Annotated in this window: 66 protein-coding genes (1 of these 66 running past the window's edge); 30 read left to right on the top strand and 36 right to left on the bottom strand. The window is 73.5% G+C overall.

What is annotated here, in order from left to right:
- Positions 1 to 404 precede the first annotated feature (404 nt).
- Positions 405 to 1,715 (top strand): hypothetical protein, encoded by a 1,311-nt coding sequence (locus tag ABGB17_RS02100; RefSeq protein WP_347625956.1) that lies wholly within the window; start codon positions 405 to 407, stop codon positions 1,713 to 1,715.
- 299 nt (positions 1,716 to 2,014) lie between these two features.
- Positions 2,015 to 4,174: a hypothetical protein gene (locus tag ABGB17_RS02095; protein WP_347625955.1), complete on the top strand. Its 2,160-nt coding sequence runs from the start codon at positions 2,015 to 2,017 to the stop codon at positions 4,172 to 4,174.
- Between the two features lie 22 nt (positions 4,175 to 4,196).
- Here ABGB17_RS02095 and ABGB17_RS02090 read toward each other — a convergent pair whose 3' ends face one another.
- The 4 genes from ABGB17_RS02090 to ABGB17_RS02075 are packed head-to-tail and all read right to left on the bottom strand — an operon-like array spanning position 4,197 to position 9,801.
- Positions 4,197 to 6,149 (bottom strand): FUSC family protein, encoded by a 1,953-nt coding sequence (locus tag ABGB17_RS02090; RefSeq protein ID WP_347625954.1) that lies wholly within the window; start codon positions 6,147 to 6,149, stop codon positions 4,197 to 4,199.
- A 7-nt stretch (positions 6,150 to 6,156) separates the two neighbouring features.
- Positions 6,157 to 8,247, bottom strand: coding sequence for a xanthine dehydrogenase family protein molybdopterin-binding subunit (locus ABGB17_RS02085; RefSeq protein ID WP_347625953.1), 2,091 nt, complete (start codon positions 8,245 to 8,247; stop codon positions 6,157 to 6,159).
- Entirely contained in the window at positions 8,244 to 9,245 is a 1,002-nt protein-coding gene (locus tag ABGB17_RS02080) for a xanthine dehydrogenase family protein subunit M (protein ID WP_347625952.1), read from the bottom strand. The genes ABGB17_RS02085 and ABGB17_RS02080 overlap by 4 nt, the downstream gene beginning before the upstream one ends.
- Before the next feature lie 52 nt (positions 9,246 to 9,297).
- Entirely contained in the window at positions 9,298 to 9,801 is a 504-nt protein-coding gene (locus ABGB17_RS02075; RefSeq protein WP_347625968.1) for a 2Fe-2S iron-sulfur cluster-binding protein, read from the bottom strand.
- A gap of 201 nt (positions 9,802 to 10,002) precedes the next feature.
- Here ABGB17_RS02075 and ABGB17_RS02070 point away from each other — a divergent pair, with 201 nt between their 5' ends.
- Entirely contained in the window at positions 10,003 to 10,635 is a 633-nt protein-coding gene (locus ABGB17_RS02070) for a cupin domain-containing protein (RefSeq protein ID WP_347625951.1), read from the top strand.
- Between the two features lie 123 nt (positions 10,636 to 10,758).
- On the top strand, positions 10,759 to 11,190 hold the full coding sequence (locus ABGB17_RS02065; protein ID WP_347625967.1) for an Lrp/AsnC family transcriptional regulator: 432 nt from the start codon (positions 10,759 to 10,761) through the stop codon (positions 11,188 to 11,190).
- A 90-nt stretch (positions 11,191 to 11,280) separates the two neighbouring features.
- Here ABGB17_RS02065 and ABGB17_RS02060 read toward each other — a convergent pair whose 3' ends face one another.
- From ABGB17_RS02060 to ABGB17_RS02020, 9 genes are all read right to left on the bottom strand, one after another.
- Positions 11,281 to 12,096, bottom strand: a complete 816-nt coding sequence (locus ABGB17_RS02060) for a glutamate ABC transporter substrate-binding protein (protein WP_347625950.1) — start codon at positions 12,094 to 12,096, stop codon at positions 11,281 to 11,283.
- A gap of 13 nt (positions 12,097 to 12,109) precedes the next feature.
- Positions 12,110 to 13,513, bottom strand: a complete 1,404-nt coding sequence (locus tag ABGB17_RS02055; RefSeq protein ID WP_347625949.1) for a hypothetical protein — start codon at positions 13,511 to 13,513, stop codon at positions 12,110 to 12,112.
- A gap of 1 nt (position 13,514) precedes the next feature.
- Complete coding sequence (locus ABGB17_RS02050) at positions 13,515 to 14,282, bottom strand: FHA domain-containing protein (protein WP_347625948.1); 768 nt, start codon at positions 14,280 to 14,282, stop codon at positions 13,515 to 13,517.
- A gap of 2 nt (positions 14,283 to 14,284) precedes the next feature.
- Positions 14,285 to 15,574, bottom strand: a complete 1,290-nt coding sequence (locus ABGB17_RS02045; RefSeq protein WP_347625947.1) for a VWA domain-containing protein — start codon at positions 15,572 to 15,574, stop codon at positions 14,285 to 14,287.
- Entirely contained in the window at positions 15,567 to 16,487 is a 921-nt protein-coding gene (locus ABGB17_RS02040; RefSeq protein ID WP_347625946.1) for a protein phosphatase 2C domain-containing protein, read from the bottom strand. The genes ABGB17_RS02045 and ABGB17_RS02040 overlap by 8 nt, the downstream gene beginning before the upstream one ends.
- Positions 16,484 to 18,598, bottom strand: coding sequence for a tetratricopeptide repeat protein (locus ABGB17_RS02035; RefSeq protein WP_347625945.1), 2,115 nt, complete (start codon positions 18,596 to 18,598; stop codon positions 16,484 to 16,486). The genes ABGB17_RS02040 and ABGB17_RS02035 overlap by 4 nt, the downstream gene beginning before the upstream one ends.
- 1,081 nt (positions 18,599 to 19,679) lie before the next feature.
- Positions 19,680 to 20,876: a hypothetical protein gene (locus ABGB17_RS02030; RefSeq protein ID WP_347625944.1), complete on the bottom strand. Its 1,197-nt coding sequence runs from the start codon at positions 20,874 to 20,876 to the stop codon at positions 19,680 to 19,682.
- A 157-nt stretch (positions 20,877 to 21,033) separates the two neighbouring features.
- Positions 21,034 to 21,243 (bottom strand): hypothetical protein, encoded by a 210-nt coding sequence (locus ABGB17_RS02025; protein WP_347625943.1) that lies wholly within the window; start codon positions 21,241 to 21,243, stop codon positions 21,034 to 21,036.
- Between the two features lie 50 nt (positions 21,244 to 21,293).
- On the bottom strand, positions 21,294 to 22,190 hold the full coding sequence (locus ABGB17_RS02020; RefSeq protein ID WP_347625966.1) for a GTPase: 897 nt from the start codon (positions 22,188 to 22,190) through the stop codon (positions 21,294 to 21,296).
- Here ABGB17_RS02020 and ABGB17_RS02015 point away from each other — a divergent pair.
- The 4 genes from ABGB17_RS02015 (at position 22,077) to ABGB17_RS02000 (ending at position 27,284) form a co-directional block, all read left to right on the top strand.
- On the top strand, positions 22,077 to 22,391 hold the full coding sequence (locus ABGB17_RS02015) for a hypothetical protein (protein ID WP_347625969.1): 315 nt from the start codon (positions 22,077 to 22,079) through the stop codon (positions 22,389 to 22,391). The two genes, ABGB17_RS02020 and ABGB17_RS02015, sit on opposite strands and share 114 nt — an antisense overlap.
- A gap of 69 nt (positions 22,392 to 22,460) precedes the next feature.
- Complete coding sequence (locus tag ABGB17_RS02010; protein ID WP_347625942.1) at positions 22,461 to 26,060, top strand: AAA family ATPase; 3,600 nt, start codon at positions 22,461 to 22,463, stop codon at positions 26,058 to 26,060.
- Positions 26,057 to 26,506, top strand: a complete 450-nt coding sequence (locus ABGB17_RS02005; protein ID WP_347625941.1) for a hypothetical protein — start codon at positions 26,057 to 26,059, stop codon at positions 26,504 to 26,506. Before ABGB17_RS02010 ends, ABGB17_RS02005 begins: the two co-directional genes overlap by 4 nt.
- A gap of 61 nt (positions 26,507 to 26,567) precedes the next feature.
- Entirely contained in the window at positions 26,568 to 27,284 is a 717-nt protein-coding gene (locus ABGB17_RS02000; RefSeq protein WP_347625940.1) for a YoaK family protein, read from the top strand.
- Positions 27,285 to 28,064: 780 nt separating this feature from the next.
- Here the strand turns inward: ABGB17_RS02000 and ABGB17_RS01995 are convergent.
- From ABGB17_RS01995 to ABGB17_RS01980, 4 genes are all read right to left on the bottom strand, one after another.
- Positions 28,065 to 29,039, bottom strand: coding sequence for a phospholipase A2 (locus ABGB17_RS01995; protein WP_347625939.1), 975 nt, complete (start codon positions 29,037 to 29,039; stop codon positions 28,065 to 28,067).
- Positions 29,040 to 29,264: 225 nt separating this feature from the next.
- Complete coding sequence (locus ABGB17_RS01990) at positions 29,265 to 32,060, bottom strand: AAA family ATPase (protein ID WP_347625938.1); 2,796 nt, start codon at positions 32,058 to 32,060, stop codon at positions 29,265 to 29,267.
- A 221-nt stretch (positions 32,061 to 32,281) separates the two neighbouring features.
- On the bottom strand, positions 32,282 to 34,066 hold the full coding sequence (locus tag ABGB17_RS01985; protein WP_347625937.1) for a 2-isopropylmalate synthase: 1,785 nt from the start codon (positions 34,064 to 34,066) through the stop codon (positions 32,282 to 32,284).
- A gap of 91 nt (positions 34,067 to 34,157) precedes the next feature.
- Positions 34,158 to 34,493, bottom strand: a complete 336-nt coding sequence (locus tag ABGB17_RS01980) for a hydroxyisourate hydrolase (RefSeq protein ID WP_347625936.1) — start codon at positions 34,491 to 34,493, stop codon at positions 34,158 to 34,160.
- Between the two features lie 502 nt (positions 34,494 to 34,995).
- Between ABGB17_RS01980 and ABGB17_RS01975 the strand changes: the two genes are divergently transcribed.
- From ABGB17_RS01975 to ABGB17_RS01965, 3 genes are all read left to right on the top strand, one after another.
- The gene (locus tag ABGB17_RS01975; protein ID WP_347625935.1) at positions 34,996 to 35,121 is read left to right on the top strand and encodes a hypothetical protein; all 126 of its coding nucleotides are present in this window, start codon (positions 34,996 to 34,998) and stop codon (positions 35,119 to 35,121) included.
- A 422-nt stretch (positions 35,122 to 35,543) separates the two neighbouring features.
- Positions 35,544 to 36,716, top strand: a complete 1,173-nt coding sequence (locus ABGB17_RS01970; protein WP_347625934.1) for a BTAD domain-containing putative transcriptional regulator — start codon at positions 35,544 to 35,546, stop codon at positions 36,714 to 36,716.
- Entirely contained in the window at positions 36,626 to 38,614 is a 1,989-nt protein-coding gene (locus tag ABGB17_RS01965; protein WP_347625933.1) for a tetratricopeptide repeat protein, read from the top strand. Before ABGB17_RS01970 ends, ABGB17_RS01965 begins: the two co-directional genes overlap by 91 nt.
- Positions 38,615 to 38,627: 13 nt before the next feature.
- Here the strand turns inward: ABGB17_RS01965 and ABGB17_RS01960 are convergent, their stop codons facing one another.
- From ABGB17_RS01960 to ABGB17_RS01915, 10 genes are all read right to left on the bottom strand, one after another.
- On the bottom strand, positions 38,628 to 39,668 hold the full coding sequence (locus tag ABGB17_RS01960) for a LacI family DNA-binding transcriptional regulator (RefSeq protein WP_347625932.1): 1,041 nt from the start codon (positions 39,666 to 39,668) through the stop codon (positions 38,628 to 38,630).
- A gap of 288 nt (positions 39,669 to 39,956) precedes the next feature.
- A complete protein-coding gene (locus ABGB17_RS01955) occupies positions 39,957 to 40,784 on the bottom strand; it encodes a hypothetical protein (protein WP_347625931.1) in 828 nt (275 codons plus the stop codon).
- Between the two features lie 88 nt (positions 40,785 to 40,872).
- Positions 40,873 to 42,159 carry a PQQ-binding-like beta-propeller repeat protein gene (locus tag ABGB17_RS01950; protein WP_347625930.1) on the bottom strand — a complete coding sequence of 429 codons (1,287 nt, stop codon included), beginning with the start codon at positions 42,157 to 42,159 and terminating at the stop codon, positions 40,873 to 40,875.
- Between the two features lie 195 nt (positions 42,160 to 42,354).
- A complete protein-coding gene (locus tag ABGB17_RS01945) occupies positions 42,355 to 44,256 on the bottom strand; it encodes a helix-turn-helix domain-containing protein (protein WP_347625929.1) in 1,902 nt (633 codons plus the stop codon).
- A gap of 63 nt (positions 44,257 to 44,319) precedes the next feature.
- Positions 44,320 to 45,084 carry a 3-hydroxybutyrate dehydrogenase gene (locus ABGB17_RS01940; protein ID WP_347625928.1) on the bottom strand — a complete coding sequence of 255 codons (765 nt, stop codon included), beginning with the start codon at positions 45,082 to 45,084 and terminating at the stop codon, positions 44,320 to 44,322.
- A 77-nt stretch (positions 45,085 to 45,161) separates the two neighbouring features.
- Positions 45,162 to 46,181 (bottom strand): branched-chain amino acid ABC transporter permease, encoded by a 1,020-nt coding sequence (locus tag ABGB17_RS01935; RefSeq protein ID WP_347625927.1) that lies wholly within the window; start codon positions 46,179 to 46,181, stop codon positions 45,162 to 45,164.
- On the bottom strand, positions 46,178 to 47,041 hold the full coding sequence (locus ABGB17_RS01930; protein ID WP_347625926.1) for a branched-chain amino acid ABC transporter permease: 864 nt from the start codon (positions 47,039 to 47,041) through the stop codon (positions 46,178 to 46,180). The genes ABGB17_RS01935 and ABGB17_RS01930 overlap by 4 nt, the downstream gene beginning before the upstream one ends.
- Positions 47,042 to 47,121: 80 nt before the next feature.
- Complete coding sequence (locus ABGB17_RS01925) at positions 47,122 to 48,369, bottom strand: ABC transporter substrate-binding protein (protein ID WP_347625925.1); 1,248 nt, start codon at positions 48,367 to 48,369, stop codon at positions 47,122 to 47,124.
- Between the two features lie 38 nt (positions 48,370 to 48,407).
- The gene (locus ABGB17_RS01920; protein ID WP_347625924.1) at positions 48,408 to 49,121 is read right to left on the bottom strand and encodes an ABC transporter ATP-binding protein; all 714 of its coding nucleotides are present in this window, start codon (positions 49,119 to 49,121) and stop codon (positions 48,408 to 48,410) included.
- On the bottom strand, positions 49,108 to 49,866 hold the full coding sequence (locus ABGB17_RS01915; RefSeq protein WP_347625923.1) for an ABC transporter ATP-binding protein: 759 nt from the start codon (positions 49,864 to 49,866) through the stop codon (positions 49,108 to 49,110). The genes ABGB17_RS01920 and ABGB17_RS01915 overlap by 14 nt, the downstream gene beginning before the upstream one ends.
- Positions 49,867 to 50,256: 390 nt before the next feature.
- Between ABGB17_RS01915 and ABGB17_RS01910 the strand changes: the two genes are divergently transcribed.
- The 11 genes from ABGB17_RS01910 to ABGB17_RS01860 all read left to right on the top strand — a co-directional run bounded on the left by ABGB17_RS01910 (position 50,257) and on the right by ABGB17_RS01860 (position 64,404).
- Entirely contained in the window at positions 50,257 to 51,636 is a 1,380-nt protein-coding gene (locus ABGB17_RS01910; RefSeq protein WP_347625922.1) for a tannase/feruloyl esterase family alpha/beta hydrolase, read from the top strand.
- A 179-nt stretch (positions 51,637 to 51,815) separates the two neighbouring features.
- Entirely contained in the window at positions 51,816 to 53,681 is a 1,866-nt protein-coding gene (locus ABGB17_RS01905) for an FAD-dependent oxidoreductase (protein WP_347625965.1), read from the top strand.
- Positions 53,682 to 54,186: 505 nt separating this feature from the next.
- A complete protein-coding gene (locus ABGB17_RS01900) occupies positions 54,187 to 55,620 on the top strand; it encodes a HAMP domain-containing sensor histidine kinase (RefSeq protein WP_347625921.1) in 1,434 nt (477 codons plus the stop codon).
- Between the two features lie 101 nt (positions 55,621 to 55,721).
- Complete coding sequence (locus tag ABGB17_RS01895) at positions 55,722 to 55,889, top strand: DUF3073 family protein (RefSeq protein ID WP_347625920.1); 168 nt, start codon at positions 55,722 to 55,724, stop codon at positions 55,887 to 55,889.
- Positions 55,890 to 56,393: 504 nt separating this feature from the next.
- Complete coding sequence (locus tag ABGB17_RS01890) at positions 56,394 to 57,830, top strand: HAMP domain-containing sensor histidine kinase (RefSeq protein ID WP_347625919.1); 1,437 nt, start codon at positions 56,394 to 56,396, stop codon at positions 57,828 to 57,830.
- 105 nt (positions 57,831 to 57,935) lie between these two features.
- Positions 57,936 to 59,207 (top strand): lipase family protein, encoded by a 1,272-nt coding sequence (locus ABGB17_RS01885; RefSeq protein WP_347625918.1) that lies wholly within the window; start codon positions 57,936 to 57,938, stop codon positions 59,205 to 59,207.
- A 268-nt stretch (positions 59,208 to 59,475) separates the two neighbouring features.
- The gene (locus ABGB17_RS01880; protein ID WP_347625917.1) at positions 59,476 to 59,844 is read left to right on the top strand and encodes a hypothetical protein; all 369 of its coding nucleotides are present in this window, start codon (positions 59,476 to 59,478) and stop codon (positions 59,842 to 59,844) included.
- A 161-nt stretch (positions 59,845 to 60,005) separates the two neighbouring features.
- A complete protein-coding gene (locus ABGB17_RS01875; protein ID WP_347625916.1) occupies positions 60,006 to 60,770 on the top strand; it encodes a VOC family protein in 765 nt (254 codons plus the stop codon).
- 309 nt (positions 60,771 to 61,079) lie between these two features.
- A complete protein-coding gene (locus ABGB17_RS01870; protein WP_347625915.1) occupies positions 61,080 to 61,916 on the top strand; it encodes a TauD/TfdA family dioxygenase in 837 nt (278 codons plus the stop codon).
- Positions 61,917 to 62,314: 398 nt separating this feature from the next.
- Positions 62,315 to 63,373 carry a transporter substrate-binding domain-containing protein gene (locus ABGB17_RS01865; protein ID WP_347625914.1) on the top strand — a complete coding sequence of 353 codons (1,059 nt, stop codon included), beginning with the start codon at positions 62,315 to 62,317 and terminating at the stop codon, positions 63,371 to 63,373.
- A gap of 29 nt (positions 63,374 to 63,402) precedes the next feature.
- Positions 63,403 to 64,404, top strand: a complete 1,002-nt coding sequence (locus ABGB17_RS01860; protein WP_347625913.1) for a hypothetical protein — start codon at positions 63,403 to 63,405, stop codon at positions 64,402 to 64,404.
- Between the two features lie 16 nt (positions 64,405 to 64,420).
- On the opposite strand, the gene ABGB17_RS01855 is transcribed toward ABGB17_RS01860, so the two are convergent.
- Positions 64,421 to 65,161, bottom strand: coding sequence for a VOC family protein (locus ABGB17_RS01855; RefSeq protein WP_347625912.1), 741 nt, complete (start codon positions 65,159 to 65,161; stop codon positions 64,421 to 64,423).
- Between the two features lie 278 nt (positions 65,162 to 65,439).
- On the opposite strand from ABGB17_RS01855, the gene ABGB17_RS01850 reads away from it, so the two are divergent.
- Entirely contained in the window at positions 65,440 to 66,957 is a 1,518-nt protein-coding gene (locus ABGB17_RS01850) for a helix-turn-helix transcriptional regulator (RefSeq protein ID WP_347625911.1), read from the top strand.
- Positions 66,958 to 66,964: 7 nt separating this feature from the next.
- Here the strand turns inward: ABGB17_RS01850 and ABGB17_RS01845 are convergent, their stop codons facing one another.
- Genes ABGB17_RS01845 through ABGB17_RS01835 form a run of 3 tightly spaced genes read right to left on the bottom strand, consistent with a single transcriptional unit; the run spans position 66,965 to position 71,701 of the window.
- Complete coding sequence (locus tag ABGB17_RS01845; protein WP_347625910.1) at positions 66,965 to 69,271, bottom strand: protein kinase; 2,307 nt, start codon at positions 69,269 to 69,271, stop codon at positions 66,965 to 66,967.
- The gene (locus ABGB17_RS01840) at positions 69,222 to 70,427 is read right to left on the bottom strand and encodes a glycosyltransferase family 1 protein (RefSeq protein ID WP_347625909.1); all 1,206 of its coding nucleotides are present in this window, start codon (positions 70,425 to 70,427) and stop codon (positions 69,222 to 69,224) included. The genes ABGB17_RS01845 and ABGB17_RS01840 overlap by 50 nt, the downstream gene beginning before the upstream one ends.
- Positions 70,424 to 71,701 carry a glycosyltransferase gene (locus ABGB17_RS01835; protein WP_347625908.1) on the bottom strand — a complete coding sequence of 426 codons (1,278 nt, stop codon included), beginning with the start codon at positions 71,699 to 71,701 and terminating at the stop codon, positions 70,424 to 70,426. Before ABGB17_RS01835 ends, ABGB17_RS01840 begins: the two co-directional genes overlap by 4 nt.
- Positions 71,702 to 72,036: 335 nt before the next feature.
- On the opposite strand from ABGB17_RS01835, the gene ABGB17_RS01830 reads away from it, so the two are divergent.
- A complete protein-coding gene (locus ABGB17_RS01830) occupies positions 72,037 to 73,383 on the top strand; it encodes a cytochrome P450 (RefSeq protein ID WP_347625907.1) in 1,347 nt (448 codons plus the stop codon).
- Between the two features lie 22 nt (positions 73,384 to 73,405).
- Here ABGB17_RS01830 and ABGB17_RS01825 read toward each other — a convergent pair whose 3' ends face one another.
- Positions 73,406 to 74,155: a hypothetical protein gene (locus tag ABGB17_RS01825; protein ID WP_347625906.1), complete on the bottom strand. Its 750-nt coding sequence runs from the start codon at positions 74,153 to 74,155 to the stop codon at positions 73,406 to 73,408.
- Between the two features lie 99 nt (positions 74,156 to 74,254).
- On the opposite strand from ABGB17_RS01825, the gene ABGB17_RS01820 reads away from it, so the two are divergent.
- Together ABGB17_RS01820 and ABGB17_RS01815 are read left to right on the top strand one after the other, a co-directional pair.
- Positions 74,255 to 74,821, top strand: a complete 567-nt coding sequence (locus ABGB17_RS01820) for a GNAT family N-acetyltransferase (protein WP_347625905.1) — start codon at positions 74,255 to 74,257, stop codon at positions 74,819 to 74,821.
- 131 nt (positions 74,822 to 74,952) lie between these two features.
- Complete coding sequence (locus ABGB17_RS01815) at positions 74,953 to 76,797, top strand: WD40 repeat domain-containing protein (protein ID WP_347625904.1); 1,845 nt, start codon at positions 74,953 to 74,955, stop codon at positions 76,795 to 76,797.
- 1 nt (position 76,798) lies between these two features.
- Here the strand turns inward: ABGB17_RS01815 and ABGB17_RS01810 are convergent, their stop codons facing one another.
- From ABGB17_RS01810 to ABGB17_RS01800, 3 genes are read right to left on the bottom strand one after another with little or no spacing between them, the layout of a single operon-like run.
- Entirely contained in the window at positions 76,799 to 77,266 is a 468-nt protein-coding gene (locus ABGB17_RS01810) for an SRPBCC domain-containing protein (RefSeq protein ID WP_347625903.1), read from the bottom strand.
- On the bottom strand, positions 77,263 to 77,580 hold the full coding sequence (locus ABGB17_RS01805) for a metalloregulator ArsR/SmtB family transcription factor (RefSeq protein WP_347625902.1): 318 nt from the start codon (positions 77,578 to 77,580) through the stop codon (positions 77,263 to 77,265). The genes ABGB17_RS01810 and ABGB17_RS01805 overlap by 4 nt, the downstream gene beginning before the upstream one ends.
- A gap of 45 nt (positions 77,581 to 77,625) precedes the next feature.
- Entirely contained in the window at positions 77,626 to 77,781 is a 156-nt protein-coding gene (locus tag ABGB17_RS01800) for a hypothetical protein (RefSeq protein ID WP_347625901.1), read from the bottom strand.
- Between the two features lie 666 nt (positions 77,782 to 78,447).
- Here ABGB17_RS01800 and ABGB17_RS01795 point away from each other — a divergent pair.
- Positions 78,448 to 78,810 (top strand): hypothetical protein, encoded by a 363-nt coding sequence (locus ABGB17_RS01795; protein ID WP_347625900.1) that lies wholly within the window; start codon positions 78,448 to 78,450, stop codon positions 78,808 to 78,810.
- A gap of 133 nt (positions 78,811 to 78,943) precedes the next feature.
- Here the strand turns inward: ABGB17_RS01795 and ABGB17_RS01790 are convergent, their stop codons facing one another.
- Complete coding sequence (locus ABGB17_RS01790; RefSeq protein WP_347625964.1) at positions 78,944 to 79,885, bottom strand: MBL fold metallo-hydrolase; 942 nt, start codon at positions 79,883 to 79,885, stop codon at positions 78,944 to 78,946.
- Positions 79,886 to 80,093: 208 nt separating this feature from the next.
- Between ABGB17_RS01790 and ABGB17_RS01785 the strand changes: the two genes are divergently transcribed.
- From ABGB17_RS01785 to ABGB17_RS01775, 3 genes are all read left to right on the top strand, one after another.
- Positions 80,094 to 81,077 carry a cellulose binding domain-containing protein gene (locus ABGB17_RS01785; protein WP_347625899.1) on the top strand — a complete coding sequence of 328 codons (984 nt, stop codon included), beginning with the start codon at positions 80,094 to 80,096 and terminating at the stop codon, positions 81,075 to 81,077.
- A gap of 141 nt (positions 81,078 to 81,218) precedes the next feature.
- Positions 81,219 to 83,753 carry a tetratricopeptide repeat protein gene (locus tag ABGB17_RS01780; protein WP_347625898.1) on the top strand — a complete coding sequence of 845 codons (2,535 nt, stop codon included), beginning with the start codon at positions 81,219 to 81,221 and terminating at the stop codon, positions 83,751 to 83,753.
- A gap of 9 nt (positions 83,754 to 83,762) precedes the next feature.
- Positions 83,763 to 83,847 carry the beginning of a DUF72 domain-containing protein gene (locus ABGB17_RS01775; RefSeq protein ID WP_347625897.1) on the top strand. The gene runs 818 nt beyond the window's last position, so 85 of the gene's 903 nt are visible here — the first part of the coding sequence; it begins with the start codon at positions 83,763 to 83,765; its stop codon lies beyond the right edge, outside the window.

The following is an 83,847-nucleotide window of genomic DNA, read 5'->3' as shown; positions in this document are numbered from 1 at the left end:
TACACCCTGGGGCTGGTGCCGGGGACGCGGGACTGGCCGGCGCAGACGCGGCGGCAGCGGGCGGCGGAGGTGTACGGGCTCAGCGTGGAGCGGTTCCGCAAGGACCGGGAGCGGCTGATCCTCGGGCTCACGAACTAGTACGGCTTCCCGCGAAAGATTCACCACGCCACCCCCTCCCCAAACCACTCCGCCCCCGCCTCACCACCCCCCTGCCTCCCGCCGGACACCGGCCCACCTCCACCACCCCCAGCCCTCATCCCCGCGAAAGCCGCCAACCCGGTTGTCAAGCGGACAGACCTTGGTCACCGGTACCTCTGGACGGTGTGCGCGGCTGCCGGGCGGCGAGGAACTGGTGGGAACATGGCGGCATGCCGGGTCCGGCGGTACCGAATCATGGGGAACTGGTGGCGGAGATCCGGATGGTGCGGGAGAGGGGGCTGCTGCGGCTCAATCAGGTGCGGCTCCCTGCTTTGGAGGCCGCGGTCACGGTGCTCGGGTTGCCGGCGGCGGAAGGGTTGCTCGGGTCGTCGATCATCAGGCTGCTGGAGCGGGTGCTGGGGCGGCTGGGTGGCGGCACGTTGGGTGAGGCGACCGCGTACACCCTGGGGCTGGTGCCGGGGACGCGGGACTGGCCGGCGCAGACGCGGCGGCAGCGGGCGGCGGAGGTGTACGGGCTCAGCGTGGAGCGGTTCCGCAAGGACCGGGAGCGGCTGATCCTCGGGCATGTGGCCGAGACGATCCTGGCGCTGTGCGCGGAGGCGGTGTCCGCCCCCGAGGAGGTGGACGTGCCGGCCGTGGGCGGGGCGCGGCGGCTGGTGGCGCGGGCCGGGGACGCGGACGTGGTGATCACGCTGCATCGGGGACCGGTGGAGACGCTGCGGGGGATCGACGTGCTGGTGTCGTCGGAGAACATCTATCTGGAGATGGCGAAGACCTACCGGTCGTCCTTGTCGGCCACGCTGCGCAACGTGGCGGCGCGGCGGGGAGAGACCGGTGACGTGGTGGACGACGTCCTGCAGCGGGAACTGCGCGAGTGGCTGCGCGCCCACGGCCGCGAGGGCACCCCGGTGGCCCCGGGAACGGTGGTGGCCACCTCTCCCGGCGAACTGGCCCGCCAGGGAGTCCGCCGGGTGTACCACGCCGCGACCGCCGTCCCCCGCCCCGGCACCGAGGGCTACACCGTGGAACCCGCGGCGGTCCTGCGCGCCGTCCGATCCGTCTTCGCCCTGGCCCGCTCCGAACGCGACCGCTTCGACCCCCCGCTCCGTTCCCTGGGCCTCCCGTTGTTCGGCGCCGGCCGCGCCGGCCTCCCCCCGGAGACGAGCTTCGCCTACCTCTGGGCCGCCCTGGAACCGGAACTCTCCACCTCCGGCCCCTGGGACATCCACCTGATCACCAGAAGAGAACGCACCGCCACCGCCGTGATCAGCGCCCTCCTCCCGCCCCCCGACGACCTGGCGAAGCCAGGCGGCCCCACCCCGACACCCCCCACCACTCCCTCCTCCCCTTCGTCCCCCGCTCCACCGCCGCCACCACCCGGCGCCCCTCGGCGGCCGTCTGGGAACCCTTCACCGCCCGCAGGGGGCGCGTCGGCGGTCGTCCGGAGCGTGGAACCGCAGGCCAGGGGTGGGGTTTCGCCGTCTGGCGCGAGAGCGGGGCCGTTTGGCGCGTTTTGGGTGCCGTCTGGCGCAGACGGAGGGCCGTCCGGCGCATGAGGGTGGAGGAGAGGCGAGGGGGTGGGGCGAGGGGGCTGGGCGAGGAGGTGTGGGAATTTCATGCAGTTATTGCGACGGATTTGAGTATTTGGTTGGTTGATTGCGGGTCGCGGGGCGGGCGGTTTGCGGGCACGGTGGTAATTAGACGGGGCTGTGGGGCAGGCCGGAGGGGGCGCCGCGGGGGTGCGGACAGGAAGCCGATTCGCGGTCCGAGATATATGCTTTGTAGATCAATGGACCTTTTGCCGTTGATATCCCCTACCCAGGTGAACCGCAGAACCGACCGAGGAGGTTCCAGGGTGTCGGCGCAGGAAAGACGGCTTTCGGCGATCGGCGAGGCCGCGGCAGGGGTCCTCCGCCACACCGACTACCATCTGGTGCGCGCCGAGGACGTCGCGGCGGCGGTGCGGCTGTCCAGGGAGGGACAGAGCGGGCGGCGCAGTGCCGTGTGGCTGTACAACGAGGTGAAGAGCCGGCGGGTACTGGTCGCCCTCGCCATACGGCACGCCTTCGCCGAGTTCGCCGAGCGGAACGGGCCCCTGGAGCCGCCGGGCACGCCGGGAAGCCTCGTGGAGGCGCGCGACCTCGTCACCCAGGCGTTGCTGGTGATCGCGAGGTTCCATCGCGCGGAGTCGTTCCTGACCCGGCAGGTGCAGCTCGGCATCGGCGACATCGCGACGTCGGAGAAGCGGCAGACGGCGCCGCAGGGGCCCCCGGCGTGGCCGGGAGACATCGGCAAGGTCGCGGCGGCGGGGTGGTCGGGACGGGTCATCGCCTACGCCGAGCATCTGGCGCCGGTGCTGGAGGCCGCGGCGACCGCGGTGTGCCTGCCCACGGCCAAGTGGGTGCGCGAGAGCGCCGAGAAGTTGTCCCATCTGGCCTTCGACGCGCTGACCGACGACCCCGAGGGGCCGGTGGACCGGCAGGCGGCGGCCCTCAGCGCCCACTGGTACGAGCGCCACCTGGTGCCCCTGGCCGGCACGTGGATCCACGACCTGGACGTGGCCGAGCGCGCCAGGGACGTCGCCCGGCGCACGGGCGCGGGCACCCGGGCCGAGTCCGACGCGCAGGCGGGCGTGGTGCGGGCGCTGCTGGACACCGGCATCCTGCTCGAACGGGCCGCGCGGGAGGCCGCGGAGCTGACCCGTCTGTTGTCGCTGCCCGAGGCGCGCACCGAGAACGACCTGCGCGCGCGGTGCGACGTGCTGAGCCGCCGGGGCCTCGCGCTGCTGCGGTTCGGCGACCTGGAGGCGGCCAGGGAGAGCTTCGAGTCGTCCCTGAAGATCGCGGAGAACGAGAAGGAGCCGTTCTGCCCGGCCGGCGAGGCGTCCTCGTACGCGGCGCGGGCGCGCAACAACCTCGGCGAGGTGCTGGTCGAGGAGGGCCGCCCGGTGGAGGGCGGCGCGCACATCGAGCAGGCGCGTACGGCCCGCGCCGACGCCGCCTCGCGTACGGCGGGGGTATCGGCCGCGTGGCGCCGCTACACCCTGACCGCCCAGGCCGCGGCGCGCGCGACGGTCCGTTCCGGCCAGGTGGTGAAGGGCGTGCGGCTGGCCGAGGCCGTGGTGGCCGACCGGCGCGAGCGCCTCGGCGAGCTCGGCGACATCAACGTGGTGGCGGCCCGGGTGTCGCTCGGCGAGGCCCTGCTCGAAGCGGGCCAGCCGGTGGAGGCGCGCCACCTGCTCCAGGAGGCGGGGCGGCACCGCGCCGACCTGATCCAGCCGATCGCCTACTGGCCGGGCCACGACGCGGTGCGGCTGGCGCAGGCCGAGCTGGCGCTGGAGGACGGCGGCTCGGCGCTGCGGGTGCTGGAGCGCTCTCCGGTGCTGGACGAGTGGTTCGCCCGCAACGTGTCGTTCCGGCTGTGGGCCGAGGCCCGGGTGACGCAGGCGATGGCCTTCTCGCTCGGCGACGAGCACGCCGAGGCCTGCCGGTCGCTGGACGAGCTGACCCGCCTGATGGCGGGCGCGCGGCCGGACGCGCTGGTGCTGTCGGCGTGGCGGGCGCTGGCCGAGGTACGGCTGCGCGCGGGCGACCCCGTGGGGGCCCTGGTGCCGCTGGAGCGGGCACGCGCGGCCGAGTCCCGGCCCGGCGACCCGCCCGGGCGGGCCCGCACCCTGCTGCTCGCGGCGCGCTGCGCGGACCTGTGCGGCGACCCGGTGACCGCCGCGCGGCACCGCACGGCGCTCTCGGCCCTGAGGGACGACGGGCTCGACCCCGCCCACCCCGTGCTGCTGGAGGCGCGCTTCGACGAGGCGCACCGCCGTTTCGAGGAGGGCAGGTTCGACGGCCTGGACGAGCTGCTCGCCCCGCTGCTGGACCGCACCCCCCTGGCCCACAACCGCCCGCCCCTCGGCGACGGCCACCCCCTGCTGTTCCGCGCCGTGCTCCTGGCCGACCACAGCGGCGCCGTGCGCATGCCCCAGGCCCCCCGGCAGGTCCTGTGGGAGGACGTCTGACCCACGGCCGGGACCGTCAGGGCTACGGGTGGTAGACCCGGCCCGGGTCGGAGGAGTGGGTGGACAGGCTGGTGCGCAGGCAGCGCATGGCGCGGCCGACCTCGGCCAGGCCCGGCACCACCCCGTCGGCGGGCTCCTCCTCGGGGGCGGGCGGGCGGACCGTGCCGCCCGCGCGGAGGTTCTCGGCGATGTCGTCCAGGGAGCGCACCACGATCTGGACGGCGTCGCGGGCGGGTGGGCGGCCGCCGTGCTCGGCGCGGGTGACGGCGGCGGCGACGGCGTCGGCCACCTGTTCCAGGGCGGCCATCGCGGGAAGCCACGTGGTGACCCTCCGGCTGATCACCGGCGGTTCCGCCACCGCCCGCTGGAAGACCGTCCGCAGGTCGGCCAGGGCGTCGTAGGCCTCGCGGTGCCGGACCGGGCGCACGGGGTCGCCGGGGCGGAACGCGTGCCGCAGGTAGCGGGCCGTGGCGCACACCGCGTCGGCGAAGGCCGGCCCGACGGGGGCGTACCAGCTCGCGGGCCAGAACAGGTAGCCGAGCACCAGCACGATGCCGCAGCCGATCAGGGTGTCCTCCAGGCGGATCAGGGCGAGCCGGGGGCCGGCGTGGGTGAGCAGGTCCACCAGCAGCACCACCAGGGGTGCCTGGAAGGTCGACATCATGCCCCAGTTGCGTTGCTGGCCGTACGGCAGCAGCGCCGCGAACACCGCGATCGCGACCACCAGCCCCGGGCCGACCGGCACCACCGTCAGCACCGCCGTCCCGATGAGCGCGCCCACCACGGTGCCGATGCCCCGCTGCACCGCCCGGGTGAACACCGACCCGAAGTCGGGCTTCAGCACCAGCGCCACGGTGAGCATCACCCAGTAGGAGCGCTCCAGCCGGTGCAGCTCGGCGAACACGGCGGCCGCCCCCATGCACAGCGAGAGCCTGATGACGTACACCCGGGTGAGGTGGCCGTACAGCATGCCCTCCCACACCGCCCGCACCCGGGCGGCGCCCCCGGCGACCTCGCGCGGCTCCTCGGCCGGGCCCGTCTCCCCGCCGGACACCAGCGTGACGGCCTGCCCCACCCCGTCGCACAACGCCCGCATGGCCGGGGTGTCGTACGGCCCGTACGGCGGCCGGGGCGGCGGGGCCCGCCCGTCCAGGGCCGCCGTGACCTCCTCGACGGTGCGCGCGAGCCGCGCCGGGGGCACCGCGCCTTCCTCGGTGAGGGTGACCACCGCGTTGCGGATCAGCGTGGCCTGGTTGAGCAGGGCGAGCAGGCGGAGGCGCTCTGGGTCGGTGCCCGCGGCGGCCGAACGGGCGCCGAGCACCGTGTCGTACCCCTGCTTCACCGCGGTGTCGAGCGCGGCCAGCCCCCCGGCGGGGTCGCGGAACAGCCGCCCGAGGGCCCGGTAGGCGTCGAGCACCGCGAGCTGCTCCCCCGCCCTCGGATGCAGGGGCCAGCCGGACAGCACCATCAGCAACGCCCACAACCCCCCGCCGAGGTACGTGAGCGACCCGAGCAGCGGATGGTCGCTGAGCCGCACCCCGGAACCGATCACCGTCATCACCACGAGCTGGAGCCCGGCGAGCGACCCCGCGCCCCCGGTCGTGCTGATCAGCGCGGACACCGCCGCCACCACCACGACCGCCGGCACCAGCCACCAGCCGGACCCGCGCAGCGCGTCCCCGATCACGTACCCGGCGGCGCCGCCGAGCGCCGCGCCCGCCATCCGCGCGGCACGCCCCCGGTACGACCCGCCCCGGTCGGCCAGGGACGCGGACATGGCTCCCATCGAGGGCAGCAGGCCGAGCGTCACGTCACCGGCGAGCATCCCCGCCACCAGGGGCCCGGTCACCGCGACGGCGGTGCGCGGGATGGCCCCCCAGCGCAGGCGCCCCGGCATGGGCCGCACCGTCTCCACCAGCCAGCCGGGTGCCGCGTCGGCCAGCCGTCCGACGTGGTGGCGGAACGGGAGACGCATGGGACGGTCAGCGGATCAGCTTGTCCAGGCGGATCGGCAGGTCGCGCACCCGCACGCCGGTGGCGTGGTGCACGGCGTTGGCGATCGCCGCGGCGGCGCCGACGATGCCGATCTCGCCGATGCCCTTGCTGCCCATCGGGTTGAGGTGCGGGTCCTCCTCGTCCACCCAGACCGCGTCGATGTCCCGCACGTCGGCGCAGGCCGCGATGTGGTACTGGGCGAGGTCGTTGTTGAGGTAGTCGCCGAACTCGGTGTCCAGCACGCTCTCCTCCAGCAGGGCCATCGACAACCCCATGGTCATGCCGCCGATGAACTGCGAGCGCGCCGTGCGGGGGTTGAGCACACGCCCGGCGGCGAACACGCCGAGCATGCGCGGCACCCGGGTCTCCCCGGTGTCCACGTCCACCGCGACCTCGGCGAACTGCGCGCCGAAGGCGTGCCTGGCGTACTTCTCCTGCGCCTTGACCTCGTCGGCGGTGTCGGCCGAGGCCTCGACGCCGGACGGCGGCACGGCCCCGTCCCGCGCCGCGAGCTCGCGGTTCAGCGCCTCGCAGGCCCGCACCACGGCGGTCCCCCAGGAGGCGGTGCCCATCGAGCCGCCCGCGATGGCCCCGAGCGGCAGGGCGCTGTCGCCGACCTCCACCCGCACGGCTTCGAGCGGCGCGCCGAGCGTGTCCGCGGCGATCTGGGTGAGCACGGTGCGGGCCCCGGTGCCGATCTCGGCGGCGGCGACGCGCACGGTGTACACGCCGCCCGGTTCGGCCAGCGCCGTGGCACGCGACCGCCTGCGGATCACGGGGTAGGTGGACGAGGCGACGCCGGTGCCGACGAGGAACCGGCCCGACCGCCGCACCCCGGGCCGCGGGTCGCGTCCCTGCCAGCCGAACCTGCGGGCACCCTCACGCAGGCAGGCCACCAGGTTGCGCGAGCTGAACGGCAGCCCGCTCTCGGGGTCGGCGGCCGGCTCGTTGCGCACCCGCAGCTCGACCGGGTCGACGCCGCAGGCGATCGCCAGCTCGTCCATGGCGGACTCCAGCGCGAACATGCCGGGCGCCTCGCCGGGGGCCCGCATCCACGTCGGGGTCGGCACGTCCAGCCGCACCAGCCGGTGCGAGGTGCTCCGGTGCGGCGCGGCGTACATGACGCGGGTCGCCGCCGCGGCCTGCTCGGCGAACTCGCCCAGGGTGGAGGTCTGCTCGATCACGTCATGCGTGATCGCGATCAGCCGGCCGTCCGGTTCCGCGCCGAGCCGCACCCGCTGGATGGTCGGGGTGCGGTAGCCGGTGACGGAGAACATCTCGTGCCGGGTGACCGCGACCTTGACGGGGCGGCCCACCTGCTTGGCCGCGAGCACGGCCAGCACCACGTGCGGGTGCGGCGCCAGCTTGGAGCCGAAGCCGCCGCCGACGTACGGCGAGACGACCCGCACCTGGGCGGGCGGGATGCCGAACAGCGACGCCAGCCGGTCGCGCGACGCGCCGGCCCCCTGCGTGGAGTCGTAGACCGTGAGCCCGTCGCCGTCCCACAACGCGACGGAGGCGTGCGGCTCCATGGGGTTGTGGTGCTCGGCGGGCGTGCGGTAGGTCTCGTCCACCACGACGGGCGCCGAGTCGAGCGCCGCCTCCGGGTCGCCTGCCACGGTGTCGCTGGGCAGGCCGGGGTTGACGCGCCCCGGCCGGTACAGCCCCGGGTGGCCGGGGCGCAGTTCGACGTCGTGCGGCTCGGCGTTGTACTCCACGTGCAGCGTCCTCGCCGCCTCGCGCGCCTGCTCGTACGTCGTGGCGATCACGGCGGCGACGTACTGCCCCCGGTAGGCGACCCGCCGGGACTGCAGCACGGCCAGCTCGGAGTCCTCCCCGGTGGCGAGCCGCGGCGCGTTGGCGTACCACATCGCGGCGATCACCCCGGGCCAGGTGAGCACGGTGTCCACGTCGACCCGGGTGACCTCCCCGCGCGCCACGGTGGCCTGCACCGGCACCGCGTACACCGGCGACGCGGGGGCGTTCTCGTAGGCGTACCGCGCCTCGCCGGTGACCTTGGCGAGGCCGTCGACGCGCTCGACGGGCACGCCGAGGTGGCGGGGTCGTGTGACGGTCATCGTGCCTCCGGTGCGGCGAGGTCGGTGAGGTCGGTGAGCACGCGGACCAGCAGGTTCCTGGCCAGGGGCACCTTGTAGGCGTTGCGTGGCAGGGGAACGGCCTGGTCCAGCTCGGCCAGCGCCGCCGCGGTGAACGTGTCCCCGGTGGCGGGCGCGCCGCGCAGGACGCGCTCGGCCTCCCATGCCCGCCAGGGGGCGTGGGCGACGGCACCGAGGGCGACCCGGCAGTCACGCACCGTGCCGTCGGCGACGTCCAGCGCGACGGCGGCCGACACCACGGCGAACGAGAACGACGCGCGGTCGCGGACCTTGCGGTACACCGAGCGGGCCGCGAACGGCAGGGCGGGCACCTCCACCGCGGTGATCAGCTCACCGGGTTCGAGGCGGGTGTCGCGGGAGGGGTCGTGGCCGGGGAGGCGGTGCAGGCCGGGCATCGGCACCTCGCGGGGGCCGCCCGGCCCTTCGACGCGCACCACCGCGGCGAGGGCGGTGAGCGCCACCGCCAGGTCGGAGGGGTGGGTGGCGACGCACTCCTCGGAGTGGCCGAGGATCGCGAGGTTGCGGTGGTCGCCGTCGCGGGCGGGACAGCCGGTGCCGGGTTCGCGCTTGTTGCACGGCTTGGTGACGTCCTGGAAGTAGGAGCAGCGGGTGCGCTGCAGCAGGTTCCCCGCCACGGTGGCCATGTTGCGGATCTGCCCGGAGCCCCCGGACAGCAGGGCCTCGGCGAGCACGGGGTAGCGCCGCCGCACCAGAGGGTGCGCCGCGAGGTCGCCGTTGCGGACGGCCCCGCCGATCAGCAGGCCGCCTTCTGGGGTCTCTTGCACGCCGGCACCCGCCAGGCGGGACACGTCGATCAGCGCCTCCGGGGTGGCGACCCCGAGCCGCATCAGATCGACGAGGTTGGTGCCCCCGCCGAGGTACACGGCCCCCGGCCGCTCCCGCACCGCCGCGACGGCCGCCCCGGCGGTGGCGGGCCGCTGGTAGGTGAAGGGCCTCACGACGCCGCTCCCCTGACCGCGCGGCCCGCGGTGCGGGAAGGGCCGCGGGGCGTCATGGCGCCACCTGGCGGATCGCGGCGACGATGCCGGGGTAGGCGCCGCAGCGGCACAGGTTGCCGCTCATGCGCTCGCGGATCTCGGCGTCGTCGAGGGCGGGGGTGGCGGTGAGGTCCTCGGTGACGGCGCTCGGCCACCCGTCGGCGGCCTCGGCGAGCATGCCGATCGCGGAGCAGAGCTGGCCGGGGGTGCAGTAGCCGCACTGGAGGGCGTCGTGCTCGATGAACGCCCGCTGCAGCGGGTGCGGCACACCGTCCCTGGCCAGCCCCTCCACGGTGGTGATCGCGCGGTCGTCCACGGTTACGGTCAGGGTGAGGCAGGACTTGACGCGGCGCCCGCCGGCGAGCACGGTGCAGGCGCCGCACTGCCCGTGGTCGCAGCCCTTCTTGGTGCCGGTGAGGCCGAGACGCTCGCGCAGGGTGTCGAGCAGCGTCTCGCGGGTGTCGACGGTGACCGGGTAGGTGGCGTCGTTGATCGAAAGCCGGAGTTCCGCGGTGATCGGGGCCGGGGCGGCGTCGTCTCGGGTCGTGTTCGCTTCGCCGTTCACCCGCGCTGCCCTACCCGTCGGCGGGTCTGCACTACCCCACGAATTTCACAAAGCCGTTCACCAATGACCCGGTTGGCACGCCGCGCCGGGCTGTTGTGAAATATGTCTGGCCGGCGCGCGGCCGCGACGCCTCGACCGACAGGAGACTTCCCCGTGGGCACATCGGAGCGACCGGACCGCGACGAGGAGGCCGGCACCCAGGAGCGGCAGGACGTCGTGGGCGCCCGCATGCGCCGGTTCCGCAAGGAGCGCGGCATGACCCTGCGCGGCCTGTCCACCCGCTCGGGGTTGTCGATCGGCTTCCTGTCCCAGGTGGAGCGAGGCATCTCCTCCATCGGCCTGACGGCCCTCGCCGGGGTCGCGGCGGCGCTGGACCGCGGGGTGGCCGACTTCTTCGAGCCCGGGCAGGCGGACGGCGAGCAGGGTGCCACGGTGGCCCGCCTGCCGTCCCACTTCACGCTCACCCGCGCCGAGACCCCGGCCACCGAGTACGTCTCGGGCCAGCAGACCTACCGCATGCTGTCCGCGCGCGGCCCCCACCTGGTGCTGGAGCCGCTGCTGGTGAGCATCGCGCCCGGCGGCCGCCGCGAGGACGCCTACGGCCACGCCGGCGAGGAGTTCGCCTACGTGCTCTCCGGCGAGCTGCTGTACGAGGTGGACGGCGTCGAGCACCGGCTGCGGGCGGGCGACAGCGTGCACCTGCGCTCCACGGTGCCGCACAGCATGTACAACGACACCGATCAGGTCACCACGGTGGTCTCGGTCGTCACCCCCCGCCTGTTCTGAGCGTCCGGGGATCACGTTCACAGCGGTGTTCACTCGCATAGAATTCCGGTGAAATGCCCTGCGGGCGGGACACGAGGGCCGGGCGGCTTTCCGGGGTACGGACGGAGCGGGACCGTGGACGCGATGGACTGGGCGTTGCTGACCGAGCTGCAGGCGGACGCCCGGCTGTCCTACAGCGAGCTGTCCCGCCGGGTCCACCTGTCGGCGCCCGCGGTGGCCGAGCGGGTGCGGCGCCTGGAGGAGACCGGCGTGATCGCCGGGTACCACGCCCGGGTGGACCTCGCGCGGGCCGGGCGCAAGGTCAGCGCGCTGGTCCGCATGTCGTGCTACGGGGTGCGCTGCGTGCTGCGCGACGAGACGGCGCTCGCCTGGCCGGAGATCGTCGAGGTGCACCGGGTGACCGGCGACACCTGCTGCCTGCTGCGCGTCGCCACCACCTCGATGAGCGCCTTCGAGGAGCTGATCGACCGCCTGGCCCCCTACGGCCAGCCGTCCAGCATGATGATGCTGTCCAGCCCGCTCCCCTGGCGCGCCCTCACCCCGCCGGAGGGATGACCGCGCGCCGGGAAGCGCCGGGGAGCCGCGGGAGGGCCGTCCGCCCGGCTCGCGGACACCGGCCCGGCGGGGTGGCCCCGGCAGGAGGGCTCAGCCGCAGCCCTCGAACTGTGGCACGGTGTGGTTCAGCTTCAGGCCGGACTTGGCGAACCACTTCTCCAGCAGCTTGGACGCGGTGCCGTCCTGGTACATCTCGGTGAGCGCCGTGTTGACCGCCTCGCAGCCGTCGATGTCGCCGGTGCGGATGCCGACGCCGTACCGCTCGTCGCTGAACGGCGCGTTGACGATCCTGGTCTGGCCGGTGGAGAAGCCCGCGAGGATCAGGTCGTCGGTGGACACCGCGTCGAGGCGCCCGGCCAGCAGGTCGTCCACGCAGGTCTTGTACGACTTGGACTGCACCAGCTCGACGGGGATCTTGCGCTCCTCCTTGACCCGGCGCCAGGAGTTGGAGCCGGTCACCTCGCACAGCCGGCGGCCCCGCAGGTCCCGCACGTTGTCGATGCCGCTCTCCGCCGCCCGCACCAGCGTGTCCTGGTGGGCGACGTAGTAGGGCCCGGCGAACGACACCTTGGTCTTGCGCTGCGGGGTGATGGAGTAGGTCGCGAAGACGAGGTCCGCGAGGCCCTGCTGGAGCATGGTCTCGCGGCGGGCCGAGGGCGCGTCCACGAAGCTCACCGGCTTGCCGAGCCGCCGCGCGACCTCGCGGGCCATGTCCACGTCGAAGCCGGTGTACCCGCCGTCCGCCTTCATGCCGAGGCCCGGCTGGTCGGGTTTGACCCCGATCACCAGGGAGGGCTTGTCGAGGATCGAGTTGCCGCGGGCGCAGCCGCCGATCAGGGAGAGCACGGCCGTGAGCGCCAGCGCGCCCGCGAGGACGCGGCGGCCGGGCCGGTGGGGTGTGGGCATCCGATGTCTCCCTTCAGCGGTACTCGGCGAGCCGGGGCCGGACACCGATGAGGACGAGCGCCACGGCGGCGAGTGCCCCCGCGGGAGGCAGCCAGTCCCAGCCGGCCAGCGCGCCGTCCCCGTCGTCCACCGCGCGCCTCAGCTCCCGGTCGTGCAGGGCGACGAGGTCCTGCAGGGCCTTGTCGAACTCGGTGAACGCGGGCCCCATGACGAGGCTCACGGCCTGCTGCCTGTTGCCGGCCGCGGCGGCCCGCCGGACGTCGCCGTCGTTGCGCTGGAACGCCTGGTAGCGCTCGAGCACCTGGGTGAAGGCGGCCCGCTGTCCCGGCATGACCAGGCCGCCTGCGGCCTCGACGTCGAGGAAGCCGAGGCCGTCCTGCCGCCCGGCCGCCTTCAGGCGGGCCACCTCGTTGTGGTACTTGTCGAGGTTGCCGGCGGGGACGTAGAGCACCGCCTGGGACTTGTCCAGATAGACCTGCTCGTAGGTGTCGGCCCGCTCGGGGTCCAGCAGGTACCTGTTCTGGTCGCCGTACAGGGTGTTGCCGATGGCGCGGGCCCGCGACAGGGCGAGCACGGAGTTGAAGCCGTTGTCCTTGGCCGAGGTGAGGGCGGTGCCCTCACGCTGCAGCACGGCCACGCCCGCCACGGTGAGCGCGCCCACGACGACGGTGGCGGCCAGCAGCGGCACGTTGACGGTGCGCCGGAAACCGCGGCTCAGGTAGACCTGCAGCACGATGAGCACGGCGAGGGTGAGCAGGCCGGTGACCGCGACCGAGATCCACCCGGTGCGCACCGCCGACAGCTCGGCCAGGTAGGAGCGCCGCACGATGGTGGCGCTGTCCAGCGTGAGGTTGTACGCCTTGGGCAGCAGGTCCAGCCGCATCAGGTCGGTGGCCTGCCGGTAGGTCTCCAGGGCGGCGCGCCGCCGCTGGGCGTCCCCGGTGCCGGCCTGCTCGTCGAGCAACAGGGCGCGCCCGGCGAGCCGTTCGTAGCGGCCGAGCCCGTCGAGCACGTCGTGCACGGTCGCCTGCTGCACGCGGTCGCCCCCGGCGAGGTCGGCGGCCTGCAGCACGGCGCCGTCGGCGGTGGAGCGGCTGCGCTCGTACCGCTCCAGCAGGGCCTGGCGGCCGGGTCCCGCGGCGTCACGGGTGAGCAGGATGGTCGCCACCTGCGCGTCCATGTCGCTCAGCGCGAAGTACAGGTCGGCGGTGGTGACGACCTGCGGGCCCGCGGTGCGGCCGAGGACGTTCAGGCCGTCCTTGGCGTGGCCGACGGCGACCGCGGTCGCGCCGGACAGCAGCACGACGGCGGCGACGCCGAGGCCGGCCATCAGGCGGATGCGCCCGGGGACGGTGCGGCTGCGGCGGACGCGGCGCACCGGCGGCGCGCCGACGGCCGCGGGATCGACAAGGGTCATGTCAGGCCCTCCGCACGGTGATGACGGTCCAGGCGCCGACGTGCACCCGGTCTCCGTCCGACAGCGGCAGCGGCACGTTCACCTCGACGGCCTTGCCGTTCAGCAGGGTGCCGTTGGCCGACCCGGGGTCGACGAGCTGCCAGGTGCCGTCCGGCTGGGCGAGGAACACCGCGTGCAGGTGGGAGACCCCGGGGTCCTCCGGCGGGCCGGTCAGGTCGATCTCCGGCTGCAGGGACCGCGACCTGCTGCGCCGCCCGACGCGCATCTCCGGCCCCGACAGCGCCACGCGGCGCTCGGGGCAGTACGGCGGGAACGCCACCGTCGCCGCGTCCGGGCCGCCCTGGCCGATCATGGCGTCGTAGTGGGCCCGGTCGGCCCCGATCACCACCACCCAGCCGCTCTGCGGCGGAGGTGGGGGCGGCGGCGGGGGCACGGGGGCCGAGCCCGGCCTGACGACCTCGGCGGGCCGCCACGAGGACGACGACGGGGGCGACGACGGGGGCGCCGTGCGCTGGGAGTTCACCCCGGCCGAGGGCGACGGGGCGGGGGCCCGGGTGGCGCGGGAGGAGGCTCCCGGCCCGCCGAGCACGAAGTCGTAGCCGCAGCTCTCGCAGAAGCGGCCGCCCCGCGGGGCCCCGCAGTCGGGGCACCCGCCGGCCTGCTGGGACGCGGGCGGCGCGGCGGGCGCGGCGGCGCCGGTGATCTGCATGCCGCAGGTGTCGCAGTACTCCTCGTCGGAGGAGTCGTGCCCCGCGGGACAGGTGGCCATGGTCAGCTCTCCGGGTCCTTGCGCATGCGGACGGTGCGGACCGAGCGCGTGTCGAGCGCGATCTCGTCCGCCTTGTCAACGACCCGCTTCAGCCGGGCGGTTCCCGTGGCGGGGTCGACGTCGACGACCTTGTCGAGCAGCCGGGCGGTCTCCTCGTTGCCGGCCCGCTCGGCGATGCCGCGGGCCTTGCCGAGCCGCGCGGTCGCCGTCTCGACGTCGCCGTCGTTGCGTGCCTGCAGGCCCTCCTGGATCAGGGAGGCGAGCTCCTGCTGGCCGGTGTAGTGGGCGACCCTGGGGTTGATCCGGGTGGAGAGCGCGGGGTCGTCGCTCCACAGGGCGAGGATGTTGCCGCTGGCCAGCACCTGGCCGGTCTGCGGGACGACCAGCTTGACCAGGCCGGCGCGCATCTCCTGCCCGACCTGGCCGGGGGGCACCAGCACGCTGATGTGGTACTCGCGGGTCTCGCCGCCCCAGGAGCCGGTCGGGTAGTCGCCGGTCAGCGCGTCCACGTCGGTGCGGCGGCCGGTCAGGTCCTCCAGGGTGGGGGACACCTGCTTGACGAAGTTCAGCGTGGCGGACCGCGGCGTCCACACCCGCAGCGCGACGTCGGCGACGGTCTTGCCCATCGCGGCCTCGGTCATGGCGCGGAAGTCGTCGGCCAGCTCCTCGGGGCGGCGCACGTCCATCACGCTGCCGAGCAGGGTGGAGCCGATCCTGCGCACCTCGGCGACCACCCAGTCGGTGCCGACGCCGCGGCAGTCGCAGACGAACTTGCCCGCGCTGTAGGCGAGGTTGGCGTCGAACTCCGGCGCGGACTCGTGCTCGTTCTTGCCGTCGGTGAGCAGGATGGCGTGCTTGATGGCGTCCGGGTGGGTCATCTGGTGCGCGCTGAACAGGTCGGCCGCGCGGCGCAGCCACCGGCCCATCGCGGTGCCGCCGTCGGCGCGCAACTGGCCGACGGCCTGCTTGGACTCGTACCTGGTCTGCGGGGTCGCCGGGGCGAGGCCCCCGTGGCCGGGGTAGATGACCTCGGCCTGGTGGTTGCCCGCGATCACCGCGAAGTGCACCCCGTCGCGCAGCGTGTCGATGGCGGCCTGCGCGGCCTTGCGCGCGTCGTTGATCTTGCCGTACGACATGGAGCCCGAGGTGTCGACGATGATCACCTCGGCGGCGTCGGCCACGGGGCCGTGGCCCACCGGCCCGCTCGCCTCGACGGTGACGATGCCGTGGACCTCCTGGCTCCCCGCGGGCAGGTACTTGTTCTGGTCCACACGGACGGTGAAGTCAGTCACTTCTCTCCTTCGGGAATGCCACCGTGGCGTCGCCCCTGTCCCCCTGTCCGAACGGGATGAGCACGACGGTGATGTTGTCGTGGCCGCCCGCCTCGTTCGCCATCCGGACCAGCCGGCGCGCCGCGGCGAGAGGGGTGTCGTCCATGGCCGCGGCGGACAGCGCCTCCGGCTCGGGGTAGTAGTTCCACAGGCCGTCGCTGCACAGCAGCACCAGCCCGGGGCCGTCGGTGGTGAAGCTCCGCACGTGCGGCACGACCTCGCCCGCGTCGGCGCCGAGCCACGCGGTGAGCATGTGGGTGCCCGGCGTGGCGTCGTCCACGGTCAGCAGCGCCGAGTGCGCGCCGAGCCAGTACGCCCGGCTGTCCCCGACCCACCCGACCGTGACCCGCCGCCCGGCGGCCACCGCGGACACGTACGTGCAGGCGGGGGCGTCCTCGCCGGGGCGGGCCGCCGCGGCGACGGCGCGGGCGGCCATCGCGACGGCCTCCCTCGTCGCGGTCTCGGGGTCGTCGCCCTCGGCCAGCCGCTTGGCGATGGTCAGCGCGGCGGCGTCGGCGGCGGCCTGCGACGCCTCCTCCGGGCGCGACGAGGTGGACACGCCGTCGCAGACGACGCCGACGACGGCCCCCGGCCCGGCGGCGAGCAGCGCCATGGCGTCCTCGTTCTTGCTGTGCCGCAGGCCCCGGTCGGTCACCGCGGCCGACGTCTCCATCTCGATCTCGGCGTGGTCGCGGCCGGTCGGCTGGAGCATGCCGCAGTTCTCGCAGTAGCCGTCCCGGCCCACCGCGGCCGAGCCGCACGCGGTACAGGACACGGCGGGGTTCCCCGCCGCGGAGAGGTCCTGGCCGCACTGCTCGCAGAACGCCTCGCCCGCGAGCACGAGCGTGCCGCAGGCCGGGCAGGACGCGCTCACCAGAACGTCCTCGGCCGCACGGCGTTGGCGCGGCCGATGAGGGCGTGCCGGTCGGCGGTGCTCCCGGCGGCGCGGGCCAGCGCCCGGTAGACCCGTTCCAGCTCGGTGCGCACGCCGCGCTCGCTGAGCGGGGTGCCGAGCAGCGTGCCGGAGGCCGGGCCGCCCGGGCCGCGCTGGCCGGTCACGAACCGGGCCAGCGCGCTCTCCAGGACCTCCGAGGCGAGGCCGTCGCGGTCGCGGGAGTCGAGCTTCAGTGAACGCAGCCGCTCCCCCGCCGCGACCAGCTCGGGCTCGGCGGGGGCCTGGCCGCGCACGGTGACCGCCACGATGGCGACCTGCGCGGCGGTGCGGTGGATCGACGTGGGCGGCACCTCCTCCAGGGCCGCGGCGGCACCCGCCCGGTCGCCCTCCGCCAGCCGGAGCCGGGCCAGGCCGAAGCACGCGCTGACGTAGGAGCGGTCGGTGCGCCACACGGCCGCGAAATGGCGTGCCGCCTCGGCGCCCGCCCCGGCGGCCTCCAGCGCGAACGCCAGGGCCAGCCGCGCGGCCGCCTCGCCGGGGAACCAGCCGTAGATGCCGTCGAAGAACCGCACGGCCGTGCCGGGGTCGCCGGCGGCCAGCTCGGCGACGCCGCGGTACCACCACAGGCGCCAGTCGCCGGGCAGATCCTTGGCGGCGCTCGCGTAGAGGTCCTCGGGGACCGGCCGGCCGAGCTCGCTCAGCACCCGGATGCGCGCCAGCCTGGTCTCCGGGGTGGGCGGCGCGGACTCCAGGACCGCGATCAGCTCGTCGGGGTTGCCCGAGGTGAGGCCGGCCAGCAGGCCGGCGCCGGGGTCCAGCGGGTCGACGAGCGGCACCGGGACCGAGGCGGCGGCGTCCAGGCGGTCCAGCGGCCCGAAGACGGTCTTGCTGGTGGCGGGGGCCAGCTCGGTGCCCACCGCCCCGCGTTCGGGGCCGAACACGCCCGACTGGGCCGGGTGCGGCACGCCGTCCTCAGCCGCCCTGGTCTCGCGCAGCACGCCGACGAGCTGGTCGGTCATCTCAGCGGCGCTCTGGAAACGGCGGGCGGGGTCGGGGTCGGTGGCACGCTGCAGCAGGCGCTGGAACGACTCGTGCTGCGGGCCGAAGTCCGGCAGCGGGGCGGGGCCGCCGCCGCTCACCGGGCTGAACGGCATGGCGAGCACGGCCAGCGTGCGGCCCACGGTGTACAGGTCGGACGCGACGGACGGGCCCTGGGTGGCGATCTCCGGGGCCTGGTAGCCGATGGTGCCGTAGATCGCGCTGTCGGCGTCGTCGGTGCGCCGCACCGCGCCGAGGTCGATGAGCTTGAGCTGCTCCTCGACCTGGATGACGTTGGCGGGCTTGAGGTCGCAGTACAGCATGCCGCGGTCGTGCAGGTAGCCGAAGGCGCGCAGGATCTCCAGGCCGTAGGCGATGACCTGGGACAGCGGGAGCGCCTGGCGGTTGTCGCTCTCGCGCAGGCGGCGGCGCAGCAGGTCCTGCAGGGACTGGCCGCCGACGTACTCCATGACGATGTAGCCGACCAGCGAGCCGGTGCCGGGGTCGGGGTGGCTCACGAAGTTGAAGATCTTGACGATGTTGGGGTGGTCCATCGCCGTGAGGAAGCGCCGCTCGGCCTCGGCGGCGGCCATGGCCTCCAGGTCGCCGGTGTCGAGGAGGCCCTTCATCACGACCCAGCGGCCGTCGAGGTTGCGGTCGGCGGCCAGGTAGATCCAGCCGAGGCCGCCGTGGGCGAGGCAGCCCTTGACCTCGTACTGGTGGGCCACCAGGTCACCCGGCACGAGCTTCGGGGTGAACGAGAACCGCTGGCCGCAGTGCGGGCAGTAGCCCTCGGGCCGTCCCGGGCGGCCGTCCCTGCGGCGCCCGACCGGCTTGCCGCAGTCGGGGTTGCCGCAGAACCGCCGGTCCTCGGGCACCACCGGGTCCTGCAGCACCACCGCCGAGGGGTCCCGGTACGGCACCGGCGGCACCTCGACGAGCCCCATGCCGAGCATCCCGCGCCGCGACCGCGAACTGGTCCGCCGCGACGAGCTGATCTGGCTCGGCGTGCTCCCCGTCGGCGCCGTCCCCCCGATCGACGGCCTCGTCATCTGCGGCACCGCCCCCGACGGCCCCGCGGGCCCGGACCCGGCGGGCCCCGCAGGCCCATGCCCGGCCCGCCCCGGCCCCCCGGCCACCCCCTGCCCGTTCCCCCCGGGCACGCTTCCCGGCCCGCCCGAGGCACCCGGACCACCGGGCCCTCCCCCGGGCACACCCGGAACGCTTCCCGGCCCACCGGGCACGCCAGGAACGCTCCCCGGCCCACCGGGGACTCCCCCGGGCACACCGGGAACGCTCCCCGGCCCACCGGGGACTCCCCCGGGCACACCGGGGACTCCGCCCGGCACACCGGGAACGCCGCCCGGCCCACCCGGCACTCCGCCCGGCACACCCGGAACGCTCCCCGGACCACCGGGCACTCCGCCCTGCCCGCCAGGGCCGCTCCCCGGCGCGCCGCCGGCGGAGGGCCAGGCGGTGCCGGAGCGGCCCTGGCCGGCGGGGCCGCCCGGCTGTGCCGGGGTGCCCGACGGCCACGCGGTGCCGTGCCGTCCCGAGGAGCCCATCTGCGGCTGGCCGGATCCCGGCGCGCCGGGCGGCACCGTGCCGGGCTGGCCCGGTCGCACGACCCCGGGCGGCCCGATCGGCCCGCCGCCGTACTGCCCCGGCTGCCCGCCGGGCCCGTACCCGCCGGCCCCGGGGCCGTATCCCCCCTGGCCGTACCCGCCGCCCTGACCCGGCTGGCCGCCCGGGGTGCCGGGGGCCGGCGCGGCGTGCCGTCCCGAGGACGCCGGCACGGGAGCCATGCCGCAGGTGTCGCAGTACCCGTCCACCACCGCCCCGGCGCACCCGGGCTGCTCGCACTTCGTCATCGGGCCCCTCCGATCAACCCGGGAGCCCCGGCCCCGCCGGGCCGCGCACACTCCGCCATCGAGCCTTCCCGACCCGGCCGGGAACCCCGTATGCCCCTGACCGCTCGCACGTCCTCATCGCCTCTGCGGACCCGCCGGGAAGCCCCGCCCCCCGCCTGCCCGCACGCACTCGTCCACCGGGCCTCCCCGACCCGGCCGGAGACCCCGGACCCACCGGGCCACCCGCACTTCGCCATCCGTCCCCCGGGCTGGTCATCTGTGATCATCCGGCCGCTCCGATCCGGTTGACGGCGCGCTGGTACTCGGCGACCGCCACGGTGGCCCCGCGCAGGTCGCAGGGGGCCGTCCACAACAGGTCGCGGGCCCTGCCGTACAGGCCGGCCAGGGCCAGGTCCTCGGCGTGGCCCAGGCGGGCGGCTTTGGCCTGGTACGCGGTGAGGCGGCCGCGGAGCTCGTCGCGGCGGGCGATCAGGCCCGCGATGGAGTCGCCGATCGTGCCGGCCCTGGTGAGGGCGTCCTCGACGGCGCGTTCCAGGTCGGCCAGGCGGTCGGCCAGCTCCAGCCAGCGGCCCCGCACGGTGGCGAGCGCGGCGAGGCGGTCGCGCAGGGCGCGGGCCTGGTCGGGCAGGGCGGGCAGGGCGGGGGCGGCGATCTTCACCAGCACGGTGTCGCGCATGCGCCGCGCCTCCCGCTCGGCCTCGGCGACCCGGTCGACGCGCTCGCCGAGCCGGCGGGCCCGCGCCTCGTAGTCGTCGCGGATCCCGGCGGCACGCTCCAAGGCGGCGCGGCGCGCGGCGACCGCCGCGGCGGCCGCGTCCAGCTCGGCCCGGCGGCCGGTCGCGCCGAGCGGGTCGGCGGACACGGCGGCACGCAGGCCGTCCAGCGCCTTGCCCAGCCGGACCAGCTCGGGGTCGGCGGCGCCGAGCCCTTCCGCGACGTCCGCGGCGGCCCGGCGCGCGGCGTCGGCCTCGTCCAGCACGGGCAGCAGCGCGCCCCACGCCTCGTCCACGGCCGCGACGGTCGCGGCGACCTCGCGGTAGGCCTGGTCCATGCGGGCCAGCGCCGCGTCCAGGGTGACCCACTCACCGGCGGCGCGCAGCAGCGACCGTTTCTCCACCGGCACGTCACCGGGTTTGAGCTCCACCGACGGCCCGGTGAGCAGCGCGGTCAGCGCCGCGAGGTCGGGACGCCCGGCGGCGCGCAGTTCGAGTGCCTGGTCGAGCACGCGGCGGTAGGCGTCGAACAGCCACCACAGGGTGACCGACGCGCCGAGAGCGGCCTCCCAGCGCCGCCCCGTCTCCCCGGTGGGGGTCATGCCGCTGAGCAGCCGGTGGGTGGAGTGGGCGTCCAGGTCGAGCAGGTCGCCGCCGACCCGGTCGCGTTCCTCGGTGCGGCGGCGCAGCGCGTGGTCGATCCCCTCCAGGCTCATGGGAGGCCCGGCGGCCCCGCGCGTGTTCACCGCTCCCCGTCACCCCCGGCCTGGCACGGACTAAACCTCTCCCATACCCATTCTTTCCACAATTCGCGGAAGCGCGTGCGGGACAACCGTGCTGGAGAGGCGGGTATTCGATCACATACCGGTCACGCCCACGTCACGGCAGGCGCGCCCACGGGGCTCAGTGGACGACGAGCCAGGCCCAGATGCTTCTGACCAGGTCGAACCCGACCCCGCCCGGTGCGTCGAGCACGCGTCCGGCGGCGGACGCGATCACGTGCTCGATGGCGGTCTCGTCCCGGTACTGCACCGCGTAGTCCAGGCGCATCGCGTACTCGGCGTCCTCACGGCGCCCGCGGTCCACCACGCGGCTGATGTCGTCGTCGGTCATGGTCGGGGTCCTTGCGTGGGCGGGGGCGGGGGAACGCGGGCGGGGCGCGCTCAGAGCGGATGGAGCGGGTACTGGCCGAGGTCGAACGCGGTGACGCCGCGCATGCCGTCCCAGATCATGAAGTTGCCGTACCCCCGCATGTCCGCGACCGGCACGCCCCCGAGCGCGGCGACGTCGTCCAGCAGCCGCTGGAACCGGAAGATCGCCGTCGGGCCGAGCTTGTTGACCACGGTGACCAGCAGCGGCGCGAGGTTGTACCGGAACAGTGACGAGCACGGCAGCACGCGGTGGTTGTCGCGCAGGCGGTTGAAGACCTCGGCGTGCTCGGGGTGCGCCGCGGAGTAGGCGTCGCACACCCGCTGGGAGAAGTGGCCGCGGTAGCGGACGGCGTGCCCGTCGAAGGTGAGCCGGTCGTCGCTCACCGTGAAGCCGCCGGTGTTGTACGTGGTGGCGGTGAGCAGGTCGTCCCACGGCTCCAGCAGTGCCTGCTCGAAGTAGGCGGCCTTGGCCTCCAGGCGGCCGGCGAGCTGGGCGCTCGGCACGAACGTGCCGTGGCGGCCGCGCATGTCGAAGATCCATGGCGGCGGGGTGAGGGTGTCGGCCTTGGTGAGCACGACGGTGAGCTTGCTCATGACGTGGCGCCGCTCCTCGTCGTCCGCCCCGGCGAGCAGCACGCGCAGACGCTCGGCGTCGTAGGCGGCGGAGCGGCTGTCGGCGTGCACGGCCCAGATGACGACGTCGGCCTCGGCCAGCTTTTCCACGTACATCGCGGCGTACGCGGGATCGGTGACCGGCGATTCCCCAATTCCGGGCATATCCCAAAAGGTAAGGTGATGACCAGAATTACCGGGAACGGTTACCGACTGTGGCTTTTCCGGTACGGGCTTGACATCGCCGACCGTCAGGCGCGCCCCGAAAAGCGCGTTGAGCAGGGACGACTTTCCCACACCCGCGCGGCCCATCACGGCCACGCTCAACGGCCTGCCCGCCTCGGCGTCGCGATCGGCGCGCACGTTCTCGCGCACCTGTTCAAGCTGGCGGTCGTCGAGGGCATCAACCGAAATTCGGTCGATCCTTGCCACGGGCTCACCTCGCGTCATAGCGTTAATGACGTTTACGGCTGTTTTCTGCCACCGGCCCCATCGTGACCACTGATCCTTGCGATGACCTTGCGGGGAAGGCCGTCGATCGAGAATCTGACATCACTCTTCGCGGCGGTGAAAGTGGCGCGTTTCGACATCCGATTGCTCGGCGACGTCTCGATCCTGGTGGACGGAGTCCCACGCAAGCTCCTCCCGCAGACGGCCAAGGCCCTGGCCATGCTGGTCTCGGCGCGCAATCCGGTGCCGCAGAACGCCCTGGCCGCCGCGCTCGGCCAGAGCCCCGACTGGCCGGTGCCCGACGTCGCACCGCCGCTGTCGCGCCTGCGCACCGCCCTGTCGGGCAGCGAGCTTGACATCCCGCCGGCCAAGTGGTCGCACGCGTACGAGCTGGTGGAGCGGGTGCCGGGGTACCTGGCGGCCACGGTGGACACCGCACGCTTCGAGGCCAAGGTGCGGCTCGGGCGCGAACTGTACGACGCGGGCGAGCTGGACGGCGCGCTGACCGCCCTGCGGGAGGCCGCCGGGGAGTGGCGCGGCGCGCCGTTCGCGTCGCTGTCGGCCGGATGGACCCTGCCGTGGGTCTGCGAGAGCCACCGGGCCCGGCTGGAGGAGCAGCGCGGCGAGCTGGTGCGCCTGGTGGCGCGGATCGCGCTGCGGCTCGGCAGGCACGAGGAGGCGGCGTTCGTCACCCGCGGCCCGGTCGGCGAGGGGCAGGACGACACCGCGGCGCTGTGGCTGCTGCGGTTCCTGACCGGGCTGCGCGAGGACGGCGGGGCGGCCGCCCGGCGCGTCGCGGCGCAGCGCGACTCCCGCTCCCCCAACGACGACGCGACGCGGCGCGCCATGGACCTGCTGGCGCTGCACGAGCACGGCTTCGACGCCACCGCGCCGCTCGGCACGGCCCGGTGGCAGGAGCAGGACGGGCCCGAGGCGCTGGTCGGGCGGCACAGGGAGCTCGGCAGGCTCTCCACGCTGATCCGGCGGCTCGCCGGCGGCCGGGGTGCGGCGCTGGCGCTGACCGGGGAGGGCGGCGTCGGCAAGAGCCGCCTGCTGCGCGAGGCCGAGCGGCTGGCCGCGCGCGAGCGGGTGCTGATGGTGACGGTGATGTGCCAGGACCTCGACGGCCTGCAGCCCTGGCGCGAGCTCGCCGGAGCGGTGTGGGGGCACCTGCGGCGCGACCTCGCGGCACCGCCGGAACCGATCACGCCGCGGGAGCGCGAGTCGCTCGGCAAACTGATGTCGGCCGGCGTGATGGCCTCCCCCGCCCGGCCCGGCCACGAACGCGACCCACGCGAGCTGACGTTCCTGCTGGTCAGCCTGTTACGCCGGGCCGCGGGCAACGGCCTGCTCGTGGCCCTGGACAACGCCCACCTGCTCGGCTCCTACGCCGTGGAGCTGCTCCGGCACGTACGCAAGGGCCTGGAGACCGCCCCCGTGGGCTTCCTGCTCGCCACCCGGCAGGACTCCTCCCGCTGGAGCGAGGTCATGGACACCCTCGCCGTCACCCCGCTCACCGTGGACGAGGTGGCGGAGTGGCTCGGCCAGGCGTGGGGGCGGAAACCGACCATGGACGAGTCCAAGGAGGCGGTCCGCGTCACCGACGGGCTGCCTCTGGAGTTGTGCCGCCTCACCGAGCCGGGCGAGGCGCCCCACGCCACACTGCCGTCCCGCGGCAGGCCCGCCCCCGGCCGCCCGGGTGAGGGGCACGGCGACCGGGTGCCCGGGCCCCGCCGCCCCTACGACGACGCGCCCGGCACCGCCCGCACCGACGGCGGGCCCGCCGCGGCGTTCGTGTGGCTGGCCGCGGCGGCGATCACCGCGGTGGGGCGGGACGTGGACCCGGCGCTGGTGGCGCGCATGCTGGACCTGACGCCCGAGGAGGCCGACCGCAGGCAGGCGCTCGCCGCGTCCGGCAACACCGTCAAAGGGCACGACCGGGTGCGCTTCGCGCACGACCGCTCCCGCGAGGACGTGCTGGAGGAGCTCAAGCGCGACCCCGCCCTCGCCCGGGACCTGCACCGGCGGGCGTTCGAGGCCCTGACAGGGCGCATGGCCGCCGGCGGATGGGTGGACCCGTCGCTGCCGGTCCGCATCGCCCAGCACGCCCGCGCCGCCGGCGCGGGGGTGCCGGAGGAACGCGTGGCCGCCGCCTGCCTGGACGCCGCCCGCGCCGAGCAGCGCGGCTTCGGCGTCGGCGACGCGGTCGCGTGGGCCGAGGAGGGCCTGCGGCTGCACGCCGACCCGGCGACCCGCGTCGGGCTGCTCATCACGCTCGGCGACGCCCTCGGCGACGGCGGGGACATGGAACAGGCGGGGCGGCGCTACCTGGAGGCGTACCAGACGGCCGGCCCGGGCCTGCCGCGGCCCGCCGCGACCGCCGCGATCCGCCTGGCCCGCCGCTGGTCGCCCCCCGGCCAGGTGGACCAGCAGCTCGTGCACCTGCTGAGCACCGGCCTCACGCGCCTGGAAGGCGACACCGGCGAGGAGGCGGCGGAACTGCGCCTCCAGCTCAAGGCGCACCTGGCCAAGAAGCTCACCATGGCCGTCAGCCCCGACGGCCCCGCCCTGGACGCCGTGGCGCTGGCCCGCACCACCCTCGGCGAACTGTCCTCCGACGGGGACGACCTGGTGCGCTGCGAGGTCCTCACCGAGTGCCGCTGGGCCCTGTACGACCACGCGGGACCCGCCGAACTGCTCGGCATCGCCACCCGCCTCCAGGAGGCCGGCATCCGCGCGGGCTCGGCGCACTTCCAGGGCGAGGCACTGGTCGCGATGGCCATCGACCAGCTCCGCCTCGGCCGCCTCGGCGACGCCCTCGGCACCGTGGAACGGCACCGTTCCCTGGTCACCCGCGACCCGCGGTCCCTCGGCCCGTGGCTGCGCAGCACCCTGGACACGCTGATGGACCTGTGGAACGGCGACTTCGCCCGCGCCGAGCACCGCATCACCAGCGAGTCGTGGCCCATGGTGCAGGAGCTGTCGGCCAACCAGGCCATGCCCGCCGAGACGCTCAACCAGACCCTCATGGGCCAGTACTTCTGGCTGCTGTACGAACGGGGCCGCATGGAGGAGCTGTTCGACCTCGGCCTCGCCCGCCAGATCGAGCAACACGGCTACTTCCCCATCTGGCGCGCCGCCCACGTCCTGGCCCTGTGCGAGACCGGCCGCCACGACGAGGCCGCCGACCACCTCGCCGCCATCATGCACGAGACCTCCAACCTGGCGTCCCTCCCCCCGCACGGCTGGGCCGTCCCCACCCTCGCCGCCCTGGCCGCCGCCTGCCACTCCATCGCCTCCGCCGGCGTCCAAGGCACCCTCCCCGGCGTCCCCGGCGCCGCCGGCGGCGGCGTCGACGCCTACATCCCCCTGTTACGCGACCGCCTGGCCGCCCACCCCCACGAACTGGTCCTCGCCGGCTGGCCCACCGTCCTCCTCGGCCCCACCGCCCGCTTCCGCGGCCTCCTGGCCATGACCGCGGGCGCCCCCGAAGAAGCCCTCCACCACTTCACCGAAGCCACCAAGATGGTCTCCGCCGCCCCACCCCACATGGCCAGAATCCAACTCGACAGAGCCAAGGCCCTCCTCACCCTCTCCCCCGACGACCCCACCGGCGAAGCCACCCGCCTCCTCCACCGCTCCCTGAAACTCGCCGACCGCCTCGGCATGCCCGCGATCGCCGCCGAGGCCCGCCTGCTGCTGAGGACGGGTTCGTGACCCCCGACGAGACCCTCGGCGCCATCGACGACGTCCTCGCCGGCTGGCACGGCGGGCCCGACGCCATGGTGTGGACCGCAGAGCACCCCACCCCCGAGGTGGTGTGCGCGTTGCGCGGGGAACGGAACGCCGCGTACGAGGCACGTCACGCGGCGGCGCCGGTGTCCGGCGAGACAGCACGCACGGCGGCCGGGGCCCTGGCGCGCGGCATCGCCGAGTGGGCGCGGTCCCCCGCCGTGCGGCGGATGGTGGACCTCGTCCGGACGCTGGACCGCCAGGCGTCCGCGGCCCAGGAGGCCGGGACCGGGCCGTGCCACTGCCCGTGCGGGACGCGGCACGGCGAGCGGGTCTGCACGGGGACGGCCACCGGCACCCGGTTGTCCGCGTCGCTGGGGGACGGGCTGGCCGACTTGCCGATGTGCGGGCCGTGCCTGTCGTCGGGTTGAGCGGGACGGCGGCGGGGGATCGTGCTACGGGGGGCGGGCGTTCTGATCCCGGGATGACGTCATGGGGAGTGGGCGGGGGCCGCTGGTCGGGCCGGTCGTGGCGCTGACCGTGGTCAGCGGGATGGTGGACGCGGTCAGTTTCCTGCGGCTCGGGCAGGTGTTCACGGCCAACATGACGGGGAACGTCGTCGTGCTCGGGTTCGCGGCGGGCGGCACGCCGGGGTTCTCGGCGACGGGGTCGCTGGTGTCGTTGCTGGCGTTCCTCACGGGGGCTGTCGCGGGGGGACGGGCGGGGCGGGTGTTCGGGGAGAGGCACCTGCTGGTCGCGCTGGGCGCCGAGACGGCCGCCGTGGGGGTGGCGGCGGGGGTCGCGGCCTGGGCGGAGGCCGGGGCGGGGATGGAGGGCGGGGCACGGTACGCGGTTGTGGCGGTGCTCGCGGCGGCGATGGGCCTGCAGGGCGCGACGGTGCGGCTGCTGGCGTTGCCGGACGTGACGGGGTCGGTGCTCACCCGCATCCTCACAGGGCTGGCGTCCGAGTCGTCCCTCGGCGGCGGAGTGAACCCGCTGGCGGCGCGGCGGGCGGCGGCCGTCCTGTGCATGTTCCTCGGCGCCCTGACCGGCGCCCTGCTGGTCCGGCACGCCGGGGTCCCGTTGACCCTGACCGCAGTGGCCGTCTTCCTGGTCGCCGTCGCTCTCGCCCACACGGCCGGCCACGGCCACCACCGGCGTCAGGAACCGGGCGGTGGCCGGGCCGGTGACGGGGGGCACAAGGGGTAGGACACAGCAACTCGGCCACCCCGGATCCAGGGGTAGCAGGCTGGACCGCTAGATCGTTCGCTGTGAGCACGCGGTGCCGACGCCCTGGCAACACGAAATCGTGCGCCACAGAGAAGGGGTTACTGGTGACCAGCCACCATCACCGAAAGGCTTGGACGGGCCGCCGACCCCGGCGGGCGCACATCGGTCAGGTCAACGCTGACTGCCAAGCGGGCGTCCTGGCCTCCGGCACTGTGACCCTGGACTCCAGCGGAGCCCATGGCCGACGGCCGGGCCCGCGGAGCGTTCGTGATGGCCATGTACCGGGCGTATCTCGATCATGACCCGGCGCCGGCAGCAAGGCCGCTACAGGACATCGTCATGTCCGATCAACGCTTCCGCTGGGGACGAGCTCAGCCGGGCGCTTCGCGGGGAGCGGGAAGCCGCACCGGACCGGGTCGGGACAGGAGAGTACGCTCATCCCGCCAGGACACTGGCCAGAGGGTCGCCGAGTGGGCTAGGTCACCAGTAGCCCTGCGTAGGGTCGCTCTCGCCCTGCGGCATGCCGGCGCCGCCGGACGGCAGTGGATCGGTACTCACCCACGCCGGAGTCGTATGGACGTTGGCGGCAGCGATCACCTGACCGCTGCCGCCGCCGTTCACACCGTGCTTTCCACGCTTCGCCGCGGCGCCGCCCCCATGTCTGATCATGAGGACTGAATCGCCCAGCGCAGCGGGATCGACTTCGTGGCTGAATGTCCTCTGTTCATATTTCTAGCCAGAGCGCTGAGAACCCGGTCGTCACCACCACAGGGTGCGCCATCGCTGCTGACGGGAGTCGTTGCAGTCCCAGAGTTGTACTTTCGTGCCATTTGCGCCGATCGTGTTGAGGTCGGCGTCCAAACACTTGGTCAGATCGCGGGCGTTCCGGATCTCGCGTCCAAACGGTCCGCTCTTACCTATGATCCAGAACTGCTGGGCCTGGCCGTTGCAGTCCCAAAGTTGCACTCTAGTTCCGTTGACACCGATCCCGTGCACATCGGCGTCCAAGCACTTGCGCTCGCCGTCGACCTTGATTCCAAGAGTTCCAGCCGACACGGATCCGTTGATGTGGATGTTTTGATACCCGTGACGAGAGTCCGCGTTGTTACACTCCCATAACTTCACGGACGCGCCGTTCGTCCTGTAGGCCGATCTCAATACTTCGGCACAGCGATCGCTCATTTCGTTGGACAGGACGAAATAGCCGCTATACGGCTTCTTCTTCCACCATCCGGCGGCCCGGACCACGGACCAGTAGAGCATTCCCATCTTGTGGCAGACCGCGGCGTTGAGCTGGTAGGGACCGAATCTGCCGCCCGAGCAGACCGTGTTCATGTCCCGCCAGAAATTGTCGTCGATCCGCTTACGATTCGCCTCGGTCAGCCGCCCCTGCAACCGGTAGTTCCGGTATCCGAAGTCGTGACGACGGCACGGGTAGTCGAACTTGAACCCCAAGAACCCGTCTGGAGATTTCGAGCAGTCATCCGCGCCCCAGAGCAGGAAGTCGTCAAGCCCGCTTCCCTGACTGGAGTCCCATATATCCGCGAACCCCCCGAGGCTGTACCCGAAGAGGTACGCATCCGTTCTCGCGTAGAGATCGCGCGGCACCGCCCCTCCCTTTTCTGCGCTCACCGCGGAACCAATGGCCGCAGCGGAAGGGACCGGTTGAGCGCTTGATATCAGGATCGCGAGGATAAACGCGACCACGGACGCCGACCGACGTCGACCAATCATCTCTCCTCCTGACGCGACGGCTTACCGGCCGTCGCACCCTGAGGAATTTATAGGACAAGAGATTTACGTCACAACATTCCGATACATGGCTATGGCCAGTCAGTGAGACGAGTCCACTTACTTGAGCCAGGCTGTAAAATCAATGAAGGTGAAAATAAATCATTTTCACTTTTTCGTATGCTACGTCGCCGATCGCTGTCCCCGTCTGGCGGGGACAGCGACATGTCACACCGGGAGGGTGGTGCCCGGTTCCAGGGTGGCGGGGAGTTCGGCGCGGCTGGCGATGTTGAGTTTGCGGTAGGTGCGGGTGAGGTGTTGTTCCACGGTGCTGACGGTGATGTAGAGCTTGTCGGCGATCTCGCGGTTGGTGTAGCCGGCGGCGGCGAGGACGGCGACGCGGCGCTGGGCGTCGGAGAGGATCGAGGTGTCGTCGGAGGCGTCGGCGGCGGCCGCGGGGGCGGGGAGGGCGTTCGGTTCGGTGTCGCGGGACAGGGCGCGGGTCAGGGGGTCGGCGTGGCATTCCTGGGCCACGGCGCGGGCGCGGCCGGCGATCATGGCGGCGCGGCGGTACTCGCCGAGGGCGTGGAAGGTCTCGTGCAGGTCGTACAGCACGCGGGCCAGCTCATAGCGGTCGCCGCCGGACTGCAGCAGGTCGCCGGCCTGGCGCAGCAGCATGGGGCGGTGGCGCAGGTCGCTGGTGGCGGCCAGCAGGCGCATCGCCATGCCGTGCACGCGGGGTGAGCTGGAGGCGCAGCGGCGGATCTGGTCCTCGGCGAGGCGGCGGGCCTGGTCGGGGCGGCGCAGGCGCAGGCACGCCTCGGCCGCCTCCACCCGCCAGGGCACCAGGCCCGGCACGTCGAGGTTCCAGGTGCCCATCAGCTCTCCGCAGCGCTGGAAGTCGCGCAGCGCGAGCTGGGCGTACCCGGTGGCCATGCTGTAGCGGCCGCGGGCGTGCAGGTAGTGCAGTCCCCAGCGGGTCTGGAACATGGCGTCGGGCACGGGCTGGTCGAGCAGGTCGCTGACCGTGTCGTACCGGCCCATCGCGGTGGAGGCCATGACCAGCGCGGCCATCGGCGCGCCGACCGCGACGCCCCATCCGCTGACGGGGATGGTGTCCAGGCCGAGCCGGGCGTGGAACTCGGCGCCGAGCATGTCGCCCATGCGGAACGCGATCTCGGCGCGGATCGCCGACAGCCGGGCCCGGCGGCTCGGCGCGTGCCGGGAGGACGCCTCGTCGATGAACAGGTCGCACCACGGCGCGGCCTTGTCGGACCTGCCGCCGTAGGTGAGGGCGAGCAGGGCGTTCTCCACGGTGTCCATCGACACCTCGTCGAGACGCGAGCCGCGCAGGATGCGTTCCACCGCCCCGGCGAACTCCTGGCGCGGCCCGCGGGTCAGTACGGCGGCCAGCGCGATGGCGGACTCCAGCCGCCGGTCGGCCGCCACGGACAGGATCGCCCCGCGCGACTGCTCGCCGGTGGTCTGCCGCAGGTGCGACAGGAACGGCGTGTAGGTGCACCGCAGCCACGGCCGGGCGATGACCAGCTCGGTGACGGTCTCGGGGTCGGGTTCCTCCCCGGTCTCGTTGAGCCGGCCGAGCACGTCGCGGGCGTCGTCGAACCTGCCGTGCCACAGGAAGGCCTTGGCCAGCACGACGGCGTCGCTGCCGCGCAGGTGGCCGCGGCGCAGCGCGTCGGTGAGCTCGGGGAAGTGCCCGGTGGGGGTGCTCGGGTTGATCCGCCACTCGGCGCGCATCAGCGCCGTGGTGATCTTCACGCGCTGCCGCTCGTCGGTGCACACCCGCCAGGCCAGCCGCAGGTACTCCACGGCGGGCTCCACGCGGCCGTCGCGCAGCGCGTGCCGGGCGGCGTCCTCCAGCACCTCGACGGCCCACGGCTCGCTCACCGTGTCGGCGTGCAGCAGGTGGTCGGCGACCTGCGTGGTGGAGGCGCCGCCGCCGTACGCGAGCTCGGCGGCGCGGCGGTGCAGCCGCCCCCGCTCGCCCGCGCCGAGCTCGGCCAGCACGGCGGTGCGCGCCGCCTCGTGCCGGAACCGGCCACCGGTCAGCAGCCCCGCGAGTTCCAGGGAGTGCAGCTCGCGGCCGACGTACTCGGGGCCGACCTCCAGGAGCTGGTCGAGCTGGGCGGGCTCGCCGAGCACGGCGAGGCCCCAGGCCACGCGCATCATGCGCGGGTCGGCGCGGCGCAGGCAGGCCAGCACCGCCTGCCCGTACCCGTCGCCGGGCACCAGCGTGGCGGGGGTCTCTCCTCCGGCGGCGCGGACGGCGCGGCGGTGGTCCTCGATGAGGCCCTCGGTGAGCAGCGGGTTGCCGCCGCCGTAGGCGTACCAGTCGCCGGCGAACAGCGTGGCGGCCTCCGCGCCGAGGCGGGCGGTGACCATCTCCATCACCCCGGCCGGGGACAGCGGGCCGAGCCGCACCTCGCGGCAGTGCGGGTAGCGCGTCAGCTCGGTGGCGAACGACGACTCGGCGTACCGGCCGTGGTCGGAGTGGCTGAACATCGCGATGATGGAGGCGAATCGCACACGGCGCGACAGGTAGGCCAGGCACAACAGCGACGGCCGGTCGGCGTGGTGCACGTCGTCCACAATGATCATCAATGGGTGGCGCTCGGACAGCTCCAGCAGCACCGTGCACAGCGCGTGCACGATCTGGGCGTCCACCTGGTTCAGCGTCTCGGCCTCGGGGCCGGACGAGGTGACGGTGCGCGCCCCCTCCTCCAGCAGGGACATCGCCCGGTCGCGCTCCTCCAGCACGAGCGGGGCGTCCTGCACGAGCTGGCCGAACACGCCGAGCGGCAGATCGCGCTCGGCGAGGGACGCCGTCGCGGTGATCGGCAGGGCGCCGAGTTCGACGGCGCGCTCCGCCAGGGAGTGCAGCAGCTCGCTCTTGCCGGTCGCGACGGTGCCGCTGACCAAGGCCACCCGGCCCTTGCCCCCCACGGCGCCGGCGAGCATGCCCTCCAGCGTCGCCAGCGCCTCATGTCGATCGATCAGGCTCATGAAGAGCCTCCCTTTTCACGGACGGAAAACTCGTGTCGCCGCCTACGAGAAGCGCGGCCGTCAGCCGGACGGAACTCGCGATTCCGATGGTTACTTCACCTTTCGCGAAGACCAGGGCTGTTCTCACCATTGCTCGCGGTGCCTTCCAATAACGTGGAATTGTCAGGTGATATGCAGTTTTACGGGCGATTGACACGTTATGTCGAAACACTTTTCGCGCCTTATCGTCCTGCTATCACCGGCCCCGCGGCGATGGCGGACCGGCTCCCCCGGGGCGCCGGCACGTCCAGGCCGTTGATCGTCATCCGTCCTCGTGTCACCGCCGATCGCACCGCTGACAACGCCGCCGCCGGCAGGTCGTCCTGGGCCCCCACCCCCCAGAACGCGCGGCCCCGCACCCGGCACTCGGCGTAGACCACGACGCCGTCCCCGCCGGCCGCGGCGGACCCGGGCGGCGGGCGGTGCACGGCGCGCACCTCCACCCCCCACCGGGCGAGCGCGTCCCTGGCGTCCTGCACGGCCTCGGCCGGCGGGCAGGGCCGCCCGCCGTCCAGGTGCAGCTCGGCCGTCACCGGCTCCCCGCACAGCACCAGCGGCAGCGGCAGCGCGGGGTACTCGACGTAGGCGCGCTCGAACAGACGCAGGATCACCTCCGGCGAGATCTCGCCGCCCTCGGCGTCGGCGTGGGCCTGCACCACGCGGGCGAAGTCCGCCCGCAGCGGCCGCGGGAGGTCGAACCCATGGCATGTGCCCATCACGTACGCCACCCCGCCCTTGCCCGACTGGCTGTTGATCCGCACCACCGCCTCGTAGGCCCTGCCGACGTCGTGGGGGTCGAGCGGCAGGTACGGCACCTCCCACGGCAGGTCGGCGGGCCGCGCGCCCCGCTGCGCGGCCGTGCCGTCCAGCGCGTCGAAGCCCTTCTTGATGGCGTCCTGGTGGGAGCCGGAGAACGCCGTGTAGACCAGCTCACCCGCGTACGGGTGGCGCGGGTGCACCGGCAGGCCGTTGCACTCCTCCGCGACGCGGCGCACGCGGTCCAGGTCGGAGAAGTCGACGCCGGGGTCCAGGCCCTGGGTCAGCAGGTTCAGCCCGAGGGTGACCAGGCACACGTTGCCGGCCCGCTCGCCGTTGCCGAACAGGCAGCCCTCCACCCGCTGCGCGCCGGCCAGCATGGCGAGCTCGGCCGAGGCCACCCCGGTGCCCCGGTCGTTGTGCGGGTGCACCGACAGGCACACGTCGCGGCGCCGGGACAGGTTGCGGTCCAGCCACTCGATCTGGTCGGCGAACACGTTGGGCAGCGAGCGCTCGACGGTGGTGGGGAAGTTCAGCACGATCTCGCGGCCCGGCTCCGGCCGCCACACGTCCATGACCGCCTCGCAGACCTCCAGCGTGAACTCCAGCTCGGTCTCGTTGAACAGCTCCGGGGAGTAGGTGAAGCCGAGGTCGCACCCGCCGAGCAGCTTGTCGGCGTACTTCATCAGCAGGCGGGTGCCGTGCACCGCCATGTCCTTGCACTCGTCGCGGCTCATGCCGAACACCACCCGCCGGAACAGCGGGGAGGTCGCGTTGTACAGGTGGACGGTGGCCCGCCGCGCGCCCTCCAGGCTCAGCACCGTGCGCCTGATCATCTCGTCCCTGGCGGGGGTGAGCACCGAGATGCGCACGTCGCCGGGGATCAGGTCCCGTTCGATCAGCGTGCGCACGAACGCCAGGTCGTCCTGGCTGGCGACGGGGAACCCCACCTCGACCTCGCGGTACCCCATGCCGGTGAGCAGCTCGAACATCGCCAGCTTGCGCTCGGGGGTCATGGGCGCGGCGAGGGACTGGTTGCCGTCGCGCAGGTCGGTGGACAGCCAGCGGGGGGCCGTCGTGATGCTCCGGTCCGGCCAGCGCCGCCCAGGAAGGCCGACGGGTGCCGGCGGCCGGTATCTGGCGGCCGGCGCCCCGGCCGTCCACGCGGTGCCGGGCCGCCGCCCGGCGCCGGCGTCGCTCACGGTTGTCACTGGGATCCCTCCTAGACCCGGCCGGCCCGCGCGCGGCCCACCGCCCGGCGGGAGGGGACCGGAGAAGCGGCCGGCCGTAGGCACGCCATGGTCACGCGATCCGGAAATGCGTCGAGTACGAGTACGGGGAGAGCATCACCTGGATCTGGTAGGTGTCGGTCTCGTCCTTCATCCGGAAGGTGACGATCACCTCGGGATACGCCGCGGTCAAACCGAGGCCGACGAAGTAGTAGTCGCTGTCGAAGACGATGCGGTACAGCCCGCGCTCGAACTTCTCCTCGCACCAGTCGCTGATGCGGCCGTCGTTGTCGGTCTCCGCGCCGGCGACGTCGAGCCACCGGCCGTCGCCGTCGCGCTCCAGCCGCGCCCGCACCCCGGCGGCCGAGCGGCCGTACACGCCGTCCAGCGCTTGTGCACTAATGCTCATCAAGGACACCTGTTCCTGCCGCGCCCGCCGTGACGGACAGCTCCACGACCATCGCGCCCGGCGTGCCCTGGGGAGGCCGCGCGCGGGCGCGCACGCGAGCTGTCGGACGGCGGAGGCCCTCCTCCGGGCGTCCTCGACCCGGCGCGCTTGCCGACCGGGACGGGGAGAGGTCGTACGGCGACCGGTCCCGGCCTTTGCAGAGAGTGACGCAAGGCGCTATCGAAGCACTTTCGTCCGGCTATTCCCCGCCGTCCCCGCGCTATCGCGGGATGCCGTCCACGCAGCTCAGGCCGCTTTCGCCCGCCGAAGGGCCGTGACGCCGGCGAACGGCCTCTAATGCCCTGGGAAATGCGTGAAAATCCGGCTCCGCCGGTGCGAGGTGCGCCAATGGCAGGAGAGAAGCGATCCGATAAGGAGTGAATGGCGAACCGCAATAGCTTGACGGCATTCCAGCGAATCGGCTGAGAAATCCACGGTCCGCGACTCGAGAAGAGGTCAGAGCATGAGCGCTCTCCCCGGAAGCCGTGTCCTCCCCCTCGCCGACTCCATCGTCCGCGCCGCCCGGGGGGCGGGGCCCGCGCCGGCCGCCGGGCGGGCGGTCAGCGGCGGCAACACCCCTTGGGGGTGACGCCCTCCGCGCGCACGCAGCGCAGCCTCCGCGTCACCACGAGGCCGGGACGCACCGTCTCCGGCCTCATGTCGTTCTCTGAATAGTCAGAATCAACTATCACCAGTAGGACACCCAGCCATATACGTCCTGGAATCCCGAGTGGTCTCGGTAAGGGGCCGGCAAACAGCGCGCGAACCCTCGAAAGTCATCGCAGGATGCTGTAGCCCGGAAACACGTATAGTAGTACGATCCCGACATAAGTGGACATCGCCCCACGTGTGTGACTCATGCGCAAAAATATTCTCGTGCACGGTGGCCCGCCCCATCGACAGCGATGTCCTCAAGGAGGCGGATCTCCTGGAACCACGCACCTGTTACCCGCTCGCACGGAGGGTGAGCGAACTTCCGGATGGACCCGGGCTTTCGGCGAGGAGATGCAGGTGGAATTCGGGATTCTGGGGCCGCTGGAGGCGACCGCGGGCAGCCGGAGACTCGATCTGGGCGGGATCCGGCAGCAGATCGTGCTGGCCGTGCTGTTGCTGGACGCCGGGCGGGTGGTCACCATCGGCCGGCTCATGGAGGCGATCTACGGCGACGACCATCCGACGACGGCCCGCGCACAGGTGCAGATCTGCATCTCGTCGCTGCGCCGTCTGTTCGCCGCCAACGGCAGCCCGGACATCATCGCCACCCAGTCGCTCGGGTACGCCATCCAGGTCGCGCCCGACCAGATCGACATGCAGCGCTTCCACATCGGGGTGCAGCGGGCCCGCCGCGCCCGCGAGACGCGCAACGTCAACGAGGCCATCAAGCACTACCGGGACGCGCTGGCACTGTGGCGGGGCCCGGCGCTGGACGGCATCGACAGCCGGCTCGTGCAGTCGGCGGCCAGCAGGCTCACCGAGGAGCGCGTCGCCGCGCACGAGGACTGCATCCAGCTCGAACTGGACCTCGGCCGGCACCACGAACTGGTGGGCGAGCTGACCGAGCTGGTGGACGACCACCCCCTGCGCGAACGGCTGCGCGGGCAACTGATGACGGCGCTGTACCGCTCGGGCCGCCAGGCCGAGGCGCTGCAGGTGTACCGCAACGCCCGCCGCACGATGATCGAGGAACTCGGCATCGAGCCGAACGAGCGGCTCCAGCAGCTCGAGCACGCGATACTGACCTCCGACGAGAGCCTCGACCTGCCCGCGGCGCCGCGCAAGCCGGACCCGCCCGCGCCGCTCGCGGTGCCGAACGTCCCGGGCATGCTGCCCACCGACATCGCCGACTTCACCGGCCGCACCAAGCAGATCGACGACATCCGGCAGCGTCTCATGCTGGCCACCGAGGAACGGTCACGGTTCGCGGTGCCGATCGTCGTCATCGTCGGCAAACCCGGCGTCGGCAAGTCCACGATCGCGGTGCACGTGTCCCACCGGGTCGGCGAGCGGTTCCCCGACGGGCAGTTGTTCGCTAACCTGCACGGTGCCGCGTCCCGGCCGGTCAGCCCCATGCAGGTCCTGGAGCGTTTCCTGCGGTGCTCGGCGTGCCGGGCACCGGCATCCCGGACGGCCTGGAGGAGCGCGCCGAGATGTACCGGGCGCTGCTGGCGGACCGCCGCATGCTGATCGTGCTGGACGACGCGGGCAGCGAGAGCCAGATCGTCCCGCTGCTGCCCGGCAACCCGGGGTCCGGCGTGATCATCACCAGCCGCAGCCGCCTCGCCGGGCTCGCCGGGGCCACCCACGTCGACGTGGAGATCTTCGACTCCGACCAGTCGGTGGACCTGCTGTCCCGCGTCGCGGGCGCCGAGCGGGTGCGGTCGGAGGTGGAGGCCGCCGAGGCCCTGGCCGAGCTGTGCGGCCACCTGCCGCTGGCGCTGCGCATCGCCGGGGCCCGCCTGTCGGCCCGCCAGCACTGGAGCATCGAGCAGCTCGTCAGCCGCCTCGAGGACGAGACCCGCAGGCTGGACGAACTGAAACACGGCGAGATGGGCATCCGCGCCAGCATCTCCCTCACCTACGAGAGCGCGGGTGCCGACGCGCGGCGGCTGTTCCGGCTGCTGACCGTCCTCGACACCCAGGTGTTCTCCGCGTGGGTGAGCGCCGCCCTGCTGGACCGGCCGCTCAACGACGCGCAGGACCTGATGGACGACCTGGCCGACGCGCAGCTCATCGAGACCACCGGCGCCGGGTACGGCGTGCACAGCCAGTACCGCTTCCACGACCTGATCCGGGTGTTCGCCCGCGAACGCCTGGCCGCCGAGGAGACCCCCGAGGAGCGCAACGCGGCCCTCGCCCGGGTGCTCGGCGGCCTGCTGTTCCTCGCCGAGGCGGCGCACCGCCGCGAGTACGGCGGCGACTACGTGCAGATCCACAGCACCGCGCCGCGCTGGCCGTTGCCGCAGCGCCTGGTGGACCGCCTCGTCGCCTCCCCCCTGCAGTGGTACGAGCGGGAACGCTCGACGCTGGTGTCCGGCATCCGCCAGGCGGCGCAGGCGGGGTTCGTGGAGTTGTGCTGGGACCTCGCGATCAGCTCGGTGACGCTGTTCGAGTCCCGGGTCTACCTGGACGACTGGCGCGAGACCCACGAGATCGCCCTCGCCACCGCACGGCAGGCGTGCGACCGGCGCGGGCAGGCCGCCATGCTGTACTCGCGCGGTTCGCTCTACATCACCCAGCAGCGTTTCGGTGACGCCCGGTGCGACTTCGAGGCCGCGGTGGGCCTGTTCCGCGAGATCGGCGACAGCCAGGGCGCCGCCCTCGTGATCAGGAACATCGGTTTCCTCGACCGGGTCAGCGGCCGTTTCGACGACGCCGAGGCCCATTACCGGCAGGCCCTGGAGATCTTCCGCGCCAACGGCGACCAGGTGGCCTCCGCGTACGTCCTGCACAACCTGGCCCAGCTCCGGCTGGAGTTCGACGACCTGCCGGGGGCGCAACGACTGCTGTCCGAGGCGCTGGACCTGAGCCGCAGCAGCGGCAGCCGCAGAGTGGAGGCCCAGGTGCTCCACCGGATCGGCCAGACCTACCTGCAGTCCGGCCAGTCGGCCCTGGCGGTGGAGGTGCTCAACGAGGCGTTGCTGGTGGTGAGGAACATCGGCGACCCCACCGGCGAGGCCTACGTCCTGCACGGCCTCGGCGTCGCCCGGCTCCGGCGAGGGGAGCTGGCCGAAGCGGAGAGCGCCCTGCGAAGGTCACTGATGCTCGCCGGCACCTCGAACGAGCAACTGGTCGAGGCCCGCGTCCTGCTCGCCCTCGGCGAGCTCTGCGTGACCAGGGACGACGCCTCCCAGGCGGTCATGTACTACGAGCAGGCCCTGGCCCTGTTCGCCAAGATGCACATGCCCCTGCAGGAGGCCCGCACCCTGATCACCCTGAGCGACGCCCACCGCGAACTGGGCGACGACGACGCCGCCCGCGACGCCCTCACCAGGGGCCTGGCCCTGACCGAGCAGCTCGACCCCGTGGTGGCCGCCCAGATCCGCGACCAGCTCACCCGCCTGATGCGCCGCTACGGCCACTGACCCCGGCGCGTCGTCAGCCCGCCGCGACGGTGCGGAGGCTGCGGAGAGGGGCCGGGGCGGGGGCGGTGGAGCCGCGGACGACCAGTTCGGGCTCGAAGAGGAGCTCCTCGGGGTTGACGGAGCCGCCGTCTATCTGGCTGACGAGGAGGGTCACCGCGGCGCGGCCGATGGCCTCGATGGGCTGGCGGACCGTGGTCAGCGGAGGGTTGGTGGAGTTCATGAAGGCGGAGTCGTCGAAGCCGACCACCGAGACGTCGCCGGGGACGGTCATGCCGAGTCTGCGGACGGCCCGGATGGCGCCGAGGGCCAGGGGGTCGCTGGCGCAGATGACGCCGGTCACGCCGTCGCGGACCAGGCGGGTCGTCACCGCCTGGCCGCCCTCCAGGGAGAACAGGCTGCGTTCCACCAGGTCGGGTCCGGCCGCGAGGCCGGCCTTGCGGGCGGCGGCGGTGAAGGCGGCGAGCTTGCGGCGGGAGGGCATGTGGTCCTCCGGCCCGATCACCAGGCCGATGCGCTCGTGGCCGAGGGAGGTCAGGTGGGTGTACGCCTGCTCCACGGCCACGGCGTCGTCGGTGGCGACGCAGGGGAAGCCGAGGTCCTCGGTGGCGGCGTTGACCAGCACCACCGGGAGGCGCAGCTCGCGCAGGCGGTGGTAGTGCTCGTGCGGGGCGTCGGCCTCGGCGTAGTTGCCGCCGGAGAACACCATGCCCGAGACGTGCTGATCCAGCAGCATGCCGACGTAGTCGGACTCCGACAGGCTGCCGGCGGTCCGCGTGCACAGCACAGGCGTGAACCCCCGCTGCGCCAGCGCCCCCCCGAGCACCTCCGCCAGCGCCGGGAAGATCGGGTTCCCGAGATCCGGCAGCACCAGCCCCACCAGCCGCGCCCGCTCCCCCCGCAGCTGCGTGGGCCGTTCGTACCCGAGCACGTCGAGCGCGGTCAGCACGGCCGCCCGCGTGGACTCGGAGACCCCGGGCTTGCCGTTGAGCACCCGGCTGACCGTGGCCTCACTGACCCCGACCTTCTTCGCCACTTCCGCAAGTCGACGTGTCACGTCGCAAGCATAGGGCAAGAAAGTGCGCAATCTCCTGACAGGGCCGTGGACAATGACGAAATCTCCCGCCATAGGCGAGTGCACGCCGCACCGGCGCCGCCCTCACAGCATGATCTGTGCAGCTAGTCTTCCCTGGCCGCCGGACACGTGAGGCTCTACCCGCCGGCCGAGCCGAACGCCACCGGGGACGTACGGCACGTGGCGCTACTTCATGGCCCCCCTGTAACGCGGCGGCAATATTACGCAATCCAGTCGTATTCTTGCGACGGCGGTACGCCGGCTGAGTGCTCAGCGATACGGGTCGAGCGCACGGGCCAGGGTCGCCAGCACGTTCGGCGCGACCACCCCCGGAGTTGCGGTCACCGTGGCGACGGCGGCGGCGTTGGCTCTCAGGCACCCGCGATCCCGGGTCGGGGGGATGCGCCATCTGAGGCCGTCGAGCGTCATCCCGCGGTCGCCGCCGGGCACGACCAGCGCCAACGGGGGCAGCGTCAGGTCCCGTCCCGCTGCCTCGTGCAGGGTGACGCCGACCACGGCGATCCAGGGCGGGTCGGCCTCGGCCGTGGTCGCCGGGCCGACCGTCAAGGTGAACCGCCCGTGCCCGCCGGAGGGGACCAAGAATTCCGTCTCCCTGGTCAGCGTCCCGGGGATGTCCATGTCCTCCGGCACGGCGACGGTGTAGTCCGCCTGCACCCGCAGCGGCCCGCCGATGGCCGAGCAGCCCTGCAACCGCTCCGCGCGTTGCACGAGGATCGTGGCCGACGTGACGAACGCCTCTCCGCTCCCCCGGTTGCGCAGGGAGATGTCCACCAGGGCTCCCCGGACGCCGGCGACACGACGGGGCCGTCCGCCGGAGGTCTCGGTACCGCCCAGCCCGCCCGTGACGGAGACTTGGACCGCCGCGATCTCCAGCAGAGGACGCCGCTCGGCCTCGGCCTGCGCCGCGTCCGCCTGGCGCCTCGCGCTGTTGTCCGCGGACCAGGAGAAGTACAGGGACACGAGACTGACCAGCAGCGCGGCCACGGCGAGCCGCGTGCCCGGCGACGTCCACCGGTCTTCCCCGCCGGCCAGGCCCGTGCGGCGTCTGGGCAGTCCGCCCGCGTCCGGTGGCGTCACGGCCGGACCCGCGCGTCGAGCCGGGCCCGCGGCGCCGGGCCTGGGCGCGTGTGCCGACGGAGCCGGCGCCCGGCAGGGAACATGCGCCTCATCGCTCGATCCGCCTTCCGGTGTCAAGGTCCAGGGCATGGATCAGGTCGCCGCCGGGCTCGGTGTAGCCCGAGTAGGTGTACAGAACGCCGTGGCCCAGGGTCAGCCTGCTCCCCGGCGGCACCTTTGTGGTCCACAGCGGCGCGCCGCTCCCCGTGTCGACGGCGACCACATGGCCGCGGTCATCGCTGGTCGTGGCGTACAGCACTCCGTCGCCGACGACGCCGCTGTCGAGCCGGAGCCGCAGGGGCGACGTCCACCGGACCCGCCCGGTGCGCCGGTCCAGGCCGAGCAGGTCGAACCGGCCGTCGGCGCCGCGGGTGATCAGCGAGGTCACCACGAGGTCGCCGGCGATCCACGTCTGGGGGCCGCCGCCGGTGCGCCGCGGCAGGGTCCAGCGGGTCGCGCCGGTGGCGGGGTCCAGGCCCTGCAGACGGTCGAGGTCGGTGGTGACCAGCACCGCCCGGCTCGCGGCGGCCCACGTCACGTACCGGCGCCACCGCCTGGTCCATGTCCGCTTGCCGTCGCGAAGCCGGTGGACGCCGATCTCGCCGGACTCCGGCCTGGTCACGGCCACGAGGACCTCAGGACCCAGCGGGAGGGTCGTCACGCCCGCCGCGCCGGGGAAGCCGGCCTCCCACACCGGGTGCCCGTCGGAGAGCCGCAGCACGGTCATGCCGTGCCCGTCCCCCTCCCGCCGGTGGTGCGTGACCACGGCCAGCGGCCCGGCGAACTCCACGGAGGACGGATCGCGCAGTGCCAGCGTCCAGGCGGGAGCGCCGTCGGAGGCCCTCAGTGCACCCAGGGCCGATGCCGTGGTGTACAGCACCAGGTCACCGTCGCCGTGGATCGACGGCACGGCGCCCGTCACGCGATGCCGCCACACCGGGTGCCCGGTGGCCGCGTCGAGCGCGACCACCGTCGCGGCGGAGTCACCGTGGGACAGGCACGCGAACACGCGGCCCTGGCCGACGACCAGGTCCGTCGTGATCGTCACCGGCGAGCCGGCCTCCCGGAAATGCCAGATCGGGGCCCCGGTCCGCCCGTCCACGGCCCGGACCGCCCCGGAGTCCTCGCCGAAGTACAGGGCCGGGCCGACGGGCAGCAGGATGTCCCCCAGCCAGGTGATGCGCGCCTTGACCGGCCACATGATCGCGCCGGTGCCGCCCGTGCCGCCGATGCCGGGGGACGGCGGGTGCACCGGCGGGGGGGACGCGTCGGGGCGCGAACGCCAGTACACCAGGCCGGCCGCCCCGGCCGCGATCGCGACGACCCCCGCGGACAACGTCCGCCGTGAGAGGGCGGGCGCGCGTAAGCCGCCCCCGTCATCTCCGGGAACCTGTTCCCCCGCCATCTCGTCCCTTTCCCGCTCTCACGGCGGCAGCCCGAACAGTCGGGGCATGACCACGTGAGGAAGTGAGTCAGGGGCATTGTGGCAGCGGACGCCCCGTCGTGACCGGGAATCCGCCGGGAACGCACGTCAGGGAGAGCCGGGGTGCCGGGGCTGCGGCCCCAGGCGGTTGAGGCGCAGGGCGAGCTGGATCTCCAGGGCGCGGGCGGGGGTCTGCCAGGTGTCGCCGAGGAGGCGGGCCACGCGGTCGAGGCGCTGGGTGACGGTGTTGACGTGGATGTGGAGGCGTTCGGCGGTGCGGGACAGGCTGGCGCCGGAGTCGAAGTAGGTCTCCAGGGTGCGGACGAGGGCGGTGCCGCGGCGGCGGTCGTAGGCGAGGACGGGGCCGATGGCGGAGTCGAGGAAGCCGGTGACGTCGCGGTCGCTGCCGAGCAGGAGGCCGACGAAGCCGAGCTCGGCGGCGCTCGCGCCGTCGCCGGCGCGGCCGAGGGACACCAGGGCCTCGGCGCAGCGGTGCGCCTCGCGGTAGGCGGCGGCGACGGCGGCGGGGCCGCGCACCGGGCCGGCCGCGCCGGCGGTGACGGGGGTGCCGAGGGCGGCGCCGAGCTCGCGGGCGACGCGCTGGGCGGCCGCGCCGGGGTCCATTCCGGGCAGCAGCAGGATGGTCTCCTCGGCCCGCGCGGCCACCAGGCCGTGCCGGGACGCGGCGTCGGCGGACGCCCAGAACGCGGTGCGCCTGCTCGGCGCCTGGTCGCCCGCCCGGTGCCGGGCCACCACGAGGACGTGCGGGGCGTCGAGGTCCACGCCGAGCAGCCGGGCCCGCCCGTACAGCGCGTCGGAGTGCACGTCGCGCCCGGTGAGCAGGTCGTCGAGCAGCTCGCCGCGCACCCGCCCCTCGGCCGCCGCGGCGGTGCGGCGGAACAGCAGCAGCAGCGCGGTGACCAGCGCGGCGCGCTCCAGGATGCGCTGGTCGGTGCCGGACACCTCGCCGGGGGCGCGCAGCACCAGCGTGCCGAGGATCTCCGCGCCAGAGGCGACCGACGTCACCCACAGGTCGCCCCGCTGGACGGTGCGCCCGAGGCCGCGCGAGGCGGCGGCCGCCTCGGCGACCTCCGCCTCGTCCAGGTCGCCGACCGCCCCGACGGCCGCGAGGCGCCGTCCGTCGGCGTCCAGCACGATGAGCGCCCCGCCGAGGATGTCGGTGACGACGGCCGCGACGTCCTCCACCCCGCCGCCGCGCACCACCAGCCCGGTCATCCGGTCGTGCGCCTGCGCCGCCCGCTCCACCGCGGCGCTGCGCGCCTGGATGAGCTGGTTGGCGGCGCTCAGCTCGCCGAGCGCGGTGCGGGTCTCCTCCAGCAGCCGGGCGTTGTCCAGGGCGACGGCGGCGTGCGCGGCCAGCGACCCGAGCAGCGTGACCTCCTCCTGGGCGAACGGCCGGGCGCTGCGGTTGGCGGCGAACAGCACCCCGATGATCTGCGCGCCGAGGCGCATCGGCACCCCGAGGATGGCGACAAGCGCCTCCTCCTTGACCGCGAGGTCGATGTGGGCGCGGTGCCGGAACCGTTCGTCGGCGAAGTAGTCGGGGCTGGCGTACGGGTGGCCGGTCTGCGCCACCAGGCCGCCGAGCCCGGCGCCCATCGGCAGCCGCAGCGCCCGGAACGCGGCCGACACCGAGCCGTCGGTGACCCGCATGTAGGTGTCGCCCTTGTCGGGGTCGTGCAGGGTCATGTAGGAGATGTCGGCGCGCAGCAGCCGCCGCGCCCGCCGCACGATGGCCTCCAGCACCGCGCCGACGTCGCGCAGCCCCGCCAGGTCGCCGGCCGTCTCGAACAGCGCCGACAGCTCGGCCTCGCGCCGCGCGCGGTGCTCGAGCAGGGCGCGCACGCGCAGCGCGGCCAGCTTGGCCCGGTCGAGCTCGGCGAGCACCTCGGGTGCCGCGCCGGCCGCGCGGGCCTCGACGAGCGGGGCCTCGAACTCGACCGGCGGGGCCTCCCTGGCCAGCAGGTCGAGAAAGACGGTGCAGGTCATGGGGTTCATTGTCCCCTTAAGCACGGATTACCCCCGATCCCCCGATGGAGCGGCCCGCCAACGCTAATGAGCCGTCCAGCCGCCGTCGATGGTCAGCGACACACCGGTGATCATGGACGCCTGGGGCGAGCACAGGTACGCCACCGCCTCGGCCACCTCCTCCGGCTCGATGAGGCGCCGGATGGCGGCCGGGGCCAGCATGACGTCCCGCACCACCTGCTCGGGCGCGAGGCCGTGCACGCGGGCCTGGTCGTCGATCTGCCGCTCCACCAGCGGGGTGCGGACGTAGGCGGGGTTGACGCAGTTGGAGGTGACGCCGTGCGGCGCGCCCTCCAGCGCGACCACCTTGGACATGCCCTCCAGCGCGTGCTTGGCGGTCACGTAGGCCACCTTGTACGGCGAGGCGCGCAGGCCGTGCACCGAGGAGATGTTGACGACCCGGCCGTAGCCGCGCTCGTACATGCCGGGCAGCATGCGGCGCAGCAGCCGGAACGGCGCCTCCACCATGATCCGCGTGATCGCGGCGAACGTCTCGGGCGGGAACTCCTCGATCGGCGCGACGTGCTGGAACCCGGCGTTGTTCACCAGGATGTCCACGCCCGCGCAGTCGAGCGCGTCCACCGCCGCCATGTCGGTCAGGTCCGCGGCCACCGCCTCCCCGCCGAGCTCGGCGGCCGCCTCGCGGGCCAGGTCCTCGCGGACGTCCACGATGACGACCCGCGCGCCCGCCGCGGCCAGCCGCCGGGCGCAGGCCAGCCCGATGCCCCCCGCCCCGCCGGTCACCAGGGCCCGGCGGCCGGTGAGGTCCGCCACGGCCTCTGCGGTCACGCTCGTTGAAACCACAGCTCATGCTCCTAGAGAGGTACGCGAATGCGGCGATCTGCCCTGCGGGTGACACCCGGCCGCTACACCGGCGAGCCGACGCCCGTGGGCGCGGGCGCGCCGTCAGGCTCGCCCGCGGCGGACGGCGGTCCCCCCGGCCGCGACCGGCCGGCCCGGCCCTGGAGCAGGTGGCGCGCCGTCCCCCAGACGCCCCTGCGGAACACCAGGACGATGATCACGAAGATGGTGCCGGTGACGATGCCGATGCCCTCGAAGCCGGACGTCACCAGGTAGTCGTTCAGCAGCACCACCAGCGCCGCGCCGAGCACGCCGCCCCACAGCGTGCCGATGCCGCCGAGCACGACCATCATCACGACCTGCCCTGAGGTGGTCCAGTAGACGCTCTCCAGGGAGGCGAAGCCGTGTCCGAGGGCGAACAGCCCGCCCGCGAGGCCGGACAGCAGGGCCGACAGCACGAAGGCGAGCAGCTTGTACCGTTGCACGGGGTAGCCGAGGGCCTGGGCGCGGGCCGGGTTGTCGCGCACCGACACCAGCACCCGGCCGAACGGCGAGCGCACGATGCGCCAGGCGGCGAGGAAACCGAGCAGCACCAGCGGCAGCGCGGCGTAGTAGAAGACGAACGAGTCCGACAGGTCCAGCCCGAACAGCTCGCGCGGCACGCCCTGCAGGCCGTTCTCGCCGCCGGTCAGGTCACGCCACTGGTTGACCACGAAGTAGATCATCTGGGCGAACGCCAGGGTCACCATGGCGAAGTAGATGCCGCGCAGCCGCACCGACAGGTAGCCCACCGGCACCGCGAGCACCGCCGCGAACAGCGCGCCGCCGAGCACGGCGAGAGGGAACGGCAGCCCGGCACGCAGCGCGAGCAGGCCGGCGACGTACGCCGACGAACCCCAGAACGCGGCGTGGCCGAACGACAGCAGGCCGGTGAAGCCGAGCAGCAGGTCCAGCGCGGCGGCGAACAGCGCCCAGCAGGCGATGTCCAGGGCGACCGGCGGGTAGATCATCCAGGGCAGCGCGAGGGCCGCCACCAGCCCGGCGGCGAGCAGCAGCGGCCGGGCGGCCAACCGGGAGAGGATCACGACAGCGCCTCCTCGCGCCCGAAAAGACCGGCCGGGCGCCACAGCAGCACGGCGGCCATGAGGATGAAGACCAGGGTCTGGGACAGCGCCGGGACGTACAGGTTGCCGAGCGCGGAGACCAGCCCGATCGCGAAGCCCGCGGCCACCGAGCCGAAGATCGAGCCGAGCCCGCCGATGACCACCACCGCGAACACCGTGATGATCAGGTCGGCGCCCATCAGCGGGTTGACCGCCCGCATGGGGGCGGCGAGCACCCCGGCCAGCCCGGCGAGGGCGATGCCGAACCCGAACACCGGGGTCACCCAGCGGCCGACGTCCACGCCGAGGGCCCGGGTCAGCTCCGGCCGTTCGGTGGCCGCGCGGACGATCATGCCGACCCGGGTGCGGGTCAGCACCAGCCACACCGCCGCGCACAGCACCAGCGACACCGCCAGCACGAACACCTGGTAGGCGGGGTAGGTGAACAACCCGAGGTCCACCGTGCCCTCCAGCAGCGCGGGCCGGGGGTACGGCTGGGACTGCACGCCGTACTCCCGCTTGACGAGGTCCTGCAGGATCAGCGCCAGGCCGAAGGTGAACAGGAAGTTGTACAGCGGGTCCAGCGGCGCCAGCCTGCGGACGAACAGCCGCTCGAGCAGCACCCCGGCGAGCCCGAGGGCGAGGGGGACGGCGACCAGCGAGATCCAGAAGTTCACGCCGAACGAGTCCAGCAGCACGTACGACCCGAACGCGCCCAGCATGTAGAAGGCACCGTGGGCGAAGTTGACGACGCCGAGCATGCCGAAGATGACGGCGAGACCGAGGGCGAGCATGGCGTAGAAGGCGCCGCCGACCAGGCCGTTGAACGCCTGTTGGAGCACGGTGACCTCCAGGTGAGGGGCGGGCGTCCCCGCCGGCCGGAGCCGGGCGCGCCGCGCGAGGGCGGCGCGCCCGGCGGGGATCAGAGCTTGCAGGCCGGGTCGGGGGCCTGGAACGCCTGGTCGGCGGGGATGGTGCTGAGGATCTTCTCGTAGTCCCACGGCTCGGCGACCTCGCTGGACGGCTTGACCTGCGCGAGGTACACGTCGTGCAGCAGCAGGTGGTCCTGCGCGCGGATGGTGCCGTTGCGGGCGAAGACGTCCTCGAACTTGTAGCCCTCCAGTTGCTTCACCACCGCGTCGGCGCCGTCGGTGCCCGCGCGCTGCACGGCCTCCAGGTACTGCAGGGCGGCGGAGTAGTTGGCGGCGTTGGGGAAGCTCGGCCGCTTGCCTGCGGCTGTCTGGAACTTGTCGGACCACGCGCGGTTCTCCGGCGAGCCGTTCCAGTACCAGGCGTCGGTGAACTTGGTGCCGGCGAGGGCGTCGGAGCCGAGCGAGTGGATGTCGGTGATGAACATCAGCCCGACCGCCAGGCCGATGCCCTTGTCCCGCAGCTTGTACTCGTTGTACTGCTTCACCAGGTTGACCAGGTCGCCGCCGGCCTGCATGGTGCCGAGCACCTCGGGCTTGGGGTCGAGGCCCGGGGCCTTGAGCAGGAACGTCGAGAAGTTGTCGTTGGGGAACGGCGCGGGGTCGCTCTGCACGACCGTGCCCCCGGCGCCCTGGACGGCGGCGGAGAAGTTCTTCTGCATGTCCTGCCCGAACGCGTAGTCGGGGTAGACGATGTACCAGTTCTTCGCGCCGTCCTTGGTCACCGTGTCACCGGTGCCGTGGGCCAGCATGTAGGTGTTGTAGCCGTAGTGGAAGGTGTACTTGTTGCACTGCGCGACCTCCAGCTCGGTGGTGGCGGCGCCGATGTCCATGAAGATCTTCTTCTTGGCCTTGGCGACGCCCGCCACCGCGAGCGCGGCGGCTGACGACGGCACGTCCAGGATGATGTCGGCGCGCTGCCGGTCGTACAGCTCCTGGGCCTTGGAGTTGGCGATTTCCGGCTTGTTCTGGTGGTCGGCCGACAGCACCTCGATGTCCTTCACGACGGCCTTGTCGCCGTACTTGGCCTTGTAGTCGGCGACGGCCATCTTGACGGCCTCGACGCTGCTCTTGCCCGACAGGTCGGCGTAGACACCCGACTGGTCGTTCAGCACGGCCAGCACGACCTTGCCGTCGCTGATCTTGTCGGCGCTCCCCCCGGCGCCCGGCCCTCCGGCACACCCGGCGATCGTGGCCCCTGCTACGACCACAGCGGCGGCCGCTCGGCCCAGAGCTCTCATTTCCTGTTCTCCTGTCCGGTTTTTCATCGAAGCGGGGGTCAGATGCCCAGGTAGTCGAGCAGCTCGTGCTCCCTGGCCCGCATCTGGTCGTTGTCGAGGGACTCCACGACCCGTCCCTCGGCGATCAGGTAGTGGCGGTCGGCCACGGTGGCGGCGAAGTGGACGTTCTGCTCGATCAGCAGGACGGTGCCGCCCTCCCGCCTGACCTCGCGCAGGATGTCGCCGATCTGCCGCACGATCAGCGGCGACAGGCCCTCGGTGGGCTCGTCGCACAGCAGCAGCCGCGCGCCCATGCGCAGCACCCGCGCCAGGGCCAGCATCTGCTGCTCACCGCCGGACAGCTTGGTGCCGGGGAACGAGCGCCGCTCCCGCAGGCGGGGGAACGTCTCGTACACCTTGGCCAGCGGCCACGGGCTCGGGCCGACGGCCGGCGGCAGCGTCAGGTTCTCCTCGACGGTGAGCGTGGAGTACACCCCGCGGTCGTCGGGCACGTAGCCGAGGCCGCGCCGGGCCCGCTTGTGCGCGGGCAGGCGGGTGACGTCCTCGCCGAGGAACTCCACCGTCCCGGAGAAACGGCCCTGCAGGCCCATGAGGCAGCGCAGCAGCGTGGTCTTGCCCGCGCCGTTGCGGCCGACCAGTGTGACGATCTCGCCCTGGCCGACCTCCAGGGACACCTCGCGCAGCACCTGCGCCTCGCCGTACCAGGCGGACAGGCCGCGGGTGGCGAGGAGCGGCGCGTCAGTCTTCGGCATGGGCGTCTCCCAGGTAGGCGGCGACGACGCGGGGGTCGTGGCGGATCTCGGCGTACGGCCCCTCGGCCAGCACCCGCCCGCTCTGCAGCACGGTGACCCGGTCGGCGAGGCTGGACACGACGTTCATGTTGTGCTCCACCATGACGACGGTGCGGCCGGCCCGGACCTTGCGGATCAGCTCCACCGTGCGGTCGACGTCCTCGACGCCCATGCCGGCGGTCGGCTCGTCGAGCAGCAGCACCTTGGGGTCCAGGGCCAGGGCGAGGGCCAGCTCCAGGGCGCGCTTGTGGCCGTAGGCGAGGGTGCCCGCCGGGGTGGCGGCGTGCCCGGCCAGCCCCACCTCGTCCAGCAGCTCCATGGCGCGGGCGCCGTGGCGGTCGAGAAGGCGCTCGGAGCGCCAGAACCGCCAGGTGAGGCCGGTGGGCCCGGCGAGGGCCAGCTCGACGTGCTCGCGCGGGGTCATCTGGGGGAACAGGCTGGTGATCTGGAACGACCGGGCGACGCCGAGCCGGGCGACCTGCTCGGGCCGCCGGCCCGCCAGCTCGTGGGCGCCGAGGGTGATGCGCCCGGCGGTGGGCGTGAGGAAGCCGGTCAGCAGGTTGAACAGCGTGGTCTTGCCCGCGCCGTTCGGGCCGACCAGGGCGTGCACGCTGCCCTCGGCGACGTCCAGGTCCACGCCGTCGACGGCGCGGAAGCCGCGGAACTCCTTGGCCAGACCCCGCGCTCGCAGGACCGGACCGTCCATGCGGGCCTCCTCGTCTCGTGGTTTCGTCCAGATCACCCCGGGGTTAACGGACGAAGTCGTCGTGTTCGGGGACACTAGGTGAGGCCGGGACGGCGTTCCATGTGGCTCGGCCCTACATTCGGCGCTCCCGCCGTGGAGACCGCGCACATGAGACCCAGGTCAGCGAGGGGTCACGCGGAAACCGGCCGGTATGTGTGGACCGCCCACGTAACCGTTCTGTCACCACCGGCGGCGCCGTGCGGGTCGCGCCGAGGGCCCCGGCCATGGAGGGCGGGCCGGCGCATGGGGCCCGCCGACACATCGGGCCGGGCGATTGTGGGGATCGGGGACGTGGCCCACCTCACAGGCGGTGGCCACCATGGCGGCAGTCCCCGTTCATGAGGAGTTCCCATGCCATCCATCCGACACCGGCCCGCCCGGGTGCTCGGTGTGGCGACGGCGGCGGCCGCCGTCGCGTGCCTGCTCGGCCCGGCGCCGGGCGCCGCCGCGTCCGCCTGCGGCCGCCTCGGCCACATCAAGGTCCCCGGGGCGCAGATGCAGATCTCCGCCTGCCTTCCCGACCTGACCACCGCGGCCACGGTCGCCTCCGGGCACTCGGTGGCGGCCGACTGGGCCGGGCTGACCCCGGCGGGCGCCGTCAACCCCACGGGTGTGCCGGGCGCGCAGATCGACGGCTACTTCCCCGACACCTCCACCGCCAACACCACCCGCGGCTGGAACCACGACAGCCAGTTCGTGATCCGGCTGCCCGAGCGCTGGAACGGCGGCCTGGTGGTCGCCGGGACGCCAGGGGTGCGGCGGCAGTACGCCAACGACTTCGCCGTCTCCGACTGGGTGCTGTCCCTCGGGTACGCCTACGCCGCCACCGACAAGGGCAACACCGGCGCCGACTTCCACAAGGACGGCACGCGGCCGGGCGACGCCATCGTCGAGTGGAACCACCGGGTCACCCAGCTCACCCGCGCCGCCAAGGCCGTGGTCGCCCAGCGGTACGGCAAGGCGCCGCGCCGGACGTACGCGGCGGGCATCTCCAACGGCGGCTACCTGGTGCGGTGGCAACTGGAGAACCACCCCGAGCTGTACACCGGCGGCGTGGACTGGGAGGGCACGCTGTGGCGGGCCAAGGGCCCCAACCTGCTGACCTCGCTGCCCACGACGCTGAGGGAGTACCCGAAGTACGCGGCCACCGGCGACGCCGCCGCGCACGACGCGATCATCGCAGCGGGCTTCGCCCCCGGGTCCGAGCCGCTGTGGGACTACCACCACAAGGTGTACTGGGACCTCACCCAGCGCATCTACCGTGAGGAGCTGGACCCCGGCTACGACGGCGCCACCCAGGCGGGCACGCCGTTCTGCGCCCCCGGCACGCCGGCCTGCGACGCCGACTACGACTACGCCGCCCGCCCCGCCGCGGTGCGTGAGGCCGTGCGGCGCATCGAGCTCACCGGGCGCATCGGCCGGCCGCTGATCACCTTGCACGGCACGCTGGACACCCTGCTGCCCATCGGCGAGGACTCCGACGTGTACGACAAGCTGATCCGCGAGCAGGGCCGCGACTCGCTGCACCGGTACTACCGCATCGAGGGCGGCAACCACGTGGACGGGTTGTACGACGCCTTCCCCGGCCTGCTGCGCCCCATCCTGCCGTGCTTCCGCAGCGCCTTCACCGCCCTGGCCGGCTGGACCTCCGGCGGGCAGGCCCCGCCCGCCGACGCCACCCTGCCCCGCCCGGCCTCCGGCGACCTGGCCAACACCTGCTCGCTGCGCTGACCCGCGGTGACGTCCGGCCGGGAGGCGAGCCCGCCCTCCCGGCCGGATCCGGTTGGGACGCCAGCTCCTCCGGCGTGGCGCGCCGCGGCGACGATGCCCTCACCCGGCCCGAGACTACGCGTGGTCGAATCATGACCCTCCGTGTTCGTCTCCCCGAGGAGGACATCACCGTGACAACCATGGATCGGCGCGGGTTCGCCCGGCTCGCCGGGCTCGGCGCCGCCGGCACCCTCGCCGCCGGCGTGGCCGCCCCGCCCGCCCGCGCCCTCGCCGGGCCCGCGCTGCCGGCCGCCCCTGCCCTCGCGCCGCACGGCCCGGCGCACTGGCGCACCTGCCTGGACGTCGCCCGCGACCTGCTGCTGGTGGACCGCGACGGCACGGACCTCAAGCTGCGCTACCTGGAGGTCCTCATCGACAGGGGCCTGCCGCGCACCCGCTCCCCCAAGCGGGTGCTGGTCGTCGGGGCGGGCATCGCCGGGCTGGTGGCCGCCACGCTGCTCAAGCGGGCCGGGCACCGGGTCACCGTCATCGAGGCCAACGGCAACCGTGTCGGCGGGCGCATCAAGACCTTCACCACCGGCTTCGCCGACCCGCTGCAGTACGCCGAGGCGGGGGCCATGCGCATCCCCGACTTCCACCCCCTCACCCTGGCGCTCGTCGACAAGCTCGGCATCAGGCGCCGCCCGTTCTACAACGTCGACGTGCGGCCGGGCGCCGTCCCGCACGGCCCGATCCCCCCGGTCGTGTACACGTCGCGGCACGGCGAGGTGTGGCGGTCCGCCCCGCCGCGCGGCCGGTTCGAGGCTCCCGAGCGGCTCAACCACACCTGGATCAGGGCCAACGGCATCCAGCAGCGCCGCGACGGGTACGCGGCGGACCCCCGGCGGATCAACGCGTCGTTCGGGCTGCGGGACCGCAGGACCACCGCGCAGATCCTCGACGAGGCGCTCGACCCGGTGCGCGACCTGATCTCGGTGGTGCGCGACGGGCGCCGCGTGGACAAGCCGCTGCCCGAGCTGATCAAGGGCTGGGCGCAGGTGCTGTACCGCTTCGACGGCTACTCGATGCACCGTTTCCTCACCGAGCACGCCAAGCTGAGCGACGCCGCGGTGGACGCCGTGGGCACCCTGGAGAACCTCACCTCCCGGCTGCCGCTGGCGTTCATGCACACCTTCCTCACCCGCAGCCTGGTCAACCCGGCCGCCACCTACTGGGAGCTCGCCGGGGGGAGCCGCACCCTTCCGTACCGGCTGGAGCCGGGGCTGCACGACGACATCCACCTGGACCGCAGGGCCGTGCGCATCGAGACCTCCGGGAGCGGGGTGCGCGTCGAGACGGTCAGCGAGCGGGGCAGCGACGAGTCCGCGTCCGCGCCGCAGCGCCCCGCCGAGACGTTCCGCGGCGACGTGGCGATCATCACGATCCCCTTCCCCGCGCTGCGGCACGTCGAGATCGCGCCCGCCCTGTCGTACGGCAAGCGGCGCGCGATCATGGAGCTGCACTACGACTCGGCGACCAAGGTGCTGCTGGAGTTCCGCAGGCGGTGGTGGGAGTTCACCGAGGGGGACTGGAAGCGCGAGCTCGGCTCCCGGTACCGCCCGGGGCCGGCCACGCACGTGACGGGGGGCGGTTCGGTGGCCGACAACGCCAACCGGTTCACCTACTACCCCTCGCACCGGGTGCCCGGCAGCGAGGGCGGGGTGGTGCTGGCGAGTTACGTCTGGGCGGACGACGCGGCGCGCTGGGACTCCATGGACGACCGGGAGCGGTACTCCTACGCGTTGCGCGGCCTGCAGGAGGTGCACGGCGACCGGATCGCCGAGTTCTACACCGGCCGCGGGCAGACGCAGAGCTGGCTGCGCAACCGCTACGCGTTCGGCGAGGCCGCCGTCTTCACCCCCGGGCAGATGACCGAGATCCACCCGTTCATCCCGGTGCCTGAGGGGCCGCTGCACTTCGCGGGCGAGCACACCTCGCTCAAGCACGCCTGGATCGAGGGTTCGCTGGAGTCCGCGGTGCGGGCGGCGCTCGAGGTCCACGGCTGACGCGGCCCGCTCCCCTGGTGGCGGGCCGGCTCCGCGCCGCCCGGAACCGCGGCGACCGGAGCCGCCACCAGGCTCGTGGATGTACCCCGATCACCCATTACGGCATTCTGTATACGGTACACAGTTAGTCCAGAATCGGTACCGGAACCGCCAAACCCCTGGTCAACGCTCGTGAAACACGCAGGTCAGGTGGTACTTTTCAGGTATTGCCCGGAGGGAGGCGAGCCGTCGGCGGCCCAGTGGGTACGTGGCCTCGGGCGGCGGGCGCCCCGAGTCGTATGACTGTCGCGTCCGCAGCACCGATCACCACGTGACCTTCGGCAAAGCATGCAAAACGACAACCAAACGATCTTCGGGACCAGGTGTGGAAAGCGCTGTCCCGGCTACCCCCCACTCTACGCCCACGTCGGCGTGAGGCCGCCCGGCCGGGGACCGCCATCGCGCCGGGCCCCGTGAGGAAGCCCAGATGACGGAGAGCCAATCCGCACGCGGCGGACGATGTCCGGTGCCCTTGCGATGGCGGCCGCGGTCGATCCGCGGCCGCGTCACCCTGCTGGTGAGCCTCCTCGCCATCCTGCTGCTCGTCCCCTCGGGCATTCTCGCGGGCATCATCGCACGCCAGTCCGTCACCAACGCCGTGTGGCTCGACGCGCGGCAGCAGGCGTCCCTCACCGCGGCCGCCGACCGCCTCCACCGGCTCACCGAGACCGTCAGGCCCACCGTCCCCGGCATCGAACTCGTCCAGGTGGTCAGCGCGAGCGGACGCGTGGTCGCGGCCAGCCCGTCCACCAAGGGCCTTCCGCCGCTCGGCAAGGTGTTCCCCAGCGCCGCCGACCCCCAGCGCGACGTGTGGACCTGCACAGGCACCCGGGTCGGGTGCGTGCGCCTGTCCGCGCAGCGGGTCACCGCCGCCCCGGATTCCGATGTCGTCTACGCAGGGAGACCCGCGGTGTCGGACACCTCCACCAGTGCCATCGACTCGCTGTTCGCCACCCAGGGAACCGTGCTCATCTTCCTGGCCGTCGCGACCACCTGGAAGGTCACCGGGCGCACACTGCGGCCGGTGGAGGCCATCCGCGCCGAGCTCGCCGCCATCAACGTCAACGACCTGAGCAGCCGCGTACCCGAACCCGAGGGGGACGACGAGATCGCCCGGCTGGCACGCACCATCAACAGCACGCTCGCGCGGCTGGAGGCCGCGCGGCTGCGCACCGAGCACGCGCTCAACCAGCAGCGGCGGTTCGCCGCCGACGCCTCCCACGAGCTGCGCACCCCCGTGGCGGGCATCCGGGCCCAGTTGGAGGAGGCGCAGCTCCACCCCGAGGAGACCGACCTCGACGAACTGCTGTCCCTGACGCTGCGGGACGTGGACCGGCTGCAGGCCATCATCACCGACCTGCTGCTGCTCGCCCGGGTCGGGGCCTCCAGCCCCGAGCTGCGGGAACAGGCCGACCTGTCGGCCATCGTGCGGGCGGAGCTGGACCGGCACGACGGACGGCCCGGGGTGCGGCTCGCGCTGATGCCCGGGGTCACGATCGACGCCGTGCACACGCAGATCGGCCGGGTCGTCACCAACCTGCTGGACAACGCCCAGCGGCACGCCAAGAGCACCGTGCTGGTCGAGGTCCGCCGCCGGGGGAACCATGCCGAGCTGGTGGTGGACGACGACGGCGACGGCATCGCCGAGGTCGACCGGGAGCGGGTGTTCGAACGGTTCACGCGGCTCGACTCGGCCCGCAGCCGCGACCGGGGCGGCACGGGCCTCGGCCTCGCCATCGCCCGCGACATCGCCGAGGCACACAACGGCACCATCGAGGCCTGCGCGTCCCCCCTCGGCGGCGCCCGGCTGATCCTTCGGCTCCCCCTCGCCGCGCCGGAACGACGGTCCACCGTGGAGGGATGCCGAACGGACGGGCGATCCTCCCCCGTTAACGGCTGATCGCGCTTTACAATGTGGCAAACCCGCAAATTCTTCGATCGTCATGGCGAGGGGACCGGAGCCCGGCCGCGTGGGCGCGGCCCGGCGGGAGAGGAGCGAGGATGGGGCGAGGCCGCGCCAAGGCGAAGCAGGCGAAAGTGGCCCGTCAGCTCAAGTACAGCAGCCACGACCTCGATCTCGAACGGTTGCGCGAGGAGCTGACCACGTCCACCGATCACCGGGTGGACGACGAACTCGACCCACGCCACGAGTCCCATCCCGATCGCTGACACCCGCGTCCCACCCGTGGACGCTGAACCTTTCAGCCGATCCCGTCACAGCCCCCCGGCCGTTCCTCCACGCCGAGACGACCTCACGGCCCCACCGGTCAGTGAACGTTCCGATGGGAACGCCTGCCGCGCACTGTGACCACTCAGGACCGTGGGCAGGTTTTGCCATGAGCAGCCCGCCCACAGGGTTCCTTTTGTCTGGTTTGCACCATTTTGGGGTATCTGCTAGGGTAGTTTTTGCCCTAGGCGACCAGCCCAAAGCATGGCTTTGCGCACGCGAGCCGCTTTGTGCCACGCGCGGGGCGATCTCGGCGCGGTGACGCGCCGCATCACTCTCAGCCCCCGTGCCGGGTCCCGGCCGGCGGGAAGCCCTCCGTCCCGGTGACACGCCGGGACGGTACGGAAATCGCCGTGTGCCCTTCTCGCCGCGGCGGTCAGATCGAATTGCGCACCCCCCTTGAGTCATCAGTCGGCCGGCGAGCGGGCTGAGAGGAGGAGCAGGACGTGCGTGAGCGGGTTCGCCGGCTGGGACGCCGGTTGCGGCCGCGGTCGATACGCGGGCGGGTCACAACCCTGGTGGCGGTGCTGGCGATGTTGCTGCTGGTGCCGTCGGGGCTGCTGGCCGGCATGGTCGCGCGCAAGCAGCTCGCCGACGCCGGTTGGCTGGACGCGCGGCACGCCGCCGACGTGGTGGCGGCCGCGGACCGCGCCGGGCGGCTGGAGAGCGGCGAGATCATGCCCTCCGTGGCGGGCGCCGAACTGATCCAGATCGTGGCCCCCGGGCCCCGCGTCATCGCCGCCTCCCCCGCCGCCAAGGGACTGCCGCCGCTGACCGACGTGTGGCCGACGCCTCAGGCCCCGCAGAGCGACGTGCAGACCTGCGACCAGCGCCGCCTCGGCTGCATCCGGCTGTCGGCGCTGCGGGTGTCGGACGCCGCCGACTCCACCGTGGTGTACGCCGGCGGTCCGGTGCGCAGGCTCACCTCGACCGGCGTGTTCGACGCGCTGTTCGCCGTCCAGGTCGTCGTGCTGATCTCCCTGGCCGTCTGGGCGGCCTGGAAGATCACCGGCCGTACCCTGCGCCCGGTGGAGGCCATCCGCGCCGAACTGGCCACCACCAACGTCGGCAATCTCAGCACCCGCGTCCCCGAGCCGCCCGGCGACGACGAGGTGGCCCGGCTCGCCCGCACCGTGAACGGCACGCTGGAACGCCTGGAGAACGCCAAGGAGCGGATGGAGCTGGCGCTGACCCAGCAGCGGCGGTTCGCCTCCGACGCCTCGCACGAACTGCGCACCCCGGTCGCCGGGCTGCGCGCCCAGCTGGAGGAGGCCATGCTCCACCCCGACGAGACCGACCTCCGCGACCTGCTGACCCGCACCCTGCGCGACACCGACCGGCTCCAGGCCATCATCACCGACCTGCTCCTGCTCGCCAAGATCGGCGCGGGCGCCCCCGCCGCGATGACCGAGGTGGACCTCGCCGAGGCCGTCCGCCTGGAGGTCCGGCGGCGCGACGACCGGCTCCCCGTGCAGGTGCGGCTCACCCCCGGCGTGCTGGTGAACGCCGTGGAGACGCAGATCTCCCGCGCCCTCACCAACCTGCTGGACAACGCGCAGCGCCACGCCAGGGGTCTCGTGCTGGTCGAGGTGCGGCGTGCCGGGGACTTCGCCGAGCTCAGCGTGGACGACGACGGCGACGGCGTCGCGGAGGCCGACCGGGAGCGCATCTTCGAGCGGTTCACCCGGCTGGACGCCTCCCGCAGCCGCGACCGGGGCGGCACCGGCCTCGGCCTCGCCCTGGTCCGCGACATCGCCCGCGCCCACGGCGGCACCATCACGGCCGGCGCCTCGTGCGCCGGCGGCGCCCGCTTCCTGCTGCGCCTCCCCCTCGCCCCGTCCGACGGGCCCGTCCCCACGGTGGCCTCGGCACGCGTCCGGTGACGGCCCGCGGCGGGTCTGGTGATCTGTTTGCGCGGACATGGGATTCATGGCGGGACCCTCCGGAAATCGAGCAGGCAGACGGGGGCGACCGAAACGAGGTATGTCGTGGCCAGTGTCGAGACGACGCGGAACAACCGCCAGGCGGAGAAGACCGTCCCGGCGCCGGCAGGTGTCGGGAAGGTCATCGAGGGGACGAGAAAGGCCGGGGAGTACCCGGCCACCGAATGGGAGGAGCGGCTCCGCGACGCCCTGGAGACCGAGGGCCGCTGGGCCCGGGTGGCGAAGGCGCCGTCGTACGAGGAGATGCGGCCGTACGGGCACCGTGAGACGGCAGGATTCCCGGTCTACAAGAACCTGGAGGACCGGCTCGCTCAGGCCACCGAGCATCCCGACCCCGTGATCGCGCACGTCATGGCGGTGTGCTCGGCCTACGCCTACTCCGACCCCCGCACGCTTTCCATGATCATGGCGAGGATGGGCCTGGAGGACAACCGGGTCCAGATGGTGCGGGCGTCGGTGGACGCCATGCTGATCCGCTCCACCGCCTTCGTGGTCCGCGGCGCGAACGGCCGGGCCGCGATCCTGTGCTACCGGGGGACCGACCCGCTGGACTTCATCAACTGGATCAGCAACATCGACGTCGAGCCCGAGCGGATCGGATACCAGGTCGGCGACCCGTGCGCCACGGTGCACGCCGGGGTGTACCGCAACGTGCGGGCCACCCGGTACGAGGTCGTCAACGCGCTGCGCCAGGCCGTCGGGGACCGCCCGGACCGGGGCGACGGCACGGACCACCCCGGCGCCGACGGCGGCGTCGAGGCGCTGTACGTCACCGGGCACAGCATGGGCGGCGCCATGGCGGCGCTGATGGCCGTGATGATGCGGCACGAGCGCAAGTACCGCGAGGCGATCGGCGACCGGATCAAGGCGGTGTACACCTACGGGCAGCCGATGTTCGGTGACCCGGCGTTCGCGGAGGCGTGCCAGACCGACGAGTTCCTGCGCGACCGGGTCATCAGGCACATCTACGACTGCGACGTGGTCCCGCACCTGCCGTCCACCTCCAACGGGCCGTTCCGGCACTTCGGCCGCGAGCGGCACTACCGCGTCCCGCACCTGCGCAACGAGCTGCTCGGCATGCTGGCCCCGGCCCGCTGCGCCGGGATCGTCCGCAAGGGGCGCTGGGAGGACCGGCGGCACACGGCGCAGCAGATGCCGAGCCTCGGCGGCATCCCCATGGCGGCGGTGGCGTACGTGGCGCGCCGCCTGCGGGCGACCCGCTCGCTGCCCGCCGTGTACTCCATCGACGACCACATGCCGCAGCACTACGTCTCCGCGCTGACCCCGCCCGGCGTGCGCGACGAGTTCGGCGACTGAACCCGCGCCGGGCGGGCGGTACGGCGACGCGCCCGCCCGGCGCATCGGGGGCGCGTGACAGGCCCGGACCACCCGGAGGGCGCGCGACACGCCCGATCTCCGGAGGGTGAGCGACACGCCCGTCCGGGCCGCACGATCTCGCGCCAGGGGCCCCGGCACCGCCTTCCACGGCGGAGCCGGGGCCTCTCCGTGTGCGCGCCTCGGTGACCGATTGATCACTCTCCGTTACGATGAGGGAGATCGACGATCCCGCGCCTGAGGAGGAAGCATGCGACGCGCCCTGACCAGCCTGGGGCTCCTACTCGCCACCACCCCCCTGATGATCGCGGCCACCCCGCCCGCCACCGCCGCCACCGGCACACTCGTCCTGCAGTCGGACGGTTTGATGATCGCCCAGTTCACCAACCCCAAACACGGCTGCTACGAGCTCCCGGAGTTCTCCCTCCTGACCCGCACGGCCCTGATCAACAAGACCGACGCCGACGTGGTCCTCTACTCCGGCCCCGGCTGCAAACGCGGCCTCCTTCGCGCCGCCACCCGGGTCCGCCCCGGCGCCACCCGCGAGCGCACCCTGACCGGCACCTACAGCCTGAGCGTGAGACCCGGCCCCCTCATCGTCACCGGGCCGTCCTCCTGACCTCCGCCCCGTCCCGCCTCCCCCATCCGTGGTGAGGGCTTCGTGACGCGGGGGGCGGGCGGGGGCCGGAAATTGTCGGTGGCGCCTGGGAGTCTGGCGTGCAGCGTCAGGCGGGGAACCCCGCCGGACCTCACACCTAGTACGCCTCCCGAGGAGCCCTCATGCTCACGACCGATTTCGTTCCGGGCGCGCCCAACTGGATCGACATCAGCACCACCGACGTCGAGGCCGCCGCCGTGTTCTACGGCTCCCTGCTCGGGTGGGAGTTCCGGTCCGCCGGCCCCGAGGCCGGGGGGTACGGCTTCTTCCAGCTCGACGGGAAGACCGTCGCCGCCCTCGGGCCCACCGACGACGGCCGGGCCCCGGCGTGGACCGTCTACTTCATGACGCCTGACGCCGAGGCGACCGGCAAGGCCGTCGAGCAGGCGGGCGGCACGCTGCGCGTCCCCGCCTTCGACGTGTTCGGCGCGGGCCGCATGGCCTCGTGCGCCGACAACGGCGGCGCCGGCTTCTCGGTGTGGCAGCCCGGCGGCACCGTCGGCCTGGACCTCGTCACCGTCCCCGGCTCCCTCGCCTGGGTCGAGCTGTACGTCCCGGTACCCGACGACGCGCGTCCCTTCTACCGCGACGTGTTCGGCTGGACCTTCGAGGACATGCCCTTCGGCGAGATGACCTACATCGTCGCCTCCACCGCCGACGCCCAGCACCCCGGCCTGGGCGGCATCATGCCCCTCCAGCCCGGCGACACCCCCCACTGGCTCCCCTACTTCGAGGTCACCGACTGCGACGCCACCCTGGCCCGCGCCGAGGAACTCGGCGGCCGCGTCCTCTCCCCCGTGATGGGCGCCGAAGGCGTAGGCCGCTTCGCGGAACTGACCGACCCCCAGGGCGCCCGCTTCGCCGTCATCACCAGCGCCGACGCCTGACCGCCCGCTCGCTCCGTCCCGTGCGCTTCCGGACACCTGCCCGGAAGTGCACGGCCGTCCCCCCGATGAGAGCAGGGGGACGATCGCGGCCACGACGGCTGGACGCTGTTTTCGCCGACAAGCGTCGAATGAAAATCGACTCGCCTCACCATGGGCCGGCGGCACGCCCATCGGCATCCAGCCCGGACCCCCCGTACAGTCCCCGGGGAGCGAGGCCCCTTGAGCCCGTTTCCGGCCGGGGGTACGTTGCGTTTGTTCTTCCGCTGTGCGCCAGGCAAGCAGAGGAAGGGAAGACGCATGATCGCGGCAATGATCTCCACAGTACGGGCCGGGTTCGTGGCCGAGGTGAGGCCGCGGGGCATGCCGCTGGACGCCGACGAGGTCGTGGCACGCGTCCGTGAGGCGTTGCGTACGCACGCTGTCGTCGTCATCCGGGGAGATCAGGGGCTTTCCGCCCTGGAGCAGGCGGCCTTCACCAGGCTGCTGGGGCCGTTGGAGCCGGCCTCGGACATGCGCAACCACCATCCCGACAGCACCGACGTCATGGTCGTGGACAACTCCGGCACCACGCCGGTGGTGGGGAACCAGTGCTGGCATTCCGACCGGTCGTTCCTGCCCGAACCGACGCGCTACACCGTCTTGTCGGGGCAGGTGATCCCGTCGTCGGGAAGCGAGACGTTGTTCGCCGACATGGCCGGGGCCTGCCGGAGCGCGCCGGAGGCGTGGAAGCGGATGCTGCGCGGGGCGATGGGCGTGCACTCCTACGACAAGCTGGCCCACATGCGCGCGGCGATCCACAACGCCCCGGTCCAGCCGGACTACGCGCGCCTGTACCCGCCGGTCCGCCATCCGGTGATCCGGGCGCACCCCGAGTCCGGCACCGCGGCCTTCTACCTCAGCGAGTTGTGCCTGGCGCGGATCGAACCGGAGGACGGCACCCCGGTGGACATCTCGGTGGAGGACCTTCATGCCCACGCCACCAAGGAGGAGTTGCTCTACCGGCACGCGTGGCGGGTGGGGGACGTGGTGATCTGGGACAACTGCCGGGTGATGCACCGGGCCGGAGCGCTGGAGCCGGGCGTTGCGCGGATCTTGTACCGGACCACCACCGCGGGCGGGCCTCCCGAGGCGGGCGTCCCGGTCTGACGGCGTCCACGGCGTTCCGATCGTGTGGGCTCCACGCGCCGCGATCATGACGGAGTTCACGCGCGCGCCGGAGTCTTTGTGAGGCAGCCGTTCGCGCCTGGTCACCGGTCGCTGAATCCTGGTCGCCGGTCGCTGAATATCGAATAAGCCTGCCACTTCCATCGTGGCTTCCACGAGTCGACAGAGATCGTCGGCACGGCCGGGGAACTGCTCGGCCGCCGATACCGACGCATTAATCGGCCTATTACCACATCGTGGAGTTTGATATGGTTTTCACGTTTCAAGGCAAGGGGCTGCCCGGTGATGCCGATCAAACACATGACCTGCACGCGGTTGGGAAATCCTTATACCCCAAATGGTTGTTTTGTCACATATGTCACTATCGGTGAGTTACCTAGGTGGCACGTGTCGAGGAAAGCACCGGCATGACGAACCGGTCATCAGGCGGCAGGGGACGCGGCGGACTTCGCCGGCTCCTGCCGGGCTCCGGCGGATTACGCGTGCTGAGACTCGCCGCTCTCGCCATTGTGCTGATCATCGCCGCGGCCGTGGTCACGGTGACGGTGCAATGGCGAGGCGCACCGTCACGAGATGATCTTCTTGAGCAGGCGGGGTTGACCGGAAAGAAACACCTCGTGATCGGGGTGAAGAACGATCACCCGGGAATGGCGCTTCTCAACCCCGACACCAAGGTGTACGAAGGCTTCGACATCGACATCTCCTACATGATCGCCGCCGATCTGGGTTTCCTCCATGACCAGGTGGAGTTCGTGGCCATCGAGACCGAGGACCGCGCCCGCAGGCAGGCACGCCGGTCGGACGGGACCTTCGTCACGGTTGATCTGGTCATCGCCACATACAGCATCACCCCGGAACGGGAGAAGCAGCCCGGCGTCAGCTTTTCCGCCCCCTACCTGCGCACCGAGCAGACAATCATGACACGCAAGGGTGAGTACCTCGACGCGCAGTCCGTGGCCGACTTCCAGGACAAGGTCGTGTGCACCACCGCCACCTCGACCAATGAAAGCGTCGCGGCGAAGGCCGGCGTCCTCCTGACGAGCCGCAACAGCGCCCGCAACTGCGTGGACGGTCTGCGCGACGGCACGTTCGAAGCGGTGGCCTCGGACGCGGCCATCCTGGCGGGATTCGTGCACAAGGAGTCCGAGCTTTTCGAACTCCATGACATCGGCCTGGCCGAGGACGAACTCTACGGCGTCAACACCGGAGAGAACAGCGCCCTCACCGCGCTGGTGAATCTTTCGCTGTACGAGTCACTCCACGATCCCAACGACCGTACCTGGGAAGAAGCATTCGAAACGCATCTGAATCCTGCCCAGAAGTCCGCAGGGCTCCAGCAGATCGCCATCGCCGAGCAACCCTGCGTCCCCAAGGTGGCGGTCCGTGAATGGCCGTGGGAGGAGCGGGAACTGTTGCCGACCGACCACTGTCCCTTGTGACCCACATATCATGCGCCCGGAGGTGAGAGGTGGCGGATCACCGGGAAGGGGGCGGTAACCAGTGGCTGCTGGCCGCGCTCCCCGGGTTCCCCCTCGCTCTCCTCATCCTCCGGTTGTGGTACCTCGGCCGGCAGGACCTGCCGACGATGCTGGTGCTGGTGCAGTCCGTCAGCCCTCTCGGGCTGATCAGCACTTTGATCATCACCTTGATATGGGGCATCCCCGTGGTGATCCTTGTCGGCCGGGCGCTCGGTGCCCTGATACGGGCCAGCGTGGAGGACGGCTCCGATTCATGGGTGGTACGGGTGAGCACGCGGATCCCCCTCTGGACGGTGGTGCTCGCCGTGGTGACGGCCGCTCTGGTCTGGCAACTGCGATTCCTGCCCGCCCTCTCCATGCTCGTGCTGTCGATCGTGGGTCTTGAGGTGAGGGCCCGGCGAGGCGACCGTCCGGTGCTGGTCCGGCACGTCTGTGTGACCTTGCCGCTGACCGTGGCGGCGGTGGCGCTGTTCTGGTTCGGCCCCGCCGTCATCGACGCCTTCACGCAGGGGGAGGCGCTGCTGGGGCTGACGATACTGCTGCCGCTCGTCCTGGCCCCCCTGCTGAACGGCCCGATCCCCGCCCGGACGGCACGGCCGGTGGCGCATGTGACGGGGATCGCCGGAGCACTGCTCGCGCCGTTGCTGATAAGCGCGAGTTTTCTCAATGCTCCGGTGCTCCCGACCGTCGCGCTCGAGATCGGTGACCCTCAGGACAGGACCGGCCCCACGGTGTTGATCGGGCAGGTGATCTCCGTCGACGACACGATGACCACGATGATCGACAGCCACGGAGACGTGCAGTTCGTGCCCAACGCTCAGTTGCGGTCCAAGACGCTGTGCCCGGGTTCCCGGCAACCCCCTTACAGCTCCGTCGAGGTGCGCGGCTGGCACGTCGAGCGCACACTGCTGAGCTGGATGGCTCCCAGCAAGCCGTACACGCCGGTGGACTCCCGCTGCCTGGGAAGACGCACCACCGGCACTCCCTCCTGAGTCGTCCCCGCCCGCGTCAGGACGGGGCGAGGACGCAGAACTCGTGGCCTTCCGGGTCGGCCAGGCACGTCCACGGGACGTCGCCCTGGCCGAGGTCGAGGTCAGTGGCGCCGAGGGCCCGCAGCCGGGCCACCTCGGCTGCTTTGCCGTCACCCGGGCAGGGCAGCAGGTCGAGGTGGACGCGGTCCGGCACGGTCTTCACGCCGGGTGTGCGGATGAACTCCAGATACGGGCCGGCGGCCTTGGCGGAGCGCAACACCGCACGGGCGTCGATCACCTCATGCAGGGTCCAGTCCATCGCCTCCCCCCAGAACCGTGCCATGGCCCGCGGATCCGCGCAGTCGACCACCACCCGGGCGATCGGCCCGGTGTCCCGGTAGATCTCCCGAGGCTCCAGCACGCAGAACTCGTTGCCCTCCGGATCGGCCAGCACCGTCCACGGCACCTCGCCCTGGCCCACGTCGGCGGGCTTCGCACCGAGAGCCTGAAGGCGTGCGGCCAGTTCCGCCTGATGGGCCGCGGAGGTGGTGGCGAGATCGAGGTGCACACGGTTCTTCGCCGGCGCCTTGGCTTCCGGGACGGGAACGACGTCGACGCACACGGCGACCGGGTCCGGCCACACGAGGCCGCCGGCGGGTGCGACGTAGGTGGTCACGCCGGGGCTGTACGCACTCCAGCCGAGCGCCTCCGCCCAGAACCGCCCGACCGCCGAGCCGTCAAGAGCCTTCATGTTCACCTGAACAGGTCGCACCGCCATGCCGGCGATCCTATGCACCCGATCCGCGACGACGCGCTGACTCCCTGATCGCGCCGAAGTCGCCGGGCGTTGTGTGTATTTGTGCGCGGAAGGATTCGGTGGGCGGGGGTCCAATGCATGGGGAAGGTTCGCATCCGGCGGCGCCGTAGGCGCTGAGGGGGAACGTCGAGATGTTCGCTTCTGCACCTGCGCGCACCGTGGACTCGGTGGAGCGGGAGAGCGTCCTGGCGGCTGCGGCCCGGGAGGCGGGGCCGCGTGGTGCTTTGATGCTGTTCGACATGGTCCGACCGCGTCTGCAGGAACTTTCCCCCCGGGAGCGCGCCGGGGTGCTGGACCGCTACGGCGTGGAGCTGCACCACGCCGACCGTCCCGCCGAAGCCGTCACCGCGGCCTGGCAGGCGGCGGAAGCGTACCGGCACCTCGGCGACCCCACGGGCCTCGCGACCTGCCTCGCCCTGCTGTCGCGCCATCTGCTCGCCGCGGGACGCACCGGCGCCGCGGAGGCCGCCGCCGAGGAGGCGTCCCGCCTGACGCCGGCCCTGGCCGGCCGGGACGTCCACGCGCGGGTGCTCCTCGCGCGGGGCCTCATCGAGGCCGCGGTCGGCGAGCACGAGGCGGCGGTGCGGCTGCTGGCGGAGGCCGCCGCGCGGGCCGGGGACGACGAGCCGGCCGCGTTGTGCTCGGTGCACCTGGCCGCCGCGCGGGCGGAGATCGACGGCGAGGACGCCTTCCCCGCGCTGCGCGCCGCCGTCACCGGGGCCGTGGACGCCCGCCGCCACGAGGCCGCCGCGGCGGGCCACGCGCTGCTGGCCGAGTCGCTGCTGAGGTTCGGCCGCCGCGCGGAACTGGAGGACCTTCTGCGCGACGGCCTCCCGCACGCCGAGCGCCACGGGTTCCTCGCCCACGCGCACACCCTTCGGGTGCTTTCCGGCGTGTCCCGCGCGCGTTCCCGCGACTGGCCCGCCGCCGAGAGGGACCTTCGCGCCGCGGGCGAACCGTGTACCGCGGCGGTGGCGGGCCGGGCGGGGACGGCCGCGCTGCTGGCAGGGGCCTGGCACTGGCGGCTGGCGGCGCGGCGCGGCCACTCGGGGGCCGGGACGGCGCTGGCGCGGACGTGGGAGACGGCGCGGCGCGGGCGGGTCCTCGTGCCGTGCGTCCACGCGGGGCTGGCGTACGCGGAGTGGGGCCGGCTGAACGGGCTGCCCGGCGTCGTGCAGGAGGTGGCCGACGCGCTGCTCCCCCGGCTGACCCGGCCGGGGGCGGCGCCGTACCGCGCGGAACTGCTGCTGTCGCTGACGCGTGCGGGGCTGGCGGCCGAGCCGTTCACGGGGTGCCCGCCCGCCCACGAGGCCGGGATCCGGGGCGACCGGCCCGCGGCGGCGGACCTGTGGGCGGCGGCCGGGGACCCCTACGAGCAGGCCGCGGAGCTCGCGCTCGGCGCCGGCGTGGCCCAGGTGGACCAGGCCATCGTGATCTTCGACCGTCTCGGCGCGTCCGCCGCGGCCCGCCTCGCCGTACGGCGCCGCGCCACGCTGACGGGGTCCGCGGCCCGCCGCCGTCCGGTCCACCCGGCCGGGCTCACCGACCGGCAGGCGACGGTGCTGGCCCTGCTCACCGAGCACCTCACCAACGCCGAGATCGCCGAACGGCTGGTCCTCTCGGTACGCACCGTGGACCACCATGTGGCCGCCGTCCTCGGCAAGCTCGGCGTCCGCAGCCGCCGCGAGGCCGCCATCCGGGCCCGTGCCCTCGGTTTCCGTCCCCTGCCCGCCGCGGTGGAGGCCCGCTCGGCGTGACCGGGCGTCAGGAGGCCCGCGGGTAGGGCGGGCCGAGGTTCGTGACGCGGATGGACTCGTCCCTGCTCCCGGTGACGGCGACCGGGGCGCCGGCGACGGCGCCGAAGGCGACGCTCCAGATGCAGTCGGTGTGGCCGGACAGCACGGCGCCGATCGGGCGGCCGGTGCGGACGTCCCAGAGACGGGCGGTCCTGTCCTCGCTGCCGGACAGGACGACGGGGATGCCGCCGACGGTGCCGAAGACCACCGACCAGACCCAGCCGGTGTGGCCGGTCAGGGCCCGGCCCCGTTGCTTCATGGCGCGCAGGTCCCAGACGCGGACGGTGCGGTCCTCGCCGCCGGTGACGGCGACGGGGGTGCCGTCCACGGCGCCGAGTGCCACCGAGCGCACCCAGCCCTTGTGCCCGGCCAGGGCGCGGCCGAGCTGTTTCCTGGTGCGCAGGTCCCACAGCCGCACGGTGCCGTCGTCGCCGGTGGTGACGGCGATGGGGACGCCGTCGAGGTCTCCGAGGGCGACGGCCCAGACGGTGCCCTTGTGGCCGGTCAGCGGCGCGCCGTACGCCGTGGCGTCGCTGAGGCTCCACACGCGGGCGGTCTCGTCGGCGCCGGCCGAGACCGCGACGGGAATGCCGTCGAGCACGCCGGTCGCGACGGCCTTGACGTTGCCGTCGTGGCCGGTGAACGCCTTGCCGCGCTGACGTCCGGTGCGCGGGTCCCAGACGCGGGCCGTGCCGTCGTCCGAGGCGGTGACCACGACCGGGGTGCCGTCGAGGTCGCCGATCGCCACCGACCGCACCCACTCGGTGTGCCCGGTCAGCGGCGTGGTGAGCTCCCGTCCCGTGGTGAGGTCGAAGATGCGGGCCGTCTCGTCGTCGGAGCCGGTGACGAGCGTGGCGCGGCCGTTCACCATGCCGGTGGCCGCGCTCCTGATGTCGTTGCCGTGCTCCACGATCGGCGCGTACGCCAGCGAGCCGTACTCCCGCGGCGTCGTGACGGCCGCCGTGCCCCCCACGGTGGGCGCCGTCCCGCCGGCCGTGGGCCCTCCCGCCGTGGGCGCCGGCGTGCCGTCGAGGGACGTGGTCACCCGCGGCGTGGGCCCCGCCGTCCCGTCCCGCTCCCGCAGCAGCGGCACCACCACCGCGGCCGCCACCAGCACCGCCGCCACCGGAAGCAGGACCGCCCGCAGCGGCACCCGCCTCCGGCCCTCCACGGCCACGGGCGTCGTGCCCCCGCCCGGCGCCCGGGCCGACGGCACCGTACGCGCGCCGGGTCCGCCCGCTGACTCCGGCAGCGGCGTGGTGGGCCCTGGCGGCGTGGGCAGGCCCGGGGACGGCGCGGCCGCGGGGGGAAGCGAAGGGCGAGGGACGCCGGAATGCGGCGCGGAGCCGGCGCGGGCCCCGGCCGGCGATGGGCCCTCGGAGGCCGGGGCGCCGGGGGACCGCGGAGGCCCGGCGGGGGACGCCGGGAGGACCGGCGGCGGGGAGAAGGGCGTCGCGGGCGGGGCGGGCGAAGGGTGGGTGTCGCCGGTGAGGGTGCGCAGCAGGGCGGCCGCGGTGGGGCGGTCGCCGGGCTCCTTGGCGAAGCAGGTCTCCACGATGTCGCGCAGGGGTGCGGGGACACCGGTCAGGTCGGGCGGCCGGTGGACGATGGCGTGGATGAGGGCGGGCATGGAGTCGGTGGGGAAGGCGCGGTGGCCGGTGGCGGCGTAGACCATGGTGCCGGCCCAGCTGAACACGTCGGCGGGCTGGCCGATCTTGCCCTCGAACTGCTCGGGGGCCATGAAGGCGGGGGTGCCGACCAGGCCGGTGCTGCCGGTGTGGTCCAGGGTGCGGGACAGGCCGAAGTCGATGACCACGGGGCCTTCCGGGCCGAGGATGACGTTGCTCGGCTTGAAGTCGCGGTGGGTGATGCCGGCCCGGTGAATGGCGGCGAGCGCGGTCGCCGTGGCCACCGCCAGCCGGTCCAGCGAACCGCCGGCGCGCGGGCCCTCGGTGCGCACCACCAGGTCGAGCGAGCGGCCGTGGACGTACTCGCTGACGATGTACGGCCGGTCGTGGTGGAACCCGACGTCCAGCACCCGGGCCGTGCAGAACGGCGCGACGCGGCGCGCGACCTCGGCCTCGCGCCGGAACCGCCTGCGGGCGTCGGGGTCCTGGGCGAGGCGGGCGTGCAGCACCTTGACGGCCACGGCGGCGCCCCCCGGCGCCTGGCCGGAGTAGACCACCCCCTGGCCGCCTTCGCCGAGCACGCCGGTCAGCCGGAAGTCACCGATCCGTGCGGGCTCTCCCTGATGGAGCGGGCGAGGGCTCGGCAAGGTCCACCCCTTGAACGGTTCCGGCGGGTGCCGCGGGTCCGGCCTCTCGATGGTACGGCGTAAGGGAGACGGCGTGCCTGTAGTGGCCGATGAGCTGGTCGCACACCGCCGCCCATCCGCGTTCGCGCACCGACCGGCGGGCCCGCTCACCCATCCGGGCGCGCTCGGCGGGCCGGGCGGCGAGCCCGGCGACCGCCGCGCGCATCGCGGCGGGGTCGTCCGCCGGGTAGAGCAGCCCGTTGTCCCCGTCGCGCACCAGGTCGAGCGGCCCGCCGGCGGCCGGGGCGACGACGGGCACGCCGGACGCCAGCGCCTCCTGCACGGCCTGGCAGAACGTCTCGTCGCGGCCGGTGTGCACGAACACGTCGAACGACGCGACGAGCCGCGACAGGTCCCGTCCGGTGCGGAACCCGCAGAAGACGGCGTCCGGCAGCAGGCGCCGCAGCCGGTGCCAGTACGGCCCGTCGCCGACCACGACCAGCCGCACCCCGGGCAGGTCCGCCAGCTCGGCCAGCAGCCGCACCCGCTTCTCGGTGGCGAGCCGCCCCGTGTACCCCACGATCGTCTCCCCGCCGGGGGCGAGCTGGGCGCGCAGGCGTTCTGAGCGGTGCCGGGGGTGGAACCGGTCGAGGTCCACCCCGCGGCCCCACAGCGCGAGCCGCGGGATGCCGCGGCTGCCGAGCTCGCGCAGCGTCGCGGTGGACGGCGCCAGGGTGAGCGCGGCCCGCCGGTGCACACGGCGCAGCCAGGACCAGATGGCCGGCCCCGCGGCCCGCAGGCCGTACCGGCGGGCGAACCCGGCGAGGTCGGTCTGGAACACCGCGACCACGGGGACGCCGAGCCGCCGGGCCGCCTTCATGCCGGACGCCCCGAGCACGGTGGGCGAGGCGAGGTGCACGACGTCGGGGCCGAACTCCTCCAGCAGCGCCATGACGCGGCGGGTGGGCAGCCCGACCACGAAGGAGGGGTAGAAGGGCAGCGACAGGCCGCGGGTGAGCAGGACGGGGAACCCGGCGTACGACGCGGGGCCCGGGGCGGGCGCCACCACGATCGCCTCGTGACCGGCCGCGGCCAGGTGCTCCAGGACCCGGCACACCGAGTTGGTCACCCCGTTGACGCGGGGCAGGAACGACTCGGCGACGATCGCGACCCTCATGGCGTCCCGTTCACGGGGACGCGGCGGACGGCGGGATCAGGAGCGGAGGCGGGCTTGGTCACGGAGTCGGCCGCCTCGGCGGCGTCGGTGGTCTCAGTGGCGTCGGTGGCGTCGGTGGCGTCGGTGCCGTCGGTGGCGTCGGTGGCGTCGGTGGCCTCGGTCGCGGGGGCGGGCTCGGCGGCGTGGGCGCGCAGGAAGCCCGCCACGGCCACGGGCCAGCCGAAGCGCTCGGCACGGCGGCGGGCGAGGGCACGGCGGGCGGGTTCGTCGCGGATCAGGAGGTCCTGCACGGCGTCGGCGTACGACGGGCCGCCGCGGTCCGCCCGGGCGCCGGCCTCGCCGACGACCTCAGGGAGGGCGCTGTGCCGGGAGACGACGACCGGGGTGCCGCCGGCGAGTGCCTCCAGGGCGGCGAGGCCGAAGGTCTCCACGGGGCCGGGGGCCAGCGCGACGTCCGCGGTGGCCAGCAGGCGCGCCACGAGCCCCCGGTCGGAGAGGTAGCCGAGGAAGCGGACCGGCAGGCCGGACGCGCGGGCCTCCAGGGCGCGGCGCCGCGGGCCGTCCCCCGCGACGGCGAGCACGGCGGGCACGCCCCGGCGGCGCAGTTCGGCGAGGGCGGCGATCGAGTCCTCCACCCGCTTCTCGGGGGACAGCCGGCCGCAGTGCACGAGCAGCGTCTCGTCCGGCCGGGCGAGCAGGGCCCGCAGCGCGGGGTCGTACCGGTCCGGCGCGAAGGCGTCCAGGTCCACCCCGAGCGGGATCTGCACCAGGTTGGGCACGCCGAGCCGCCGGAACTCGCCGGCCGCCCACCCGGTGGTGCACGCCACGACGTCGAACGCGGCGGCGGTGGCCCGGTTGAGGTGGTCGGCGAGCCGCACCGGCGTCCCCGGGGGCGCGAACAGGCGGAGCAGGCCGGAGAGGCTCTCGTGGGACACCATCATCGACCGCACGCCGTTCGCCCGCGCCCAGGCGCCGGTCCAGCGCAGCGTGGTGCGGTCCGACACCTCCAGCCGGTCCGGCTCCAGCTCGGCGAGCAGCCGCCGCAGCGACCGGCGGGCCAGGATCAGCCGGTAGCCGCCCGCGCCGGGCACCAGCGGTCCCGGCACCGTGACGACCCGTCCCTGCGGGGTGTCCCGCGTGGACGGGGCGGCCCCGGGCACGACGAGCGTCACCTCGTGCCCGGCCGCCACGTAGCCCGCCCCGAGCGCGGCCAGCGCGGTGCGCAGCCCGCCCGAGGAGGCCGAGACGAAGTTGGCCACCCGCACGATCCGCATGTCCTGCCTCCATCAGCTTTCCAGGCCGATGGTGGCTTTCGAGGTCTACGCCGGGAATAACCCTGAATGTCCTCCCTACGAATGTTCCCCGAACACGTCCGCGCCGCCTCCGCCGGCGCCCCGCCGCCGGGAAACACGGGTGAGACGAGATTTTCATCATATGGACGCCGGCCGCCCCGTTCTCCGTCACCGCCCGCCGGAATACGCTCCGCGAAGGGACGCCGATATCCACCGGCGACCTGGTTTCCAGCGTGTTTCGTCACGCCGTACCACGAGGCGGGGAAATTGTGAACGACCCCCTTACCACGACCACACAATCGCCTCCCCCGGCCAAAATGTTCGACACGTCGCTGCGAATGCGCGCCGACGGCCCGCGCGGGCTTCCCGTGCTCAACAATCTGAGGTTCCTCACCAGGAGCGCCTTCTACGCGCTGCGCGCGATGGCGCCGTACCACTCCCAGCCCGTCGTGCCGGTGACCTCGGGCAACGCCTCCATCGTGGTGGCGCTCGGCGAGCCGTCGGTGCGCCAGGTCCAGACCGACAACGCGACTTTCCACCGCGCCGCGGACGGCGTTTTCAACATCCCGCAGGGACGGCCGTACTCGCGCATGTTCGAGGCGGTCATCACCGCCAACGGCGAGGAGCACCGCAGGCGCAGGCGACTGCTGATGCCGGTGGTGCACAGAACGGCGATGGAGCATTACCAGGAGGTGTTCGCCGAGACATTCCGGCGATCACGGTTCGCCGGCTCCTCCGAGCCGTTCGACATGGTCGCGGAATTCCTGTGGATCTCCAAGGTGAACATGCTGCGGTGCCTGCTCGGGACCGCCGATCCCGAGCGGCATCTGGATGTCGCCGACGACATTCTGCGGGTGAGCGACCTGGTCGCTCACCCGCTGGTGATCCTGCTGCCCTGGGAGCGCCCCTGGACCCCGTACGGCCGGTGGGTGCGCTCCACGGCGGAGGCCTACGAGCATCTGGCCCGGCTGATCGAGCGGCGGCGCGGCGAGCCGGTGCGGCCGGACGCCCTCTCGATCATCTGCCACGCCACCGACGAGGACGGCGACCGGCTGACCACCGAGGAGGTGGCCGGCGAGCTGCACGGGTTCTTCGCGGCCGGGTTCGAGACCACCGCGATGACCATGACGTGGGCACTGGTCACGATGCTCGCCGCCGAGGAAGCCGGGGAGCTGGACCTGACCGATCCCGCGATGCTCGACGCGGTGATCAAGGAGTCGCAGCGCCTGCTGCCCGTCGTCCCTCTCGGCCTGCCGCGCCGGGTGACGGCGGACGTGCCGGTGAACGGCTCGGACCCGGTGCCCCGGGGCGCGTTGCTGTTCACCGCCGCGGTGGTCGCCCACCACGACCCGGTGGTCTTCCCCGACCCGTACGCCTTCCTGCCGCGCCGCTGGCTGGACGGCGCCGCGCCCTCGCCGTACGAGTACTTCCCCTTCGGCGTCGGCGCCCGCCGCTGCCTCGGGGCGGCCTTCGCCGAGGCACAGGTCCGCACCACACTCGGCATGATCGCCCGGCGTCCCCTCCCCCGCCTGCTGACCACCCGCGTCGACTACCGCATGAAATCCGGCGTCACCGCCGCCCCGAGGGCCCCCGTCCACGTCCACCCGGTCCCGGGCCCGCGCCCCCGGCTCACCGGGAGCGTGACCACTCTGTGGCGTCAGTGAAGGAAGGGCGCCCGCCGCCGCGTCAGGACCCCGGTCCGGCGCGACGGCGGGCGAGCCACCAGCCCGCGGCGGCGAGGACCACGACCGCGGCGGCGGCGATCGGGAACGTCCACACCGGCGCGGGCCCGCCACCGGAGACGGGCGTCGCGGTCAACGAGGACGGCGCCGGGCTCACCGGCGCGGGCTCCGGCGGCGCGCTCGCACCGGGAGCCGGGCTCCGCGCGGGAGCGCCCGGCTCCGGCGACGACGGGGGGACGGCGCCCCCCGGCGGCCGCTCCGGGCTCCCGAGGGCGGCGAGAAGGTCGGCGGGCAGCGGCGACTCCGCCGGGATCCCGTCAGCGGCCCGCAGCCGTCCCGTCCCCGGCCGCACCTGCTGGTTGCCCGCACACAACGAGGTGGTCAGATCGACCCCGGGATCCACCGCCAGCAGCCCCGAAGGACCGGAGGCCGCGAACACCAGATACCGGTTCCCCGCCCCGAAATTGACACCGCACGCCGCGCTGTCGCGGTTGGTGGCGACCTGGTACGTCGACGCCGCCTTCCCCTTGTACACCTGGTCACTCCGGAAGGTGTAGACGACCGGCGGCGTGACCCCCGAGGGCCCGCCCCCCACCTCCCGCGCCGCCACCACCGTCCCGGTGAAGACCGCCGCCGCTCCCCGCATCTGGTCCTCGGGTCTCAGCGGCGCGCAGGAACACGCGCACGCCGTCCCCGGCAGGACGACCACGGCGGCAGCGACCAGCAACATCAGGGTGACCGCACGGAACTTCATGCCCCCATCACGTATCACGCGGCCCGACGGTTCGACCCGCCGACAGACCGCCTGACCCCGGATCCAGGGCGAAACGCCCTCACCTGCATAATCGCCAACGTGCATACCCCCATTCCCCCGGTCGTCGCCCACGGCGCCATGCGGGACACGGAGCAGCCGGACCTGCGGACCGGGGAGCTGGTGCTGCGGCCCTGGCAGGCAGGGGACGTCGCGGTGGTGCGGGAGGCGTTCACGGATCCGGCGATCCAGTTGTGGAACCTGGAGGGGGCGCTCGGCGAGGACCAGGCGGCCCGGCTCATCGCGGTCTGGCAGGCCCGGTGGCGGCTGGAGACCGGCGCGTCCTGGGCGGTCACCGACGGGCGCGCGGTGCTCGGGCGGGTCGCGCTGCGCACGATCGACCTGGCGCTCGGCCTCGGCGAGGTCGCGTACTGGACGCTGCCCGCCGCCCGGGGACGCGGTGTCACCGTGCGGGCGGTCACCGAGCTGGCCCGCTGGGCCTTCGACGACCTCGGGCTGCACCGGCTGGAACTGCGCCACTCCATGGCCAACCCCGCCTCCTGCCGCGTGGCCGTCCGCACCGGTTTCACCGCCGAGGGCGTACTCCGCAGCTCCCTGCGGCACGCCGACGGCTGGCACGACATGCACATCCACGGCCTGGTCCGCTGACGACCCGGCGGCCGAGGGCGGAAGGCCTGACCGGGACGGGCGGCCGGCCCGCAGTCGCCGGTGTCCGTGCGGTGGCCGCCGGATGAACGGGATCCGTCTCACGGTCCGCGACGAACGGTAATGTTTCGGGCTTGAGACTTTTCCGCTCCAGGCTGCTCGGGCCGGCGCTGGCGACGCTCAGCCTGCTGGTGCTGGTCGCGCCAGGCCCCGTGTACCGGCAGGAGCCGCCCGAGCCGCGGCTGTGTGACGAGCGGCCCCGGACACCGGCGCCCGCCGTCTTCGGTGCGGCCGTCCAGATCGGGGACGGGCACACGAACATCACGGCGGTGGCGTTCGGGCGGCTCGGGGCGCGGACGGTGGCCGTCAGTTCGGGCGAGGAGGGGACGCTGCGGGTGTGGGACGTGCCGTCGCTCGCACCGGCCGGCGAGCCGGTCGACGTGGGGCGGCCCCTGAGCGTCATCGGGTCGCGGACGTTCCGGGGCGAGGAGCTCGCCGTGGAGCGGGACCAGGCGCCGGTCATCCGGCTCTCCGGCCGGCCCACCCGGGTGACCGCCGGCGACGAGCTCGTGCTGACCGACGTCGCCACCGGGCACCGGGTGGGGCCGCGTGCCGGGCTCGGGGAGGACAACGGCGTCAACGGGCTGGTGGTGCTGAACATCGGCGGCCGGCCCACGGCGGTCGTCAACGACGACGGCGGGGACGAGAACGAGCCGGGGCCCGACCCGCTGCGCTTCTTCGACCTGCGCACGGGCAGGCCGCTGGCGGGCATCGCCGGCGACTTCTCCGCAGTGCGCAAGGTGTCCCTGCGCGACCGCGTGGCGCTGCTCACCGTGAACCAGCCCCTGGACGAGGAGGGCACGGCGTCGGGCGCGATCACCCTCTGGGACCCGGTCACCCGCCGCGCGCTCGCGGTCATCCCGGGCCCGCGGCTTCCGGCCGCCGACGGGCGCATCATGTTCCGCGGGCTCTTCGTGGCCACCAGGTCCATCGGCGGCCACGCGTACGCGCTGACCGGCGGCGCCGACGACACTGTGCGGCTGTGGGACCTGGACACCGCCCGGCTGGTGGCCTCCGCCGGGCCGGAGGGCCACACCGACGAGATCGAGTGGGTCACCGCCACCACCGGCGGCGCGCCGATCGCCGTCACCGCCGGGTACGACGGCCGGATCGTCGTCTGGGATCTCGCCGCCCGCCGGCGCTCCGGCCCGCCCATGACCCACCCCGGCGGCCCGGTGCACATGGTCACCGCGGGACGGACGGCCGGGCGGCCCGTCGTCGCCGGCCAGGGCGGCGGCCTGCTGCGGCTGTGGGACCTGACCACCCGCACCGGGATCGGCGAGCCGATCCCGGTGCCGGAGACGGCCCGGGCCGTCGAGTTCGGTGGCCGCATACTGCTGCTGGACGCCGCCGGCGGGCGTACCCGGGTGACGGACCTCGCCACCCGGGCCACCGTGGGCGTGCCGGTGGCCGTGAGCGCCGCCCGGCCCGGCCGGTACACGCTGATCGACCTGGACGGACGCACGGCGGTGGTGGAGGTGCGGCGGCGGTCCCGCGTGTCGGACCTCGCCACGGGGCGGCGCCTGCGCACCGTCCCCGGGGTCGGCGGGGACAGCGGGGCGTTCACCACCGGCCGCCTGCGCTGCGCCCCTGTGGTGCTGTCGGGACGCGGCGAGGCGGTGCGCATCTGGGACCCGCGCACCGGCAAGGAGGTCGCGCCCCCGTTGCGCGGCCACCGGAAGGGCGTCCAGCAGGTCCTGTCCGGCAGGCTCGGCGACCGGCCGGTCGCGGTGACCCTGGCGGGTGAGGGCACCGTGCGGGTCTGGGACCTCACCCGGTCCGCCGTCCTCGGCACCGTGGACACCGGCCCGGCGTTCGTCCGGGTGACCCTCGGTGCCGTGGCAGGCCGCGGCGTGCTGGTCGCCGCGGGGCGCGACGAACGGGTCCGCATGTGGGACCTCGGCCCCGCCCCGGGGTGACTCAGCGGGCCCGGGCCTCCTCGGGGAGGTCCAGGTAGTGCTCGACGCGGTCGAAGGCGCCGTTCCACGCCGTCCCGGCGAAGAAGTCGCGCTCCTCGACGGTGCGCAGGCCGCTCTGGTTGACGGTCATGCGGGTCTTGCCGTCCAGATCCTCGAACAGCACCTCGACCGTGGTGTCCAGGCGGTCGCCGTCCGGGCTCCAGCCGGTGGAGCTCAGCACCAGGCGGCGCGGCCGGTCGACGATCTGGAAGACGTTGCGCTCCCGGAACGGCTTGTCGGCGTCGCCCCAGGCGAGGACCCACTCACCACCCACCCGCGGGTCGCACTCGGCCTCGACGAAGCTCCCGTCGGGACGCCCGTCCGGCCCGAGGACGAACCAGATCTTCTGCGCCTCGGCGTCGGTGAACGCGTCGAAGACGACCTCCGGGGGATGGTTGAACACACGTTCCACGCTCAGGTCGTGATTCACTGGTTTCCCTTCTTGCTGTCCAGGTAGGCCTCAAGGCCGTCGAGCCTGCGCTCCCACTGGCGGCGATAGGTGTCGATCCACTGCACGGCGTCCTCCAGGTGGCCCGGGCCGAGCCGGCACGTGCGCACCCGCCCGGTCTTCTCGGTGGTGACCAGCCGCGCCTCCTCCAGCACCTGGATGTGCTTCTTGAGACCGGTCAGCGTCATCCCGAACGGCTCGGCCAGCTCACTGACGGAAGCCGGCCCACCGCCGAGCCGGACGAGGATCTCGCGCCTCGTCGGGTCCGACAGGGCGGCGAACGTTCGGTCGAGCAAAGACTGAACCATATGGTTCACTATAGCCCGCCGCCTGCGGCGGAGTCAACGCTCGCCGGCCCCGCGGGCGAGCGCGAGCACGGCGGGCGCTCCCACCGCCATCTCAGAAGCGATCCGCCCGTCCTCGTCCACCAGCCCCCCGTCGGCGTACCGTGCGCCCCGAAACAGCGGCCCCACCGTGAACCCCTCATCAGCCGGCACCGGCGCCACCAGCCCGAGACCCGGGTCTCCTCAACCGTCCCTGTGGAGACGACGACCAGCGCCACCCCGCCGGGCTCCGCCTCCCATGCCCTGAGATCGGGAAGCATGCGCTCGCAGAACCCGCACGCCGGATCCCAGGACAACAGAAGGCTGCGCCTCCCCCGCAGCTCCCCCGTCCCGGACGCCTCCCCACCGGGCCCGTCCAACCTGAACTCCGGCGCGACCGCCCCGACCACGAGCCCATCCGGCGCCGTCACCTCACGACCGTCCGCCCCTCGGACTCACCACAGCCGCCCGCCCCCACGAACTCCTCACGGCCGCCCGCCATCCCCGACTCACCACAGCCACCCGCCACCACCGGCTCGTCACCACCGGCGGGTTCCGCCGGCACTGGAGGACCCACCGCCCGCTACGGGAGGCCGCCCGGAGGGCGGAAAGGTCGTGGCGGCGCCCCGCTGGACCATGGTGGCCGCGGCGGGAGTGCTCGCCGTGGCCCTGGTGGCGGGGTGTTGGCCGCACGGGCACGGGGCGCGCCGGACGTCAAGGCACGGCCCACGGGTGGCGGCGGCCCCGCGCCGACGGACGGCCTGCCGTCGGCCACGGCCGTCTCGCCCGGGGGCACGTCCCCCCCCCGGTCGCCGGCGCAGGGACGGGGACGGCGAGGAAGTGCTGCGTTCGGGACGGCTGGAGCTCGGGCCGGAGGACAAGGTGGACTTCGAGACCGGGACGGCCGGGGCTGTCCTCGGGGCCGACCTGTACTTCCCCACGGAGACCACGCCGCTGCCGGCGCACCTGGTCGCCGCGGCGGATCCGGCGGTGCTCGCCCGGTCCCCGCACGGTGGCCGGGTCGCCTGCGGGCGGGCGCTGGAGGCGAGGGCGGACCGGACGGCGGACCTCGCCGCGGTCGGGGCGGGGCGGTCGTTCTGCGTCACAACCACCGAGGGGAACGTCGTGTCCGCCACGATCGTCCTCTGTCGGCCGTCCGCCCCGCAGCGCTTGGTGCTGGATTTCACCACGTGGCGACCGTGACAGAGCTCGCAGGGATGCCGGCCTGACCCCACGGCCCCTGGTGCCGGACCTCACCGCCTGCCGGCGTGACGGCGGTCAGACGGAGGTCGGACTGCCCCCGCCGCCCCGGGTACCGGACTTCACCGCCTGGCGGTCAGACGGAGGTCGGCATCGGCCCGCCGCGCCAGGTGACGGCGTCCGTCAAGGCGGTCGCCAGGTCCGGTTCGGCGTGGCCCAGGTCGGCGTAGGCGCGGTGCAGGTTCGGGACCAGGCGTTCGGCGTCTGCCCAGTCGGCGAACTCGCCCAGGTCGGCGCGGCGGGCGGTGTCCAGGGGGGACAGGCCGTCGCGCAGGCCGTCGCGTGCCGTGTCCATGACGTACCGGTAGTAGCGCTCGTGCTGGGCCAGTACGCCTGGGAGGTCGGCGCCGGGGATGAGGGGGCCGTGGCCGGGGACGACGTGGGCGGCGCCGAAGGTGGCGAGCCAGTCCAGGGAGCGCAGGGCGCCTTCGACCGAGCCCATGAGGACCAGCGGGGTCAAGCCGTGGAACAGCAGGTCGCCGGTGAACAGCACCCGTTCCCCGGGCAGCCAGGCCACCACGTCGCCGGGGGTGTGGGCCGCGAAGCCGGGGTGCGCGAGGTCGACGCGCCGGCTGCCGGCGAACACGGTCAGGTCCGTGCGGAGGACCACGTCCGCCACGCGCCGCGTGACCGCGCCCCAGTCGGGCACCGGTGACCAGAAAGGCGGGCAGCCGTCGATGACCGGGTCGGCGAGTTGCGCGGCCCGGGTGGCCTCGTGCGCGATGAGCAGCGTGCCGGCGGGCAGCAGGCTGTTGCCGTAGGTGTGGTCGCCGTGCTGGTGGGTGTTGACGGCCACGCGGACGGGGGCGTCGCCGGTGGCGGCCGCGACGGCGTCGAGGAACAGCCGGGTGCGGCGCTCGGTGGCGCAGGTGTCCACCAGCACGACCTCGCCGTCCCCGGCGACGGCCCCGGCGTTGTTGATCCACCATGTGCCGTCGGGCTGCACCCAGGCGTACACCCCGTCCGTGATCTCCCGCAGCGCCGCCGCTCCCGGCGACGTGTCGGTCCCCGCGCCCATCGTCTCCACCTTCACTTCGAGGTCCCTTCCCGCCCCGAGATGATGCCGCATGCCATGATGCCCCGCCCGGCGAACCCCCCGGAACGGACGCAGGGGGCTGTCCAGCCGTGTCCAGGATCGTCCACATATCACCGCGTGCCCCGCGACCATGTGGCCCAGAGGGCCGGACGGACGGGGCCCTGCCCCATCGCTGAAAGGTTCATGGGAAGTGAAGCGAAGAATGATCGCGCGGCTCCTCGCGGGAGCCGCAGTGGTGCTCGGCGTGCTCGGGGGCGCGGCCGGGCCCGCGCTGGCGGAGGAACCGCTGCCGGCGCCCGCCAACGTGCAGGCGCTGCACGTGTCCGACACCGGTGCCGACCTGCAGTGGTTACGCAACGGGGCGTCGGCGCAGGACGTCGTGGAGTTCAAGGTCGGCGCGGTGTGGCAGGAGTACGCCCGGGGGTTGTACGGGCAGTTGATCGTCACCGGGCTGACGCCGGGCACCACGTACACCTTCCGGGTGTACTCGATCCCCGTCGCGGGGCTGGGGTACACCACGAGCGCCCGTTCCGCGCCGGTGTCGTTCACGACGCTGAGCGGGCCGGACACCGTGCCGCCCACCACGCCCGCGGCGCCGACGTTCAGCAGTGTGACCACCACGGCGGGCAACGCCTTCTGGCCGGAGACGACCGACAACGTGCAGGTCGCCGGGTACCACCTGCAGCAGCTCGTCGACGGGACGTGGACGACCATCCGTACCGTGGGGCCCGCGGCGCGGTTCCAGTCCTTGGCGGGGTTGTCCCCCAGCACCTCCTACAGCTACGCGGTGATCGCCTTCGACGCCCGCGGCAACCAGTCGGCCAGGTCGGCGACCGGCGTGCTGACCACGCTGCCCGCCACCGCGGTGCCGTCGTGCACCGTCCAGATCATCACCTACAACCCGGGCTTCACGGCGAACGTGTCCGTCGTGAACACCACCACCGCGCCGATCACCGGCTGGACCGTCCGGTTCACCCTGCCGGCCACGGCGACCGCGAACAGCGTGTTCGGCGGCGTGCTGACCCGCGACGGGGCTACCGGCACGCTCGCCCCGAGGTCGTTCACGAACACCATCGGCCCGGGCGGGCGGCTCTCGACCGGCTTCGCCGGCTCGGCCGTCCCGTTCACCCCGCCGAGCGAGTTCTCGTTCAACGGGGTGCCCTGCACGTCGTGACGTGAAAGCGGCCCGCGCCGTCTCCCGCGCGGGCCGGGGCGTCATGACGCGGACGGCCCGCACTCGCGCGCGGGCCGTCCGGCGTGGTTACTATCCCCCATCGACGGTCGTCCCCTCGGGCCTGCCGAGCCCCTTCCTGACGTGGCGGCGTGGCGCGTCGCCGAGGTCCGCACCGTGGCGGACCTCGCGCGCATCCTGCGCGGGCTGCGCCGCCGCCATGCCCGCAGGCAGGGCCGGCCCGAGCTGACCTACCGTGAGCTGGCCGCCGCCACCGGGTGGTCGCACGGCATCATCGGGGAGTACCTGTCCGGGCGCATCCTGCCGCCCACCGAGCGTTTCGACGTGCTGATCGGCCTGCTCGGCGCGAGCCCCGCCGAGATGGGTGCCCTGGCCACCGCCCGCGACCAGGTCGAGGAGAACCGCCGGGTGGCGGCGCCGGCCGAGGGGCCGGTGCCGCGGCAGCTCCCGCTCGACGTGTTCGGGTTCACCGGCCGCGCCGGGCAGCTCGCCGGCCTGGACGCCATGCTCGCCGCGGGCGAGCGCCGTCCCGCGGTGGTGATCTCCGCGGTGGCGGGCACCGCCGGGGTGGGGAAGACGGCCCTGGCGGTGCACTGGGCGCACCGGGTGGCCAAGCGGTTCCCCGGCGGCCAGCTCTACCTCGACCTGCGCGGGTACGATCCCGGCAGTCCCGTGCCGGCCGCCGACGCGCTGGCCGCCTTCCTGCGCGCCCTCGGCGTGGAGCCCGCCGACATCCCCGACGACGTCGCCGAGCGGGCCGCCCTCTACCGCACGCTGCTCGCCGGGCGCCGCATGCTGGTGGTGCTGGACAACGCGCACAGCGCCGACCATGTGCGCCCCCTGCTGCCCGGCACGCCGTCGTGCATGGTGGTGGTGACGAGCCGCGACGCCCTCGCCGGGCTGGTGGCGCGGGAGGGCGCCCTGCGCATCGACCTCACCACGCTCACCCCGGACGAGTCAGCCGACCTGCTGCGCACCCTCATCGGGCCCCGGGTGGACCAGAACCCGCTGCCGCTCGCGCTGCGGATCGCCGCCGAGATGGCCACGTCACGGCCCATGGCGCCCCTGTCGGAGCTGGTGGCCGAGCTGCGCGACGAGCAGCGACGCCTGGACCTGCTGGACGCCGCCGGCGACACGCGCACGGCGGTGCGGTCGGTGTTCTCCTGGTCGCACCGCCACCTGCCCGCCGCGGCGGCCCGCCTGTTCGACCTGCTCGGCCTGCACCCGGGCCGGGAGTTCGACATGTACGGCGCCGCCGCGCTGGCCGGCACCGGGACGGGACGGGCGGCCGCGCTGCTGGACGAGCTGGCCCGCGGTCACCTCGTCGAGCAGGTGGGTCCCGGCAGGTACACCATGCACGACCTGCTGCGCGCGTTCGCGGTGGAGCGCGCCACCGAGGGGCGGGAGCCGCTGACCCGGCTGTTCGACCACTACCTGAGCACCGCCGCCGCGGCGATGGACACGCTGTACCCGTACGAGCGCGGACGGCCCGTGGTCCCGCCGCCGCGCCCCCCCGCCCCGCCGGTCGGCGAGCCCGGCCAGGCGTCCCGCTGGCTGGACCGGGAACGGCCCACCCTGGTCGCGGTGGCCGTGCACGCCGCGCGGCACGGCCGGCCGCGGCACGCCGTCGACCTGTCCCGTGTCCTGTGGCGTCATCTGGAGGTGCACTGCCACTACCAGGAGGCGCTCACGCTGCACGGCGCCGCCGCGGAGGCCGCGCCGGCCGGCGGCCACGGCCTGGCCGGGGTGCTGACCAACCTCGGCGGCATCCGCTGGTGGCTGGGCGACCACCGTGAGGCGCGGGCCCTGTTCGAGCAGGCCCTGGAGAGCGCCAGGCGGGAGGGCGACGCCGAGGGCGAGGCCCGGGTGCTCGGGCGGCTCGGGCTGGTGCACGAGCGGCTCGGCGACCTGGAGCGGTCGCTGGACGTGCTGCGCGCCGCGCTCGCCGTCTTCGAGCGGACCGGGAACCGGCACGCGCAGGGCGCCCAGCTCGTGAACATCGGCATCATGTGCCGGCGGCTCGGGCGGTACGAGGAGGCGGCGGCACGCCAGACGCGGGCCGCCGAAGTGTTCGCCGAGGTCGGCGACCTGCGCCTGCGGGGCTACGCGCTCGGCAACCTCGGGGCGCTGTACAACCTGCTCGGCCGGCACGACGAGGCGCTCGAGCACCTCGGCCAGGCGCTCGCCGACTGCCGCGCGGCCCGCGACCCGGGCGGCGAGGGCAGCGCGGTCGGCACGATGGGCGCGGTGTACCTGCGGGTCGGGCGGCACGCGGACGCGCTGGACCACCTGCACCGCGCGCTCGCCATCAGCCGTGAGACGGCGGACCGCAACCTGGAGGTCGAGACGCTCAACACGCTCGGCGAGACGCTGCACGCCATGGGGCAGCCCGACTCGGCGCTGGCCCGCCACCGGGCCGCGCTGGCGCTGGCCGAGCGGACCGGCGACCGGTACGAGCAGGCCCGCGCGCTGGACGGCGTCGCGCACGTCCTGTCCGGCACCGGCCACACGGCGCAGGCCCGGGAGCACTGGCGCGCCGCGCTGGCCGCCTACCGCAGTCTCGGCGTGCCCGAGGCGGACCGGGTGCTGGCCCGCCTCGGCGACCCTCCGGCGGCCGATGACGCGAAACGCCGCATCGGCCGGGCCGGAGGGACGTAGCGTGACCGCATGGGCAAGATCCTTGTCGGCACGGCCTCCTGGACGGACAAGTCTCTGCTCGCCTCCGGCTGGTACCCGCCCCACGCCGCCGGCG

Origin of the sequence: Sphaerisporangium sp. B11E5, from assembly GCF_039871875.1 — a bacterium.
Lineage (GTDB): Bacteria > Actinomycetota > Actinomycetes > Streptosporangiales > Streptosporangiaceae > Sphaerisporangium.
Note: the sequence above shows the minus strand (reverse complement) of the source record. Positions and strands in the feature narration are given on the sequence as shown.

What these genes read in the sequence shown, in the direction of transcription:
- ABGB17_RS01840 (WP_347625909.1), bottom strand. Translation starts at nt 70,427, where the DNA reads ATGAGGGTCGCGATCGTCGCCGAGTCGTTCCTGCCCCGCGTCAACGGG.
- ABGB17_RS01945 (WP_347625929.1), bottom strand. Translation starts at nt 44,256, where the DNA reads ATGACCTGCACCGTCTTTCTCGACCTGCTGGCCAGGGAGGCCCCGCCG.
- ABGB17_RS01905 (WP_347625965.1), top strand. Translation starts at nt 51,816, where the DNA reads ATGGATCGGCGCGGGTTCGCCCGGCTCGCCGGGCTCGGCGCCGCCGGC.
- ABGB17_RS01790 (WP_347625964.1), bottom strand. Translation starts at nt 79,885, where the DNA reads ATGGGCGCGGGGACCGACACGTCGCCGGGAGCGGCGGCGCTGCGGGAG.
- ABGB17_RS02065 (WP_347625967.1), top strand. Translation starts at nt 10,759, where the DNA reads ATGGACTGGGCGTTGCTGACCGAGCTGCAGGCGGACGCCCGGCTGTCC.
- ABGB17_RS02085 (WP_347625953.1), bottom strand. Translation starts at nt 8,247, where the DNA reads ATGACCGTCACACGACCCCGCCACCTCGGCGTGCCCGTCGAGCGCGTC.
- ABGB17_RS01835 (WP_347625908.1), bottom strand. Translation starts at nt 71,701, where the DNA reads ATGCGGATCGTGCGGGTGGCCAACTTCGTCTCGGCCTCCTCGGGCGGG.
- ABGB17_RS01855 (WP_347625912.1), bottom strand. Translation starts at nt 65,161, where the DNA reads ATGGCGGTGCGACCTGTTCAGGTGAACATGAAGGCTCTTGACGGCTCG.
- ABGB17_RS01825 (WP_347625906.1), bottom strand. Translation starts at nt 74,155, where the DNA reads ATGAAGTTCCGTGCGGTCACCCTGATGTTGCTGGTCGCTGCCGCCGTG.
- ABGB17_RS01980 (WP_347625936.1), bottom strand. Translation starts at nt 34,493, where the DNA reads ATGAGCATTAGTGCACAAGCGCTGGACGGCGTGTACGGCCGCTCGGCC.
- ABGB17_RS01995 (WP_347625939.1), bottom strand. Translation starts at nt 29,039, where the DNA reads ATGATTGGTCGACGTCGGTCGGCGTCCGTGGTCGCGTTTATCCTCGCG.
- ABGB17_RS02055 (WP_347625949.1), bottom strand. Translation starts at nt 13,513, where the DNA reads ATGACCCTTGTCGATCCCGCGGCCGTCGGCGCGCCGCCGGTGCGCCGC.
- ABGB17_RS01925 (WP_347625925.1), bottom strand. Translation starts at nt 48,369, where the DNA reads ATGAGAGCTCTGGGCCGAGCGGCCGCCGCTGTGGTCGTAGCAGGGGCC.
- ABGB17_RS02060 (WP_347625950.1), bottom strand. Translation starts at nt 12,096, where the DNA reads ATGCCCACACCCCACCGGCCCGGCCGCCGCGTCCTCGCGGGCGCGCTG.
- ABGB17_RS01875 (WP_347625916.1), top strand. Translation starts at nt 60,006, where the DNA reads ATGCTCACGACCGATTTCGTTCCGGGCGCGCCCAACTGGATCGACATC.
- ABGB17_RS02025 (WP_347625943.1), bottom strand. Translation starts at nt 21,243, where the DNA reads ATGACCGACGACGACATCAGCCGCGTGGTGGACCGCGGGCGCCGTGAG.
- ABGB17_RS01920 (WP_347625924.1), bottom strand. Translation starts at nt 49,121, where the DNA reads ATGCCGAAGACTGACGCGCCGCTCCTCGCCACCCGCGGCCTGTCCGCC.
- ABGB17_RS02090 (WP_347625954.1), bottom strand. Translation starts at nt 6,149, where the DNA reads ATGCGTCTCCCGTTCCGCCACCACGTCGGACGGCTGGCCGACGCGGCA.
- ABGB17_RS01910 (WP_347625922.1), top strand. Translation starts at nt 50,257, where the DNA reads ATGCCATCCATCCGACACCGGCCCGCCCGGGTGCTCGGTGTGGCGACG.
- ABGB17_RS01990 (WP_347625938.1), bottom strand. Translation starts at nt 32,060, where the DNA reads ATGAGCCTGATCGATCGACATGAGGCGCTGGCGACGCTGGAGGGCATG.
- ABGB17_RS01850 (WP_347625911.1), top strand. Translation starts at nt 65,440, where the DNA reads ATGGTCCGACCGCGTCTGCAGGAACTTTCCCCCCGGGAGCGCGCCGGG.
- ABGB17_RS01880 (WP_347625917.1), top strand. Translation starts at nt 59,476, where the DNA reads ATGCGACGCGCCCTGACCAGCCTGGGGCTCCTACTCGCCACCACCCCC.
- ABGB17_RS01870 (WP_347625915.1), top strand. Translation starts at nt 61,080, where the DNA reads ATGATCTCCACAGTACGGGCCGGGTTCGTGGCCGAGGTGAGGCCGCGG.
- ABGB17_RS02035 (WP_347625945.1), bottom strand. Translation starts at nt 18,598, where the DNA reads ATGACGAGGCCGTCGATCGGGGGGACGGCGCCGACGGGGAGCACGCCG.
- ABGB17_RS02015 (WP_347625969.1), top strand. Translation starts at nt 22,077, where the DNA reads ATGACCAGAATTACCGGGAACGGTTACCGACTGTGGCTTTTCCGGTAC.
- ABGB17_RS01915 (WP_347625923.1), bottom strand. Translation starts at nt 49,866, where the DNA reads ATGGACGGTCCGGTCCTGCGAGCGCGGGGTCTGGCCAAGGAGTTCCGC.
- ABGB17_RS02050 (WP_347625948.1), bottom strand. Translation starts at nt 14,282, where the DNA reads ATGGCCACCTGTCCCGCGGGGCACGACTCCTCCGACGAGGAGTACTGC.
- ABGB17_RS01830 (WP_347625907.1), top strand. Translation starts at nt 72,037, where the DNA reads ATGTTCGACACGTCGCTGCGAATGCGCGCCGACGGCCCGCGCGGGCTT.
- ABGB17_RS01975 (WP_347625935.1), top strand. Translation starts at nt 34,996, where the DNA reads ATGAGCGCTCTCCCCGGAAGCCGTGTCCTCCCCCTCGCCGACTCCATC.
- ABGB17_RS01895 (WP_347625920.1), top strand. Translation starts at nt 55,722, where the DNA reads ATGGGGCGAGGCCGCGCCAAGGCGAAGCAGGCGAAAGTGGCCCGTCAG.
- ABGB17_RS02000 (WP_347625940.1), top strand. Translation starts at nt 26,568, where the DNA reads ATGGGGAGTGGGCGGGGGCCGCTGGTCGGGCCGGTCGTGGCGCTGACC.